The sequence below is a fragment of the Ruegeria marina genome (assembly GCF_900101475.1).
Taxonomy (GTDB): domain Bacteria; phylum Pseudomonadota; class Alphaproteobacteria; order Rhodobacterales; family Rhodobacteraceae; genus Ruegeria_B; species Ruegeria_B marina.
In genome coordinates this window covers 1-111,623 of the sequence record NZ_FMZV01000012.1, presented here as the reverse complement: position 1 = coordinate 111,623, position 111,623 = coordinate 1, and the positions used below count along the sequence as shown (strand labels likewise).

General features: G+C 65.2%; 103 protein-coding genes, 1 tRNA gene and 3 pseudogenes (1 of these 107 running past the window's edge). 49 read left to right on the top strand and 58 right to left on the bottom strand.

The genetic code is table 11. The features are described from left to right. Positions 1-127, bottom strand: the 5' portion of a protein-coding gene (locus tag BLT75_RS16270; protein WP_093034044.1) for a twin-arginine translocase TatA/TatE family subunit. It extends 89 nt beyond the left edge of the window; the window shows 127 of its 216 coding nt (coding positions 1-127); its start codon is at positions 125-127; its stop codon lies beyond the left edge, outside the window. A gap of 279 nt (positions 128-406) precedes the next feature. On the opposite strand from BLT75_RS16270, the gene BLT75_RS16265 reads away from it, so the two are divergent. Beyond that, the gene (locus tag BLT75_RS16265; RefSeq protein ID WP_093034041.1) at positions 407-1,072 is read left to right on the top strand and encodes a helix-turn-helix transcriptional regulator; all 666 of its coding nucleotides are present in this window, start codon (positions 407-409) and stop codon (positions 1,070-1,072) included. A 91-nt stretch (positions 1,073-1,163) separates the two neighbouring features. Here the strand turns inward: BLT75_RS16265 and BLT75_RS16260 are convergent, their stop codons facing one another. From BLT75_RS16260 to BLT75_RS16235, 6 genes are all read right to left on the bottom strand, one after another. Further along, a complete protein-coding gene (locus BLT75_RS16260) occupies positions 1,164-2,339 on the bottom strand; it encodes a LysM peptidoglycan-binding domain-containing M23 family metallopeptidase (protein ID WP_093034205.1) in 1,176 nt (391 codons plus the stop codon). 67 nt (positions 2,340-2,406) lie between these two features. Next, positions 2,407-3,054: a protein-L-isoaspartate(D-aspartate) O-methyltransferase gene (locus tag BLT75_RS16255; protein ID WP_093034037.1), complete on the bottom strand. Its 648-nt coding sequence runs from the start codon at positions 3,052-3,054 to the stop codon at positions 2,407-2,409. After that, complete coding sequence (surE, locus tag BLT75_RS16250; RefSeq protein WP_093034202.1) at positions 3,051-3,833, bottom strand: 5'/3'-nucleotidase SurE; 783 nt, start codon at positions 3,831-3,833, stop codon at positions 3,051-3,053. Before surE ends, BLT75_RS16255 begins: the two co-directional genes overlap by 4 nt. 152 nt (positions 3,834-3,985) lie before the next feature. After that, positions 3,986-5,095, bottom strand: coding sequence for an ABC transporter ATP-binding protein (locus BLT75_RS16245; protein ID WP_176828089.1), 1,110 nt, complete (start codon positions 5,093-5,095; stop codon positions 3,986-3,988). Positions 5,096-5,340: 245 nt separating this feature from the next. Then, positions 5,341-6,447 (bottom strand): hypothetical protein, encoded by a 1,107-nt coding sequence (locus BLT75_RS16240; RefSeq protein WP_093034030.1) that lies wholly within the window; start codon positions 6,445-6,447, stop codon positions 5,341-5,343. Between the two features lie 3 nt (positions 6,448-6,450). Beyond that, a complete protein-coding gene (locus BLT75_RS16235; protein WP_093034027.1) occupies positions 6,451-7,230 on the bottom strand; it encodes an SDR family oxidoreductase in 780 nt (259 codons plus the stop codon). 138 nt (positions 7,231-7,368) lie between these two features. Here BLT75_RS16235 and BLT75_RS16230 point away from each other — a divergent pair, with 138 nt between their 5' ends. The 4 genes from BLT75_RS16230 (at position 7,369) to BLT75_RS16215 (ending at position 12,723) form a co-directional block, all read left to right on the top strand. After that, entirely contained in the window at positions 7,369-8,415 is a 1,047-nt protein-coding gene (locus BLT75_RS16230) for a Hint domain-containing protein (protein ID WP_176828087.1), read from the top strand. A 102-nt stretch (positions 8,416-8,517) separates the two neighbouring features. Beyond that, positions 8,518-10,125 (top strand): peptide chain release factor 3, encoded by a 1,608-nt coding sequence (locus tag BLT75_RS16225; protein WP_093034024.1) that lies wholly within the window; start codon positions 8,518-8,520, stop codon positions 10,123-10,125. Positions 10,126-10,177: 52 nt separating this feature from the next. Further along, entirely contained in the window at positions 10,178-11,113 is a 936-nt protein-coding gene (locus BLT75_RS16220; RefSeq protein WP_093034021.1) for a glycosyltransferase family 2 protein, read from the top strand. Between the two features lie 191 nt (positions 11,114-11,304). Then, the gene (locus tag BLT75_RS16215; RefSeq protein ID WP_176828085.1) at positions 11,305-12,723 is read left to right on the top strand and encodes a DEAD/DEAH box helicase; all 1,419 of its coding nucleotides are present in this window, start codon (positions 11,305-11,307) and stop codon (positions 12,721-12,723) included. Between the two features lie 223 nt (positions 12,724-12,946). Here BLT75_RS16215 and BLT75_RS16210 read toward each other — a convergent pair whose 3' ends face one another. From BLT75_RS16210 to BLT75_RS16200, 3 genes are read right to left on the bottom strand one after another with little or no spacing between them, the layout of a single operon-like run. Beyond that, positions 12,947-13,849: a DMT family transporter gene (locus tag BLT75_RS16210; protein WP_093034018.1), complete on the bottom strand. Its 903-nt coding sequence runs from the start codon at positions 13,847-13,849 to the stop codon at positions 12,947-12,949. Positions 13,850-13,869: 20 nt separating this feature from the next. After that, a complete protein-coding gene (locus BLT75_RS16205) occupies positions 13,870-14,772 on the bottom strand; it encodes a fatty acid desaturase (RefSeq protein WP_093034015.1) in 903 nt (300 codons plus the stop codon). Then, complete coding sequence (locus BLT75_RS16200) at positions 14,765-14,968, bottom strand: DUF2061 domain-containing protein (RefSeq protein ID WP_093034012.1); 204 nt, start codon at positions 14,966-14,968, stop codon at positions 14,765-14,767. Before BLT75_RS16200 ends, BLT75_RS16205 begins: the two co-directional genes overlap by 8 nt. Positions 14,969-15,073: 105 nt before the next feature. Here BLT75_RS16200 and BLT75_RS16195 point away from each other — a divergent pair, with 105 nt between their 5' ends. The 3 genes from BLT75_RS16195 to BLT75_RS16185 all read left to right on the top strand — a co-directional run bounded on the left by BLT75_RS16195 (position 15,074) and on the right by BLT75_RS16185 (position 16,856). Continuing rightward, positions 15,074-15,937 carry a helix-turn-helix domain-containing protein gene (locus BLT75_RS16195; RefSeq protein ID WP_093034009.1) on the top strand — a complete coding sequence of 288 codons (864 nt, stop codon included), beginning with the start codon at positions 15,074-15,076 and terminating at the stop codon, positions 15,935-15,937. Positions 15,938-16,034: 97 nt separating this feature from the next. Then, positions 16,035-16,217 carry a hypothetical protein gene (locus BLT75_RS16190; protein WP_093034193.1) on the top strand — a complete coding sequence of 61 codons (183 nt, stop codon included), beginning with the start codon at positions 16,035-16,037 and terminating at the stop codon, positions 16,215-16,217. Between the two features lie 72 nt (positions 16,218-16,289). Further along, positions 16,290-16,856 (top strand): hemerythrin domain-containing protein, encoded by a 567-nt coding sequence (locus BLT75_RS16185; RefSeq protein WP_093034006.1) that lies wholly within the window; start codon positions 16,290-16,292, stop codon positions 16,854-16,856. A 199-nt stretch (positions 16,857-17,055) separates the two neighbouring features. Here BLT75_RS16185 and BLT75_RS16180 read toward each other — a convergent pair whose 3' ends face one another. From BLT75_RS16180 to bcoG, 5 genes are all read right to left on the bottom strand, one after another. After that, a complete protein-coding gene (locus tag BLT75_RS16180; RefSeq protein ID WP_143028583.1) occupies positions 17,056-17,367 on the bottom strand; it encodes a hypothetical protein in 312 nt (103 codons plus the stop codon). A gap of 115 nt (positions 17,368-17,482) precedes the next feature. Then, positions 17,483-18,244, bottom strand: coding sequence for an SDR family oxidoreductase (locus BLT75_RS16175; protein WP_093034000.1), 762 nt, complete (start codon positions 18,242-18,244; stop codon positions 17,483-17,485). After that, complete coding sequence (locus tag BLT75_RS16170; protein WP_176828083.1) at positions 18,241-19,704, bottom strand: carnitine 3-dehydrogenase; 1,464 nt, start codon at positions 19,702-19,704, stop codon at positions 18,241-18,243. The genes BLT75_RS16175 and BLT75_RS16170 overlap by 4 nt, the downstream gene beginning before the upstream one ends. Positions 19,705-19,738: 34 nt before the next feature. Then, positions 19,739-20,284: a lipocalin family protein gene (locus tag BLT75_RS16165; protein ID WP_093033993.1), complete on the bottom strand. Its 546-nt coding sequence runs from the start codon at positions 20,282-20,284 to the stop codon at positions 19,739-19,741. Then, the gene (bcoG, locus tag BLT75_RS16160) at positions 20,281-21,198 is read right to left on the bottom strand and encodes a 3-dehydrocarnitine:acetyl-CoA trimethylamine transferase BcoG (RefSeq protein ID WP_093033990.1); all 918 of its coding nucleotides are present in this window, start codon (positions 21,196-21,198) and stop codon (positions 20,281-20,283) included. Before bcoG ends, BLT75_RS16165 begins: the two co-directional genes overlap by 4 nt. A 133-nt stretch (positions 21,199-21,331) precedes the next feature. Here bcoG and BLT75_RS16155 point away from each other — a divergent pair, with 133 nt between their 5' ends. Beyond that, positions 21,332-22,318: a GlxA family transcriptional regulator gene (locus BLT75_RS16155; RefSeq protein ID WP_093034190.1), complete on the top strand. Its 987-nt coding sequence runs from the start codon at positions 21,332-21,334 to the stop codon at positions 22,316-22,318. An 81-nt stretch (positions 22,319-22,399) separates the two neighbouring features. Here BLT75_RS16155 and BLT75_RS16150 read toward each other — a convergent pair whose 3' ends face one another. After that, positions 22,400-23,446 carry an aldo/keto reductase gene (locus tag BLT75_RS16150; protein WP_093033988.1) on the bottom strand — a complete coding sequence of 349 codons (1,047 nt, stop codon included), beginning with the start codon at positions 23,444-23,446 and terminating at the stop codon, positions 22,400-22,402. Between the two features lie 116 nt (positions 23,447-23,562). On the opposite strand from BLT75_RS16150, the gene BLT75_RS16145 reads away from it, so the two are divergent. After that, complete coding sequence (locus tag BLT75_RS16145; RefSeq protein ID WP_093033985.1) at positions 23,563-23,961, top strand: rhodanese-like domain-containing protein; 399 nt, start codon at positions 23,563-23,565, stop codon at positions 23,959-23,961. A gap of 94 nt (positions 23,962-24,055) precedes the next feature. Further along, positions 24,056-25,348, top strand: a complete 1,293-nt coding sequence (locus BLT75_RS16140; protein ID WP_093033982.1) for an O-acetylhomoserine aminocarboxypropyltransferase/cysteine synthase family protein — start codon at positions 24,056-24,058, stop codon at positions 25,346-25,348. Between the two features lie 157 nt (positions 25,349-25,505). On the opposite strand, the gene BLT75_RS16135 is transcribed toward BLT75_RS16140, so the two are convergent. Continuing rightward, positions 25,506-26,204: an SIMPL domain-containing protein gene (locus tag BLT75_RS16135; RefSeq protein WP_093033979.1), complete on the bottom strand. Its 699-nt coding sequence runs from the start codon at positions 26,202-26,204 to the stop codon at positions 25,506-25,508. A 167-nt stretch (positions 26,205-26,371) separates the two neighbouring features. Here BLT75_RS16135 and BLT75_RS16130 point away from each other — a divergent pair, with 167 nt between their 5' ends. After that, positions 26,372-28,687: a hypothetical protein gene (locus tag BLT75_RS16130; RefSeq protein WP_093033976.1), complete on the top strand. Its 2,316-nt coding sequence runs from the start codon at positions 26,372-26,374 to the stop codon at positions 28,685-28,687. A 101-nt stretch (positions 28,688-28,788) separates the two neighbouring features. On the opposite strand, the gene hppD is transcribed toward BLT75_RS16130, so the two are convergent. Further along, entirely contained in the window at positions 28,789-29,889 is a 1,101-nt protein-coding gene (gene hppD / locus BLT75_RS16125; protein ID WP_093033973.1) for a 4-hydroxyphenylpyruvate dioxygenase, read from the bottom strand. A 144-nt stretch (positions 29,890-30,033) separates the two neighbouring features. Between hppD and BLT75_RS16120 the strand changes: the two genes are divergently transcribed. Together BLT75_RS16120 and BLT75_RS16115 are read left to right on the top strand one after the other, a co-directional pair. After that, positions 30,034-30,489, top strand: a complete 456-nt coding sequence (locus BLT75_RS16120) for an Lrp/AsnC family transcriptional regulator (RefSeq protein ID WP_093033970.1) — start codon at positions 30,034-30,036, stop codon at positions 30,487-30,489. Between the two features lie 19 nt (positions 30,490-30,508). Continuing rightward, positions 30,509-32,389 (top strand): monovalent cation:proton antiporter-2 (CPA2) family protein, encoded by a 1,881-nt coding sequence (locus tag BLT75_RS16115; RefSeq protein ID WP_093033967.1) that lies wholly within the window; start codon positions 30,509-30,511, stop codon positions 32,387-32,389. A gap of 22 nt (positions 32,390-32,411) precedes the next feature. Here the strand turns inward: BLT75_RS16115 and cobT are convergent, their stop codons facing one another. Then, positions 32,412-33,422, bottom strand: coding sequence for a nicotinate-nucleotide--dimethylbenzimidazole phosphoribosyltransferase (cobT, locus tag BLT75_RS16110; RefSeq protein ID WP_093033964.1), 1,011 nt, complete (start codon positions 33,420-33,422; stop codon positions 32,412-32,414). 78 nt (positions 33,423-33,500) lie between these two features. Between cobT and cobS the strand changes: the two genes are divergently transcribed. Continuing rightward, positions 33,501-34,268, top strand: a complete 768-nt coding sequence (gene cobS, locus BLT75_RS16105) for an adenosylcobinamide-GDP ribazoletransferase (protein WP_245706563.1) — start codon at positions 33,501-33,503, stop codon at positions 34,266-34,268. Here cobS and BLT75_RS16100 read toward each other — a convergent pair. The 6 genes and pseudogenes from BLT75_RS16100 to BLT75_RS16075 form a co-directional block, all read right to left on the bottom strand. Beyond that, positions 34,261-35,034 (bottom strand): potassium channel family protein, encoded by a 774-nt coding sequence (locus BLT75_RS16100; protein WP_093034184.1) that lies wholly within the window; start codon positions 35,032-35,034, stop codon positions 34,261-34,263. The genes cobS and BLT75_RS16100 overlap by 8 nt on opposite strands. Positions 35,035-35,155: 121 nt before the next feature. Next, positions 35,156-35,665, bottom strand: coding sequence for a CarD family transcriptional regulator (locus BLT75_RS16095; RefSeq protein ID WP_093033961.1), 510 nt, complete (start codon positions 35,663-35,665; stop codon positions 35,156-35,158). 290 nt (positions 35,666-35,955) lie between these two features. Continuing rightward, positions 35,956-36,294 carry a ferredoxin FdxA gene (gene fdxA, locus BLT75_RS16090; protein WP_093033957.1) on the bottom strand — a complete coding sequence of 113 codons (339 nt, stop codon included), beginning with the start codon at positions 36,292-36,294 and terminating at the stop codon, positions 35,956-35,958. Between the two features lie 171 nt (positions 36,295-36,465). Beyond that, positions 36,466-36,732 (bottom strand): annotated as a pseudogene (locus tag BLT75_RS16085) (RNA-binding S4 domain-containing protein); the annotation flags it as partial. A 6-nt stretch (positions 36,733-36,738) separates the two neighbouring features. Continuing rightward, a complete protein-coding gene (locus tag BLT75_RS16080; protein ID WP_093033951.1) occupies positions 36,739-39,603 on the bottom strand; it encodes a helicase-related protein in 2,865 nt (954 codons plus the stop codon). A 30-nt stretch (positions 39,604-39,633) separates the two neighbouring features. Then, on the bottom strand, positions 39,634-40,203 hold the full coding sequence (locus BLT75_RS16075; RefSeq protein WP_093033948.1) for a tetratricopeptide repeat protein: 570 nt from the start codon (positions 40,201-40,203) through the stop codon (positions 39,634-39,636). 70 nt (positions 40,204-40,273) lie between these two features. On the opposite strand from BLT75_RS16075, the gene BLT75_RS16070 reads away from it, so the two are divergent. From BLT75_RS16070 to BLT75_RS16045, 6 genes are all read left to right on the top strand, one after another. Continuing rightward, positions 40,274-40,564, top strand: coding sequence for an SCP2 sterol-binding domain-containing protein (locus tag BLT75_RS16070; RefSeq protein WP_093033944.1), 291 nt, complete (start codon positions 40,274-40,276; stop codon positions 40,562-40,564). Further along, positions 40,564-41,508 carry an alpha/beta fold hydrolase gene (locus BLT75_RS16065; protein ID WP_093033941.1) on the top strand — a complete coding sequence of 315 codons (945 nt, stop codon included), beginning with the start codon at positions 40,564-40,566 and terminating at the stop codon, positions 41,506-41,508. The genes BLT75_RS16070 and BLT75_RS16065 overlap by 1 nt, the downstream gene beginning before the upstream one ends. Before the next feature lie 101 nt (positions 41,509-41,609). Then, complete coding sequence (locus BLT75_RS16060) at positions 41,610-42,614, top strand: ligase-associated DNA damage response exonuclease (protein ID WP_093033938.1); 1,005 nt, start codon at positions 41,610-41,612, stop codon at positions 42,612-42,614. Then, complete coding sequence (locus BLT75_RS16055; protein ID WP_093033935.1) at positions 42,611-44,206, top strand: ATP-dependent DNA ligase; 1,596 nt, start codon at positions 42,611-42,613, stop codon at positions 44,204-44,206. The genes BLT75_RS16060 and BLT75_RS16055 overlap by 4 nt, the downstream gene beginning before the upstream one ends. 73 nt (positions 44,207-44,279) lie before the next feature. Beyond that, positions 44,280-46,100 (top strand): M3 family oligoendopeptidase, encoded by a 1,821-nt coding sequence (locus BLT75_RS16050; RefSeq protein WP_093033932.1) that lies wholly within the window; start codon positions 44,280-44,282, stop codon positions 46,098-46,100. Continuing rightward, a complete protein-coding gene (locus BLT75_RS16045; protein WP_245706562.1) occupies positions 46,097-46,351 on the top strand; it encodes a hypothetical protein in 255 nt (84 codons plus the stop codon). Before BLT75_RS16050 ends, BLT75_RS16045 begins: the two co-directional genes overlap by 4 nt. Positions 46,352-46,432: 81 nt before the next feature. On the opposite strand, the gene urtE is transcribed toward BLT75_RS16045, so the two are convergent. From urtE to urtA, 5 genes are read right to left on the bottom strand one after another with little or no spacing between them, the layout of a single operon-like run. Further along, the gene (gene urtE / locus BLT75_RS16040; RefSeq protein ID WP_093033928.1) at positions 46,433-47,128 is read right to left on the bottom strand and encodes an urea ABC transporter ATP-binding subunit UrtE; all 696 of its coding nucleotides are present in this window, start codon (positions 47,126-47,128) and stop codon (positions 46,433-46,435) included. A 3-nt stretch (positions 47,129-47,131) separates the two neighbouring features. Next, positions 47,132-47,872, bottom strand: a complete 741-nt coding sequence (urtD, locus tag BLT75_RS16035; RefSeq protein WP_093033925.1) for an urea ABC transporter ATP-binding protein UrtD — start codon at positions 47,870-47,872, stop codon at positions 47,132-47,134. Further along, positions 47,869-49,098 (bottom strand): urea ABC transporter permease subunit UrtC, encoded by a 1,230-nt coding sequence (urtC, locus tag BLT75_RS16030; RefSeq protein ID WP_093033923.1) that lies wholly within the window; start codon positions 49,096-49,098, stop codon positions 47,869-47,871. Before urtC ends, urtD begins: the two co-directional genes overlap by 4 nt. A 4-nt stretch (positions 49,099-49,102) precedes the next feature. Further along, the gene (urtB, locus tag BLT75_RS16025; protein WP_093033920.1) at positions 49,103-51,055 is read right to left on the bottom strand and encodes an urea ABC transporter permease subunit UrtB; all 1,953 of its coding nucleotides are present in this window, start codon (positions 51,053-51,055) and stop codon (positions 49,103-49,105) included. Positions 51,056-51,112: 57 nt separating this feature from the next. Further along, positions 51,113-52,393: an urea ABC transporter substrate-binding protein gene (gene urtA / locus BLT75_RS16020; protein ID WP_093033916.1), complete on the bottom strand. Its 1,281-nt coding sequence runs from the start codon at positions 52,391-52,393 to the stop codon at positions 51,113-51,115. A 453-nt stretch (positions 52,394-52,846) separates the two neighbouring features. Between urtA and BLT75_RS16015 the strand changes: the two genes are divergently transcribed. The 8 genes from BLT75_RS16015 to ureG are packed head-to-tail and all read left to right on the top strand — an operon-like array spanning position 52,847 to position 57,884. After that, on the top strand, positions 52,847-53,620 hold the full coding sequence (locus BLT75_RS16015) for an urease accessory protein UreD (RefSeq protein ID WP_245706561.1): 774 nt from the start codon (positions 52,847-52,849) through the stop codon (positions 53,618-53,620). A 1-nt stretch (position 53,621) separates the two neighbouring features. Then, on the top strand, positions 53,622-53,924 hold the full coding sequence (locus BLT75_RS16010) for an urease subunit gamma (RefSeq protein ID WP_093033913.1): 303 nt from the start codon (positions 53,622-53,624) through the stop codon (positions 53,922-53,924). A 12-nt stretch (positions 53,925-53,936) separates the two neighbouring features. After that, positions 53,937-54,101 (top strand): hypothetical protein, encoded by a 165-nt coding sequence (locus tag BLT75_RS24430; protein WP_176828081.1) that lies wholly within the window; start codon positions 53,937-53,939, stop codon positions 54,099-54,101. Beyond that, complete coding sequence (locus BLT75_RS16005) at positions 54,098-54,403, top strand: urease subunit beta (protein WP_093033910.1); 306 nt, start codon at positions 54,098-54,100, stop codon at positions 54,401-54,403. The genes BLT75_RS24430 and BLT75_RS16005 overlap by 4 nt, the downstream gene beginning before the upstream one ends. Next, complete coding sequence (gene ureC, locus BLT75_RS16000) at positions 54,403-56,112, top strand: urease subunit alpha (protein ID WP_093033907.1); 1,710 nt, start codon at positions 54,403-54,405, stop codon at positions 56,110-56,112. Before BLT75_RS16005 ends, ureC begins: the two co-directional genes overlap by 1 nt. Before the next feature lie 11 nt (positions 56,113-56,123). Continuing rightward, positions 56,124-56,615, top strand: a complete 492-nt coding sequence (gene ureE / locus BLT75_RS15995; RefSeq protein WP_093033904.1) for an urease accessory protein UreE — start codon at positions 56,124-56,126, stop codon at positions 56,613-56,615. Then, positions 56,605-57,252, top strand: a complete 648-nt coding sequence (locus BLT75_RS15990; RefSeq protein ID WP_093033900.1) for an urease accessory protein UreF — start codon at positions 56,605-56,607, stop codon at positions 57,250-57,252. Before ureE ends, BLT75_RS15990 begins: the two co-directional genes overlap by 11 nt. Continuing rightward, positions 57,249-57,884, top strand: coding sequence for an urease accessory protein UreG (gene ureG, locus BLT75_RS15985; protein ID WP_093033897.1), 636 nt, complete (start codon positions 57,249-57,251; stop codon positions 57,882-57,884). Before BLT75_RS15990 ends, ureG begins: the two co-directional genes overlap by 4 nt. A gap of 7 nt (positions 57,885-57,891) precedes the next feature. Here ureG and BLT75_RS15980 read toward each other — a convergent pair whose 3' ends face one another. Then, positions 57,892-58,161 carry a DksA/TraR family C4-type zinc finger protein gene (locus BLT75_RS15980; RefSeq protein WP_093033894.1) on the bottom strand — a complete coding sequence of 90 codons (270 nt, stop codon included), beginning with the start codon at positions 58,159-58,161 and terminating at the stop codon, positions 57,892-57,894. A 71-nt stretch (positions 58,162-58,232) separates the two neighbouring features. Beyond that, on the bottom strand, positions 58,233-59,165 hold the full coding sequence (locus BLT75_RS15975; RefSeq protein ID WP_143028582.1) for a lysophospholipid acyltransferase family protein: 933 nt from the start codon (positions 59,163-59,165) through the stop codon (positions 58,233-58,235). Between the two features lie 338 nt (positions 59,166-59,503). Between BLT75_RS15975 and BLT75_RS15970 the strand changes: the two genes are divergently transcribed. The 3 genes from BLT75_RS15970 (at position 59,504) to BLT75_RS15955 (ending at position 62,934) form a co-directional block, all read left to right on the top strand. Then, on the top strand, positions 59,504-59,920 hold the full coding sequence (locus BLT75_RS15970; protein WP_093034175.1) for an HIT family protein: 417 nt from the start codon (positions 59,504-59,506) through the stop codon (positions 59,918-59,920). 81 nt (positions 59,921-60,001) lie between these two features. Further along, positions 60,002-60,931 carry a cation diffusion facilitator family transporter gene (locus BLT75_RS15965; protein WP_093034172.1) on the top strand — a complete coding sequence of 310 codons (930 nt, stop codon included), beginning with the start codon at positions 60,002-60,004 and terminating at the stop codon, positions 60,929-60,931. Positions 60,932-61,281: 350 nt separating this feature from the next. Next, the gene (locus tag BLT75_RS15955) at positions 61,282-62,934 is read left to right on the top strand and encodes a bifunctional helix-turn-helix transcriptional regulator/alpha/beta hydrolase (protein ID WP_143028581.1); all 1,653 of its coding nucleotides are present in this window, start codon (positions 61,282-61,284) and stop codon (positions 62,932-62,934) included. Positions 62,935-62,937: 3 nt separating this feature from the next. Here BLT75_RS15955 and lipB read toward each other — a convergent pair whose 3' ends face one another. After that, positions 62,938-63,597 (bottom strand): lipoyl(octanoyl) transferase LipB, encoded by a 660-nt coding sequence (lipB, locus tag BLT75_RS15950; protein ID WP_093033882.1) that lies wholly within the window; start codon positions 63,595-63,597, stop codon positions 62,938-62,940. 39 nt (positions 63,598-63,636) lie between these two features. Next, entirely contained in the window at positions 63,637-64,296 is a 660-nt protein-coding gene (locus BLT75_RS15945; protein ID WP_093033879.1) for a DsbA family oxidoreductase, read from the bottom strand. 141 nt (positions 64,297-64,437) lie between these two features. On the opposite strand from BLT75_RS15945, the gene BLT75_RS15940 reads away from it, so the two are divergent. The 6 genes from BLT75_RS15940 to BLT75_RS15915 all read left to right on the top strand — a co-directional run bounded on the left by BLT75_RS15940 (position 64,438) and on the right by BLT75_RS15915 (position 71,568). Beyond that, positions 64,438-64,524: transfer RNA gene (locus BLT75_RS15940), tRNA-Leu, on the top strand. Positions 64,525-64,936: 412 nt separating this feature from the next. After that, positions 64,937-66,595, top strand: coding sequence for a cytochrome c oxidase subunit I (gene ctaD / locus BLT75_RS15935; protein ID WP_093033876.1), 1,659 nt, complete (start codon positions 64,937-64,939; stop codon positions 66,593-66,595). A gap of 212 nt (positions 66,596-66,807) precedes the next feature. Then, complete coding sequence (locus BLT75_RS15930) at positions 66,808-68,886, top strand: choice-of-anchor I family protein (protein WP_176828079.1); 2,079 nt, start codon at positions 66,808-66,810, stop codon at positions 68,884-68,886. Positions 68,887-69,220: 334 nt separating this feature from the next. Continuing rightward, a complete protein-coding gene (locus BLT75_RS15925; RefSeq protein WP_176828076.1) occupies positions 69,221-70,108 on the top strand; it encodes a glycosyltransferase family 2 protein in 888 nt (295 codons plus the stop codon). A 38-nt stretch (positions 70,109-70,146) separates the two neighbouring features. Further along, positions 70,147-70,626, top strand: coding sequence for a DUF2244 domain-containing protein (locus BLT75_RS15920; protein WP_093033866.1), 480 nt, complete (start codon positions 70,147-70,149; stop codon positions 70,624-70,626). Positions 70,627-70,815: 189 nt separating this feature from the next. After that, positions 70,816-71,568 carry a prephenate dehydrogenase gene (locus BLT75_RS15915; RefSeq protein WP_093033863.1) on the top strand — a complete coding sequence of 251 codons (753 nt, stop codon included), beginning with the start codon at positions 70,816-70,818 and terminating at the stop codon, positions 71,566-71,568. A gap of 47 nt (positions 71,569-71,615) precedes the next feature. Here BLT75_RS15915 and BLT75_RS15910 read toward each other — a convergent pair whose 3' ends face one another. Then, on the bottom strand, positions 71,616-72,095 hold the full coding sequence (locus tag BLT75_RS15910; RefSeq protein WP_093033860.1) for a GatB/YqeY domain-containing protein: 480 nt from the start codon (positions 72,093-72,095) through the stop codon (positions 71,616-71,618). 188 nt (positions 72,096-72,283) lie between these two features. Between BLT75_RS15910 and carA the strand changes: the two genes are divergently transcribed. Together carA and BLT75_RS15900 are read left to right on the top strand one after the other, a co-directional pair. Beyond that, positions 72,284-73,450, top strand: coding sequence for a glutamine-hydrolyzing carbamoyl-phosphate synthase small subunit (gene carA, locus BLT75_RS15905; RefSeq protein WP_093033857.1), 1,167 nt, complete (start codon positions 72,284-72,286; stop codon positions 73,448-73,450). A gap of 101 nt (positions 73,451-73,551) precedes the next feature. Further along, positions 73,552-75,516: a glycosyltransferase family 2 protein gene (locus tag BLT75_RS15900; RefSeq protein ID WP_176828074.1), complete on the top strand. Its 1,965-nt coding sequence runs from the start codon at positions 73,552-73,554 to the stop codon at positions 75,514-75,516. Between the two features lie 13 nt (positions 75,517-75,529). Here the strand turns inward: BLT75_RS15900 and BLT75_RS15895 are convergent, their stop codons facing one another. Continuing rightward, on the bottom strand, positions 75,530-76,180 hold the full coding sequence (locus BLT75_RS15895) for a GntR family transcriptional regulator (RefSeq protein WP_093033850.1): 651 nt from the start codon (positions 76,178-76,180) through the stop codon (positions 75,530-75,532). Between the two features lie 101 nt (positions 76,181-76,281). Here BLT75_RS15895 and BLT75_RS15890 point away from each other — a divergent pair, with 101 nt between their 5' ends. The 3 genes from BLT75_RS15890 to BLT75_RS15880 all read left to right on the top strand — a co-directional run bounded on the left by BLT75_RS15890 (position 76,282) and on the right by BLT75_RS15880 (position 78,712). Next, the gene (locus BLT75_RS15890; protein ID WP_093033846.1) at positions 76,282-76,926 is read left to right on the top strand and encodes a pyrimidine 5'-nucleotidase; all 645 of its coding nucleotides are present in this window, start codon (positions 76,282-76,284) and stop codon (positions 76,924-76,926) included. 264 nt (positions 76,927-77,190) lie between these two features. Next, positions 77,191-77,439 (top strand): hypothetical protein, encoded by a 249-nt coding sequence (locus BLT75_RS15885; RefSeq protein WP_093033843.1) that lies wholly within the window; start codon positions 77,191-77,193, stop codon positions 77,437-77,439. A gap of 76 nt (positions 77,440-77,515) precedes the next feature. Continuing rightward, positions 77,516-78,712, top strand: coding sequence for a UbiH/UbiF family hydroxylase (locus BLT75_RS15880; protein WP_093033840.1), 1,197 nt, complete (start codon positions 77,516-77,518; stop codon positions 78,710-78,712). Between the two features lie 55 nt (positions 78,713-78,767). Here BLT75_RS15880 and BLT75_RS15875 read toward each other — a convergent pair whose 3' ends face one another. From BLT75_RS15875 to hutI, 5 genes are all read right to left on the bottom strand, one after another. Then, positions 78,768-79,895 carry an aminotransferase class V-fold PLP-dependent enzyme gene (locus BLT75_RS15875; protein WP_093034169.1) on the bottom strand — a complete coding sequence of 376 codons (1,128 nt, stop codon included), beginning with the start codon at positions 79,893-79,895 and terminating at the stop codon, positions 78,768-78,770. A 150-nt stretch (positions 79,896-80,045) separates the two neighbouring features. Further along, positions 80,046-81,725 (bottom strand): urocanate hydratase, encoded by a 1,680-nt coding sequence (hutU, locus tag BLT75_RS15870; protein ID WP_093034166.1) that lies wholly within the window; start codon positions 81,723-81,725, stop codon positions 80,046-80,048. Continuing rightward, a complete protein-coding gene (gene hutG, locus BLT75_RS15865) occupies positions 81,722-82,501 on the bottom strand; it encodes an N-formylglutamate deformylase (RefSeq protein WP_093033838.1) in 780 nt (259 codons plus the stop codon). Before hutG ends, hutU begins: the two co-directional genes overlap by 4 nt. Continuing rightward, a complete protein-coding gene (hutH, locus tag BLT75_RS15860; RefSeq protein ID WP_093033836.1) occupies positions 82,498-84,021 on the bottom strand; it encodes a histidine ammonia-lyase in 1,524 nt (507 codons plus the stop codon). Before hutH ends, hutG begins: the two co-directional genes overlap by 4 nt. Beyond that, positions 84,022-85,224, bottom strand: coding sequence for an imidazolonepropionase (gene hutI / locus BLT75_RS15855; protein WP_093033833.1), 1,203 nt, complete (start codon positions 85,222-85,224; stop codon positions 84,022-84,024). A gap of 74 nt (positions 85,225-85,298) precedes the next feature. Between hutI and BLT75_RS15850 the strand changes: the two genes are divergently transcribed. Further along, on the top strand, positions 85,299-86,666 hold the full coding sequence (locus tag BLT75_RS15850; protein WP_093033830.1) for a formimidoylglutamate deiminase: 1,368 nt from the start codon (positions 85,299-85,301) through the stop codon (positions 86,664-86,666). 86 nt (positions 86,667-86,752) lie between these two features. Then, complete coding sequence (locus BLT75_RS15845) at positions 86,753-87,454, top strand: histidine utilization transcriptional repressor HutC (protein ID WP_093033828.1); 702 nt, start codon at positions 86,753-86,755, stop codon at positions 87,452-87,454. A 16-nt stretch (positions 87,455-87,470) separates the two neighbouring features. Here the strand turns inward: BLT75_RS15845 and BLT75_RS15840 are convergent. Together BLT75_RS15840 and BLT75_RS15835 are read right to left on the bottom strand one after the other, a co-directional pair. Beyond that, a pseudogene (locus BLT75_RS15840) lies at positions 87,471-87,926 on the bottom strand (Lrp/AsnC family transcriptional regulator); the annotation flags it as partial. Further along, on the bottom strand, positions 87,923-88,378 hold the full coding sequence (locus BLT75_RS15835; protein WP_093034164.1) for an Lrp/AsnC family transcriptional regulator: 456 nt from the start codon (positions 88,376-88,378) through the stop codon (positions 87,923-87,925). The gene BLT75_RS15835 and the pseudogene BLT75_RS15840, both read right to left, overlap by 4 nt. A gap of 132 nt (positions 88,379-88,510) precedes the next feature. On the opposite strand from BLT75_RS15835, the gene ilvC reads away from it, so the two are divergent. Continuing rightward, the gene (gene ilvC, locus BLT75_RS15830) at positions 88,511-89,533 is read left to right on the top strand and encodes a ketol-acid reductoisomerase (protein WP_093033825.1); all 1,023 of its coding nucleotides are present in this window, start codon (positions 88,511-88,513) and stop codon (positions 89,531-89,533) included. A 215-nt stretch (positions 89,534-89,748) separates the two neighbouring features. Beyond that, entirely contained in the window at positions 89,749-90,588 is an 840-nt protein-coding gene (locus tag BLT75_RS15825) for a M10 family metallopeptidase C-terminal domain-containing protein (RefSeq protein WP_093033823.1), read from the top strand. Here the strand turns inward: BLT75_RS15825 and BLT75_RS24125 are convergent. Then, a complete protein-coding gene (locus BLT75_RS24125; protein ID WP_143028579.1) occupies positions 90,578-90,817 on the bottom strand; it encodes a hypothetical protein in 240 nt (79 codons plus the stop codon). The genes BLT75_RS15825 and BLT75_RS24125 overlap by 11 nt on opposite strands. A gap of 81 nt (positions 90,818-90,898) precedes the next feature. Between BLT75_RS24125 and BLT75_RS15820 the strand changes: the two genes are divergently transcribed. Further along, complete coding sequence (locus BLT75_RS15820; RefSeq protein WP_093033820.1) at positions 90,899-91,813, top strand: DMT family transporter; 915 nt, start codon at positions 90,899-90,901, stop codon at positions 91,811-91,813. Between the two features lie 71 nt (positions 91,814-91,884). Here the strand turns inward: BLT75_RS15820 and glmM are convergent, their stop codons facing one another. From glmM to BLT75_RS15765, 11 genes are all read right to left on the bottom strand, one after another. Continuing rightward, complete coding sequence (glmM, locus tag BLT75_RS15815) at positions 91,885-93,237, bottom strand: phosphoglucosamine mutase (protein WP_093033817.1); 1,353 nt, start codon at positions 93,235-93,237, stop codon at positions 91,885-91,887. 39 nt (positions 93,238-93,276) lie between these two features. Further along, complete coding sequence (folP, locus tag BLT75_RS15810) at positions 93,277-94,275, bottom strand: dihydropteroate synthase (RefSeq protein WP_093033813.1); 999 nt, start codon at positions 94,273-94,275, stop codon at positions 93,277-93,279. Next, on the bottom strand, positions 94,272-95,192 hold the full coding sequence (locus BLT75_RS15805; RefSeq protein WP_093033810.1) for a dihydroneopterin aldolase: 921 nt from the start codon (positions 95,190-95,192) through the stop codon (positions 94,272-94,274). The genes folP and BLT75_RS15805 overlap by 4 nt, the downstream gene beginning before the upstream one ends. 101 nt (positions 95,193-95,293) lie before the next feature. Continuing rightward, entirely contained in the window at positions 95,294-96,670 is a 1,377-nt protein-coding gene (locus BLT75_RS15800) for a multicopper oxidase family protein (RefSeq protein ID WP_093033807.1), read from the bottom strand. Positions 96,671-96,764: 94 nt separating this feature from the next. Continuing rightward, positions 96,765-97,403, bottom strand: coding sequence for a cell wall hydrolase (locus tag BLT75_RS15795; RefSeq protein ID WP_093033804.1), 639 nt, complete (start codon positions 97,401-97,403; stop codon positions 96,765-96,767). A gap of 161 nt (positions 97,404-97,564) precedes the next feature. Further along, complete coding sequence (gene ppdK, locus BLT75_RS15790) at positions 97,565-100,129, bottom strand: pyruvate, phosphate dikinase (RefSeq protein ID WP_093033801.1); 2,565 nt, start codon at positions 100,127-100,129, stop codon at positions 97,565-97,567. A gap of 242 nt (positions 100,130-100,371) precedes the next feature. Continuing rightward, positions 100,372-102,579, bottom strand: a complete 2,208-nt coding sequence (gene glyS / locus BLT75_RS15785) for a glycine--tRNA ligase subunit beta (RefSeq protein WP_093033798.1) — start codon at positions 102,577-102,579, stop codon at positions 100,372-100,374. A 9-nt stretch (positions 102,580-102,588) separates the two neighbouring features. Beyond that, entirely contained in the window at positions 102,589-103,800 is a 1,212-nt protein-coding gene (gene gltS, locus BLT75_RS15780; protein WP_218128954.1) for a sodium/glutamate symporter, read from the bottom strand. 18 nt (positions 103,801-103,818) lie between these two features. Then, on the bottom strand, positions 103,819-104,343 hold the full coding sequence (locus tag BLT75_RS15775) for a DUF6446 family protein (protein ID WP_093033795.1): 525 nt from the start codon (positions 104,341-104,343) through the stop codon (positions 103,819-103,821). Between the two features lie 139 nt (positions 104,344-104,482). Then, positions 104,483-105,169: an FkbM family methyltransferase gene (locus BLT75_RS15770; protein ID WP_093033792.1), complete on the bottom strand. Its 687-nt coding sequence runs from the start codon at positions 105,167-105,169 to the stop codon at positions 104,483-104,485. A 24-nt stretch (positions 105,170-105,193) separates the two neighbouring features. Continuing rightward, entirely contained in the window at positions 105,194-106,129 is a 936-nt protein-coding gene (locus BLT75_RS15765; protein ID WP_093033789.1) for a glycine--tRNA ligase subunit alpha, read from the bottom strand. Positions 106,130-106,337: 208 nt separating this feature from the next. On the opposite strand from BLT75_RS15765, the gene BLT75_RS15760 reads away from it, so the two are divergent. Further along, positions 106,338-108,074: a serine protease gene (locus tag BLT75_RS15760; protein WP_093033786.1), complete on the top strand. Its 1,737-nt coding sequence runs from the start codon at positions 106,338-106,340 to the stop codon at positions 108,072-108,074. An 84-nt stretch (positions 108,075-108,158) separates the two neighbouring features. On the opposite strand, the gene BLT75_RS15755 is transcribed toward BLT75_RS15760, so the two are convergent. The 3 genes and pseudogenes from BLT75_RS15755 to BLT75_RS15745 form a co-directional block, all read right to left on the bottom strand. After that, positions 108,159-109,739, bottom strand: coding sequence for a 5-guanidino-2-oxopentanoate decarboxylase (locus BLT75_RS15755; protein ID WP_093033783.1), 1,581 nt, complete (start codon positions 109,737-109,739; stop codon positions 108,159-108,161). Beyond that, complete coding sequence (locus tag BLT75_RS15750) at positions 109,739-111,187, bottom strand: TrkH family potassium uptake protein (RefSeq protein WP_093033779.1); 1,449 nt, start codon at positions 111,185-111,187, stop codon at positions 109,739-109,741. Before BLT75_RS15750 ends, BLT75_RS15755 begins: the two co-directional genes overlap by 1 nt. Positions 111,188-111,239: 52 nt before the next feature. Then, positions 111,240-111,623: pseudogene (locus tag BLT75_RS15745) on the bottom strand (hypothetical protein); the annotation flags it as partial.

The window sequence follows — 111,623 nt, the reverse complement described above, 5'->3', positions numbered from 1 at the left end:
CCTTCTTGAAGGCGGTGATGCCCTTGCCGACCTCGCCCATGAGCGAGCTGATCTTGCCGCGGCCGAACAGCACGAGGACCACGACGGCGATGAGCAGAAGGCCGGGAAGGCCGATGTTGTTGAGCATGGAAGGTCTCCTTTGTCGTCATCGGACGCATGCCGCATCCGGGAACATGTCTGGCTCCGGGTCTAGCGGGCGGACGGGCGGCCGCAAAGAGGCAGCTGCCGCGCGGCGCCCCCGATCCCGGCAAATTTCCCGATTTTGCCGAGGAGGCTTGCCCCTCCTGACAATTTAATGTCAGTTAGTGATGGCGCATGCCGCAACACGGACGGAGGAAACCCCATGCCCCGGATCAAAGGGTCGGACCCGGTTGACGAGCAGGCAGGCCGGTGCGGAGACTGAGCCATGCGCCGCACCGACCGCCTGTTTGACATCATCAGGATCCTGCGGGACGGCAAGCTGCATCGCGCACAGGACATCGCGGACCGGCTTCAGGTGTCGGTCCGCACCATTTATCGCGACATGGACACGCTGGCCGCCTCGGGCATCCCGGTCGAGGGCGAACGCGGCGTCGGCTACATGGTGCGCGAACAGATCACCTTGCCGCCGCTGAACCTGACGACCGCCGAACTGGAGGCGCTGAACCTGGGGATGGCGATCGTGGCCGAGGCGGAGGATCCCGAACTGAAGGCGGCCGCGCAAACACTGGCGGACAAGATCGACGCGGTGCTTCCCATCCGGACCGTGGCGGAAACGGAGGCCTGGAAATTCGCGGTATACCCCTTCGCCGACGCCGCCCGAGGTCTTGCGCATATGCCGCCGATCCGGGCCGCGATCAAGGCGCGCCAGAAACTGCGGCTGCGCTATCGGCGTATCGACGGGGTGCCGACCGAGCGCACCGTCAGACCCCTGCACATGGAATACTGGGGGCGGTCATGGACCCTGACCGCCTGGTGCGAGCTGCGCGAAGCCTTCCGGATATTCCGCATCGACCTGATCGAGACGGTCACCCCCATGCCGGAACTCTTTCGCGACGAGCCGGGAAAGACCCTCGCCGACTACGTGCCCTGACGCGGTCAGGGGGCGCTGCCCCTGTCGCGTTTTCGCTTCTTTCTGGTTCGAAATACTCCCGCCGGAGGCACGGACCAAAGGTCCGTAATGTTCATTTCAGATAGGGTTCGGGATCGTAGCTGTCGAATCCCTTGCGCACCTCGAAATGCACATAGGCATTGTCGCCGTCGCGCAGCCGGGCGATCTTCTGGCCGCGTTTGACGGTGTCACCCTTGTTCACCTCGATGCCGTCCACATTGGCATAGACCGTCAGCAGGTTGTCCTGATGACGGATCACCACGATCGGCACCTGGTCGGCATCCGCGGTGATCGCCGCGACGGTGCCCGCTTCGGCGGCGCTGACGGCACTGCCGGGCGCGCCCGCGATGTCGATCCCGTCGTTCTTGCCCTTGGAATAGGGCCGTACGATCTTGCCCTTCACCGGGAAGGCCAGTTGCGAGGTGCTGCCCGAGGGCGCGCCGACAGAGACGTCGGGGACAGCCGGGGCGACTGCGGCGACTTTCTCGTCGGGCAGCGGTTTCGTGGCGCTGGGCGGCATCGGCGTGGGCGAGCCGACTCCGGGCGCGGTGGTCGCGGCGCCGGTCGCCGCAGCGCTCTGCGTCCTGGGCGCGGGCTGGTCCTTGACCGGGATCAGCAGGTACTGGCCTTCGCGGATCGCGAAATCGGAGCCGAGCCCGTTCCATTCGGCCAGCGCGTTGACCGGCACCTGGTAGAGGCGCGAGATCGTGTAGGCGGTTTCGCCGCGCGTCACCTTGTGTCGTACCGGTTCCGTGCGGCTGGGTTTCGCGGGAGCGGCCGCTGCGGGCCCCGAAGGTTCCAGCGTGGTGGTCTCGACCGGCGTGGTGTCGGGGGCCTGGTCGATGGCGCTGCCGGCAAGCGTCGCGATATCGACATTGCCGCCCTGTGCCGCAGGTTCTGCCACACGGCGCGGCAGCGCCAGCACCTCGCCCTCGCGCAGGCCGTCGTTCGGTTGCAGGCCGTTGAACCGCGCCAGTTCGCCCGAAGGCAGACCGACCCGATCAGCCAGCGAGGTCACTGTGTCGCCGCGCCGGGCTACTGCCACCTGGTAGTTGGGATAGGAAATCACCCCGCGCGCATCGGGTCTGGGGCGCGGCGCGGTCTTGGCGGCCTGCGCCGCCTCGGTGGTGTTGAAGGCGCCGATCTGGCCGCGCAGGTCATAGTCGAGCGGCTCTTCACAGGCGGCAAGCAACGCCAGCGCGGCACAGGCCAGGGCCGGACGGATCAGGGGGCGGAACGGAACACTCATCTCATTATCCTCAATGCTGTCCCCCATGTGGTCCGGGGGTTCGCGACATAACCGGGGCCCGGGCGTTTCAGCCTTCCTTGCCCAGCCCTTCGAGCAGCGGGACGAAACGGACCGGGCGCAATTCGTCATAATCGAAACCGGTTTCGTGACGGCGTACCCGGATCAGGGTCTGCACCGTGTCCGACTGGCCGACGGGCAGGACCATGATACCCCCGATCTTCAGTTGCGCCAAGAGCGGTCCGGGCGCGTCTTCGGCGGCGGCGGTGACGATGATGCGGTCGAAGGGCGCCTGGTCGGGAAGGCCAAACGATCCGTCCGTGGTCATGGTAGTGATATTGACAAGTTGCAGGCGCTGGAACAGCGCCTGCGCCTCGCGCACCAGGCGGGCGTGGCGGTCTACGGTGTAGACCCGGCGCGCCAGCTTTGCCAGGATCGCCGCCTGGTAGCCCGAGCCGGTGCCGACCTCGAGCACCTTGTCGCGCGGATTGACCTCCAGCGCCTGGGTCATCAGACCGACCACCGAGGGCTGGCTGATGGTCTGTCCACAGGCGATGGGCAGCGGCATATCCTCGTAAGCGCGCTCGGCGAACAGCCCGCGCACAAAGAGGCCACGGTCGACCTCTTCCATCGCCGCCAGCACGTGCCGGTCGGTCACCCCCTTGGAGCGGAGCGCGAACAGGAACTGCATCTTGGTTTCGGCGTCGGGTCCGCTCATAGGGTCGCCTGCAATGCCTCCAGCGTGTCCTCGGCGGTCAGGTCCGCGCGCATGGGCGTGACCGAGATAAACCCGTCCAGATTGACGGCGGCATCGGTATCCGGAGCGGTATGGGCCTGCTGGTCGCCGCCCTTGATCCAAAGGAAACGCTTGCCCGAGGGCGACAGGTGCGGCTCGACCGCATAGCGCGAGCCAAGGCGGAAGCCCTGGCGCACCACCCTTGTCCCCTTGACCTCGGCCGCGGGGACCGGCGGGAAGTTGACATTGAAGAACAGCCGGTAGTCGGGCCGCTCCTGCGGCCAGGCCGCAAGGATACGGCGGATCACATCGGCGCCATGGCTGTGGGCGATCTCGAACGGATCGTCGCGGCCATAGTTGCGCGGGCCGAAGTATTGCGAAAGCGCGATGGCGGGCAGACCCTGGAGCGCGGCCTCCATCGCGCCGCCCAGCGTGCCGGAATAGAGCGCGTTCTCGGCCGAGTTGTTGCCGCGGTTCACCCCCGACAGCACGAGATCGGGGGGCGCGTCCTTCATCACATCATGCAGGCCCGCCAACACGCAGTCGGCGGGGCTGCCTTCGGTCGCGAAACGCCGTTCGCCGAGCTTGGCGATCAGCATCGGATGAGTGTAGCTGATGCAATGGCCGACACCGGATTGCTCAAAGGCCGGCGCAACCACCCAGACCTCTCCCTCCGGCCCGGCAAGCTCGCCGGCCATTGCCTCGAGCGCCGCCAGTCCCGGCGCGTTGATGCCGTCGTCATTGGTGATGAGAATACGCATGTCGTCCTGCCCCGTTTCGCCCTTGATAGACGCGGGCTCCCCGCGCGGCAAGCTTGCCGGCCTCCGGATATGCGGCATTCGGGCACCAGATGGCTGCAAAACCGCAGCGATCGGAAATGGAGAGACCGATTTTCCGAAATTTCCGGAGAATCTCAGAGTCTTTGTCGTTCCGCAGGGCGGGCAGGGAACACGAAGCATCGGTCGCGCCTGATGGTCAGCCACATCACCCGGCCTGGTTCGGGAATGAACACGTTGGGCACAGTGGCCTTCAGCATCGAACCGTCGAAATCCATCCGGAACTCGACCAGGCTCTCGCTGCCCAGGAAACGCGCCCGTTCGACCATCCCCCGCGCGGCGACCCCGTCCGAGGGTGTCGGCAACGGCCCCCGGCCGCCCCGGTCGAAGTCGAGCTTCACATGCTGGGGTCGGAACACGATCTCGACATCGGTTCCGTCGGGGACGCCGGGCGCCAGGAACTGGCCAAAGGGTGTGGCGGCCAGAGCACCGTTGACTTGCGCCCTGAGCGTATTGATATCGCTGAAGAAAGCAACCGCGGCCTTGTCCACGGGACGGGTATAGACGTTGTAGGGCGCGCCCTGTTGCACGATCCGCCCGTCGCGCATCAGCGCGATCTCGTCGGCCATGCGCATCGCCTCTTCCGGCTCGTGCGTAACCAGCAGGACGGCAGCATCTTCTTCCTTCAGAAGCGCCAGGGTGTCGTCGCGGATGCCGTCGCGCAGCCGGTTGTCGAGACCCGAGAACGGCTCGTCCATCAGCATGATCCGCGGCCGCGGCGCCAGGGCACGGGCCAAGGCCACCCGCTGCTGTTCACCGCCCGAGAGCTGGTGCGGATAGCTGTCGATATGGCGCGACAGCGACACGCGCGCCAGCAACTCCTCGACACGCACCTGCTTTTCCTCGCGGCTGCCCTTCAGGCCGAACGCCACGTTGCCCGCCACGCTGAGATGGGGAAACAATGCGAAATCCTGGAACATCAGCCCGATCTCGCGCCGTTCGGGCGGGACCCGGAACATGGTGTCGCAGATCAGCTTGCCATCGACATGGATCTCGCCGCTGTCCTGCATCTCGACCCCGGCGATCATCCTGAGCGTGGTGGACTTGCCGCAGCCCGACGGCCCCAGCAGGCAGGTCACCTGCCCGGCCCGGATGGTCAGCGACACGTCGTCGACCACCCGCTGCCCGTCGAACACGCGCACCAGATTGCGGATCTCGAGCCGCGGAGGGGTCTGTCCTGCCGTCACCTGTCGGGCCTCGCTGCCTATCCCAAGCCTTTTGGTCGGGAGTTCAGGCCGGGGATAGCAACCCCGTCCCCGCAGCGCAAGGCACCCGTGCTGCCCCCCCGACAGCAGGCCCCGTGAATGGCGCAGCGCCGCCGCCCCCGCGAGCGGTCTGTCAAAAAGTGCGACTGGTCCTTCATCTTTTTCAGATACTCAGGGGGAGGCGACAAAATTCGACGAATTTTGTCAGACGGGGCAGCGCCCCCGCCCTACCCCTCCAGATCGAAACTGCCAGTGGCGCGCACCCGGCCGTTCACCTGGATCTCGACCCGGTGCGGGCCGGGCACGAGGGTGAATGTGGTGGCGTCGCCCTTCAGCCTGTGGCGTTTGTCCAGCCGCAGCCGACCGCCGGTCAGCCGCGCCTGTTTCAGCTTGTGCACCCGGGCCGATACCTTGCCCCCGGGACGCTGGAAATGCACGATGTAATCGACCAGCACCGGCAGGCCCGGTTTCCCTTCCAGCACCACGCCCAGAGCCAGTTCGTCACCGATGCGGGCGCGCCCCGGCAGGTCCAGCGTGACCGTGACAGGCGCCTCGGGGTCATATCCCAGCATGGACATCGCGCCCGGGTGGCCCGCCTTGACCAGCCCGCGCAGCGCGTGCGCGGTGATCCAGTCCCGCTCTGCCGCGCTCTGCCGCCCGGCCTCGCGCCAGGCCGCGAGCCGCTCAAGCACCAGGTCCGGGTCCTTTTTCGCGATGTCGTTCAGATGGTTGGCGACCGAGCGGGTGACATAGCGGGTGGGATCGGCGTGCAGCCGGTCGAGCAGCGGCAGCGCGGCATCGAGCGGCAGCGCGATGCCCGCGCCCCAGGGCAGCCGCGGGCGGGTGCCCTCGCTGACCAGCCGGCGCACGTGATAGCTGTCATGGTCGCACCAGTCCCGCATTCGCGCCAGCACCAGATCGGGCCAGCGGTTCAGGAACGGGCGGATCGCCCATTCCATGGAAAACCGTTGGGTCAGTTCCGCCAGCAGGTCGAGCGCCGGTTCGGGGTGTTCGATTCCCGCAACCGCCACCCATTCCCCGAGCGGCGCGAAGATGAAATCGCCGAAATCATCGTCCGTCCGGCTGGGGTCGAGCGGCGGCGGCAGGGCACGCAGGATCGCGGGCGCGACCTGCGGCAGCGCCCCCGGCAGGGTCTCGGACAGGCATTCCGCGATCCAGTCGATACGCTGTTTCAGCTCCAGCTCCGGCAGGCGCTGCATCACCCGCGCACGGAAAACCGCGCCGTCGAACTTCGGCCCGTCGAAAAGGCCGGCGAGATAGCCGACCTTTTCCGCGTTGAACAGCTGATCCTTGAGCGAGAACCCCTGGGCCATGCCTCACATCGTCAGGTTGGTGCCGCCGCCGTCGAGCAGCAGGTTCTGTCCGACGATGAAGCCCGCATGCTGCGAGCAGAGAAAGGCACAGGCGGCGCCGAATTCCTCGGACGTGCCGTAGCGGCGAGCGGGAATGGTGGCGGCGCGCTCGGCCCGCGCCTCTTCCAGGCTGATACCCTTCTGCTGCGCCACCGGGCCGTCCAGCGCATTGGCGCGGTCGGTAGCGTGGATGCCAGGCAGCAGGTTGTTGATCGTCACGCCAAAGGGCGCGACCTGGCGCGAGGTGCCGGCGACATAGCCTGTCAGCCCGGTGCGGGCGGCATTCGACAGGCCCAGCGCCGGGATCGGCGCGCGCACCGATTGCGAGGTGATGTTGACCACCCGGCCCCAGCTCTTGTCGATCATGCCAGGCAGGAGCGCCTTCATGAAGGCGATCGGGGTCAGCATGTTGGCGTCGAGCGCACGGATGAAATCGTCGCGATCCCAGTCCGACCACAGGCCCGGCGGCGGGCCGCCTGCATTGGTGACCAGGATGTCGACGCCTTGGGCCGCCTCGATCACCTGCGCCTGCCCCGCCTCGGCGGTGACGTCACAGGCGACGGTGGTGACCGTCACCCCATGCGCCGCGCGGATCGCCTCCGCCGCAGCCTCCAGCGCCTCGGCGCCGCGCGCGTTCATCACCAGATCGACGCCTGCGACCGCCAGCGCCTGGGCGCAGCCCAGCCCCAGCCCTTTGGACGAGGCGCAGACCAGCGCCTTCTTGCCCGCGATACCCAGATCCATGTCCCGTTCTCCCTCTATGGTGTCGTTGCCGCCGAGTTAGCACCAAATGCCCGGCGATCACCACCCGGCTGACCGAGATCCGCCACATTTTGGCGGCAGAATGGATTGCACTTGTGCCGGAAGCCACTCAGATTGATCATGAAAGACCTTGCCCCGCAGCCTCCGTTGGATCCCGTGACCAGACACGCGCCCGCCCAATCCGTACCCGTTTACCGCGCCGACGCCTTCGTGGTGACGAATGGCGCCAATCTGGGCGACGAGATTGCGCCGATGGACGAATTGATGCTGGACGATGTCTATGGCCTGGATCCTGTCGCGCCGCTGCGCCGCCTGGGGCTGGAGGTGCTGGCCGATGGCGCGTTCCTGGTCTCCGGGGATACCGAATGCGGGCGGCCCGGCCATGCGGTGCATCTGGATTGCGCGCTGAGCCTGATGAGCCCCGACGGCATGACCACCGACGCAATCGTGCTGGTCGAGGTCGACGCGAGCGGCCATATCGCCGATGTCTACCTCTTGCCGCTGGCGCCGCTGGCGGCCAGAACCGATTACACGCTGGTGGGTATCGACAGCGAGCGGGCACGGCAGAAATTCGCGCAGGTGGCCTGTGTCTCGTTCACGCGCGGCACCCATATCACGCTGGCCTCGGGCGCGCAGGTGCCCATTGAGGAACTGAAGGTGGGCGACCGGGTGCTGACCCGCGACGACGGGGTGCAGCAGGTGCGCTGGATCGGCCAGAGCACGGTGCGCGCGGTGGGCGATTTCGCCCCCATCGTGATCCGCGCCGGTACGCTGAACAACGACAACGATCTGGTGGTCAGCCCCGATCACCGGCTGTTCGTCTACCAGCGCCGCGACGAGATCGGCGCAGGCCAGCCGGAACTGCTGGTAAAGGCGCGGCACCTGGTCAACGGCGATACGGTCTTCGTTCAGGAAGGCGGATTCGTCGATTATTTTCAGCTTCTGTTCGACCGGCACCACATCATCTATGCCGAGGGGATCGCGGCCGAGACCATGCTGCTGGATCCGCGCACCCGGCCCGCCCTGCCCGAGGAACTGCTTGAAGAGGTGCGCCTGCTGCTGGACCAGCACGGGCGCGGCGACGGGCACGGGATCGATGTGTCAAAGCGGCTGCTGGACCGGCCGGACGCCATTGCGCTCCTGAAACGGGCCTCGACCAACCGCTGAGCCCGCTGGATCGCCGGATGGACCGCCCTTCGTCCGGCACGCCATGCAGCAAGCCGCGTGCGCATTCTTGCACGGGCGGCGCAACCTGATATACGCGCGCTCATGTTGGATATCGCCTCGAACCGCCCCGTATTGCCGCCCGAGATCGCGCGGCGCCGCACCTTCGCCATCATCTCGCACCCGGATGCGGGCAAGACCACGCTGACCGAAAAGTTCCTGCTGTTCGGCGGCGCGATCCAGATGGCCGGACAGGTGCGCGCCAAGGGAGAGGCGCGGCGCACGCGGTCGGACTTCATGCAGATGGAAAAGGACCGGGGCATCTCGGTCTCGGCCTCGGCAATGTCGTTCGATTACAAGAGCTTCCGGTTCAATCTTGTGGACACGCCCGGCCACTCGGATTTCTCCGAGGACACCTATCGCACACTGACGGCGGTGGATGCGGCGGTGATGGTGATCGACGGCGCCAAGGGCGTCGAGAGCCAGACGCGGAAGCTGTTCGAGGTCTGCCGCCTGCGCGACCTGCCGATCCTGACTTTCTGCAACAAGATGGACCGCGAAAGCCGCGACACGTTCGAGATCATTGACGAGATCCAGGAAATGCTGGCCATCGACGTGACCCCGGCAAGCTGGCCCATCGGCCAGGGCCGCGATTTCATCGGTTGTTACGACATCCTGCGCGACCGGCTGGAGCTGATGGACCGCGCCGACCGCAACAAGGTCGCCGAGAGCATCGAAATCAATGGGCTTGACGACCCCAAGCTGGCCCAGCACGTGCCCGCGCACCTGCTGGAGAAGCTGCACGAGGAACTGGAGATGGCGCGCGAGCTCTTGCCCGCGCTCGACCCGCAGGCGGTGCTCGAAGGACATATGACGCCGATCTGGTTCGGCTCGGCCATCAACTCGTTCGGGGTCAAGGAACTGATGGAGGGGATCGGGAAATACGGCCCCGAACCGCAGGTGCAGAGCGCCGAGCCAAGGCAGATTTCCCCTGATGAGACAAAGGTTTCCGGCTTTGTCTTCAAGGTTCAGGCGAACATGGACCCCAAGCATCGCGACCGGGTGGCCTTTGTCCGGCTCGCCTCAGGCCATTTCCAGCGCGGCATGAAGCTGATGCATGTGCGGTCGAAGAAACCAATGGCGATCTCGAACCCGGTGCTGTTCCTCGCCTCGGACCGGGAACTGGCCGAGGAAGCCTGGGCTGGCGACATCATCGGCATCCCCAACCACGGGCAATTGCGCATCGGCGACACGCTGACCGAGGGCGAAGCGCTGCGGGTGACCGGCATCCCCTCGTTCGCGCCGGAATTGTTGCAGGGCGTGCGCGCGGGCGACCCGATGAAGGCCAAGCACCTGGAAAAGGCGTTGATGCAATTCGCCGAGGAAGGCGCCGCCAAGGTGTTCAAGCCGATGATCGGCTCGGGCTTCATCGTGGGCGTCGTCGGCGCGCTGCAATTCGAGGTTCTGGCCAGCCGGATCGAGCTGGAATACGGGCTGCCGGTGCGGTTCGACGGGTCGCAATTCACCTCGGCCCGCTGGGTGGCGGGCGACAAGGCGGCGCTGGACCGGTTCGTCAACACCAACAAACAGCACATCGCCCATGACCACGACGGCGACATCGTCTACCTGACCCGGCTGCAATGGGATATCGACCGCGTGGTGCGCGATTACCCCGAACTGAAGCTGACCGCCACCAAAGAGATGATGACCTGAACCGCGCCCTGCCCTAAGCTGCGCGGGCAGGCAACGGACAGGGACAGCGGGCATGGGCGACAAGGGCGTGACCTGGGGCGTGGTGGCGACCGTAAAGGCGCCCCAACGCGATATCCAGCAGTTCGCCGCCTGGCACCTGGAACTGGGCGCGCACCGGCTCTACCTCTATCTCGACGAGCCCGACCCTTCGGTATTCGCCCGGCTCAAGGCGCACCCGCGCATCCGGGTCTGGGCCTGTGACGACAGCTATTGGAGCCGCCGCAAGCTGGCCCGCCCCGCCAAGCACCAGGCCCGCCAGACGATGAATGCGCGCCATGCCTATAACCGTGCCGAGGTGGACTGGCTGGCGCATATCGACGTGGACGAGTTCATCTGGCCCGAAACCCCGCTCGCCGGCCTTCTGGATGCGTTCGGCCCCGAGGTGCTGTGCGCCCGGATGCGCCCGCTCGAGGCCCTGGCCGGTGACGACACGCTTTACAAGGCGTTCATCCCCGGCGGACCGGCGCGGGACGAGACGGTACGGCGGCTCTATCCCACTTACGGCGCCTTCGTCAAAGGCGGCTTCATGAGCCATGTGGCGGGCAAGGTGATCGCACGCACCGGACTGGAAAAGGTCGATTTCCGCATCCACAACATCTTTCGCAACAAGGAGATGAACCCAGGTCAGGTGGAGCTGGACAGCGTCGACTTGTTGCACCGGCACGCTGCCGACTGGGGCCACTGGATTTCCGCCTACCGCTATCGCATCGCCAAGGGCTCGTACCGGCCGGACCTGGCCCCCAATGTCCCGCGCGAGGCGGGCGGTATCAGCATGCACGAGCTGCTGAGTTCCATCGAAGAGGCGGATGGCGAGGCCGGGCTGCGTGCCTTCTTCGACGAGATGAACGCCGTTTCACCCGAAGGACGCGCACGCCTGGAGGCCGCCGGAATGCTGAAACGGCGCCGCCTCGACCTTGAGGCGGCAACCCGGAAGCAGTTCCCCGATTGATCCATTGACGTTTGCCAATGCGCAACAATGAGCGCGAATTCCGGTGCTGCAGATGCAACATTTGACGATGGCAGGGGTTTTTGATATGCCCCGCTCAGCCGTAGCGCGCCCGACAGGCGCAGCGCCCATGACGGGCCCGGCAAAACGACAGACGCGCGGGCCCGGTGAGTGTCCGCATATATCGGACACACATGACAAAATTTTCTGATCTGAACCTGAATCCCAAGGTCCTCAAGGCCGTAGAAGAAGCCGGTTACGAAACCCCCACCCCGATTCAGGCAGGCGCAATTCCTCCCGCTCTGGAAGGGAAAGACGTGCTGGGCATCGCCCAGACCGGCACCGGCAAGACCGCAAGCTTTACCCTGCCGATGATCACCCTGCTGGCCCGTGGCCGCGCCCGCGCCCGGATGCCGCGCAGCCTGGTGCTCTGCCCGACACGGGAACTGGCCGCGCAGGTCGCCGAGAACTTCGACACCTATACCAAGCATTTGAAACTGACCAAGGCTCTCCTGATCGGCGGCGTCAGCTTCAAGGAGCAGGATGCGCTGATCGACCGGGGCGTCGACGTGCTGATTGCCACGCCGGGCCGGTTGCTCGATCATTTCGAGCGCGGCAAGCTCCTGCTGACCGGGGTGCAGATCATGGTGGTGGACGAGGCGGACCGTATGCTCGACATGGGCTTCATCCCCGATATCGAGCGCATCTTCAGCCTGACGCCGTTTACCCGCCAGACGCTGTTCTTCTCGGCCACCATGGCGCCCGAGATCGAACGCATCACCAACACCTTCCTCAGCGCGCCCGCGCGCATCGAGGTGGCCCGCCAGGCGACGGCGTCGGAAACCATCGAACAGGGCGTGGTGCAGTTCAAGGGCAGCCGCCGCGACCGCGAGGCCAGCGAGAAACGCGCCGTTCTGCGGGCGCTGATCGACGCCGAGGGCGAGAAATGCACCAACGCGATCATCTTCTGCAACCGCAAGTCGGATGTGGATATCGTCGCCAAGTCGTTGCAGAAATACGGTTATGACGCGGCGCCGATCCATGGCGATCTGGATCAGAGCCAGCGGACCCGCACACTGGACGGGTTCCGCGAAGGCAAGGTGCGCCTGCTGGTGGCCTCGGACGTTGCCGCGCGCGGCCTCGACATTCCCAGCGTAAGCCATGTGTTCAATTTCGATGTGCCCGGCCACCCCGAGGATTATGTGCACAGGATTGGCCGCACCGGCCGTGCGGGACGCGCCGGCAAGGCGATCACCATCTGCATCCCGCGCGACGACAAGGCGCTCGATGCGATTGAAAAGCTGATCCAGAAGGAGATCCCGCGTCTCGAAAATCCGGTAAAGCTTGAAGAGTTGCCGGAGACCAAGTCGCGCCGCGACGATCGCAGGAGCAAGTCCGACAAACCGCAGCGGGACACGGAAAAGCGCGCCGACAAGGCACCGCGTGAGGACAAGCGCGACGCCCGTAGCGAAGAAAAGCAAGACCGTCCCCCACGGCAAGAAGAAAAACGCAATCGCGAACGGAACGAGGACCGCGGCGCGCGCGTGGTAGGCATGGGCGACCATCTGCCCAGCTTCATTGCGCTGAGCTTCGAGGAACGCCGGGCAGGATAATCCGGCACCGTTTCAGGGGGCTCTGCCCCCGTCGCCTGACGGCGACTCCCCCGGAGTATTTTTGACCAGAAAGAAACCAAAACGCTGCGGCTTCTTTCTGGTCACAAATACTCCGGAGCGCGAGGCAGGGCCTCGCAAAAGACGCCGCGCGGGACGCGCGGCCCGCCCAATCCCAAACTGGTTTCTGCCAGGAGAAACCCGGCGCCGGCGCAGAAGCCTCTGGTCAGATGGTCAGCACAAGCGCCAGGATCGACAGGCCCAGCAATCCCATACCGGCGATCTCGCGCCCTGTTATGGTTTCCCGGAAGAACAGCATCGAGGCCATCAGGCTGAAGAGCAACTCGACCTGGCCTAGCGCCTTGACATAGGCCGCGTTCTGCAAGGTGAAGGCGAAAAACCAGCAAAAGGACCCGCCGAGGCTGGTCAGCCCGACGAAGGCGGCTGTATCTCGCGCGGCCCAGACGGCAGCCAGTTGTGCCCGGTCGCGCACCCAGAGCCAGAGCGCCATCGACACCAGCTGGAACGACACCACTGCGGCAAGCGTCACCAGCGCCCGGAACCAGGGGGCGATATCGCCCAGTTCCAGCGAGGCCGCCCGGTAGCTGACCGCGGAAAAGGCGAACAGCACCCCCGACCCCAGCCCAAGTTGCGAGGCGCGGTTGGTCAGGTGGCGCCACCAGGCGCCGCTGCCGCCGGGCGCCCTGGACAGGACCAGCACCGCCGCCAGCCCCAACAGGATCGCACCGAGGGCGCCCCAGGACACGCCCTCGCCCAGGATGACGAAGCCGACGATCGCGGTCTGGATCACCTCGGTCTTCTTGAAGGTAATGCCGACCGCGAAATTGCGCTGCTTGAACAGCGCCACCACGCAGATTGTGGCAAGGATCTGGGCGGTGCCGCCGATGGCGGCGAAGAGCCAGAACCGCAAGTCCAGCAGCGGCAGGTCATGGCCGCCCGCAGTGGTGGCTATCAGCAGCGCAGCCAGCGCCAGCGGCGCCGAATACAGAAACCGGGCGAAGGTTGCCCCGGTTGCCGACAGTTTCACCGTCGCCAGCGATTTTTGCAGCATGAACCGAACGGTCTGAAACAGCGCGGCGGCGAGGGTGACGGGAATCCAGAGGCTCATGCGCTCCTTGTGGCCTCAAATCAGGAATTTGGCCAGAAGGGATGCGGCACCGGGTCCTTGGCGCGCCAGAAATAGCGGCGGAATACCTCGGCATAGGAGCGGTAGCAGTAGCCCTCGTTGCAGGCCAGGTAGCGGTCCTTGCCGGCGCGGTAGAGCGCGGGCAGCGCGTACCAGGACGCGCCGGGGTTCATGTGATGCACCACGTGGTAGTTGTTGTTGAGAAACAGGAAGGCCAACGGCCCGCGGTCCTCGATCACCACCGTGCGGGCGCGGGATTTCTCATGCGCGCGATGTTCCAGGAAGGTGCGGATCTTGAGCAGGCCAAGACCGATATAGACCGACAGCACGAAGGCCCAGACCGGCATGGGCGACAGCCACACAACCCAGAGCACCGCCGCCATGCCCGGCAGGTGCAGGGCCCAGGCGAGCAGGATGTCGCGGTCGCCGCGCAGCGCGCCGCGTCCTTCGTCGCGGAAGAACGTCACCTGCCCGATCAGCGGGCCCAGCGCCATGCGCCCCATCAGCGTGTTGTTCATCGCGTAGAGGCGCCGTTGCCAGCCGGGCAGACGCGACCAGACAGCGGGGTCCAGGTAATTGCTTTCGGGATCGTCATAGGGGTCGGTCAGGTTGGCGTCCTGGTGATGGGCGAGGTGCAGGTCGCGGAACCGGTTGTAGGGGATGCACAAGGTCAGCGGCAGCGCCATCAGCGCCTCGTTCAGCCAACGGAAGCGGAACGGGTGGCCGTGCAGCGCCTCGTGCGTCAGCGAGGAATGCAGCGCTGCCACCAGGCCCATCACCGGCACCGCGAGCCAGAGCGACAGGTCCGCCAGCCAGAAGACGGCCACGAGCCAGGCGGCGTAGCAGCCGAGGATCAGCGCGAAGGTGCCCCATTCGGGGCTGTTTGGCAGGCGCGGCTCAGACATGGCGGCCCCAGCGGATACCGGCCCAGATGCGCTCGTAGACAAGGTATAGGGTGAAGCCCAGCGCCGTGTTCACCAGCGCCAGCGTGCCGCCGATGGCGGCGGACCCGGTTGCCGCAAGCCCCACCAGGGTCATTGTGACAAGACCCATCAGGTTCCAGACAACCGCCTTTACGACCGATCTTTTTCGCGTTTCCATTCCGCCTCCTGCCCGCGCTTTCACGAAACTGTTACTGCGCGGCGATGGTCGCTGGAATTCGGAATATGATTAACAAAACTCAGCAACTGTGATATTTATCACGACATGTGGGAAAAAATGGACAAACGTGACCGGGCAGCGCAGTTCCGCCTGCGGCTGGCCCGGGCAATGGAGCAGCGCCAGATGAGCCAGAGCGCGCTGGCGCGCCAGGTGGGGGCGGATCGCTCGACCATTTCGCAGCTGCTGACCGGCGACGGGGCACGACTGCCCAATGCGCATGTGGTGGGGGCCTGCGCCTCGGCGCTCGGGGTGTCGGCGGACTGGCTGCTGAGCCTGTCGGACCGGCCCGAGAGTGCCGCCGAACTGCTGGCCAGTTCGCTGACCATGGCCGAGGCGCCGCGCGCGCTGGTGGACGAGCGGATCTATGAATGGCACCGCGAGGCGGCGGGGTACAAGATCCGCTATGTCCCGGCCGCCCTGCCCGACATGTTGAAGACGCGCGCCTTTCTGGAGTGGGAATATGCGCCGCACCTGGGACGCACGGCGGATCAGGCGATCGGAGCCTCCGAGGACCGGCTCACCTGGATGCGCAGCGCCCAGTCCGATTACGAGATCGCCATGCCGCTGTTCGAGCTGCAAAGTTTCGCGCATGCCACCGGCTATTACCACGGGTTGCCGCTGGCCCTGCGGCTGGAGCAGATCGACCGGTTCCTGGCGCTGAGCGAGCAGTTGTATCCCCGCCTGCGCATCTACCTTTACGATGCCAAGCGCCTTTATTCCGCGCCGATGACGATCTTTGGCCCGTTGCTCTGCGTGTTTTATGCCGGCAGCCATTACATGGCATTCCGCGACAAGGACCGGATCGAGGTTTTTACAAGGCATTTCGATACCCTGGTGCGCGAGGCGGACCTGACCGCGCGGCATTTTCCGACCCACCTTCGGCAGCTCCGGGCGGCGATTGCCCGCTGATCCGGTCGTCCGGGATGCACACGGCGCAGTTATCTGCTATGGTGGGCTTCCTGACACCAGACAGGACCAACCGGACCCAAAGAACGGAGGAGACCCGATGGACGCAATCAGGAGTGCAGAATACGCCCGCGCGCTCTATGCCGCACATGGAGACAAGGCCGAAGCAGAGGCTGCCCAGAAGGAACAGCATTGCAAGGCGATGGGCAATCTGGACCAGGCCGAGGATTGGCAGGCGGTACGCCGGGCCATCCGCCAGTTGCGCGGGGCAAACCAGAGCTAGGGCCGGATCCGTCTCACCCCGGTTCGGGCAGCGGGGCTACCGCTCGCGCGCAAATGCTCTATATCGACCTGAATGAGAGACGAGCATTTCGATACCAGAACCGGGCTTCCCGAGGCGCTGCGGGTGCTGCTTGAGGCGCATCCGCGCGAAAGCTGGCAAGCCGATCCGAATTTTCATGGCCTGGTCAGTTTCTGGCTGGAGCGGCACATGATGTTCCGCCAGATCATGGCGCATATGCAGGCCGAAACCCGGGCGTTCCTGAACGCCGACCGGGACACGCAGCTATTTTCTCAGGGCATCGCCCGATATGGCGGCATGTTCGTGAACCAGTTGCACGGGCATCACCAGATCGAGGACCATCATTACTTTCCGCTGCTCCGGACCATGGACAGCCGGATCGAGACGGGGTTCGACCTGCTGGATGCGGACCACCATGCGCTGGACGGTCTGTTGAGCCGCTTCGTGGAGCAGGCCAACGCGGCGATTCGCTCGGCCAGCGGACCCGAGGCGCGCAGCAGCGCCGGGGCGCTGCTGACGGGGCTGGGTGGCCTCGAACGGATGATCGGCCGGCATCTGGAGGATGAAGAGGACCTGATCGTGCCCATCATCCTGAAACACGGCACCGACGGGCTGGGCTGACCTGGCACCTGTTCCGTCAAGTGGCGCGGAAGGAACGGCATTGCAGGGCGACAGGCATACGAGCGGGGAGCGGTGGACCGGGCGATCCGGCAGAGGCGCGGCACCAGCCGAAGCTGATGCCGCCCGACACTGCTCCAGAACCCGAGAGGCTTGGTGCGGCGATCCTCGTTCTGCCGATGGCCGCCGGGCGGCAGATGACTCAGGGTCCGCCGGGGCCGCTGGGACCACTACCGGAGAGGCCCAGAGCGTCCATCGTGGCAGAGAGATCACCGGATGAGACCACATTGGCCAGACCGGCGCGCGGCTCGTCCGAACTCGTGGGACCGTGGCCGTCGCCGCTTGGATCCGAGGCATGTTCGCCTTGATTGAAACCGCCAGTGACCTCTTGGCTTGTCACGGCGCCCCAGCTTCCATCTTCACGCTGTCCCGGAGGCTCTTTGCCGCTTTCGGCAACAACTGTGCTGGCAATGACCAGAAAACTTCCTGAAAGAAGACCAAACAGGTTTTTCATTTCGCGTCCTCCAAAAGTCGTCTTCGAAAAAATCGTGCGCATTGTAGCGCGAAAAAGAAAATTTTTCCACTTCGACGGGGCAAACGGCGGCTCTCGAAACGGTTGCGGGGCGTTTTCAGATTTTGGGGTCCGGGTTCACCGTGTGGCCGTCGACGGCGATCACCTGCCCCGACACCAGCCGCGCCGCGTCCGAGGCGAGGAAGACTGTCATGTTGGCGATGTCGGTCGCCTCGACGAACCGGCCCATGGAGGTGCCCGAGGCATAGCCGGCATAGACCTGATCCCGGGTCATGCCCTTGGCGGCCGCCTCGCGCGCCAGCACGCCCTCCATTCGCGGCCCCTCGACCGCGCCGGGGCAGATCACGTTGCAGCGCACCCCGTGCGGGCCCAGTTCCATCGCCAGCGTCTTGGCAAGGCCGATCACCCCCCATTTCGCCGCTGCATAGGGTGAACGGTGCGGGTAACCGTATTGCCCGGCGGTGGAGGATGTGATGACGATGCTGCCAGCGCCTTGCCGTTTCAGCAGGGGGGCGGCGTATTTGGCACACAGGAACGCGCCGTCGAGATTGACCGCGATGCAGGCGCGCCATCCGTCGAGCGGCATATCCTCGACCAGCGCGGTCGGCCCGGCGATGCCCGCATTGGAACAGAGCGTATCAAGCCCGCCCCAGTCGGCCTCGATTTCGGCAAAGAGCGCCGCGACCGGGGCCTCATCCGCCACATCGACGACACTCTGCCGCCAGTGGGTGGGACAGGCGGCAAGCGCCGCCTTGTCCACATCCGCGATCCAGACCCGTGCCCCCGCAACATCGAACGCCTCGGCCATGGCGCGGCCGATGCCCGAGGCCCCGGCGGTGATCAGGACACGTGCGCTCATGCCGGTTTGCGGATCGCGCTGCCCGCGCCCTCAGGGTATGGCAAACCTGCCTGCGCCTCCGCGATGCGGGCCATGGCGGCCTCGATCTTGGGTGAGGGCGCGCAGGGCTTGCGGGTTTCGAGGCTGACATGCAACAGGAAGCTCTCGCCGGTGGCCAAGAGCTTGTCGCCCTCGTACATGCGGTGGAACAGGTGCAGTTTCTTGCCCTGCCCCAGCAGCATCTGGGTCTCGACCCGGATCCGCGCCCCGGCATGGGCTTCGTCCAGATGGCGGATATGGGTCTCGGCGGTGAAATAGCTGCCACCGCTGGCGATGTAGTCAGCATCGCAGCCGATGATCTCCATGAACCGGTCAGTCGCGTTCGCGAAGGCTTCGAGGTATTTCGACTCGGTCATGTGGCCGTTGTAATCGGTCCAGTCGAGCGGCACCGCGCGCGAGAGCGTCAGGATCGGCTGGCTGAGGTCGGCACTGTCGAGATCGGGCAGGGCCTTGGGTTTCAGCGCCGCATCATGTCTGTTCAGCACCGCGCCCGCGCCCCAGTTCTGCGCCTTGAGCGCCCGCATCATGCCGACAAGGTTGTTGTCGCGGATGCGTTCCAGCTCGCGGATCGTATGGTGCCCCGATTGCGCATCCGACTGGCCCGCGATCAGATCGACCAATTCGTCGGTGAATTCGGGCACATCCATCAGCTTGGTCCAGGGCCAGCTGAGGCAGGGCCCGAACTGGGCCATGAAATGCTTCATGCCCGCCTCGCCGCCCGCCACGCGGTAGGTCTCGAACAGGCCCATCTGCGCCCAGCGGATGCCAAAGCCCATGCGGATCGCCTCGTCGATCTCCTCGGTGGTGGCGATACCGTCCTTGACCAGCCACAGCGCCTCGCGCCAGACGGCTTCGAGAAAGCGGTCGGCGATATGGGCGTCGATCTCCTTGCGCACATGCAGCGGGAACTGGCCCAGTCCGCGCATGATCTCCTTGGCGCGCTCGATCATCTCGGGGCTGTTTTCCGGCGTCGTCACCAGTTCGATCAGCGGCAGCAGGTAGACCGGGTTGAACGGATGCGTCACCACGATCTGACCGGGGCGCAGCGCACCCTCCTGCAACTCGCTGGGCTTGAAACCAGAGGTCGAGGAGCCAAGGATCGCCTGCGGATCGCAGGCCTCCTGGATCGAGCGATAGACCTTGAGCTTCAGGTCCAGACGCTCGGGCACGCTTTCCTGGATCCATGCGACCCCTTTGACCGCCTCGGCCAGATCGGTGTGAAAGCTGAGCTTTCCCTCGGGCGGCAGCGGCACGTCGCTGAGACCGGGCAGCGAGCGGCGGGCATTGGCCAGCACCTCGCCGATCTTGCGCTCGGCCTCGGGGTCGGGGTCGAACACCCGAACATCCCAGCCGTTGAGCAGAAAGCGCGCGGCCCATCCGCCGCCGATCACGCCACCACCGATGATTGCAGCCGTTGTCATGACGGCCTCTCCTTCTTTGTCCATGTTCCGTGTTTCAACGCGGGTCTTGTGCCACGTCGATCAGTTTGCTCGTGTCATAGCCATTGGCGGCCAGCGCCGCCTCGGCCCGGGCGCGCATGTCGGCGCCGATCCGGGGCTGGCGCGCCAGGATCCAGCCGGTCTTGCCGCGCGGTGTACCGATGGCGGCGACGGTATAGCCCTCGTCGATGTAGAGAACCCAGTAGTCGCCGCGCGCAAAGGGCAGCCAGGGCACGAAGGTGACCGTCAGCTTTCCCGGCCCCTCGACCCGCGCCACACCTTCGGCGGTGGTCACCGGACCGTCGAGCGCGCCCTTGCGGCAGGTGTTTGTTACGCTCACCTGCCCGTCGTCGCGCAGGGCATAATCGGCGGTGACGCCGACGCAGCCCTGTTCGAACCGGTTGGGAAAGCGCGCGATCTCGTACCAGCGGCCAAGGTAGCGGTCGATGTCCAGCGCCGGCACCGCGCTGATCGCGACCGAGCGGTCGCGATAGGTCTCGGCCCCTGCCACTGACGCGGCAAAGGCGAGAAGTGCCGCAAGAACCGCCGCCAGCCGGGTCACTTCGCCACCGGCGCGCGTTTCACCAGACCCAGCTTCTCGCGCACTTCCTGCGGCCCGATCACCCGCGCGCCCATGTTCGACACGATGCCTGCGGCCCGTTCGACCAGTTGCCAGTTCTCGGCCAGCACGCCCTTGTCGAGCCAGAGGTTATCCTCGAGCCCGACGCGCACATTGCCCCCCGCCAAAACCGCGGCTGCGGCATAGGCCATCTGGTTGCGGCCCAGTGAAAAGGCGCTGAAGGTCCAGTCGTCGGGCACATTGTTGACCATCGCCATGAAGGTGTTGAGGTCATCGGGCGCGCCCCACGGCACCCCCATGCAGAGCTGCACCAGCGCCGGACCCTCCAGCACGCCGTCCTTGACCAGCTGCTTGGCATACCACAGGTGGCCGGTGTCGAACGCCTCGATCTCGGGCTTCACGCCCAGTTCGGTCATCATCCGGCCCATCGCGGTCAGCATGCCGGGCGTGTTGGTCATCACGTAGTCGGCCTCGGCAAAGTTCATGGTGCCGCAGTCGAGCGTACAGATCTCGGGCAGGCATTCGGCCACGTGGGCGACGCGCTCGCTGGCGCCGACCATATCGGTGCCCTTTTCGCGCAAGGGCAGCGGGTTCTCGACATCGCCAAAGATCATGTCACCGCCCATGCCGGCGGTCAGGTTCAGCACCACGTCGACCTCGGCGTCGCGGATGCGGTCGGTCACCTCGCGGTACAGGTCCAGCCGGCGCGAGGGCGCGCCGGTCTCGGGGTCACGCACGTGGCAATGCACCACCGCCGCCCCCGCCTTGGCGGCGGCAATCGCACTCTCGGCGATCTGTTTGGGCGAGCGCGGCACATGCGGGCTGCGATCCTGGGTGCCGCCCGAGCCGGTGACGGCACAGGTGATGAAGACCTCGCGGTTCATTTCGAGGGGCATGTCGGTTATCCTCTGTTCCTACCGGGTTTTCCGCCGGGTTTTCCCCAGATTTGTCCCCGGATTCCGATTTGCGTTGCTTCCGACTCTGGCGCAGCCTTACGGCAACCACTTGCCAGAATGCGAATCGAACTTGATGAAATCCGCAAAAAACATTCTCCAGCCCGAACATCGTGCGCTAAAATGCGCGCTGCTGGTGCTGGACGATTGCAACACGCTCAGCTTTGCCGCCGCGGTGGATCCGATGCGCGCCGCCAACCGGCTGGCCGACCGGCACGCGTTCGACTGGGACTATGTCACCGCAACCGATGCCCCGGCCCGGCTGACCTGCGGGCTGATGGTGCCGGGCCTGCCGCTGGCACGGCTCGAGGGCTGCGACCTGCTGATCGTGGTGGCGGGGTTCCAGCTGGCACGCCACGCCACGCCCAGCCTGCTGGCCGGGCTGCGCCGGATTGCTGCCAGCGGTGCGACGCTTGCTGGTATCGACGGCGGCCCGTGGCTCTTGGCCGAGGCCGGTCTGCTCGACGGTCACGCCGCCACCACCCATTGGGAGGATCTGGACAATTTTGCCAGCCGGTTCCCGGCCATCGACGTGCGCCACGACCGGTTCGCGGTTTCCGGCAACCGGCTCACCTCGGGCGGGGCGATGCCGGCGATCGAGATGATGCTGCATATCATCGCCGCGCGCCATGGCGCGGGTTTTGCCGCAAGGGTGGCGGGGCTCTTCCTCTACGAGGGTGCGCCCCAGCCCGGCACCCCGCAACGCCGCACCGGCGCGCCGCACCGCCACAACAAGCTGACCGCGCGGGCCAACGCGCTGATGGAGGCGGCGCTGGACGAGCCGCTGTCGCTTGCCGAGATCGCCGACACGCTGGGCACCAGCGCCCGCACCCTGCAACAGCAGTTCCGCCTGCGGCTTGGCACCACGCCACAGGACCACTACCTGCAACTGCGCCTGGCCGAGGCCCGCAGACTGGTGACCGAAACCGACATGCCGCTGATGGAGGTGGCACAGGCCACCGGCTTCACCTCGCAATCGAGCTTCGCCCGCGCCTTCCGCACCCAGCACGGCCAGTCCGCCCGCGACCTGCGCCAAAGCCGCGCCCAGCCGGCAGCGTCCTGATCTTCATCTTTTCCGAAATACTCCGCGGGTGAATTGGCCGCAGGCCAAGAGGGGGCAGCGCCCCCTCTCCCGTCCCGATCCTCAATACGGCATCGGATGCGCCTTGTGGGCCGCCGCGATCTCGGCCAGCACATCTTCGGACAATGTCACCTGCACCGCGCCCAGCGCATGATCCAGTTGCGCCAGCGTGGTGGCCCCGAAGATCGCCGACATCATGAACGGCCGCGTCAGCGACCAGGCCAGCGCCATGTGCACCGGATCCAGCCCATGACGTCCGGCAATATCGAGATAGGCAGCTACCGCGCCAAAAACCCGCTGCGACTTGCGCCCGCCCATCTCGGGCACCAGCGACATGCGCGAGCCGGCCGGCACCTGTCCCGCCTGGTATTTTCCGGTCAGCAGACCCGCCGCCAGCGGCGAAAAGGCCATCAGACCGACATTCTCGTTGACGCTCACCTCGGCCATGTCGGTATCGAAGAGCCGGCAAAGAAGCGAGTATTCGTTCTGCACCGATGCGACACGCGGCCCGTGCCCGGCCTCGGCCAGTTTCAGCCATTGCGCCGTTCCCCAGGCGCTTTCGTTCGAGAGGCCGAAGGCGCGGATGGTGCCGCGCTCGACCTCGCGTTGCAGCGCCTCGAGGCAGTCGATCATGTTGTCGCGAATTGCTGACGGATCCTGGCCCGAGGGGTCATAGCTCCAGTTCTGACGGAACATGTAGCTGCCGCGGTTGGGCCAGTGGAACTGGTAGAGGTCGACATAATCGGTGCGGAGCCGCTTGAGCGAGGCCTCAAGCGTGGCGCGAATGGTGGCGCCAGAGATCGGCGCGCCGTCGCGCACATGCTTCATGCCGCTGCCGGAATGTTTGGTCGCGAGGATGTAATCGCCGCGGCGCGCGGGATTGGCCGCATTCCAGGCACCTATTATTTCCTCGGTCCGGCCGATGGTCTCCTTGCTGACCGGGTTGACCGGGTACATCTCGGCGGTGTCGATGAAATTGATCCCGGCCGCCAGGGCCATGTCGATCTGGGCATGAGCCTCGGCCTCGGATGTCTGGGTGCCGAATGTCATCGTTCCCAGGCACAACTCGCTTACCTGGATGCCGGTACGTCCCAGCGGTCTCTGTCTCATCGCGCGTCCCTCTCGTTTGCTTGCCGGAACCCTAGCGGCATGGCCAATCGCGGCAACCCCTCTTGAGCTGCCGGTGGGTTTCGGCCAGCCTGCGCAGGAACCAACGGAGGACAGCCATGGCACAGACCATCACCAAGGGGATCAAGGCACTGCTGGACGAGGCCAACGCGGTCGTCAGCACCTTGCCGGTCGAGGAGGCAAGGACGCTCTACGACAATCCCGACTATGTGTTTGTCGATCTGCGCGATATCCGCGAATTGCAGCGCACCGGCATGATCCCCGGCGCCTTTTCCTGTCCGCGCGGCATGCTCGAATTCTGGATCGACCCCGAAAGCCCCTATCACAAGGAGGTTTTCAACCAGGACAAGACCTATGTTTTCTACTGTGCCAGCGCCTGGCGGTCGGCCTTGTCGGCCAAACAGGCGCAGGAGATGGGCCTGAAACCCGTCCTGCATCTGGAAGGCGGGTTTACCGAATGGTCGAAACAGGGCGGGCCGATTGCCCGGAAGGACTAGGTGAGCCAGGAACGCCGCGGGCGGGTCCATGTTGTGCAAGCCGCATCCATGGCTTAGAGATTCGGCCAAGTCATTTTCCAAGGGAGGTACCCAGATGTCCGACAGCCCCGCCTACGGGTTCGACACGTTGCAGATCCATGCCGGCGCCAGGCCCGACCCGGCCACCGGCGCCCGGCAGACGCCGATCTACCAGACCACGGCCTATGTGTTCCGCGACGCCGATCACGCCGCCGCGCTGTTCAACCTGCAAGAGGTGGGTTACATCTATTCCCGCCTCACCAATCCGACCGTTGCCGTACTGCAGGAGCGCATCGCCACCTTGGAAGGCGGTGTCGGCGCGGTATGCTGTTCGTCGGGCCATGCGGCGCAGATTATGGCGCTGTTCGCGCTGATGGGGCCGGGCTGCAACGTGGTCGCCTCGACCCGGCTTTATGGAGGCACCATCACCCAGTTCAGCCAGACCATCAAGCGGTTCGGCTGGTCGGCGAAATTCGTCGATACCGACGACCTTGACGCGGTGAAGGACGCCATCGACGAGAACACCCGCGCGGTCTTCTGCGAATCCATCGCCAACCCCGGCGGCTATGTCACCGACATCCGCGCCCTGGCGGACGTGACCGATTCCGCCGGCATTCCGCTGATCGTCGACAACACCAGCGCCACGCCCTATCTGTGCCGCCCGATCGAACAGGGCGCCACGCTGGTGGTGCATTCGACCACCAAGTACCTGACCGGCAATGGCACCGTCACCGGCGGCTGCATCGTCGATTCGGGCAAGTTCGACTGGTCGGCCAACGACAAGTTCCCCTCGCTCAGCGCGCCGGAGCCGGCCTATCACGGGCTAAAGTTCCACGAGACCTTCGGCTCGCTCGCCTATACGTTCCACGGCATCGCCATCGGGTTGCGCGACCTCGGCATGACGATGAACCCGCAGGCCGCCCACTACACGCTGATGGGGATCGAGACGCTGAGCCTGCGCATGCAGCGCCATGTGGAGAACGCGCAGAAGGTCGCCGCCTGGCTCGAAGCCGATCCGAGGGTCGACTATGTCACCTATGCCGGCCTGCCCTCCTCGCCCTATTACGACCGGGTGCAGAAATGTTACCCCAAGGGTGCCGGCGCGCTGTTCACCTTTGCGGTCAAGGGCGGGTACGAAGCCTGCGTCAAGCTGGTGAACGCGCTCGAGATCTTCAGCCATGTGGCCAACCTGGGTGATGCGCGGTCGCTGATCATCCATTCCGCCTCGACAACGCATCGACAGCTGTCACCCGAACAGCAGGAGGCCGCAGGCGCCGGCCCCAACGTGGTGCGGGTGTCGATCGGTATCGAGGATGCGGCAGACATCATCGCCGACCTTGACCAGGCGCTGACCAAGGCGACCGCCTGAGCGAGACAGGGGCGGCCCGGCCGGGCCGCCCAATCCTCATGCCAGGGTCGGCCTGGCCATGCGGATATCCTGCAACCTTGTCCCGCAAGGTGCAGGGCAGGTCCGTTCGGTTCGACCGGCGGACGTCGCCGGACATTTACGCCGACTCATGACGCGGTTACTGGCCAATCTCGAAAACCATCGTCACCGATCCCGAAATCCCGATCTCACCCCCGGCAACCGGCACGTCCAGGCCCTCGGCCATGGCGGACATGCGCATCATCGGGCGCGGCTGCGAGTCGAAGGACTGTTCCGAGATGGAAATGACCCGGCCCAGCGAGACACCGGCCGCCTCGGCCAATTGCCGGGCCTTGTCCTGCGCATCGGCGACCGCCTTTGCGCGGGCCTGATCGCGAAGTGGCTTCGGCTCCTTCAATGCAAACTCCAGCCCGTTGAACGTATTGGCGCCGTCCGATACCACCGCGTCCAGTATCTCGCCCAGACGGGCCAGATCGCGCACCCGCACCGTGACCCGGTTCGACGCCTGAAATCCGGTGATCGTCGGCCGTTCATCGGCCGTGCCGCGTCCGGACCAGACCGGCGAAAGCGACAGGTCCGAGGTCTGGATGTCCCGCGACTCGATTCCCATTCCCTCCAGCCGGTCCAGAACCCGGCCGACCGCCTCCGACGTGGCAAGCAGCGCGGCGCGCGCCTCATTTGCCTCCTGGGTGACGCCAAGGGTGATGACAGCCATATCGGGAACGCTTTCGACAAGGCCCGTACCCGTCACGGTTATCTGCCCCGGATGCTCTTCGGCGCGGGCCAGACCGACCGCGGCGAACAGCAGCGCGATCACCAGAAAAACCAATGTCCTCAATTGTGCTCTCCTGTTATTCTGTGCAGACAAGATGGGACGGCGGCATACCGCGCGGCAAGAGGCAAGGTTTGCGTTTTCCTTTCCCTCGGCGGTTCCTTGCTCTAATGTCTCGCCGGGATCCCTTCCGGCTCCCTCTGCGACCTTGATTGGATTGGTCAACTGGTAAGATGAAACCCGCCTTTGCGCTAACCTTGTCCTTCGAGGGAATAACCCTGCTGCACCGCGCTGCCGGCGGCTGGCGGCAGGTGGGGTCGGTGGACCTGGACGCGCCCGATCTGGCCGATGCGCTTGGCCGGTTGCGTAAACTGGCGCTGCGGCTCGAACCCGACCTGCGCTGCAAGCTGATCCTGCCCAACGACCAGATTCGCTATCTTACCGTCGACACCGGCCCTTTCCGGGGCGAAGCCCGACTCGGCGTGATCGAACAGGCGGTCGCAGGCGCAACCCCCTATCGGCTGGACGAACTGGTCTGGGACACCTCCCCTGAGGGCGCGGCAACCCACGTGGCCATTGTCGCGCGCGAAACCCTTGCCGAGGCCGAGGCTTTTGCCGAAGAGCACGGGTTTCATCCGGTCAGTTTCGTGGCCATACCCGAGGACAATCCTTTCCTGGGCGAACCCTTCTTCGGACCAACCAGCGCCGCCCGCGACCTGACCGGGTCCGAGGCAGTCGATCCCGACGGAATCGCCGTGGTCGTGATTGGCGAAGCAGTGGTTCCGGATATCGAGCCGGATCCGCTTCCTCCGGCCGGGGTAGAGCCGTCGGCACCGATGATCGGTTTCTCGACCAGACGAGGCAAGCCGGACGATGACGAACCCGCCCGTGCGCCCGCGCCAGCTTCCGGCGTGACGGAAACGGCATCGGCCGCGGACAGGGCAAAAGACGCCGCGCCCGAAACCGTGGCGGCGACCGACACCGGCGTTCAGTCACGCCGCCCCGCCCGGAATGACGGGGACGCCCCCAGGCAACCCTCGGCGCCCGGCCCCAAGCCCGTTACATCGCCGGTTGCGCAACCCGTGACCGAAGAGATGCCGACCACCGGTTTCGGCCCGGCGGTGCGGTCAAGCCAGGTTCCCAAAACCGAAGCGGACCGGCTCACCATCTTCGGCGCGCGCAAGGGCGGCGTCGGCGGCAAGCCTCGTTACCTGGGCATAGCGCTGACCGTCAGCCTCCTGCTGTTTCTGGCCGGTGTGGCGGCCTTTGCGGCTTTCGTGGTTTCGGGCGGGATGAGCGGGTTTTCGGAGCGGGACATGATCGCGGTTCCCGTAGCACCGGAACCGGAGCCGCCGCAGGTCGAAGAGCAGCCGAACGATCCCCCGGCCACCGAAGAACCCGAAGCGTCGCCTGGCGCCACAAGCGCACCTTCCTCGATTGACGAAGACCCGGTTGACCTGAATGCCGGGCAGTCGGCGCCGCCGCTGCCCGCGCTCAGCGGTGCCGACGACGCGGTGCTGCATGCCCTGCAGACCGATCCCAGGCAGGTCGAGGAACTGGATTTCGAACCCGAGCCGGAAACGGCAACCCGGGAAACCGACGACGGTGTCCTGTTCGCGGCTCCGGACGCGCCCGAGGTCCCGGGCCTGATCGGACTGGGTGATCTCTTCGTGGCCTCGATCGACCGCACCGACCTGTTTCATGACGCCGTCGCCCTGCCGAATGTCACCCGTTACGACACCGACGACCTGCCCGAAGGCAGCAACGCCCCTGCCTCCGCAGGCCAAAGCTTTGCCTTCGACGATCGCGGGCTGGTCGAACCCAGCCCCGAAGGCACCCTGAACCCGGACGGCGTTCTCGTCTACGCGGGTCGGCCTGACCGTGTGCCGCCAGCGCCGCCGGTCCGCTTCGAAGCCGCGCCCGAACCTGATCCGGCGCAGGAGCGGCTTGCATCGAAACGGCCAAAGGCGCGCCCCGACGATCTCATCGAACAAGCCGAACGCGCGCAGTTCGGAGGCCGGTCCCGCACCGAACTGGCGTCCCTGCGGCCAAGGGCGCGGCCTGCTTCGATACAGGAACAGTTCGAGGCAGAGCAGGCCACCGAACCGGAAGACACCGTTCAGGAGGTCAGCCCTCTCGCGGTCACCACCGCACGCAAACCCCGCCCGCGTCCGGAGAACCTGACCATTGCCGCCTCTGCCGCGAACAGCAACCCGGGATCCCTGGTCAATCCCAGCCGGGGCGCCGGGGCGGAAGAGGATGGCGACGGTTTCGTTGCGGCCACCGTCAAGCCCAAGGCGCCCTCCCCGACCTCGGTCGCCCGGCAGGCGACACTGGACAACGCGATCAACCTGCGCGACCTGAACCTGATCGGGGTCTACGGCACCCCGTCCAACCGGCGCGCGCTCGTCCGTCTGCCTTCGGGCCGCTACAAGAAGGTCAAGGTCGGAGACACGATCGACGGCGGCCGCATCACCGCAATCGGCGACAGCGAGTTGCGCTACCAGAAAGGCTCCCGCAACCTGACGCTGAAGATCCCCAGCGGCTGACGAAAAAGGACGGAGCCCGCGCCCCGTCCTTCATTTCGCTCAAAATACTCCGGGGGAGTCGCCGTCAGGCGACGGGGGCAGCGCCCCCTGCCCCGCTCGCCCTACTCGGCGGCCTTGATCTCGCCGCTTTCGATCTGCTCTCGCTCGATGCTTTCGAACAGTGCCTTGAAGTTGCCTTCGCCGAATCCGTCATCGCCCTTGCGCTGGATGAATTCGAAGAAGATCGGCCCGATCACCGTCTTCGAGAAGATCTGCAACAGGATCTTGGTCTCGCCGCCATCCACCACGCCTTCGCCGTCGATCAGGATGCCGTGTTTCATCATCCGGTCCTTGGGTTCGTCATGGCCTGCGACCCGATCGTAGGACATGTCGTAGTAGGCCTCGTTCGGACCGGGCATGAACTTCAGCCCCTTGGCCGCGATCGCGTCCACCGAGGTGTAGATGTCGTCAGTGCCCACGGCGATATGCTGGATGCCTTCGCCGTTGTATTTCTTCAGATAGCTGACGATCTGGCCGGTCTCGCCCCGGTCCTCGTTGATCGGGATGCGGATACGACCGCAGGGCGAGGTCAGCGCGCGGCTGTAGAGGCCGGTGAACTTGCCCTGGATGTCGAAGAAGCGGATTTCGCGGAAGTTGAACAGGTCGCCGTAGAACCTGAACCACTTGTCCATGTTGCCCTTGTAGACATTGTGGGTCAGGTGATCGAGGTAGTAGAACCCGTCGCCGCGCGGCTTGGACTGTTTCAGCCAATCGAACTCGGTGTTGTAGGGCGAGGTGTGGTAGTACTGGTCGATGAAATAGAGCAGCGAACCGCCGATCCCCTTGATCGCGGGCACGTCCATGGTCTTGTCGTCGCCCTCATAGGGTTCGGCGCCCATCTTCACCGCATGATCGAAGGCCGCCTGCGCATCGACCACGCGCCAACCCATCGAGGGAGCGCACGGACCGTGCAGATCGATGAATTTTTCGGCAAAGCTGCCTTTTTCGGCGTTCAGGATATAGGTGATATCCCCCTGCTGCCACAGCTCGATGCCCGGTTTGCTCTTGTGGCGGCCAACCAGGTCAAACCCCATCTGGGCGAACAGATCGCGCAGTACCTGCGGTTCGGGATGGGCGAATTCGACGAACTCGAACCCGTCGGTGCCGGCGGGGTTCTCGGGGGTGATTTCGGACTTCGGGGCGTTATGCGGGAAAGGACCCATGGTGAGTCTCCTTGACAGTCAGAATTAATGCTGAGTCGAGAATACGCCTTAGGTCGCGCTTTTTCTGCGCATACTTATAACGATTATCCGATTTACATGCGTGAATTGCGCACTAGAATTAAAAAAAACGAGGAAAATGCGCACATGCTGGATTCCATGGATTTGCGCCTGCTGGCAGCCCTGCAAAAGGACGCCCACCTGACCGCGCAACAACTTGGCGAAATGTTGCACCTGTCGACCAGCCAGGCCGGGCGGCGGCGGCAGCGGCTGGAGGCCGAAGGTTACATCACCGGCTATGCCGCGCGTCTTGATCCCCTGAAGCTCGGGCTGCATGTCCAGGGCTTCATCCAGGTCCATCTCGGCACTCATGGACCCGATCAGTCCGCCGGGTTCGCCCGCATGGTGAATTCCCGCCCAGAGATCACAAGCGCATGGACGATGACCGGCGAAGCGGATTATCTGCTGCATGTCTATTGCGCCGACCTGCCGGCGCTGAATCGGTTGCTGCACGAGGTGATCCTGCCGCATCCGGCAGTGGCGCGGGTGCAAAGCCAGATCGTGATGGACCAACTTAAACGGGACGCGCCGCTGCCCACCTGACCCCAACGAGAGGACAAGCATGGAAAGTTTTCTGTACCAGGCGACGATCTATCTCGCTGCTGCGGTGATCGCGGTACCGCTATCGGCGCGCCTTGGGCTCGGATCGGTGCTGGGCTACCTGGCCGCAGGCATCGCCATCGGCCCGGTTCTGGGGCTGGTAGGGGCGGAAACCGCGCATCTGCAACATGTGGCCGAGTTCGGCGTGGTGATGATGCTCTTCCTGATCGGGCTCGAACTGGAACCGCGCGCGCTTTGGGACATGCGCGACAAGCTGCTTGGCCTGGGCGGCTTGCAGGTCGGCGTCTCGACGCTCGCGATCATGGTGGTGGCGATGGTCGCCGGGCACCCCTGGTCGGTCGCGCTGGCCGTTGGTCTCACCCTGTCGCTGAGTTCGACGGCCATCGTGCTGCAGACCCTGTCGGAAAAGGGCTTGATGCAGACCAACGGGGGGCGCGCGACCTTCTCGGTCCTGCTGACGCAGGACATCGCGGTCATCCCGATTCTGGCCTTCTTGCCGCTGCTGGCAAGTGCGCCCGGCATACAATTCGCCGGTGACGGCTCGATCGACCGGGGCTTGAAATCGGCCGACGGCGACCATGGACATGCATTGTCGCTGGTCGAGGGGCTGCCGGGCTGGGCGGTGACGCTGGTCACCATCGGCGCGGTCGTGTTCGTGGTGCTCGCCGGCATCTACCTGACCCGGCCCCTGTTCCGCTTCATCCATGCCAGCCGACTGCGCGAAATGTACACCGCGCTGGCGCTGATGATCGTGGTCGGTATTTCGTTCCTGATGACGCTTGTGGGCCTGTCACCGGCCCTGGGCGCATTCCTGGCCGGCGTGGTCCTGGCCAGCTCGGAATTCCGGCACGAGATGGAGAGCGACCTGGAACCCTTCAAGGGGCTGCTGCTGGGGCTGTTCTTCATCACTGTGGGCGCGGGGATCGACGTCGGTTTCTTCTTTGCGGACCCTCTGGACCTGATCGGGCTGGCGCTCCTGGTGATCCTTCTCAAGGGCCTGATCCTCTACGTGGTCGGGCGCGCCTTTAGGCTGAAGGGACGTGACCGCTGGCTGTTCACCCTGGGGCTGGCGCAGGCGGGCGAATTCGGTTTCGTGCTGCTTGCCTTTTCCACCCAGCAACACGTGATCCCCCAGCATCTGTCGCAAAAGCTGTTGATGATCATCGCGCTGACCATGCTGATCACGCCGCTCCTGTTCATCGCCTACGACATCCTGTCGCGCAGGATACGCGACCATGCGGCGGAAATTAAGCCTGACAAGATCGACGAACAGGGGCCAGTCATCATCGCGGGCATCGGCCGGTTCGGCCAGATCGTCAACCGGCTGGTCACCGCCAGCGGGTTCAAGACCATCGTTCTGGACCACGACATGGAAACGATCCAGCTGATGCGGCGTTTCGGGGTCAAGGGTTTTCTGGGCGATCCGACCCGGCCCGAATTGCTCAAGGCCGCGGGGCTGGGCAAGGCGAAGGTGCTGGTAGCTGCCATGGATGATGACGCACAGGTCACGAAACTAGTTGCCTATGCCCGCCGCCAGCGGCCCGACCTGCATATTATCGCCCGCGCCCACGATCGCAACCATGTCTACCAGCTCTATCGCGCCGGGGCGAACGACATCGTGCGCGAGATGTTCGACAGTTCGGTCCGTGCCGGCCGCTATGTGCTGGAAAACGTCGGGCTCAGCGAATACGAGGCGGCGCAGGCGGCGCAAACCTTCTATCACCACGACCGGCAGGCGGTTCGGGAACTGGCCGAGGTCTGGGATCCGAACATCCCGACCGGGGACAACAAGGCCTATCTGGAACGCTCGGAAGCGTTGCAGAAGGATCTGGAAACCGCACTGATGGAGTTGAGCGAGGATCTGGCCCGGAAATACGCCTGATCGCCGGGCCAGTGGACGGCTGTCAGCCGTCCGACACGCCGGCTTCGGCAAAGGTCGCCATGCCCGAATGGCAGGCCACGGCGCTTTTCAGGATGTTGATCGCCAGCGCCGCGCCCGATCCCTCGCCCAGACGCAGGCCGAGGGACAGAAGCGCCTCTTTTCCCAGTTTTTCCAGCAACACCCGGTGCGCGCCTTCTGAGCTCTGGTGGCCGGCCACGGTGTGATCGAGGGCATCAACCGAGATCGCCGCCAGCGTGGCAGCCGCAGCGGTGCAGATGAACCCGTCAAGGATCACCGGAATGCGCAGTTGCCGCGCCGCCGCGATGGCGCCTGCCATGGCGGCAAGCTCACGCCCGCCAAGGCAGCGCAACACCTCCAACCCATCGCGGCTGCGGTGCAGAGACACGCCTTCGGCCACGACCCGCGTCTTGTTTGCCAGCCCGGCATCGTTGACGCCCGTGCCGCGCCCGGTCCAGTCGGCGGCCGTGCCACCAAAAAGCGCATGTGCGATCGCGGCGGCAGGTGTGGTGTTACCGATCCCCATTTCGCCCACCACCAGCAGATCGGCCTGCGGATCAACCGCCGACCAGCCGGTTTGCAGCGCCGAAAGCAGCTCGGCTCCGCTCATCGCAGGACCTTGGGTGAAATCCTGCGTGGGACGGTCGAGTTCCAGCGCATGCACATCCATCCGCGCCCCGGCCGCGCGGGCAAGCTGGTTGATCGCGGCGCCGCCGTGCCGGAAATTCATCACCATCTGAACCGTCACCTCGGCGGGAAAGGCCGAAACCCCCTGCGCGGTGACCCCATGATTGCCGGCAAAAACGATGACCTGCGGCGCCTTGATCTCGGGTCGCGCGTCGCCGCGCCAACCGGCATACCAGATCGCCAGATCCTCGAGCCGCCCCAGAGCGCCCGGCGGTTTGGTCAGTTGTCCGTTACGCGCTTCGGCCTCGGAACGCGCGGCGGTGTCTGGGCCGGGAGCCTTCCCCAACAGGTCGCGGAACTGGGCGAGATCGGTAAGTGCTGGCAGCATGGAAAGCCTCTTTGCAACTGGGGTCTGCCCGTGTTTAACCGTTGCACCCGGTGCCACAAGACCTTGAAAGGCGGACAGGTGCGCAAAACCGACATCTTCGACATTTCTCCGTGGGATACGGCGCTGGCAATGGTGCTGCTGACACGGTTGCCGCTACCGAAACTTCCCGAGGTTGCCTTTGCCCGGCAGGCGGCGGCGGTCTGGGCCTTTCCGCTGGCCGGGCTGGCCGTGGGGCTGCTCGCCTGCCTTGCAGGTGCGCTGGCCCAGGCGGGCGGGCTCTCGCCGCTGGCGGTGGCGGGGTCGATGCTGGTCGTGATGGTGATGTCCACCGGCGCCATGCACGAGGACGGGCTGGCCGATACCGCTGACGGGCTGTGGGGCGGATTCACCCCTGAACGGCGGCTGGAGATCATGAAGGACAGCCGCATCGGCACCTATGGCGTGCTGGCGCTGATCCTGTCGCAGGTCCTCCGGCTGGCGGCGCTGGCGGCGCTGGCAGCCAGCGGCGCGCTCTGGTCATTGCTGGCCGCGGCCGTCTGGTCACGGGCGCTGATGCCGGTGCTGATGGCTGCCCTGCCGAATGCGCGGGGCGCGGGGCTGAGCCAGTCCGTCGGACGTCCCGCGCCGGCCCCCGTGGCGCTGGGGTTGGCGCTGGCGTGCGGCCTGTCGCTGTTGGTGGCCGGGTTTGCCGCAGGCATCCCTGCCCTGCTGGCAGCACTGGCGGCTCTCGGCCTTGCCGCATTGGCAAGGGCCAAGATCGGCGGGCAGACCGGCGATATTCTGGGTGCCGCCCAGCAAGTGGCCGAGATCGTGTTCCTGCTGGCCTTGTCGGCCCGGTTCAGTTGACGCCGCCGGTTTCGATGTGGATCAGCCTGCCGCAATGCTTGCAATGCACCGCGTCGGGATCGTGCCGGTACAAACCGCAGCCCGGGCATTTGTAGCGTACCTTCTGCGGTGAGAAGATCGCGGTTGCCACGCGAACGAACAACGCCACGCCCACCACCATGACAAAGACCGAAAAGAGCTTTCCCGCCGGAGTGGCCAGGGTGATGTCCCCAAACCCCGTGGTCGTCAGTGTCGCTATGGTGAAATAAAGCGCGTCTATAAACGGCGTTTCGCTGCTCTCGGGCGGAATGAAGAATACCAGGACCGCCGTCGTGGTCAGAAAGATGAAGACCAGCAGGTTGACCGCCGCGATGATCGCATCCTCGCGCCTGCGAAAGAAACGGCTATCGCGGCGCAGATCGTGCAACAGATGATAGGAATGGATGAGCCTGAGCCCCCGCACGATACGCAGGAAGGCCAGGCTCTGGGTCAGGAAGGGGTCGAGCAGAAGCGACAGGATCACCACGACGTCCGCAATCGTGTAGACCCGCGTCAGGAATTCGCGCTTGTCTCGTGCGATCCACAGCCGCGCCGAAAAATCGACCAGAATCACGAGACCGACCATCACGCTGATCGCAACCAGTACAGGCCCGTGATCCGTATATGCCGTCGCCACGAAGAAAAGAATTGTCACCAGGTCGAACAGGATCAATCCATAGCGGAACCGAACCGAGGTACGATCGCGCCCGACATAGAGTTTGCGAACCCAGAGTTTGAATGCGCGCATCTCGCCTCCGTACAATTGCGCAGCGATGCAGGGTCGGCCCCCGTGAAAGCGCAAAAGGTTCAGCTGTCACGAAAAAGGGCCGTCCGAAAGACGGCCCCTTGCAGTCCGCGATTCGCGCCGCTCAGGCTGCGCGCGACGTAAGCACCGCATCGACCTGTTTGGCGGCGGCGATTTCGTCGGCGCCGGAGACAGCCGCGACTTCGCGGGTCAGGCGCTCCAGAGCGGCCTCGTACAGCTGACGCTCGGAATAGCTCTGTTCACGCTGATCGTCGGTGCGGTGCAGGTCGCGCACCACTTCGGCAATCGAGATCAGGTCACCCGAATTGATCTTCTGTTCGTATTCCTGCGCACGGCGGGACCACATGGCGCGCTTGACCTTGGCCTTGCCCTTGAGGGTTTTCATGGCCTGGCTGATCACGTCCGGCGAGCTGAGCGACCGCAGGCCGGATTCGTTAATCCGGTTGGTCGGCACACGCAGGGTCATCTTGTCCTTCTCGAAGGAGATCACGAACAGCTCGAGCTTGAACCCGGCGACTTCCTGCTCCTCGATCGATATGATCTGGCCAACGCCATGCGCCGGATAGACCACGTAATCATTGGGGCGGAACTCGAGCTTTTTCGACTTGGTCATTCAGATCTTTCCTAGGTTGCGAACCGGGTTTCAGACGACAAAAAAAACCACGCGCGGGGCAAAGGGCTCCCCGAATGCGGGTTGTTATTGTCGATCATTCTATTGCCCCAAAGCACCGCTGCTTTCGGGTCCCATCCCAGTCCTTGTCATCACATAGTCATATATCATACCACAAAAATGGCCCCTCCGAAAGATGCAGCCTTCGGGGAGCCATGCAAGCACAGCAATATCAGCATATTGCCAGCGCATAGTATGTCAATTTACGCGATTCCAGAGCGAATCGGTTGCATTCAACCGCCTTCTCCGGGCGCTTCGGAGAAATACTTTTCCATCTTGCCGTCTTCGCCGTCCCGCTCCTCGGCTTCCGGCAGCGGGTCCTTCTTGGTCACGATGACCGGCCAAAGCTCGGCGTATTTGCGGTTGAATTCCACCCATTGATCCATGCCCGGCTCCGTGTCAGGGCGGATCGCGTCCGCCGGGCACTCCGGTTCGCAAACGCCACAGTCAATGCATTCGTCGGGATGGATGACCAACGCATTCTCGCCTTCGTAAAAACAATCGACCGGGCAGACCTCGACACAGTCGGTGTATTTGCAGGCGATGCAGTTCTCGGTGACGACGTAGGTCATGGGCAGAAATCCACTTCTCGTTTGCCCGACTAGCTAATTCAGTGTGGCGCGTTCTTCAAGGGAGGATCGCCCCGTCGAGGGGCGTTAAAGAGCGCATGTCCGGAAAAGCGGCGCAGCGGCGGAATCTGGTCTGCGCCTTCAGGTTTCGCCGGAACACCCGTCCCGGCCCTGGTCCAGATCGGTGTACAGCGTCCGCGCCTCTGACGCCGGACCACGGCGCAGGCCAATCGCCTCGACCCGGACAACGCGCACCTGGTCGCCCTGGGCAAAGGTCAGCACATCTCCCGGACCGACCGCATATGCGGGTTTCGTGACCCGGTTTCCGTTGACCCGGACACGCCCGGCGCCAGCCACTTCCGCAGCCAGCACGCGCGTCTTGAAGAACCGCGCGTGCCAGAGCCATTTGTCGATCCGCAGCCTGGGCGGAGGAGCCGTCATCGCCGCTCAGTTTTTCTCTTTGAGAGCCAGGAGCGCGGCGAAGGGGTTGTCCGGGTCAATGGCCTTTTCCGGCTTCGGCGGACGGGCGGAATAGCTCTTGGCGCCTTGCTGCGCAGGCTTTCCGCCCTTGCCGCCATGAGGTTTGCCGTCGCGGCGGCGTTCACCGTCCTGTGGCTTGCCCCGCGGTTTGTCGCGGCGGCCCTGGCGTGCCTCGCCCTGGGGTTTCTGCTGCCCTTCCGACCGCTGGTCGCGGCGCGGACCGCGGTTCTGCTGCTTGGTCCGGCCCCAGGTAAAGGTGAAGAACACTTCGAGCTCGGGTTCCTCGGCACCGGTCGGAGCGTCGCCGGCGGCTGCCTCGGCATCGCCGTCCTCGGACGCCGGTTCGGCGGAAACCTCGGCGGCCACTTCAGCCCCCGGCGCTTCGGCGGTTTCGATTGCGCCTGTTTCACCGGCCTCGGTCGTAGCCCCGGTCGTGGCTTCGGATGCGGCGGGTTTGACCTTGGCGCGCTCGCCGCGCTCGGCCTTGTAGCCGAGCCCCTGCATCAGGTCGGCAAACTGCTCCAGCGTCATGCCCGTGATCGACAGCATGTCCGCCGTGGCTTCGAACCCGGTACGGCTGTCCTTGGCGCGCAGCATGTCGGCAAGCCGTTCCAGCATGTCGATGCGGATCGCGCGCTCACCGGACATGCGGTAGCCGCACATGGTATCGACGCCCGGTTCGGCATCCTTTACCGACGGCACTGTGACCAGACCCGGCGGCGGCGCTTCGGGGAATTCCTGCAATCCTTTGGCCAGGGACCAGAGCACCAGCCGCAGCCGCGTCGGCGCAGGCTTCAACAGCAGCGGCATGAAGATGGTGAACTGGCCGAACCGGATACCGTGCTTGCGCAGCGCGCCGCGCGCCTCCTGATCCAGATCCTTGACCTCCTGCGCGACATCGGCGCGCGGCAGGATGCCGAAATTCTCGACCATGCGGAAAGCAAAGCCGCGTGCAAGCCCGGTCAGCGCCTCGTCGCGCTGAAGTGCCAACAAGGGTTCGAACAGCGCGGCCACCTTGCGGTCGATGAAATGTTGCAGCCGGCGCTGGACTTTCTGCTCGACATCGGGGCCAGCGGCCTCGTCCACGAACACCTCCACCTGAGGCTTCAGCGGATCGGCCCCGGCCACCAGCTTGCCGACGGCGTGCTCGCCCCACATCAGCCCGCCCTGTTCGGTAAAGTCGATCTCGGTGTCGGGCGCGTTGTAGAATCGATCCGCGCGCAGATGGAAATGCGGGGCCAGCGCCTGGAGCGCCGCTGATTTCAGCGCCTTGGCCTCAGTGCCCTGCGCGCTCTTGTCCGGGCTGAACCGGAACCCTTCCAGACGACCGACGAATTCGCCTTCGACGGTCACTTCACCCTTGTCGTTCACTTCGGCCAAAAGGGCCTCCTTCTGCTTGAGCCGGCGCAGCAGCACACTGGTGCGCCGGTCCACAAATCTCTGAGTCAAACGTTCGTGCAATGCGTCCGACACCCTGTCTTCTACAGCGCGGGTCTCGCCACGCCAATGGCTTTCGTCGCGAACCCAGCCGTTCCGCTGCGCGACATATGTCCACGTCCGGATAAAGGCCAGCCGTTTCGACAAGGCATCGATGTCACCATGGGTATGATCGATTCGCCTGACCTGGCGCGCGATGAAATCATCGGGGATATGACCGCGTTCGTGCAGATGCTCGTAAATCACCTGCAAGAGGCCGGAATGTTCGGCATGGCTGATGCCCCGGAAATCGGGGATACGGCACACGTCCCACAAAAGCCGCACCGCCTGGCCCGAAGTGGCGCGGGCCATCACTTCGGGAACCTCGGCGAGCGATTTCAGCGCCATCAGGTCATCGGCCTCGCGCGCTTTGGCCAGATGTTCCCCTGTGGGCGGTTGTTCGAGCGACCGGATCAGCGCGTCAATCGTTCCGAAGACGAGATCGCTGTTGCGCCAGTTCAGCGTCTTCAGCGGGGTGAACCGATGATCCATGATCGCCTGGGCCATGCCGTCATCCAGCGGCCGCGCCTCGCCGGTTACGCCGAATGTGCCGTCGGACATGCCCCGCCCCGCCCGGCCGGCGATCTGCGCCAGTTCGTTCGGAGCCAGCTGCCGCATCCGGCGGCCATCGAACTTGGACAGGCTGGAAAAGGCCACATGGTCGATATCGAGATTCAGCCCCATACCGATGGCGTCGGTGGCCACGAGATAGTCGACCTCGCCATTCTGATAGAGCGCCACCTGGGCATTGCGGGTGCGCGGGCTGAGCGCCCCCATCACCACGGCCGCGCCGCCCTTCTGCCTGCGGATCAGTTCGGCGATGGCATAGACGTTTTCCACCGAAAACCCCACGATGGCGCTGCGCGGCGGCATCCGGGTGATCTTCTTCGAGCCGGTATAGACCAACTGGCTCATCCGCTCGCGGCGCATGAACTGTGCCTGCGGGACCAGCGCGGCAATCGGCCCGCGCATCGTGTCCGAACCCAGGAACAGGGTTTCATGCAGGCCCCGCGCCCGCAGCAGCCGGTCGGTGAACACGTGGCCGCGTTCGGGATCGGCACAGAGCTGGATCTCGTCCACGGCGACGAAATCGGCCCCCATGCCCTCGGGCATCGCCTCGACCGTACAGACCCAATACTGGGTGCGCGGAGGCACGATTCGCTCTTCGCCAGTGACCAGCGCCACGACAGATGGTCCGCGCATCGAAACGATTCGGTCGTATACTTCTCGCGCAAGCAGGCGCAACGGCAGGCCGATGACCCCGGTGCGATGCCCCAGCATGCGCTCGATCGCGTAATGCGTCTTGCCTGTGTTGGTCGGGCCGAGAACGGCCACGATCCGGGAGGATCCGTTCACCTGTCTGCCCCCTGCCCCTTGTCCGGCGCGTCAGAGCGCCTGGCCCTCGATCCGGGGCTTCAGCCGATTCACGGCACTGGTTACTTCCTCGTGATGGGGATGTATAGCCAGTGCACGGGAGTAGGCGGCAAAGGCCGCCTCGGGCCGGTTCAATGCCTCGAGCATCATGCCCAGCCCGTAGATGGCGTTGTAATGGTTCGGGTTCAAGGCCAGGGCGTGCTCCAGATCGGCGATGGCAGGCCCATACAGGTCCGCGGCAAAATAGGCCGAAGCGCGAGCGTGCCAGCCCTCGGCGAATTCCGGCGCGTGATCCGTCAGGGCCGTCAGATGCTCGATCGCGGCGGGAATATCCTGACGCTCCAGCGCGTCGCGCCCGCGCTTGAGCAGGAAATCGGCCGAGGCGGAGCCGGATTTGGCCCAGAGCGCCTGCAATTGCCTGTCAAGCTGACGCGCCCGTGCCGTGTCGGCCTGAGCGAGTTCCGCCAAAAGCGCGATTTCGTCGCCGGAATCGGCCTGCTGAGCGGCAACGCCGCCGCAAATCGCGACGAGCAGACCGATTGCCGCTACGATACCTTTGAGATTGAATGGCGCTTTCGTCATAACAAGTGACACATTAGCGCTATATGCGCCGTTGTCCAATCACGGACAGCGTCACGAAAAGAGGAAGAAGATGAGCGACATTCTTGAACAGGCCGTGGCCGAACTGAACGAAAAGATCGGCGGCGCCGGGTTTGCCTCGTCGGCCAAGTTCGACATCGCCGAAGTGGGTTCGATCGTGCTCGACGCCAGCGGTGCGCGGATCAGCGACGACGACGCGGATGTCACCCTGTCGGCCGATGTCGACACGTTCCAGCAGATCTTTTCCGGCGATCTGAACCCGACCAGCGCTTTCATGTCCGGCAAACTGACCATCGACGGCGACATGGGCGTCGCCATGCAACTGGCCTCGGCGCTGGCCTGATGGAGTTCTCGCCGGCTCCGCTGTATCAGGACGTGGCCGGCGGACCGCCCGGCGGGGCGGCCCACTGGCTGCGCACCGACGACGGCATTCGCATCCGCGTCGGACACTGGTGGCCCGAGGGAACCGCGCGCGGGACGGTATTCCTGTTTCCGGGGCGCACAGAATATGTCGAGAAATACGGCGATGCTGCGCGCGAATTCACCCGCCGCGGCCTGGCCATGCTGGCGGTCGACTGGCGAGGCCAGGGGCTGGCCGACCGCCTGCTGGCAGACCGGCGCCTGGGTCACGTGGCCCGGTTTACCGACTACCAGCGGGATGTCGCCGCTGTTGTCGCGCTGGCCGCGACACTGGATCTGCCACGGCCATGGTTCGTGATCGGCCATTCCATGGGAGGGGCCATCGGCCTGCGCGCGGTGATCGAAGGCCTGCCCGTGGCGGCCTGTTCCTTCACCGGGCCGATGTGGGGGATCTTCTTCACCCCTGTCATGAAGCCGCTGAGCTGGCTCACGTCCAATCTGGCTCCGGCGCTGGGATTGGGGCATCGGAACCCGGCCACCACCTCTCCGGAACCCTACGTGATCCTGCAGCCGTTCGAGGGCAACAGCCTGACCCGCGACCAGGCGATGTACCAGATGATGCGCGACCAACTGGCCGCCTATCCGGACTTGTCGCTGGGCGCGCCCACCAACATCTGGCTGCGCGAAGCGCTTGCCGAATGCCGGAAACTGGCAGACCACAGCGCGCCCGACCTGCCCTGCCTGACCTACCTGGGCAGCAATGAGCAGATCGTGGACCGCAAGGCGATCCGCACCCGCATGGCCGCGTGGCCTCGTGGTGAGTTGGTGGAAATTCCCGGCGGCGAGCACGAGGTGCTGATGGAGTCCCCGGCCGTGCGGGGCCCGGTCTACGACCGGTTGGCCGCACATTTCCTGGCGGCGACCTGAGCCGCACGCCAGCCGGCGCCGTAGAAGAAAATTCGACGAATTTTCTTGTAGCGCGCCGGGCATGGTCTGGCATCCGCCCTGCAACGGGCTAGTCTTGCCGCATGGCGCGTCGTCCGGTTCTCGAATTTACCGACCGTGGCATCCATTGCCCGGCAGGTGGCTTTCATGTCGATCCCTGGCGCCCGGTAGACCGGGCGGTGATCACCCATGGTCACGCGGACCATGCCCGCTCCGGTCACGCCCGCTACCTGGCCACTGCCGGCTCTGCCCCGATTCTGCGCCAGCGGCTGGGGGACATCGTTCTGGATACTCTCCGCTATGGCGAGACGCGGCAGATCGGCGATGCGCGCGTCTCGTTTCATCCGGCCGGCCATGTTCCGGGATCGGCGCAGATCCGGGTCGAGGTCGCTGGCGAGGTCTGGGTGGTCTCGGGCGACTACAAGCTGCAGGCCGACGGTCTGAGCGAGCCCTTCGAGCCGGTCCGATGTCACGCCTTCGTCACCGAAAGCACGTTCGGCCTGCCGGTCTTTCGCTGGCCCGATCCGGCACAGGTCGCGCAGGAGTTGAACGGCTGGTGGCGCGACAGCATCGCCAGCGGCCGGACACCGGTGCTGGGCGCCTATGCGCTGGGAAAGGCCCAGCGCGTCCTGTCGATGCTCGACCCCGGTATCGGCCCGATCCTGACCCATGGCGCAATCGAAACATCCACTGAGGTTCTGCGCAGACAAGGTTGTCGCCTGCCCCAAACCTTCGCCGTGATGCCGGATGCGCAGCCGCGCCCGGACCCCGGTGCCCTGGTCATCGCGCCCCCCGCGGCGCTGGGCAGCGCCTGGATGCGCAGGTTCGGCCCGGTCTCGACCGGGTTCGCCAGCGGATGGATGATGCTGCGCGGCATTCGCAGGCGGCGGGCGATGGATCGGGGTTTCGTGCTGTCCGATCACGCCGATTGGCCCGGCCTGAACTTGGCCATCGGTGAAACCGGGGCCGAAAAGATCTTCGTCACGCATGGCTATACGGATATCTTCGCGCAATGGCTCCGGTCGCGCGGCATCGACGCCGATGTGGTGACGACAGAGTATGCGGGCGACGAGGCGCAACAGGAATGAACCGGTTCGCAAGCCTTTTTGCCGCGCTCGATCAAAGCACGCGCACCACCGACAAGGTCGCGGCGCTTGTTGCGTATTTCTACGAAGCCGACCCGGAAGACAGGCTCTGGACGGTTGCGCTTTTCTCGGGCCGGAGGCCGCGCCGGGCCGTGACCACGACCGAATTGCGCAACTGGGCTGCAGACGCTGCCCGGCTGCCCCTCTGGCTGGTCGAAGAGAGCTATCCCGTGGTTGGCGATCTGGCCGAAACCATCGCCCTGATCCTGCCGCCGCCTGACACACGATCGGAGCGCTCGCTTTCGGAGTGGATGGCTTTTCTTCAGGATCTGTCCGGTCAGCCTGAAAGCGTGCGCAAGAGCGCAATTCTGGACGCTTGGGCGCAGCTCGACACGTCTCAACGGTTCCTTTTCAACAAGCTGGTGACCGGCGGCTTTCGCGTGGGCGTCAGCCAGAAGCTGATGACCCGCGCGCTGGCGCAGGCCACCGGGCGCAGCGAAGCCGAACTGGCCCATCGCCTGATGGGCGACTGGTCTCCCGACACGACAAGCTGGGAGGCCCTGATCGAAGCCGATGACGCCGGGGCCGATGCCTCGCGCCCCTACCCATTCTGCCTGGCGTATCCGCTTGAGGGCGATCCGGGTGATCTGGGCCCACCGCAAGAGTGGCGGGCCGAATGGAAATGGGACGGGATCCGCGGCCAGTTGATTCTGCGCGAGGGGTTGCACTTCGTCTGGTCCCGCGGCGAGGAGTTGATGACGGACCGTTTTCCCGAACTGGCGCGGTCGGTCGACTTTCTGCCGCCCGGCACGGTGATCGACGGCGAGATCCTGGCCTGGGACGGCGGCGCGCCACTTCCCTTTGCCGCTCTGCAACGCCGGATCGGGCGCAGGAATGTGCCGAAGAAACTGCTGACCGAAGCGCCGGTGATCCTGCTGGCCTACGACCTGCTCGAATGGCAGGGCAAAGACCTGCGCGCGCTGCCCTTTTCAGAGCGGCGCGGGCTTTTGGACCGTTTGCTGCACAATCTGCCGCCCGAGGCGCCGGTACGCCCCTCCCCCCTTGTTGCGTTCCAGGGCTGGCAGGAGCTTGCAACGCTCCGCGCTGACGCCCGCAACCGGCGGGCCGAAGGGTTGATGCTGAAACGCGCGGGCAGCCCCTATCACGCGGGGCGCAGGAAAGGCGACTGGTGGAAATGGAAACTCGATCCCCACACGGTCGATGCGGTGATGATCTATGCGCAGGCCGGGCACGGGCGGCGCGCCACGCTTTACACCGATTTCACCTTCGCGGTCTGGGACGGCGACGCGTTGGTGCCTTTCGCCAAAGCCTATTCCGGCCTGACCGATGCCGAGTTTCGCGAGATCACCACATGGGTCCGGGCCAACACGCTGCAAAGGTTCGGACCCGTGCGGCAGGTGAGACCCGAACTGGTGTTCGAGATCGCCTTTGAGGGTATCCAGCAAAGCCCGCGCCACAAGTCAGGCATTGCGCTGCGGTTCCCACGCATGTTGCGCTGGCGGCGCGACAAGCCCGCCGCCGAAGCAAACAGGCTGGAGGATCTGAAACGACTGCTGGACGCGACGAAGAGCTGACCGGCCGCCTTGCTGGTTGCGGCGGGCGGCAACGCTCCTTAAGTGTGGGACGACCAGACATGACGAGGTTTCCATGCTCCACCTGCCCTTTCCCGTTCGCGACGCCCATGCCGGTTCCGGCTCCAAGGATCTCGGCAAGCTGCCCGAATGGGATCTGAGCGATCTTTATTCGGGCGAGGATGCGCCCGAACTGAAACGCGACCTCGACTGGCTGGAGAAGGAATGCGCCGCCTTTGCAGCCGATTACGAGGGCAAGCTGGCCGATCTGGATGCCGCCGCCCTGCTGACCTGCGTGCAGCGCAACGAGAAGATCAGCACCATCGCGGGCCGTATCATGTCGTTTGCCGGGCTGCGCTACTATCAACTGACCATCGACGCCGGCCGGACCAAGTTCATGTCCGACTGCCAGGAGAAGATCACCAACTTCACCACGCCGCTGGTGTTCTTCACGCTGGAACTGAACCGGATCGAGGACGCTGCCCTGGCCGCCCGTTTCGCGGAAAATGACGAACTCGCGCGTTATGCCCCCGTGTTCCGCCGCATCCGCGCCATGAAACCTTACCAGCTGAGTGACGAGCTGGAAAAATTCCTGCATGATCTTGGCGTGGTGGGCGACGCCTGGGAGCGGCTGTTCGACGAGACCATCGCCGGGCTGACCTTTACCGTCGATGGCGAAGAGCTGAACATCGAGGGCACGCTGAACCTGCTGACCGAACAGGACCGCGCCCCGCGCGAGGCGGCGGCGCATGAACTGGCGCGCGTCTTTGGCGAGAACATCAAGATCTTTGCCCGCGTGCACAATACCGCCGCCAAGGAAAAGGAAGTCATCGACCGCTGGCGCAAGATGCCCAGCGCCCAGACCGCGCGCCACCTCAGCAACGATGTCGAACCCGAAGTGGTCGAGGCGCTGCGCGAAGCGGTGGTTGTCGCCTATCCGAAACTGAGCCACCGCTACTACGAGCTGAAGCGCAAATGGCTGGGGCTGGACCGGATGCAGGTCTGGGACCGCAACGCGCCGCTGCCGATGGAGGATACCCGCACCATTACCTGGGACGAGGCCGAGCGCACCGTGATGGAGGCCTACAACGCCTTCGATCCGCGCATGGGCGAGATCGCCGCGCCGTTCTTTTCCAAGGGCTGGATCGATGCGGCCGTGAAACCCGGCAAAGCTCCGGGCGCCTTTGCGCACCCGACCGTGACCGAGGTGCACCCCTATGTGATGCTCAACTACCTGGGCAAGCCGCGCGACGTGATGACGCTGGCGCATGAACTGGGCCATGGCGTGCATCAGGTACTGGCCGCCGGTCAGGGCGAGATGCTGTCTTCGACCCCGCTGACGCTGGCCGAAACGGCGAGCGTGTTCGGCGAGATGCTGACCTTCCGCAAGATGCTGGAAAAGGCCGCGACCAGGGAGCAGCGCAAGGTGCTGCTGGCCGGCAAGGTCGAGGACATGATCAACACGGTCGTGCGCCAGATCGCGTTCTATGACTTTGAATGCAAGCTGCACGCCGCCCGCCGCCAGGGTGAGTTGACGCCCGAGGACATAGGCGCGCTATGGATGAGTGTGCAGGCCGAAAGCCTCGGGCCCGCCTTCGACTTCATGGAAGGGTACGAGAGTTTCTGGGCCTATATCCCGCATTTCGTGCACTCGCCGTTCTATGTCTATGCCTATGCCTTTGGCGACGGGCTGGTGAATGCGCTCTACTCGGTCTACGCCGAGGGCAAGCCGGGCTTCCAGGATCTTTATTTCGAGATGCTGAAGGCAGGCGGCTCCAAGCACCACAAGGAGCTGCTGGCGCCCTTTGGTCTTGACGCCTCGGATCCGAAATTCTGGGACAAGGGGCTGAGCATGATCTCGGGCTTCATCGACGAGTTGGAGGCGATTGAGGATTGAGCGACTGGCACAAGAGGCGCGCCGCGCTGCGCACGCGCCTGCACCCGATGCTCCAGCGTATCCGCCGCAATGTGCCGCGCGGACTGCGCATCGTGGTGGGACTGTTGCTGATCATCGGCGGGCTGTTCGGATTTCTGCCCATTCTCGGGTTCTGGATGATCCCTCTGGGCGTCCTGGTGGCGGCGATGGATGTCGAACTCTATCGCCGCTGGAAGCGTCGAAAGCGGCGAAGCGTCTCGGAAAAACATTGAAAAGCCAATGCTCTGCCGCGCTCCACACTCTCGTGGCATCGGTGATGCCGTAACATCAAGGGCGTTCTCGAAATGCCCTGATCAGACCGATACCGCCGCCAGCAGATCATCGCGCGCGACCTCGCCCGCCCGCCCGCGCAGGCAGACCTGACCGCGCCTGAGCGCCACGAAACTGTCCCCCAGCCCATAGGCGAAATCGAAGAACTGTTCGACCAGCACGATAGCCATGCCGCCCTGCGCGCGCAGATGCGAAATCACCTCGCCGATCTGCTGGATGATATTGGGCTGGATACCCTCGGTCGGTTCGTCCAGCAGCAACAGTTTCGGGCGGGTGATCAGCGCCCGCGCGATGGCCAGTTGCTGTTGCTGGCCGCCCGACAGGTCGCCGCCGCGCCGGTTCTGCATCTGCTTCAGGACCGGAAACAGCTGGAACATCTCCTCGGGAACCTGCCAGTCGGCGCGCGGCAGGCAGCCGAACCCGGTTTCGAGGTTTTCGCGCACGCTGAGCAGCGGGAATATCTCGCGCCCCTGCGGCACCAGCGCCACGCCCTTGCGCGCCATCGCATGTGCGGGCAACACGCCCAGCGCCTCGCCATCCAGCGTGAGTTGCCCGCCCGAGCGCTGATGCGTTCCGGCAATCGCCTTGATCAGGCTGGTCTTGCCCACTCCGTTCGAGCCCATGAGGCAGGTCACCTCGCCCGCGCGAGCCTCCATCGAGATGCCGTCCAGAATGCGCGAATGGCCGTAATGCAGGGTGATATCGTCGATCTTCAGCATGTGTCAGCGTCCCAGGTAAACGTCGATGACCCGTTGGTCGGCAGTCACGTGATCGAGGCTGCCCTCGGCCAGGACCGCACCTTCGTGCAGGACGGTGACCTTGCAGCTCAACCGGCGCACGAACTCCATGTCATGTTCCACCACCACGACGGCGCGGGTTTTCGCGGCCTCGACCAGAATGGCGGTGGTGTGTTCGCGTTCGGCCGGGGTCATGCCGGCGGCAGGTTCGTCGACCAGCAGCAGGCGCGGTTCCTGCGCCAGCAGCATGCCGATCTCCAGCCACTGCTTCTGCCCGTGCGACAGCTCTCCGGCCTTGCGCGCCAGGTGATCGGCAAGGCCGATCTCGGCCGCCAGTTCGTCGACCCGCGCAAGATCGGCTGCCGCCGGCCGGTAGAACAGCACCGCCCAGGGGCCGCGACGGCCCTTGAGCGCCATCAGCAGGTTTTCGTGCACGCTTTGGTCCTCGAACACGGTGGGCTTCTGGAACTTGCGCCCGATCCCGGCCCGCGCGATCTGCGCTTCTGACATGCCCAGCAGCGACTGGCTGCGCTCGCCCCACAGCACCCGCCCCTCGTCGGGCCGGGTCTTGCCGGTGACGATGTCCATGAAGGTGGTCTTGCCGGCCCCGTTGGGACCGATCACCGCCCGCATCTCGGCCTGACCGATGCGGAAGGACAGGTTGTTGATCGCCTTGAACCCGTCGAAACTGACCGAGACGCCGGAAACTTCGAGAAGCGTGCTCATTCCGTGGCCTCCTTTTCGCGCAGCGCGCCCGCGTTGGGCCCCAGGTCCGCCCCGTGCCGGTCGGGATGGCGCCGCCCCTGCCAGAGATCGAAAAGCCCGCCGATGCCCGAGGGCGCAAACAGCGTGACCAGCACGAAGGACAGGCCCAGGACGATGGTCCACCAGTCCACCCATCTGATCGTCAGCGGACCCAGCGCCAGGTCGGGGATCTGGCCGCCGGTGAACCACGAGGACACCAGGCTGACGAACGCGGCCCCGATCACCGCGCCGTAAAGCCGCCCGCGCCCGCCGATGGCGACCCAGACGGCGAGGTAGATCGAGGCGATGGGCGCAATCTCGGCCGGGTTCACGATACCCGCCTGCGGGTAATAGAGCGCCCCGGCAATCCCGGCGATGCAGGCGGTCAGGGTGAAGACGGCCAGCTTGTAGATCTCGACCGAATAGCCGAGGAAGCGCACCCGCGCCTCGTTGTCGCGTATACCGCGGATGACCGAGCCGAACTTGCCCGAAACGATCCAGGCCGCCAGCAGGTAGCCCAGCGCCAGCGCCAGCGCCGAGGCCCAGAAGAACCACAGGCTGACAACCGATTGCGGCGCCTCGACGCCCGGCAGGTTCTGCAACCCCGACAAGCCGTTGTTGCCGCGCAGCCCGCTGTCGTTCTGGAAGAGGTAAAGCGCCAGCGCCAGCGTCATCGCCTGGGTCAGGATCGACAGGTAGACGCCGGTCACCCGGCTGCGGAAGGCCAGCCAACCGAATACCAGCGCCAGCAGACCCGGCACCAGCACCACCAGCGCCAGTTGCAGGGCAAGGCTGTCGGCGAAGGCCCAGACCAGCGGAAACTCGGACGAGCCCACCACGCCGAAGATCTGGGTGCCGATGGCAGCCACGATTTCCTGTTCCGTGGGCGGCAACGCGCCCTGGGCCAGCGACCCTTCGACGATGAGCCGGGTGCGTTCATACATCAGCCACATGCCGATCATGTAACCGCCCAGCCCGAAAAACGCGAAGTGGCCGAGGCTGAGAATGCCGCAATAGCCCCAGATCAGGTCCATCGCGACCGCGATCAGGCACAGGCACATCGTCTTGCCCAGTGTCTTGACGAAACTGGTCGAGATCAGGCCGATGCCGAAGCCTTCGGCCAGAACGGTCACGCCCAGGGTAAAAAGCGCCAGCAGGGCCAGGAAGATCAGCACCGAAGGATGCCGCGCGACGAATGAATCCCTCATGGCGTCAATCCCCCGCCGCGCGACCCCTGAGGGCAATGATCCCCCGTGGCCGGAACTGAATGAAGATGATGATGAAGATGATCATGTAGGTCTGCGCCGCCAGAGTGTTCGAGGGGTTGAGCCATTCGATCCCCTTTTGCAGCGTGCCGATCATCGCCGCACCCGCCAGCGTGCCCCAGATGTTGCCGACGCCGCCCACCACCACGGTCATGAAGCTTTGAACGATGTAATCGCTGCCCAACTCCGATGTGACCTTGGCAAAGAGGCCGATGGCGACGCCCGCGATGCCCGCGATGCCGGAGCCGAGACCGAAGGTCAGCATGTTGATGCGGTCGGGGTTGATGCCCATCGACGCCGCCATGCGCGGGTTCTGGGTGACCGCGCGGGTCTCCAGCCCCAGACGGGTGCGCCGCATGATGAACAGGAATAGGCCCAGAAAGATCAGCGCAAGGACAAAGATAGCGATGCGTATATAGCTGATCGACACCACGTCGTTCAGCACCCAGGCCCCGTCCAGCCAGCCCGGCGCGGTCAGCGGGCGCGCTTGCGTGCCGAAGATGTTCTTGGCCAGTTGCTGCATGGCGATCGAGATGCCGAAGGTGGCCAGCAGCGTTTCCAGCGGCCGGTTGTAGAGATGCCGGATCACCAGCCGCTCCATCGCGACACCGGCGGCAAAGGTGACGGCAAAGGCCAGCGGGATCGCCACCAGGATCGACAGCGTGTGATCGGCGATGACCTGCTGCACCATGTAGCCGGTATAGGCCCCCATCATGATGAATTCGCCATGGGCCATGTTGATCACCCCCATGACGCCGAAGGTGATGGCCAGACCTATGGCGGCCAGAAAGTAGATCGAGGCGAGCGAAAGCGCGTCCAGCCCCAGATCGAACGCCTGGTTCAGGCCGACGCGCATCTCGATCTCGTCCAGCGCCTGTTCCGCCGCTTCGGTAACCGCGGCAGAGGGTTCGTTGTAAACTTCGACAAAGCGGTGCCGCGTCACCACCACCTCGGGCGCCTCGGCGGTGGACCAGCGCGGCACCAGCCCGGCCTGAGCCAGTTGCACATAGGCCGCATCTCGCGCTGCCTGGGTGTCCAGTTGATGGAGGGGGATTCCGGCAACCAGCCCGTCGGCGGCGTGCTCGATCAGAAGCGCCTTGCGGGCCTCTGCATCCGGGATCGGCTGGGCCAGACCAGCCGCGATCAGCATGTCATAGGCGGCCGCCAGGCCAAGCGCCGGATCGCCCGGCTTCACTTCGCGCCGGATGTTGGCGGTTGCGGGCAGCCCTTCGGCCAGCACGATACGGGTCACGAGCAAGGGGTTCAGCGTCGCGCGCATGTCGACCCCCAGGTCGCCCGACATATCCTCGATAGCAGTGATCCGGGCCTGGTCGTCAGGGTCGTAGGCCATGGTCAGCAAGCGCTCCACCCGCATCTTGCGGTCTTTCAGCGCCGGGTCGGGTTCCGCCGGAATCGAGGCGCGCAGGGGGGCCAGCAACTCGGCAGCCGGGCTGCGCTGGATCGCGTCCAGCGCCTCGGCCCGCCGGATCGGGTCGGGATCGGACAACTGGAACTGCACCAGCGCCGTGCCGATCAGGGCACGTACCCCGCTGTTGGGCTTGATCTGCTCCAGATCATCACGGTCGAGCATTCCCACGCTCTGCCCGCTGTCGAAATCGAACAGTTCCACCTGGCGACCGGTTTTCTCGACCCCTCGAAAGAACAGCCCGTCGCCGCCACGCTGCCACATCTCCTTGGCGGCCCAGACCTGAAGCACGTCCTGTGCCTGCGGTAATCCGCTGGCGGCAATCGCGTCGATCGCCGCGCCGATCGACTTGCGCGAGCCCTTCTCGATCGTCTCGCGATGGGCCTGGAGTACGCTCTGAACCGTGGCGTCTTGCGCCATCGCCTGCGTGCACAGCAGAAACAGCGCGGTCAGCGCGATCATCAATCTTGTCATGTCGTGAAATCCGCCTGTGGTCGGAAGGGGCGGAGCGCCCCTTCCCGTCTGTCCCGATCAGTAGTTGGACAGGGTCTGCACGCAGGTCTTTGTCTGGGTGTTGTACATGCCGCAGCCAAGGTCCTTCCAATCCGACATCAGCACCGCCGATTCCGGCAGGAAGTCGGTCCAGGCGTCGCCGGGAACCTCGGAGGTCTGGCTGATGATGTCGAACTGGCCATCAGCCTGGATCTCTCCGATCAGCACCGGCTTGGCCAGGTGATGGTTGGGAAGCATGACGGCTGTGCCGCCGGTCAGGTTGGGGAATTCCTGCCCGTACATGGCGCTGCGCACGGCGTCCACATCGGTGGTTCCTGCGGCGGTGGCCGCGTTCACCCACATGTTGAAGCCGATGTAATGAGCCTCCATCGGGTCGTTGGTCACGCGGTCCTCGCCCATCCTGGCCTTCCAGGCCTTCACGAACTCGGCATTGATCTCGGTATCGGCCGACTGGAAGTAGTTCCAGGCCGCGAGATGCCCGACCAGGTTGGTGGTATCGAGACCAGACAGTTCTTCCTCGCCGACCGAGAAGGCCACCACCGGAATGTCGTCGGCGGATACGCCCGCAGCCGCAAGCTCCTTGTAGAAGCCGATGTTTGCGTCCCCGTTGATGGTCGAGATCACGCCCACCTTCTTGCCATCGGCGCCAAGTGCTACCACGTCGGCCACGATCTTGGACCAGTCGGAATGGCCGAAGGGCGTGTAGTTGACGAAGATATCGGCCTCCGCGATGCCTTTCTGCTTGAGATAGGATTCGAGGATGTTGTTGGTGGTCCGGGGATAGACATAGTCGGTGCCCAGCAGCGCGAATTTCTCGACGCCCAGTTCCTCGAGGAAATAATCGGTCGCCGGGATCGCCTGCTGGTTCGGCGCAGCACCGGTGTAGAACACGTTCTTCGAGCTCTCCTCGCCCTCGTACTGGACCGGATAGAACAGCAGACCGTTCAGTTCCTCGATCACCGGCAGCACCGATTTGCGGCTGACGCTGGTCCAGTTGCCGAAGATCACATCCACATTATGCACGGTCAGCAACTCGCGTGCCTTTTCGGCGAAGAGCGGCCAGTCCGAGGCGGGATCGACCACCACGGCTTCAAGCTCGCAGCCCAGCAGACCGCCCTTGGCGTTCTGCTGTTCGATCAGCATCAGCATGGTGTCCTTCAGCGTGGTTTCCGAGATCGCCATGGTCCCGGACAGCGAATGCAGCACGCCCACCTTGATCGGGCAGTCGGCAGCCATGGCCGGGGCGCCGAACGCGGCGAGCAGCGCGGCAGTTGCGAGAGAGGATTTCAGTTGGGTCATGTTTGTCTCCTCGCAGGGGCGCGCTTCCGGGCCTTGCCCAGCCGGGCATTACGGCCTAGGTCACCCCTGCAACAACGTGTTGCATCCGTGTGGCGGCCGGTCAGAGCTCCAATTCGTCTGGTCGCCACACACCCGCATTCGGAGCAGTTCTCCTCAACTCGGGCACCCTTATCGCTTCTGCATTGCAGCATCCGGCGCAACAGGTCGTTGAATTGCCGGAGCGCTCACGAGATCACTCGCCCCATTTTTGAGCATACCTTGGCGATATCGCCCACTATTTAGGCAGTCATTGCGGTATCACCTTTCAAACTGCCTGCGATCACTGACTTGGCCGCGAGGCTGTGCTGTCACTTTGAGCAACGAAACGCCCGCCCCGAGGACATCGCCATTACCGCAGTGCACCACATAGAGTCCCGGCCGACCGCCACGACCCAACCACGGGCCGAGGGCGCGGTGGCGGTTTCGTTCAAGTTGCGCGAAGGCCGCGGCGAACTGTCTGGCCTGCGCCAGTCAGGGTCGCTCAAGCTGCTTTTCCCGCGCCGCTCGAGTGCTGCCGCGCAAGCGGTTCTTGTCAATACGGCCGGAGGCGTGACCGGCGGCGACCGGTTCTCCTTGCGCGCCGAGGTCGGTCCGGGCGCTGCCGCGACACTGACGACGCAGGCCGCCGAGCGCGCCTACCGCGCCCGCGATGCAGAGCCGGGCCGCATTGACACACGCCTTCGCGCGGAGGCTGGCGCTGAACTCAACTGGCTGCCGCAGGAAACCATCCTGTTCAACGGGTGCAGGATTGCGCGCAGCCTGCGGATCGACCTTGCCACAGATGCGCGGTTGCTGCTTGCGGAATCGCTCGTGTTCGGTCGTGCCGCCATGGGGGAAACGATTGATCGAGCATGGTTTTCCGATCGAATCGAAATAGTCCGCAGCGGCAAGCCCGCGTATATCGACAGGCTGGATTTCGCCGGCGACATCAGCGCACAACTGGCCCGCCCGCATGTGGCCGGCGGCGCCGGCGCGATCGCCAGCCTTGTACTGATCCGACCGGATGCCCCCGCGCACCTGGCCTGGATCCGCGCCGCCTTGCCTGCCACCGGAGGCGCCAGCCTCGTGGGCGAGGACATGCTGCTGATCCGCCTGTTGGCCGCCGACAGCTTCCTGCTGCGCCAAACGCTGGTTCCAATGCTGAACCGCCTGACCTGCCACTCTCTGCCAAGACCCTGGATGATCTGACATGCAACTGACCCCACGCGAAAAAGACAAGCTGCTCATCGCCATGGCCGCCGAAGTGGCGCGCCGCCGTCTGGCGCGCGGCGTCAGGCTGAACTACCCCGAGGCCATCGCCCTGATCACCGACGCCGTTGTCGAAGGAGCCCGTGACGGGCGCTCGGTCGCCGACATGATGGAAGCCGGCGCACAGGTCGTCACCCGCGCCCAATGCATGGAGGGCGTACCCGAGATGATCCCCGAGGTCCAGGTCGAGGCCACCTTTCCCGACGGCACCAAGCTCGTCACCGTTCACGAACCCATCCGCTGAGGAGACATGCTCATGAAACACCTTCTATCGCTTTCCCTGATCCTGCTGGCCGCGCCCGTACTGGCGCATGAGGGCACGCATATGCATCCGCATGGTTCCGGCGACTGGCTGGCCGTTTCGCTGGGTCTGACCGCATGTGGCCTGGCGTTGCTGGCCGGGCTCAGGATCCGCAAATGATCCCGGGAGAAGTACTGACGGCCTCCGGCACGATCACGCTGAATGCCGGGCGAACGGTGGTCACTCTGGTAGTGGCCAATACCGGCGACCGGCCGGTGCAGGTCGGCTCGCACTACCATTTCGCGGAAACCAACCCCGCGCTCGACTTCGACCGGGCCGCAGCGCGCGGGATGCGGCTCGACATCGCAGCCGGCACCGCCGTTCGGTTCGAACCGGGCCAGCGGCGAGAGGTGCAGTTGATCCCCATCGGCGGGAATCGCCGCATTTTCGGGTTCAACGGTCAGATCATGGGGGAACTCTGATGCCGGCTGAGATCAAACGCTCGGACTATGCCGCCATGTATGGCCCGACCACGGGCGACCGGGTGCGGCTGGCCGACACCGAGCTTTTCATCGAGGTCGAGCGCGACCTGACCACCTATGGCGAAGAGGTCAAGTTCGGGGGCGGCAAGGTGATCCGCGACGGAATGGGACAAAGCCAGACCACGCGCGCGGCGGGCGCCGTCGACACGGTCATCACCAATGCGCTGATCGTCGATTGGACCGGCATCTACAAGGCCGACGTGGGCCTGAAGGACGGGCGCATCCACAAGATCGGCAAGGCCGGCAACCCGGATAGCCAGCCAGGCGTCGACATCATTGTCGGCCCCGGCACCGAGGCGATCGCGGGCGAAGGCCGCATCCTGACGGCAGGCGGGTTCGACAGTCACATCCATTTCATCTGCCCGCAACAGATCGAGGACGCGCTGCATTCGGGCCTGACCACGATGCTGGGCGGCGGCACCGGTCCCGCGCATGGAACACTGGCCACCACCTGCACCCCCGGTCCCTGGCATATCGGGCGGATGCTCCAGGCGGCCGACGCCTTCCCGATGAACCTGGCCTTTGCGGGCAAGGGCAACGCCTCGCTCCCCGCCGCGCTCGAGGAACAGGTGCTGGCCGGAGCCTGCGCCCTGAAACTGCACGAGGATTGGGGCACCACGCCCGCAGCCATCGACTGCTGCCTGTCGGTTGCCGACGCCTGGGACGTGCAGGTGATGATCCACACCGATACACTCAACGAATCCGGCTTTGTCGAAAATACCGTGGCCGCCATGAAGGGCCGCACCATCCACGCCTTTCACACCGAGGGCGCGGGCGGCGGCCATGCCCCGGACATCATCAAGATCTGTGGCGAGGAGCATGTCCTGCCGTCCTCGACCAACCCCACGCGCCCCTTTACCGTGAACACGGTCGAGGAGCATCTCGACATGCTGATGGTCTGCCACCATCTCGACAAGTCGATCCCCGAGGACGTGGCATTCGCCGAAAGCCGCATCCGGCGCGAGACCATCGCGGCCGAGGACATCCTGCACGACATGGGGGCGTTTTCCATCATCGCGTCCGACAGCCAGGCGATGGGCCGCGTAGGCGAGGTGCTGATCCGCACCTGGCAGACTGCGGACAAGATGAAGAAACAGCGCGGCCGTTTGCCTAAGGAAACCGGCGACAACGACAATTTCCGGGTTCGCCGCTATATCGCGAAATACACGATCAACCCGGCGATTGCGCATGGGATTGCGCATGAGATCGGCAGCATCGAGGAGGGCAAGCGCGCCGATCTGGTGCTGTGGAACCCCGCCTTCTTCGGCGTCAAGCCCGAGATGGTGCTGCTGGGCGGCACTATCGTTTGCGCCCAGATGGGCGACCCCAATGCTTCGATCCCGACCCCGCAGCCGGTCTATTCCCGGCCCATGTGGGGCGCCTATGGCCGCTCGGTCGAGAACTCGGCGGTGATCTTCGTTTCCGAGGCGGCGCAGGCCGATGGTGTCCGGGCAAGGCTTGGACTGGCCAAGCAGACGCTGGCTGTCAGGAATACCCGCGCCATCGGCAAACGGGATCTGAAGCTGAACGATGCCCTGCCGCGTGTCGAAGTCCATCCCGAAACCTACGAGGTGCGCGCGGATGGAGAATTGCTCACCTGCCAGCCGGCCGAAGTCCTGCCCATGGCACAACGCTATTTCCTGTTCTGAAGGGAGCCGAGATGCAAGTAGCCACCACCCAGAGGATCCGCCGTCACGGCGACTGGAGCGAGGCGGACGGGTCCGTCCTGCTCACCTACGAAAACCGTTTCCTGCGCCGCAGGATGCTGACCACCCTGCATCGCGAGGATTTCCTTGTCGATCTGGCCCAGACCACGTCGCTGGACGGCGGCGACGCCTTTGAACTCAGCGACGGGCGCCTGATCGAGGTGGTCGCCGCAAACGAACCGCTGCTGGCAGTGACGGGCGACAACCTGACCCGGCTGGCCTGGCATATCGGCAACCGCCATACGCCCTGCCAGATCGAGGCGGACCGGTTGCTGATCCGGCAGGACCACGTGATTCGCGACATGCTGGAAAGGCTCGGCGCGCAGGTGAGCGAGATCCACGCCCCCTTTGCGCCCGAAGGCGGGGCCTATGGGCACGGGCGCACTCACGGGCATGACCACGGGCATTCTCACGCGCAGGGTTCCCCTCACGCCCATGGCCACTGACCTTGATCTGCTGACCCTGGCGCAATGGCTGTCGCCCGCCTATCCCGTTGGGTCATTTGCCTATTCCCACGGGTTGGAGCGGCTGGTGCAGACCGGCGCGGTGGCGGATGCGGACGATCTGGAGAACTGGCTTTGCGACCTGCTCGAATTTGGCGCGGGCTGGTCCGATGCCCTGTTTCTGATTGCGGCGGCGCGCGCGGCCACAAGGGACGAGGTGCAAGAGATCGACGCGATGGCGCGGGCCTTTGCCGGCCCTGTCGAACGCCGGATCGAGACCGTCCAGCAGGGCGCGGCATTTGTCAGGGTCACGTCGCGGGTCTGGGGCGGGGACGATACCGAATTGACCTATCCGGTCGCGCTCGGCTGCGCGGCGCATGCTTTGGGCCTGCCGCTGCATCTTGCCGCCAAGATGTATCTGCACGCCTTCGTCGCCAACCTTGTCTCGGCAGCGCAAAGGTTGATGCCGCTGGGCCAGACGGCGGCGCAGGCGCTGGTCCACCGGATGGCGCCCCGCTGCGCCGCGCGGGCCGAGGCGGCTCTGGCGTCGGATCTGTCCGCCCTGTCAGGCACCGCCTTTCTGGCCGAGATCGCGGCGATGCAACATGAAACCCAGGAACCGAGGATATTCCGAACATGACCCAGATGAACGGCCCCCTGCGCGTCGGCATCGGCGGCCCGGTGGGCGCGGGCAAGACCAGCCTGACCGCCGCCCTGGCCCGTGCGCTGCGCGACACCCATTCCATCGGCGTGATCACCAACGACATCTACACGCAGGAGGATGCCGAGGCGCTGATGCGCATGCAGATCCTGCCACAGGACCGGGTGATCGGCGTCGAGACCGGCGGTTGCCCGCATACCGCCATCCGCGAGGATGCCTCGATCAACCTGGCCGCGGTGGCCGAAATGGTGCGCCGCCATCCGGAAGTCGAAATCGTGCTGATCGAATCGGGCGGCGACAACCTGTCGGCTACCTTCAGCCCGGAACTGGCGGATGTGACCCTTTACGTGATCGACGTGGCCGCAGGCGAGGAGATCCCGCGCAAGGGCGGGCCCGCGATTACCCGGTCTGACATACTGGTGATCAACAAGACCGATCTTGCGCCATATGTGGGCGCGGATCTGGGCGTGATGGAGCGGGACGCCGCGCGCATGCGCGGAGAACGCCCCTTCGTTTTCACTTCGATCCGCCATGGCGAGGGTGTCGAGAAGGTTCTGGCGCTGCTGGACCGCATCGGAGGCATCGGGCCGGGCCGCAAAAGCGCGGCCTGAAAGCCTGTCATTTCAACTGGCTGTCCTTGGACCCGCGACGGTTGATGCCCCCGCGTGCCTTATAGGCACCGTCACGCTCTTGCTGGCAGTCGAGGCAAAGCTTCACACCCGGCAGCGCCTGCCGCCGGGCCCGGGGGATTTCCTCGTCGCATTCGGCGCAATGGGTCAGGCTCTCGCCCACCGGCGCCTTGCGCGCTTTCATCCGCGCAAGTTCGTCGGAAATCGACGCCTCGATCTGTTCGCTCACCGCACCGTCACGGGCCCAGCCTCCGGCCATGTTTCACCTCCGCTCTGTCGTCGAGATTATCGCCCCGAGCCGCGCTTTGCAAAGGTCCGGTCGGTTCGGTGTCATCGGCCCTGCCGGTCTTGTGCCCTCTGCGACGCCCCTGTCCGGTACAGACCCGGCACCAGCGCCTCTGCGCTGGCCTTCAGCTCTTGGGGCCGGGCACCCGGCGGCCATGGCCTGGCATAGAAAACGTCGTAGGAGCCGCCCAGTTTCTCCATCAGTTCCGCCGCATAGCGCAGGGATCCGACCATGGCGCCGAAATTGTCGTCGCCGCCGCCCAGAAACTGCGCGAACCTGCGAAGACCATAATAATAGCCGGTGTTGCGCGCATCCAGCGCCGCTGGCACGATTGGCGCACTGCAAAGTCGCGAAATGCGGGTTGTCCCGCCGCGCCAGTCCGGCTCGACCAGATGACCGTTCCGCAGGAATGGCACACGGCCCGACCCGAACACCAGCAAGGCGCCCTCGCCCATCAGATGCCGTTCCATCGCGGCAAAGGTCGTGCTGGCCGAAACGGCGCGGTTTGTTTTGTCGATATCGACCGGGACGATGCTGTCCTCACCGAGGAACCGTTCGGTTTCCCGGTTGGCGAGCACCTTGAGATCCGGACGCCGCGCCAGCAAGGCGCCGGCATGTGCGACGAAATCGAACATTCCGGTAGGATGCGTCGCAGCGATGATCACCCGTCCCTTGGCCGGGACATTGTCCAGTCCATGCGCGGTGATCGTCGTTCCTCCGTTGCGGTCCAGAATGTGCTCGACCAGAGGCTTGCCGGTGAGGCCGGCAATCTCGTCCAGCAAATCTTCGGTCTCGCGCAGGGCGACAAACGGCCGGCGAAGGACCAGCCGGCTGACGGCATCCGCCGCATTCAGGCACAGGCGCACGAAGCCCAGGCGGAACCGGTCGTCCTGCGACAAATGCAGTCGGGCTTGCAGGACCGGGTCCAGTGGATTTTCCCTTCGGAACGAGCGATGGGAGCCTGGGAAAAGCTTCATCAGGTTCCCCCGCTTCGGCGTTCACGCGCCCCAGGCGGTTCCTGGCCTCGACGAAAGGAGATGCCGAACCAATCCGCCATGGGGATACAACCTTCCTGCACTGCCGTTGGCACTGATAGCCGTCGTCGATCATAGTCGCTGAAAGGCCGGTTCGAACACCCAAACATGGCTTCGCGGCACGCGGACCGGCCGCGTTCCGGAACCGCGGGCGTTCGAGCCGGCAACTCCAGCCGTCGACCGCTGTCCGGATTGCCCGGCTTGCCCGAAGGCCGGCTTGACCCCGCGCTTCCTCTCGCCCACAACTCTTCCCGACAGCCCAGACAGAACGGATGCCCGACATGGACTACGATCCCGACAACATCTTCGCCCGGATCCTGCGCGGCGAAATCCCGTCGACCCGCGTTTACGAGGACGACGATACGCTGGCCTTCATGGACATCATGCCCCGCGCAGACGGGCATCTGCTGGTGATCCCGAAAACGCCCTGCCGCAATGTGCTCGACGCCAGCCCGGAACAGATGGCCGCCGTCATGAAGACGGTCCAGAAGCTCAGCCATGCCGTGATGAAAGCCTTGGGCGCCGGGGGCGTCACCCTGCAACAGTTCAACGAGGCCGTGGGCGGGCAGGAGGTGTTTCATCTGCATGTCCATGTCCTGCCCCGGTACGAGGGCCAGCCGCTGCGTCCACCCGGAAAGATGGGTGACATGACTCTGATCGCCGAACAGGCCGAGAAGATCCGGGCCGCATTGGACTGAAAATGTCATGCGGGCCTCTTGAACCTGCGGCCGCTGCAGGGACGAGCCAGGGCTGCGAACCGGTACGAGGAACGCATCCGGATGACACAGGATCATCATGGCCACGGCCATCATCATGTTGACGCTGCCGCAGGCGACCAGCGTGTCGCCTGGGCCATCGCAGTCAACATCGCGTTGACCCTGGCGCAAATTGTGGGCGGTCTGCTGTCCGGCTCGCTGGCGCTGATCGCGGACGCGCTGCACAACTTCTCGGATGCGGTGGCCCTGATCATCGCCTTCCTTGCGCGCAAGGTCGCCCGGCGACCCGCCGACAACCGTATGAGCTTCGGCTATGGCCGGATCGAGGTGGTGGCCGCGCTGGTCAACTACACCACTCTGGTCGTCCTGGCGCTGTTTCTGGCCTACGAGGGCGTGATGCGCTTCATCGACCCGCAGCCGATCGACGGCTGGCTGGTGGTCTGGATTGCCGCGCTGGCTTTGGTCGTCGACCTTGTGACCGCCGCCTTGACCTGGTCGCTGTCCAGAACCTCGATCAACATCCGGGCCGCCTTCCTGCACAATGTCGCCGATGCGCTGGGTTCGGTTGCCGTGATCGTGGCCGGGGTGGCCGTCATCCGGTTCGGCTGGACCTGGGTCGATCCGCTCGTGACACTGATGATCGCGACCTACATCCTGTGGCATGTCCGCTCCGAGATCGGCGGGACCGTACGCATCCTGATGCTGGGCACGCCGCCCGGCCTCGATCCGGAACAGGTCGCCGACTATGTCGAGAGCATCGAGGGGGTGCAAGCCGTGCACCACCTGCATCTTTGGTGCCTGCAGGAGGACAAGTCCGCCCTGACCGCCCATCTGGTGCTGCGGTCAGGATTCTGGCAGGATGCCGACGCGATCAAGGCCCGGGTCAAATCGGGGCTGGATCAGAAGTTCGGGATCGGTCATTCGACACTGGAAATGGAATGCGCCACCCACGCCTGCCTTCAGCCCAGCAGGATCGGCAGCAATCCGGCCTGAGCCAAAAAATTGCCGCCCCGCAACATGCGGGGCGGCAGAAGGGGAAACAACTGGCGCCAGAAGCCGTCATGGGGAACGGCACAAGCACCCGACTTTTGAAAACACCACTCACTCACTGAACGGTACTGCGGATCTTGCCATGCGTCCGACCTGCACGGCATGACCCATTTGGGTTATTTCAACAACAATTTCACGCCGATCAGGATGGTATAACCCATCCGGGCGATTGTATCGGCGCAAAGTTCTCCTAGGTTGAGGATAATCAAGGAGGTGGACCCATTCGCGACGACACCGAAAAATCCTTTGCACAGAACCGGGAACAGATCATCGCAGCGATCTACGAGACGGTCTTGCGGCCGGATCTCTACGACCGGGTCATGTCGGCCTGGGACGATCATCTGGGGCGCCTGTTGCAGCAGGCTGGCGTCTTGTCCGATGTGGACGACATGTCATCCGGTTCGGAGTTGCCTATCGATCCCGAGTTGCAGGACCATTTCCGGCGCGCACATGTTATTCTCGAACAGCTCGGGCGAAAGGCCCCTCAGTCGGAACTCGAGCGGCGCATCAACGGGATCCCGGGGTTCGTGATACTGGCAGGCGCCGACGGCAAGGTGCGCGCAGCCGGGCGTCAGGCCCGCAGAACGCTGAACAATCCTGCCGACGTCGCGGCGCTGAGACCACATCTGGCCGCACAAAGCGTACAGATGCTCGACGGCTTGCTGGAGTCCGCGCGAGCCGGAAGGATCAACGCGCAGACGATGGTGCTGAACACCGACATACGCCCCCGTCACCTGATCGCCCGGGTCACCACCTGTCCGGATACGGCGGGCCAGCTGATGATCGAGGGTCTCGACTACCAGTGGACGCCGGCGGCGGAACGGATGCTTGTCGCTTCATTCGGCCTTTCGCCGGCCGAAGTGGACATCGTCCGCAACCTGATGGATGGGCGCAGCCTGAAGGAGATTGCCGAAAAATCCCGCAAATCCGAACACACGGTGCGAAACCAGACCAAGTCGGTGCTGGCCAAGACCGGTGCACCGGGACAGGTGGACCTGATCCGGCTGGTCGCATTCCTGATCGACCGTGGAAACCAGTTGAGTACTGCGGGACATCCCGGAGCCGTCGACCTGCGAAACGAAGTTCTTGAGATGCGCACCGGCCTCAAGATGCAGCTCTACCAATGTGGCGCACCCGATGGGCATCCGGTGATCTATCTGCACGGCATGCTGGACGGAATGGCCCCGCTTGAATATCTCAAGCCGCGGTTTCATCAGCGTGGCCTGCGCGTTCTGGCACCGGTGCGTCCCGGATATGGGCGATCGGATCCGGTATCCGATCCGATGGCCAATTTGGAAGTCATGTCCGAACATGTCCTCGAGTTGATCGACCGGTTCGGGCTGAAGAGGGTTGCGATCCTGGGCCATATGGCGGGATCGGTTCAGGGCCATGTTGTCTGCGCTGGTGGCGATGCGCGAATTCGCGGCATGGTCGCGGTGGCCGGCTGCGGCCCGATACTTCGGCGAGAGCATTACGCAGGCATGGCCCGGCGCCAGCGGATCATGGCGTACACTGCGCGCTGGGCGCCAAACCTGCTGCCCTTTTTCGTACGCGCCGGTATTTCGCTGATCGACAGCGAGAACGTCCAGACCTTCATGGATGCGCTTTATCCCCCCGACAGCCACGAGCGCGCCGTGGTCGACCGCTTGCATCTGTCAGAACTCATGCACGCGGGCTATCGATTTGCCGCGCAATCCGGCACCGACGGTTTTGTCAGCGATTCGCGGGTCATGGTCTCGGACTGGTTCTCTGCCCTGCCCCAGACCGGCAAGCCGGTGATCCAGCTGCATGGCGCGCTGGATCCGGTTGTTCCGGTCAACGCGGTTCAGGAATTTACCGCAAAGCGCACGAACGTAAGTTTTCGCAAACTGGACAACGTCGGCCAGTTCCTGATCTATGAACGCCCCGAAGTCGTGCTTGATGCCATCGACGAGTTGCCTGAGTGAAGGTCAGACCGCCGCAGTCTCTCCGAACACCTTTTCAAAGCTGCTGCGCAACGCGACATCGACATCGGCCAGGGTCACGGGCAACCCCAGATCGACCAGAGAGGTAACTCCGAATTCGCTGATTCCGCAGGGCACGATACCGGAAAAATGCTCGAGGTCGGGTTCGACATTGATCGAAATGCCGTGAAAACTGACCCACTTCCGAATGCGGATTCCGATGGCGGCAATCTTGTCCTCGGCCGGTTTCCCGCTGACTGTAAGCGGCTTGTCGTCGCGACGCACCCAGACGCCGACACGCCCTTCGCGGATTTCGCCCCGCACGTTGAACTCTGCCAGCGCCGCGATCACCCATTCCTCAAGCTGCTGGACGAAGCGGCGCACGTCGTGACCACGCTTGCCGACGTCGAGCATGACATAGACCACCCGCTGACCGGGGCCGTGATAGGTATATTGCCCGCCCCGCTTGCTTCCATGGACCGGAAAACGGTCCGGGTCGGTCAGATCCTCGCGCCGGGCCGAGGTCCCGGCGGTATAAAGCGGCGGATGTTCCAGCAGCCAGATGCATTCTTCCGCCTCGCCCGCGGCGATAGCCGCGGCGCGCGCCTCCATGAAGGCCACGGCCTCTTCGTAATCGGTCAACCCGTCGGTGATCTTCCATTCCATGTGCGTTCAATAGCCGGGGCAAGGGCATGATGAAAGGGGTCAGGCGGCCTCGGTCAGACAGCGCCCGATGACCTGCGCGTAATTCTCCACCCCCTGTGCCCCGGTCAGAAGGTACTTGCCGCCAAACACCATTGACGGCACGCCAGAGATCCCGCGCGAGGTCCAGAACGCCTCTTTTTCGCGCACTCTGTCCACATGCGCGCCCGAGGCAAGCGCCGACCGCGCGGCCTCCGGATCGAGCCCGGCAGCCGTGACCGCCTTGATCAGAACCTCATCGTCCGAGACATCCCTGCCTTCGGAGAAATAGGCCGCGAACAAGGCCATCTTCAACGGATGCTGGCGGCCTTGCCCCTCGGCCCAGTCAAGCAGCTGGTGGGCGCGAAAGGTATTCACGATCCGGCTGTCATCGGAAAAGTTGAAGGCAAACCCCAGTTCGGCCCCGATCGCCGTCAGCCGTGCGCGAGCAGTTTGGCTCTGCTCGGCAGTCGAGCCGTATTTTTCCATGATATGCGCGCGCAGGTCCTGCCCTTCCGGCCCCATGCCCGGATTGAGTTCGAACGGATGCCAACGCAGCCGCGCAAGGGCGCCGGTTTGCGCAAGCGCCCGGTCCAGCTGAAGAAAACCGACGATGCACCACGGGCAAACCACATCCGACACGATATCGATCTGCACGATGGGACGAGTGGTTTCGACGGTCATTCCGGTCTCCTTGGCGCACGGGTCTTGAACGTGTTCGGTTAGTATATCGGGCGCGGAAGGAGAATTCAAAGCAACGTGTTTTTGCCTCTTCACATCGCCGCAACCCTCGTCTATACGCCGCTCTACCAAGTCACAGACAGTGCGGTCGTGGCGGAATTGGTAGACGCGCAGCGTTGAGGTCGCTGTGGGGTAACTCCCGTGGAAGTTCGAGTCTTCTCGACCGCACCATAACTTGGCCTTGAAGGCCCTGTTTTTCAAGAAATCAGCCGTGTAGCGCCCGTCCCGGGACACTTTTCGGGGCACAAATGGGACATTTGCGGCAGTGGCGAAGGTGAAGCTCAAATACGTTGACGAACTTTCCGGGGGCCGCAGACGCTTCCGGCGGCATTGTCTCCGGGACGCGGCCGGGGTGCTTGGCGATGAAATCGTTCAGACCCTCATGAAGGCCTCACATGCACCCCCTGTTTCGCTGGCTGCCCGAGGCCGAGAAAGCCGCAGTGTTCAAGGGGGTGCGGCCATTTATCTTGATCCAGATCAAACTCCACCATTGATGCGGCACGGCTCACATTCTAAAACCAGCGGGAATCCGCGTGGCCCGGAGTTTCCGGGCTGCGCGTAAAATCTGCAAGGAGGCACCTAAATGGCAGACGCAGCCATTCATGGTCACGGGCATGAGGACAACCGCGGTTTCTTTACCCGCTGGTTCATGTCGACCAACCACAAGGACATCGGGATCCTGTACCTGATCTTTTCGGCCATCGCCGGTCTGATCTCGGTCCTGATGACCGTCTACATGCGGCTCGAGCTGATGCATCCGGGCGTGCAGTACATGTGCATGGAAGGCTTCATGGCCGATCCCTGTACCCCCAACGGCCACGTCTGGAACGTGATGATCACCTATCACGGCGTCCTGATGATGTTCTTCGTGGTGATCCCGGCGCTGTTCGGCGGCTTCGGCAACTTCTTCATGCCGTTGCAGATCGGTGCGCCGGACATGGCGTTCCCGCGCATGAACAACCTGTCGTTCTGGCTTTATGTCGCCGGTACTTCGCTGGGCGTCGCCTCGCTGCTGACGCCGGGTGGCAACGACCAGCTGGGTTCGGGCGTGGGCTGGGTTCTCTACCCGCCGCTGTCCACCACCGAGGGCGGCATGTCGATGGACCTGGCGATTTTCGCCGTGCACCTGTCGGGCGCCTCCTCGATCCTGGGTGCGATCAACATGATCACCACCTTCCTGAATATGCGCGCGCCGGGCATGACCCTGTTCAAGGTGCCGCTGTTCGCGTGGTCGATCTTTGTCACCTCGTGGCTGATCCTGCTGTCGCTGCCGGTTCTGGCCGGTGCGATCACCATGCTGCTGATGGACCGCAACTTCGGCTTCACCTTCTTTGACCCAGCTGGCGGCGGCGACCCGATCCTGTACCAGCACATCCTGTGGTTCTTCGGCCACCCGGAAGTGTATATCGTGATCCTGCCCGGCTTCGGCATCATCTCTCACGTGATCGCCACCTTCTCGCGCAAGCCCGTCTTCGGCTACCTGCCGATGGTCTGGGCAATCATCGCGATCGGCGCGCTGGGCTTTGTCGTGTGGGCGCACCACATGTACACTGTCGGCATGTCGCTGCACCAGCAGGCCTATTTCATGCTGGCCACGATGGTCATCGCGGTGCCTACGGGCGTCAAGGTGTTCAGCTGGATCGCCACCATGTGGGGCGGTTCGATCGAGTTCAAGACGCCGATGCTCTTTGCCTTCGGCTTCCTGTTCCTGTTCACCGTCGGCGGCGTGACAGGCGTGGTGCTGAGCCAGGCCTCGCTGGACCGTGCCTATCACGACACCTACTACGTGGTTGCACACTTCCACTACGTGATGTCGCTGGGCGCCGTGTTCGCGATCTTTGCCGGCATGTATTTCTACCTGGGCAAGATGTCGGGCCGCCAGTACCCCGAGTTCTGGGGCAAGGTTCACTTCTGGATGTTCTTCATCGGCGCCAACCTGACCTTCTTCCCCCAGCACTTCCTGGGCCGTCAGGGCATGCCGCGTCGTTACATCGACTACCCGGAAGCCTTCGCCTACTGGAACTACATCTCGTCCTGGGGTGCGTTCATCTCGTTCGCTTCGTTCATCCTGTTCTTCGGCATCGTGTTCTACACGCTCACCCGTGGTGCCCGCGTCACCCAGAACAACTACTGGAACGAATACGCCGACACGCTGGAATGGACCCTGCCCTGCCCGCCGCCCGAACATACGTTCGAGACGCTGCCCAAGCGGGAAGACTGGGACAAGAGCCACGCGCACTGAGCGACGGCACCAGTCACTGAACAACAGGCCTCCGCACGATGTGCGGGGGCCTTTTTCATGTGCCCGACGCACAGGAACCGGCGAAGGAAAACGGTCATCTTTCCGTTCTATGATTGTTACATTCCCGGATTACGCGTCCGCCGGAGGTTCCGGCGGGCAGGTTCTCGTTGCGATCCGATCAATTTCTTGAGGTTTTCGCAGGGGAAATGTCCATGACCGCTCAAGTGTATCCGAACGTTACTGCAACGATGATCGCGCAGTTCGACAGTGGGGTTGGCGAGGCAGGGTCCGAAGTGGTGTCGCATCACGCCGGCCAATTGTTCGTGACCAATGGGGCCGAAGGCCGTATCGACATCTTTGACCTCGCACAAAACCGGTTGGCGGGTTCGCTGGATCTGACGCAGATTTCCGGTTTTGGCGGGCTGAACTCGGTAAGCGTGTCGGACGCAGGCATTGCCGTCGCAGTGCAGAACGCCGACCCGAGCGCCAACGGGTTCGTCGTGCTGTTCGACCTGTCGGATACAGACGCCGCGCCGCAGGTTTTCGAAACCGGCAACCTGCCGGACATGGTCACCTTTTCCCATGACGGCACCCGCATCTTTGTTGCCAACGAAGGCGAGCGGAACGAAGCCGGAGATCCCGCAGGAAGCCTGTCGATCATCGACGTGGCGGCGGGTTCGGTCCAGACATTCGGGTTCGAGACCTTCGATAGCCGGGCCGAAGACCTGCGTGAGATGGGTATCCGCCTGTTTCCCGGCACCCTGCCCTCGGCCGATTTCGAGCCTGAATATGTCTCCGAAGGACCGGATGGCCTTCTCTACGTGACTTTGCAGGAAGCCAACACGGTTGCCGTTTTCAATCCGGCAACCCTGAGCTGGTCCGCGCTGCTGCCATTGGGAACGGTCGATCATTCGCTACCCGGATTCGCGCTTGACGCCTCCGATCGCGACGATGCCATCGATATCCGCAACTGGCCGCTGAACGGGCTTCGACTGCCCGATGCGATCACCAGTGTAGAGATCGGCGGCGAGGTCTATTTCCTGACCGCGAACGAAGGCGACGACCGCGGAGATTTCGACGAAGGCGGCGACGCCGCACGCGTAGGTGACATTCTGGATGGAGACGTCGCAGGCGTGTCAATCGACCCGTCTGTGGATACTGAAGGGTTGGAACGGCTGACAGTCTCGATCATCGACGGCGACACGGACGGTGACGGCGACATCGACGTGCTGCATTCCTACGGATCGCGGTCCTTCACCATCTTCGACGCCGCCGGAAACGTGGTTTTCGACAGCGGCGACATGTTCGAGCGTATCATTGCCGAGCTTCGGCCGGCCAATGCCTTCAACAACGACGGCTACCCTTCGGAGGATCCCGAGGTGGTGGACGAAAACCGCTCTGACAACAAGGGCCCCGAGCCCGAGGCCATCGCCACAGGCGTCGTAGACGGCCACACCCTGGCGTTTATCGGTCTGGAACGCGACAGCGGTATCACGGTGTTCGACATCTCGAACCCGAACGCCCCCCGGTTTCTCCAGTACATCGAGGGACAGAGCAACGGCAACGTTTCCCCTGAGGTGATCACTTTCATCGATGCCGCCCACAGCCTCACCGGCTTGCCCCAGATCGCGGCATCATACGAGGTCTCGGGGACCACCGCGCTTTACGATCTGGTTTTGGGTCAGACCATCGCCGGATCCGAAACCAGCGAGACCTTGAATGGTACGGCCGGGGGCGACGTGGCATATGGGCTGAGTGGCGACGACCTGGTGCAGGGCAACGCCGGAGACGACAATCTTGGCGGCGGCCTGGGTAACGACACGATCTGGTCAGGCACCGGGCGCGACCTGGCCGCAGGCGCGGAAGGCGACGACCTGATCGGCGGTGGCGACGGAAATGATACCCTGTGGGGCGGCCGCGGGGACGACATATTGTGGGGTGGCGCAGGAGACGACGAAATCCGCGGGGGCCGCGGGGACGACCTTGCGGGAGGCGGCACAGGGAACGATCATATCTGGCTCGAAGGTGGTGATACCGTTTGGGGCGGTGCCGGCTCCGACCTGTTCGAGTTCGTTTCGGGCAGCAGTCTGATCCGGGATTTCGACGCTGTCAGCGACGCCGAGAAGCTGGATCTGCAGGCCATGGTCGGTATCGACGATTTCGCCGATCTGTCGGCATCGCATATGGCCCAGATCGGAACAAGCGTGGTTATTCTCGACGACGCCGGCAACACGCTGACGCTGAGCAACGTGACTCTCGCCGATCTCGACGCCAACGATTTCATCCTCTGAAGAAGGCAAACGCAAATGCGCGCCCCCGCCACCTGCGCGGGGGCGTCTTTTTTGAGTTCAATGCCATGATCGTTGTTTCGCGGGGCATCAACGCATCGAGCGCGGAACCTTTTCCATAACTGCGCCCCCCCCGGAACGACAGCCGGCGGCTCGCCTTCACAAATGGCCGCTGTGCCGGATGCGGCCGGGCCAGCGTTGCAAAAAGCCAACGTTGCGGGCCGGATACGCACTCCGGACGCCACCACGCTGGCCAACGGCTTCGATTTGTGGCGTTTTTCTTTAAAAAGAAAAACAACGTGAGGTAGTGATGCGGCAGACATGGAGCGTATACTCCATGGTATGCGAGCCGGAGGAGGTGCTGCGCCGGTTCGTGGAACATAACCTGGCCATGGGGGCCAGTTACGTCCATCTGTTCTTCGACAAGGCGGACGACCCCGCATATGAGCATTTCGCCAACCAGCCCGGCGTGATCGCGCAACGTTGTTGCGACACCTACTGGACCGGGCTGAACCGGCGCAGACCACCCTATGTCGAGCGGCGGCAGCTGGTGAACGGCAGGTTCGCCTACGAGCGCTGCCTGACCGACTGGCAGGCGCATTTCGATGCTGACGAACTGGTGCTCACACAGGGCGCACCGCTGGGCGAGTTGCTGGCGGACATGCCACAGACCTATCAGACCGCGCATCTGGGCACGGTCGAGCCGATGCTGGTGCCCGAGGGTCACAAGGGACCGATCCCGTTCCGCCGCTCGGTCCGGCATCTCAAGTTCCGCAACCGGCTGCATATCTATGGTGCGGACCTTCAGGTGTTCCGCAACGGGCTGTTCGGGCACTACCAGGGCAAGTCCATCCTGCGGGCCGGTCTGGCGGGCTGGCGTCACGGCATCCATTTCCCACGCCCCTCGGGGCCAGAGGTTCAAAACAGCATCTACCAGATGCAAGAGGCCCATATCGCCCATATGCATTGCGAAAGCCGTGAACTGTGGGTGAAGCGAACCATGGGAAAGATGCGCGACCACGCCTACAACCTGCGCACCGGAACCTATGACCTGTTGCCGTTGGTCGCGCCGAGCGAGCAAGCTGTGCCAGATCCAAGCGAAGAAGACCTGCTGGAAATCCTGACCGGGTATTACGACCGTGTCAGCCTTTTGTCAGACGCCCTCCGCGCCCGGTTGGAAGCGTTCGGCCTGCTCCAGTATCACGAGGTCGAGAGGCTGGGCTGAACACTGGACGCCGCCCGCAGGCATGATAGATTTCCTCCATGCCTTATGATTGGAAACAGCGCTCGGACAGCGCTCAGGAACTGCATCTATGGCCGCATAACTCGCTGCCTCCGCGCGGGGCGGCGGCGTTCATCCTGATGGTCTTTGCGTTTGGCTCGCTGCCGCTGATCGCGGTGCTGGGATCCAAGCTCATGTGGGGGCTGTTGCCTTTCCTGCTGATCTCGGTCGCGGGCTTGTGGCTGGCGTTCGAGGCGAACTATCGCCAGCGCCGGGTCCTGGAGGTGCTGACGCTGGACCCCGAGCGGGCGCATCTGGTGCGCCACAATCCGCGCGGACCGGCGCAGGAATGGGACTGCGACCGCTATTGGGCGCGGGCGACGATGCACGAGCATGACGGCCCGGTGCCCCATTACGTGACCTTGCAAGGCGCCGGGCGTGAGGTGGAAATCGGCGCCTTCCTGTCCGAGGACGAGCGCATCGCGCTGTATGACGATCTGAGCCGGGCACTGGCGCGGTGATTGACAGGGCCGGTGCCGACCATTAGGCAGGGGCCATGCAGCAGACCTTTGCCCTGATCAGCACCGTCTATTATCCGCCGTTCCCATAACGGCGGCTGCATTTCCTGTTCAACCGCCGCGATCCGGCGGTCCGAACATCTCCTGGCACAGACCACCTGACCCGGCATCGCGGCCCCTTCGGAGCCAACAATGTCCTGTCATCTGACCTTTTCCTCTTTCGGCCTTCTGGGCTTTGGCGCCTTCGGGCGGCTGATCGCCGCGCATCTGGCACCCCACCTGCCCTGCCTGATCCATGATCCCGCATTGCCCGATGGAACCGCCCTGCCACCTGGCGCAACCGCCACCAGCCTGGCCGAGGCGGCGGGCTGCGACCTGGTGATCCTGGCAATGCCCGTTGCCGAAATGGCCGCGGCCTGCCGCGCCGTCACCCCGCATCTGCGGCCCGGCGCTGTGGTGGCCGACGTGGGCTCGGTCAAGTTGGCCCCGGCCGCCATCATGCAGGCGCATCTGCCCTCGCATGTGGCGCTGGTCGGCACACATCCGCTGTTCGGCCCGCAAAGCGCGAAGGGTGGCATAGGCGGGCGCAAGATCGCCGTCTGCCCGATCCGGGGCAAGGCGCACCTGCCGATCGCGGCATTCCTGCGGGCGCGGCTGGGGTTGCGGGTGATTCTGACCACGCCCGAAGCGCATGACCGCGAGGCGGCGACGGTGCAGGGGCTGACGCATTTGATCGCACAGGCGCTGACCCGGATGGGCCCGTTGCCCAGCCGCATGACCACCGCCAGTTTCGACCTGCTGATGCAGGCGGCGGAGATGGTGCGGCAGGATCCGCCCGGCGTGCTTGCCGCCATCGAAAGCGCCAATCCCTTCGCCGCCCCCGTGCGCACGGAATTTCTGACCCTGGTCGCGGAACTGGATCACGGTTTTTCCGGGCCGGATTGAAAAAGGCCCGCGCGGGCGGGCCTTTCATCTTGCTGCGAGAAGGCGGATCAGCCGTTGCCGGAGGCGCAGAGCTGATCCTTGACCATCGGGCCGACCTTGCCGAAGTCCATCTGGCCGGTATAGCGGGATTTCAGCTCTCCCATCACCTTGCCCATGTCGCGGATCGATCCGGCGCCTGTGGCAGTGATCGCCTCGCGCACCGCCTTTTGCACCTCTCTCTCGTCCAGCTGCCTGGGCAGGAATTCCTCGATCACCGCGATTTCCTCGCGCTCGCGCTCGGCGAGGTCAAGCCGGCCGCCCTCTTCATAGGCCCGGGCGCTTTCCTGGCGCTGCTTGGTCATCTTGCCGAGAATCGCCAAGACCTCTGCATCGCCGCAGCAGGCCGCGTCCTCGTCGCCGGAACCGCGGGCCGCGATATCGCGGTCCTTGATCGCGGCATTGATCAGGCGCAGCGTCGACAGGCGGGCAGTTTCCTTGTCCTTCATCGCCTGTTTCAACGCGGCATTCACCCGGGCGCGCATGTCCATATGTTCTTCCCATCCCCATGAGATTTCTCAAGTTCCCGACAATACCGAAAGAAAAAGCCCGGTACAACCGGAAGCAACCCAAGTTAAGTTATTGAAATATATAGACAGCCCAAAAATTGATCGCCCTTGACCCGGCCCGCCAACCCTCTTAGGTATGCGTCCGTTTACCCAGACAGGAGAGTCGCGTCATGGCCCAGAACGCCACGTCCAAGCCCACCGCATGCCTGGCGCTCGCCGATGGGACGATATTCTACGGCACCGGTTTCGGCGCCACCGGCCAGACCGTGGCCGAGCTGTGTTTCAACACCGCGATGACCGGCTATCAGGAGATCATGACCGACCCCTCCTATGCAGGGCAGATCGTGACCTTCACCTTTCCCCATGTCGGCAATGTCGGCGTCACCCCCGAGGATGACGAGACCGCCGATCCGGTGGCCGCCGGCATGGTGGTCAAATGGGACCCGACACAGCCGTCGAACTGGCGCGCGGCCGAAGAACTCAAGGGCTGGCTGACACGGCGCGGCCGGATCGCCATCGGCGGCATCGACACCCGTCGCCTGACCCGCGCGATCCGGCAGCAGGGCGCTCCGCATGTGGCGCTGGCGCATGATCCCGAGGGCAAGTTCGACATCGCGGCGCTGGTCGCCGCGGCGCGCGCCTGGCCGGGGCTGGAAGGCATGGACCTGGCCAAGGACGTGACCTGTGCGCAAAGCTATCGCTGGGACGAGATGCGCTGGGCCTGGCCGCAGGGCTATGCACGGCAGGAGGCGCCCAAACACAAGGTCGTGGCGCTGGATTTCGGCGCCAAGCGCAACATCCTGCGCTGCCTCGCCTCGACCGGTTGCGACGTGACCGTGCTGCCCGCCACCGCCACCGCCGCCGAAGTTCTGGCGCATGCGCCCGACGGGGTGTTCCTGTCCAACGGTCCGGGCGACCCGGCAGCAACCGGCACCTATGCGGTGCCGATGATCCGCGAGATCCTGGACAGCACCGATCTGCCGATGTTCGGTATCTGCCTGGGCCACCAGATGCTGGCGCTGGCGCTGGGCGGCCGCACGGTCAAGATGAACCACGGCCACCACGGCGCCAACCACCCGGTCAAGGACCTGGAAACCGGCAAGGTCGAGATCACCTCGATGAACCACGGGTTCGCGGTGGATGCCCAGACCCTGCCCGAAGGCGTGATCGAAACTCACCGGTCCCTGTTCGACGGGTCGAACTGCGGCATCCGCATGACCGACCGGCCGGTATTCTCGGTTCAGTACCACCCCGAGGCCAGCCCCGGGCCGCAGGACAGTTTCTACCTGTTCGAGCGGTTTTCCGAGGCAATGGACGCACACAAGGCGAACGCCTGACCGGATTGTCGGCGATTGCAATCCTTCTTTCTGGGCTTAACGATCCGTTAACCTGAAATGCGCAACCCTGACGCCGGTACCGGCTGTCAGGGCAGCGCATGATGAGTGACCTTCACCTCGGACTGATTTCTGCGGCCCCGGCATGGCCGATGCCCGGAGCCCAGCTGCCGCTGGGCCGCCACCTGGTGCGCAACGGGGTCATCACACAGGGCCAACTGGTGGCCGCGCTGCAAATGCAGTCGCGCCTCAACGCGCCCATCGGCGAGATCCTCGTGGCCGAGGGTTGGGCCGAGCCGACCGATGTGATGCGCGCACTGGCCTTGCAGAACGGGGTCCAATGGGCCGACCTGGCACTGGAACCGCCACGGGCCGAACTCCGCGCGCTGATGCCCCACGATTTCTGGCTGCGGCACGGGGTGATCCCCTGGATGCGGCTGGGACCGATGGTCATCGTCGCCACATCACGGCCAGACCTGTTCGACGAGGTGCTTGCCGAAATGGCCGCAACAGGTGTCCTGTTGATGCCCGCTCTGGCAAGCGCCGGGCAGATCGAGGCGGCACTGGCGCATCACTATGCGCCGGTGCTCGCACGGCTGGCGGAAACCCGCGTGGATGCGGCCTATAGCTGCCGAGACTGGGATGTCCGCACGCGGCTGCCTGCCGTGCTGGCATTGGTCGGCGTCGTGCTGGCCGTCTGCCTCGCGCCTCTTCACGGCTTCGTTGTCTTGTTCCTGGTCTCGGTCCTGACCCTGATCCTGTTTACCGGGCTCAAGGCGGCGGCCCTGATCACCCACCTGCTCAACCAGGCACATCTGACCGCGCCCGGCGGAGCCGCAAAGAAAGTGGGCATGCAGGAGCCGCGCCTGCCCAAGATCTCGGTCCTGGTGCCGCTCTACAAGGAACGGGAGATCGCCGGCGCGCTGGTGGCGCGGCTGAACCGGCTGACCTATCCCAAGGCCCTGCTGGACGTGATCCTGGTGCTGGAGGAAAAGGACCAGGTGACGCGCGACACGCTGGCGGGTTGCAAACTGCCTCACTGGATGCGGGTGATCGAGGTACCGGGCCATTCCGGCCTGACCACCAAGCCGCGGGCGATGAACTATGCGCTGGATTTCTGCCGCGGCGAGATCATCGGCGTCTGGGATGCCGAGGATGCGCCAGTGCCCGACCAGCTGGAGCATGTGGCCACACGGTTCGCCCAGGCCCCGCGCGACGTGGTCTGCCTGCAGGGGATACTGGATTACTACAACCCGCGCAGCAGTTGGCGGGCACGCTGCTTTACAATCGAATATTGCAGCTGGTTCCGCATCATCCTGCCGGGAATCGCCCGGCTTGGACTGGTTGTTCCGCTGGGGGGCACAACCCTGTTCTTTCGCCGCGACGCGCTGGAGCGGCTGGGCGGCTGGGACGCCCATAACGTGACCGAGGATGCAGACCTGGGCGTGCGGCTGTGCCGGGCTGGATACCGGACCGAACTGATCGACACCGTCACCTATGAAGAGGCGAATTTCCGTCCCTGGCCCTGGGTCCGGCAGCGTTCGCGCTGGCTCAAAGGGTTCATGGTGACCTACCTTGTCCACATGCGCTCGCCCCGGCGGTTGTGGGCCGACCTTGGCCCGGCGCGTTTCCTCGGCATGCAGGCGTTTTTCCTGGGCACCCTCGGGCAGTTCCTGCTGGCGCCGGTGCTGTGGTCCTTCTGGCTGCTGCTTCTGGGCCTGCCGCACCCGCTCGAAGGGGTCCTGCCACCCGTGGTCCTTGCCTTTTGCATGTCCTTGTTCGTCTGCACCGAGGCACTGGCGCTGGTCGCCGGGCTGGTGGCCGTTTCCGGACCGGAACGGCGCTTCCTTCTGCCCTGGGTCGTGACGATGCCCCTCTATTTCCCCCTCGGCGTGGTCGCGGCATACAAGGCGCTCTACGAGATGGTCGTGAAACCCTATTTCTGGGACAAGACACAGCACGGACAGGCGGTGGAAGAAAAATCCCCGTGCCGCCCGGCAAGCCATCGCGCAGGCGGGCGACACGGTCTCGTGGAAAACCTTGTCGGCAGGATCACCGGGAATTCCTGAGATGCGCCCGAGTTCAGCGGCGCTCGCGGCGGCCCGCGTCGAGCTTGAGCCGGGTCATGAAGGCGATCGAGATATGATCCTTGAGCGCCTGCGCCGCCGCCTCCTCATCACGGGCGGCGATGGCCTCGACGATGCCCTTGTGCTCGCCCTGCGCGATCTGGCCCCGGCCTTCGGCGGCAAGGGAGGTTGTCGCCATCAGCGCCATGGTGCGGTGCACGAGGTCGAGTTGCTGCACAAGGTAGCGGTTGTGCGAGGCGAGGTGGATCTGCTCGTGAAAGCGCCGGTTCGCGCGGCTCAGCGCCTGCGGGTTGTCAACGAGCTTGTCATCGGCCGCGACCATGTCGCGCAGCACCTGGATTTCCTCGGCGGTGGCATGGCGCGCGGCCAGCCGCGCGGCCAGCCCTTCGAGTTCGCGCCGGACCTGGTAGAGCTCGGCCATCTGGTTGTGGTCGAGCGAGGCCACGATCATCGAGCGCCCGTCGCGTTCCAGCAGCGACTGGGTTTCGAGCCGTTGCAGCGCTTCGCGGATCGGCGTGCGCGAAACACCGAAGCGCTCGGCCAGTTCGCTTTCCACCAGCCGGTCGCCGGGTTTGTAGATGCCGCTGTCGATGGCTTCGAGGATCAGATGATAGGCGTCTTTCTGGACGGGGCGGCCCTGGGTCATTGTTGTTTTCTTCTCCCTGTTCGGACTTGTGTATCCGCCCCGCCCCGCCGGGATCAACCCTTGGCATTGCACTGGCGCCGGAACTGGCCTAAGTCCGGACCATGGTGCGCGATGCCTTCTCACATGTGACGACCTGGGTCTTCGACCTCGACAATACCCTCTACCCCCCGCATATGCGGCTGTTCGACCAGATCGAGGTCCGGATGACCGCCTATGTGATGGAGGTGCTGAAGGTCGATCGGGCCGAGGCCGACCGGCTGCGCGCCACCTACTGGCTGCAGTATGGCACCACGCTGGCCGGGCTGATGCGGGAACATGCCATCGACCCCGATCCCTATCTGGTGGCGGTGCATGATGTGGACATGAGTCACATGACCCCCGACGCCGCGCTGGCGGATCATATCCGCGCGCTGCCAGGCCGCCGCATCGTCTATACCAACGGCTCGGCCCCCTATGCCGAGCGGGTGCTGGCCGCACGCGGCCTAAGCGGCCTGTTCGACGCGATCTACGGGGTGGAACATGCCGGATACCGGCCCAAGCCCGAGCGCGCCGCCTTCGAAGAGGTGTTCACCCGCGACGGGGTGATCCCGGACCGCGCCGCGATGTTCGAGGACGACCCGCGCAACCTTGCCGCGCCGCATGAAATGGGGATGCGCACGGTGCACGTGGCGCCCGACCCGCACGAGGCCGATCACATCCACCACCACACCGACGACCTGGCCGCCTTCCTGGCACGGCTGACCTGAAGGGGTCGGGGGCTCTGCCCCCGTCGCCGCAAGCGGCGACACCCCCGGTGTATTTTCCGAAAAGATGAAGCGGCAGCCGGGTCCGAACCGATGCGGTATATCTCCCTCGGGGCCCGTCACCGGCGACAGGCGGATGCGCGTCATGCGCCGCGGTGGGCGTGACGAACGGCCTGCGGCATCGCGCTGCACTGCGGCCAAAGGTTCCATTTGAATGCATCTTTGCGCCTCTATCTGAACAGCATGTGTTGACAGAAAGGACCTGACATGAGCGCCATCGACCTGCCCCGCAACCTGCCCCTGGGCCAGCGCCTGCTGTTCGCCATCCCGCTGCTGGGGCGCATCGCCAAGGAGGTGGCCTATGGCGACAAGGACAATATCTATTACGCCATCGCCGCGGGGCTGAGCCTGTGGGGCTGTGCCATAATGCTCTTTGGCCTGCCGGGTCTCTACCTGCCAGCGCTGGCCATGGTGCCGGTGATGTGGATCATCCTGATCCTGATCTCGCGCGGGTAAGGAATGCGGACAGGATTTCGCTTGGAACCCGGGCCCGTTCCGGCCTAGGGTATGGCGCAAAAGACGGAGCCCGCCCATGCCTGAGAGCTGCGACATCCTGATTTCCGGCGGCGGCATCGCCGGGCTGACTGCGGCGGCCGCCTTTGGCAGCGCCGGATTCCGGGTCATCTGCGTCGACCCGGCCCCGCCGGTGACCGAGCGCGACGTCGACGGGTCGGACCTGCGCACCACTGCCTTCCTGCAACCGGCGCAGGGGCTGCTGGAAAGTTGCGGCCTCTGGGCGCGGCTGGCCGATCATGCCGCCCCCTTGCAGATCATGCGCATCGTGGATGCGGGCGGCGATTTGCCCGAGCCGCGCGTGGTGCGCGAATTCAACGCCGCCGATCTGAGCGACAAACCCTTTGGCTGGAACCTGCCCAACTGGCTGCTCCGTCGCGAGATGGTGGCGCGGCTGGCCGAAATGCCCAATGTCGATTTCCGCCCCGGCACCGCCACCACCAGCCTGTTCACCCGCACTGCCGAGGCGCGGGTGGGGCTGAGCGACGGGTCGCGCGTTCAGGCCAGGCTGGTGGTGGCCGCCGACGGGCGCGGCTCGCCCATGCGCGAGGCAGCAGGCATCGCGGTGCATACCACCCGATACGGGCAGAAGGCGCTGGCCTTTGCCGTCACGCATCCGATTGCGCATCAGAACGTGTCGACCGAGATTCACCGCTCGGGCGGGCCGTTCACGCTGGTGCCGCTGCCCGACTGGCAGGGGCAACCCTCTTCCGCGATCGTGTGGATGGAGCGGGGGCCGCAGGCGCTGGAGCTGCTGGCGATGGAGCCCGCCGTCTTCGAGACGGCGATGACGGAACGCTCCTGCGGGCTGTTCGGGCCGCTGAAACTGGCCTCGCGCAGGACCATCTGGCCGATCATCAGCCAGCAGGCCGAGCGGCTGGCGGGCGAACGCATCGCGCTGATGGCCGAGGCCGCACATGTGGTGCCGCCGATCGGCGCGCAGGGGCTGAACATGTCGCTGGGCGATCTGCGCTGCCTGCTGGACCTGGCGCAGGCACGGCCCGAGGGACTGGGCGATGCGGCGATGCTGGCGGCCTATCACAAGGCGCGCCATGCCGAGATCGCGCTGCGGGTCAAGGGGATCGACCTCCTGAACCGCGCCTCGATGGTCGAGGCGCGCCCGCTGCGGGACGCGCGGGCGATGGGGCTGAACGCGCTTTATTCGCTGGCGCCGGTGCGCCGCACGCTGATGCAGATGGGTCTGGGCGTACGGTGAGCCCCGGGGCGCTGCCCCGGACCCCGGAGTATTTCAAACCAGAAAGAAGCCAGGCTCAGAGCACCTGGTCGAGCACCCGTTTCAGGCGGGCGATGGTGGCATCCACATCATAGAGCTTGTCGAGCCCGAACAGGCCCAGCCGGAAGGTCCGGAAATCGGCCGGTTCATCGCATTGCAGCGGCACCCCGGCGGCGATCTGCATGCCGAGGGCCGCGAATTTCCGGCCGTTCTGGATATCCGGATCGCCGGTATAGCTGACCACCACGCCCGGCGCGCCGAAACCTTCGGCGGCGACGGAGACGATGCCCTTGTCCTTCAGCAGCGCACGCACCCCGTTGCCCAGCGCCCATTGCGCCTCGCGCAGCCGCTCGAACCCGTAGTCGCGGGTCTCGGCCATTGTGTCGCGGAAGGCGCGCAGCGCATCGGTGGGCATGGTGGCGTGATAGGCATGGCCGCCGCCCTCATAGGCCTTCATGATATCGCGCCATTTCTTCAGGTCGATGGCGAAACTGTCCGATTGCGTCTCGGCCAGCCGCGCCTCGGCGCGCTCCGACAGCATGACAAGGCCCGCGCAGGGCGAGGCGCTCCAGCCCTTTTGCGGGGCCGAGATCAGCACGTCGACGCCGGTCGCCTTCATGTCGACCCAGACACAGCCGCTCGCGATACAGTCAAGCACCATCAGCGCACCGACCTCATGCGCGGCGGCGGCCATGGCCGCGATGTAGTCGTTGGGCAGGATCACCCCGGCGGCGGTTTCCACATGCGGCGCAAAGACCACGTCGGGTTTCTGTTCGCGGATCGTCGCCACCACATCCTCGATCGGGGCGGGGGCGAAGGAGGCCGTGCTTTCATTGCCGCTGCGGCGCGCCTTCATCACCACGGCCTCGGCGGTCAGCCCGCCGGTCTCGATGATCTGGCTCCAGCGGTAGGAGAACCAGCCGTTGCGCACCACCAGCACCCGGGCGCCGCGCGTGAACTGGCGGGCGACCGCCTCCATCGCATAGGTGCCGCCGCCGGGAATGACGGCGACGGCATCGGCGTTGTAGACCGCGCGCAGCATCTCGGAGATGTCGCGCATCACCTGCTGGAAACTGGCCGACATGTGGTTGAGCGAACGGTCGGTGAAGACGACGGAGAACTCTTCGAGCCCGTCGGGATCGACGGTATCAAGCAGGGCGGGCATGCGGGGTTCCTTCTGCGGTTTGCCCAGACAGTACCTGCGCTGGGCCCGAGGTAAAGAGGCCAATTCGTCCTTCATCCTTTCCAAGTCCTCGGGGGGAGGCGACAAAATTCGACGAATTTTGTCGGCCGGGGCAACGCCCCTCTCCCTAGCCTAGAGGATCGCCGGCAGGTTCAGGCCGTGTTCGCGGGCGCAGTCGCGCGCGATCTCGTATCCCGCATCGGCGTGCCGCATGACGCCGGTTGCCGGATCGTTCCACAGCACGTTGGCGATGCGGCGGTCGGCATCCTCGGTGCCGTCGCAGCAGATCACCATGCCGGAATGCTGGGAAAAGCCCATACCAACGCCACCGCCGTGATGCAGCGACACCCAGGTCGCGCCGCTGGCGGTATTCAAAAGCGCGTTCAGCAGCGGCCAGTCGCTGACCGCGTCCGAACCGTCCATCATCGCCTCGGTCTCTCGGTTCGGAGAGGCCACCGAGCCGCTGTCGAGGTGATCACGCCCGATCACGACCGGGGCCTTCAACTCGCCGGTGCGCACCATCTCGTTGAAGGCCAGTCCCGCCCGGTGCCGGTCGCCCAGGCCGATCCAGCAGATCCGCGCCGGCAGGCCCTGGAAGGCGATCCGCTCCTGCGCCATGTCGAGCCAGCGGTGCAGGTGTTCGTTCTCGGGGAACAGTTCCTTCATTTTTGCGTCGGTCCTGCGAATATCCTCAGGGTCGCCCGACAGCGCGCACCAGCGGAACGGGCCGATGCCACGGCAGAACAGCGGGCGGATATAGGCGGGTACGAAACCGGGGAAGGCAAAGGCGTTCTCGAACCCCTCTTCCAGTGCCATCTGGCGGATGTTGTTGCCGTAATCCACGGTCGGAACGCCCATCTCGTGGAAGGCCGCCATGGCTTCGACCTGCACACGCATCGAGGCGCGGGCCTCTTTCTCCACCCGTTTCGGGTTGCTTTCCTGCCGTTCGCGCCATTCGGCAACGGTCCAGCCCAGTGGCAAGTAGCCGTGCACCGGATCGTGAGCCGAGGTCTGGTCGGTCACGATATCGGGGCACATGCCGCCCTCTTTGGAACGACGCAGGATTTCCGGGAAAACGTCTGCCGCGTTGCCGATCAGGGCAACCGACTTGGCCTCGCCCGCCCTGGTCCAACGGTCGATCATCGCCAGCGCTTCGTCCAGCGAGTGGGTCTTCTCATCGCAATATCTGGTACGGATGCGGAAATCGGCGCGGGTTTCGTCACATTCAACGGCGAGGCAGCAGGCGCCAGCGAACACGGCGGCCAGCGGCTGGGCGCCGCCCATGCCGCCAAGACCGCCGGTCAGGATCCATTTGCCGGTCAGGTCGCCGCCGTAATGCTGGCGTCCGGCCTCGGCGAAGGTCTCGTAAGTTCCCTGCACAATGCCTTGGGTTCCAATGTAAATCCACGATCCGGCGGTCATCTGGCCATACATGGCCAGGCCCTTTTTATCCAGTTCGTTGAAATGGTCCCAGGTGGCCCAGTGCGGCACCAGGTTCGAGTTTGCGATCAGCACACGCGGCGCGTCCTTGTGGGTGCGGAAGACGCCGACCGGTTTGCCGGATTGCACCAGCAGGGTCTGGTCCTCGTCCAGCTCGCGCAGGCTGGCGACGATGCGGTCGAAATCGTCCCAGGTGCGGGCGGCGCGGCCGATGCCGCCGTAGACCACCAGTTCATGCGGGTTCTCGGCCACGTCGGGGTGCAGGTTGTTCATCAGCATCCGCAGCGGTGCCTCGGTCAGCCAGCTTTTCGCGGTGATCTCGGTGCCGGTGGGGGGATAGATGTCGCGGGTATTCTTGCGGGGATCGGTCATGCCGGCCTCCATTCTGTGAGCAGGGTCAGGATCTGGGTGAGGTAGGCGCGCAACCGGTCCGCCCGGTCGGGCAGATAGGTCCAGGGCGCGGCCTCGGTCATATAGGTGGATTGCGCCAGTTCCATCTGGATGGCGTGCAGCCCCTCGGCCGGGCGGCCATAGTGGCGGGTAGTCCAGCCGCCCTTGAAGCGGCCATTGAGGATGTGCGTGTAACCCTCTGCATCGGCGCAGATTTTCAGAACGCCCCTTTCGACCTCAGGCGCACAGGTTGCCCCCATGTTGGTGCCGATGTTGAAGTCCGGCAGGGTGCCGTCAAACAGGAACGGGATATGGCTGCGGATAGAATGGCAATCGTAGAGCACGGCAAACCCGTGCAGCGCGCGCACCCGCTCCAGTTCGGTCGCAAGGGCCGCGTGATAGGGCGCATGCCAGGCGTCGCGGCGGTGGGCGATCTCGGCGGCGTCGGGTTCCTGCCCCGCGCGCCAGATCGGGTTTCCGTCGAAATCGGTCAGCGGGCAGAGCGTGGTGGTGTTCTGGCCCGGGTAGAGGCTGACGCCCTCGGGGTCGCGGTTCACGTCGATCACATAGCGATGCACGGTGGTGCGCACGGTCGTTGCCGGCACCAGCCCCGTATAGAGGTCGTGAATGTGCCAATCGGTATCGGCCAGCGCGCGGCCGGTTTCGTTCAGCCTTCCGGCAATTCCGTCGGGCAGATCGGTGCCGGTATGCGGCAGGCCCAGAACCAGCGGGCTGTCGGCGCAGGTAACCTCGATCATGCCGCCACCTCCATCCCGGCCACACGGGCGATATCGCCGTCCCGCACCATGGCCGCGGCGGTCTCGATATCGGGGGCGAGATAGCGGTCCTCGGCCAGCGTCGGCACCTGGGCGCGCAGATAGGCGATCACCGCCTGCAACCGCTCCGACGTGACCAGCGGCGCGCGCGCCTCGATCCCCTGCGCGGCACACAGCAGTTCCACGCCGAGGATCACCGACAGGTTGTCAGTCATCCGGCGCAGGCGCAGCGCCCCATGGGCAGCCATGCTGACATGGTCCTCCTGGTTGGCCGAAGTCGGGGTCGAGTCGGTCACGCAGGGATTGGCCAGATGCTTGTTCTCGCTCATCAGCGCCGCCGTCGTCACCTCGGCGATCATGAAGCCCGAGTTCAGGCCCGGATCAGGGGTCAGAAACGGTGGCAGATCGTGGCTGAGCGTCGGGTCGACCATCAAGGCCACACGTCGCTGTGCGATGGCACCGATCTCGGCCACGGCCAGCGCGATCTGGTCGGCGGCGAAACCCACATATTCGGCATGGAAATTGCCGCCCGAGACGATCTGACCCCGTTCCACCAGCACCAGCGGGTTGTCGGTGACGGCATTGGCCTCGATCTCCAGCGTGCGGGCCGCCATGCGCAGCACATCGAGCGCCGCGCCCACCACCTGCGGCTGGCAGCGGATGCAATAGGGGTCCTGCACGCGGGTGTCGCCTTCGCGATGGCTCTCGCGGATCTCCGAGCCCTTCATCAGCTTGCGCATGCCGCGCGCCACGTCGATCTGGCCGGCATGGCCGCGCAGGGCGTGGATCTCGGGCACCAGCGGCGCGGTCGAGCCCATGATCGCATCGGTCGACAGCGCGGCGATGACCATCGACGCCTCGGCCATGCGCCAGGCGTCGAACAGGCCGGCCAGCGCGTTTGCGGTGGAAAACTGGGTGCCGTTGATCAGGCCCAGCCCCTCTTTCGGGCCCAGCACGACCGGGGTCAGCCCGGCCTCGGCCAGCGCCTGGTCGGCGGCCATGCGGCGGCCCTGGAACATCGCCTCGCCCGCGCCGATCATCGCCGCCGTCATATGCGCCAGCGGCGCCAGGTCGCCCGAGGCCCCGACCGAGCCCTGTTCCGGCACCACCGGGATCACGCCGCGCTCCAGCATCGCCTCGATCAGTTCGATGACTTGCCAGCGCACGCCCGAGGCGCCGCGGCCCAGCGACAAAAGTTTCAGCACCATCATCAGCCTTGTGCGCGCCTCGCCCAGCGGCTGGCCCACGCCGCAGCAATGGCTGAGGATCAGGTTGCGTTGCAGGGTGGCGGTATCCTTGGCCGCGATCTTGGTCGAGGCGAGCTTGCCGAAGCCGGTGTTGATGCCATAGACGGCTGCCTCCCCCGCAGCGGCCCTGGCCACCATGGCGGCGGCAGCATCGACGCCCGCGCGCGCCGTGGGGTCCAGCCGGACGGGCGCGCCGGTGCGATAAATGTTGCGGAGCGTGGCCAGGTCGGTGGACCCGGGGCTTAGCGAGATCATTCAGAGCTCTCCGATCAGTCTTTCGTTCAGGGGGTTGAAGCCGATGCGATAGGCCAGCTCGGCCGGTGTCTCGACATCCCAGATGGCAAGATCGGCGCGCAGGCCCGGCGCGATCCGGCCCCGGTCGTCCAGACCCAGCGCTTGTGCGGCGTGACAGGTCACGCCCGCCAGCGCCTCGGCCGGCGTCATGCGGAACAGGGTGCAGCCCATGTTCATGGTCAAGAGCAGCGAGCTCAGCGGCGAGGAGCCGGGGTTGCAATCGGTCGCCAGCGCCATCGGCACGCCATGGGTGCGGAAATGGCCGATCGGCGGCTGTTGCGTTTCGCGGATCGTGTAGAAGGCGCCGGGCAGGATCACCGCGACCGAGCCGCTGGCGGCCAGCGCGCGAGCGTCCTCCTCGGTGGCGTATTCCACGTGATCGACCGACAGCGCGCCATAGCGCGCCGCCAGTTGCGTGCCGCCCAGATGACTTAGCTGTTCGGCATGCAGCTTGACCGGCAGGCCCAGTTCGGCGGCAACCCGGAACACGCGCTCGATCTGCGCAGGCGAAAAGGCGATGCCCTCGCAGAACCCGTCCACCGCGTCGGCCAGACCCTCGGCATGGGCGGCGCGCAGGGCGGGAATGCAGACCTCGTCGATATAGGCATCGTCGCGCCCCTTGTATTCGGGCGGCGTCGCATGGGCGCCCAGGAAGCTGGTGCGCACCGTGACCCGCCGCTGCCGGCCCAACGCACGGGCGGCGCGCAGCATGGCAAGCTCGGTCCCCAGATCCAGCCCGTAACCTGACTTGATCTCGACGGTCCCCGTGCCCTCCGCGATCAGCGCATCGAGGCGCGGCAGCGCCCCGGCCACCAGAACCTCAGCGCTGGCCGAACGGGTGGCGCGCACGGTCGAGACGATGCCGCCCCCTGCGCGCGCAACCTCTTCATAGCTGGCCCCGTTCAGGCGCATTTCGAACTCGGCGGCACGGTTGCCGCCGAACACCAGATGGGTGTGGCAGTCAATCAGCGCGGGCGTCACCAGCCGCCCATCGAGATCACGGCGGGGTAGATCCTCGGGCAGCGCAGCGCCCTGCTCCAGCACCTCGGCGATTCGCCCCCCGCGCACCGCCAGCGCACCGCGCCGCAGGCCGTAACCCGCTGATCCTTCGGTCATTGTCGCCAGATGGGCATTTGTCAGCAGATAATCCGTCCTGTCGCTCATCCGGTTCGCATCTCCTCTTGATTGCCGATAACGTATGTGAGTATTATCATTATGTCTAGACATTAGAGGAAGAGATGCAGAGGATTCTCGCAGGCCGCGCCCGCACCGCCGAAGGCTGGCAATCCGATGTCGCGGTCACTGTCGAAAAGGGCCGGATCAGCGCCGTCGAAAGCGGCCAGATGCCGCGGCCCGGCGACATCCGGGTCGATGTTCTGCTGCCTGCGCTCGGCAACCTGCATTCGCACACATTCCAGCGGGCAATGGCCGGCATGACCGAGCATCGCGCCGCCGGGCAGGACAGTTTCTGGACCTGGCGCAGCCTGATGTACCGTTTCGTCGACCAGCTGACGCCCGAGGATTACCAGGCGATCGCGGCGCTGACCTTCATGGAGATGATGGAGGCCGGATATGCCGCCGTGGGCGAGTTCCACTATGTCCATCACGCCCCCGGCGGCGCGCCCTATGCGCGGCTGACCGAGCTGGGCGACCGGGTCTTTGCCGCGGCTGCCGAAACGGGCATCGGGCTGACCCATCTGCCGGTGCTCTACAGCTGCGGCGGCGCCGGGGAACAGCCGCTGGCAGGCGGTCAGCAGCGGTTCGGCAACGATATCGAGCGGTTCGCGCAACTCGTCACCCAGGCGCGGGCGCATGCCGCCCGCACCTTGCCGGCCGATACACGCGTTGGCGTCGCACCGCATTCGCTGCGCGCGATCCGGCCCGGCGACCTGGCCGAGGCGGTGGCGCTGGCCGACGACAACCCGATCCACATCCATATCGCCGAGCAGCCGCGCGAGGTCGAGGAGATCGGCGCCTGGCTGGGCGCACGTCCGGTCGAATGGCTGCTGGCCCATACACAGCTGGACGCGCAATGGTGCCTGATCCACGCGACCCACATGACCGAGCCCGAGACCGTGGCGATGGCGCGCTCCGGCGCGGTGGCGGGCCTCTGCCCGATCACCGAGGCGAACCTGGGCGACGGACCGTTCAACGGGCCGCTCTACCTGCAACATGGCGGCGCCTTTGGCATCGGGTCGGATTCCAACGTGCGCATCGCCCTGGGCGAAGAACTGCGGATGCTGGAATACTCCCAGCGGCTGCGGCATCTGCAACGCAACGTTATGGTCGCGGGCCAAGGCTCGGTAGGCGCGGCGCTTTACCTTGGCGCGGCGGCGGGCGGCGCGCGGGCGCTGGGGCGCGATGCCGGCCGGATCGCCCCCGGCACGCTGGCCGACCTGGTGGCCATCAACACGGGCGGGTCCGTGCTCTGCGCGCTCGACGGCGACCAGTTGCTGGACGGGCTATGCTTTGCCGCCCCCGACCGCGTAGTCACCGATCTGTGGTCCGCCGGGCGACACATGGTCAGAAACGGTCGCCACGTTAACCATGATTCAGTTACCCAAACCTACAAGACCCGGCTAAAAGCGCTGGTGGCGCGCCTGTGACGCGAAACAGGGTCAACACCTTTTCACAACCGCCCGAAAGATCGGGCGATAACCCGAAGGCGGCACGAACAGGGGACAGGGACAACTTGAAACAGCAGACAAGAACCAGCTTTCACACCGTCCGGGACGAGGTGAAACGCCGGATCGAAAGCCGGATCTGGCCCCAGGGGGCCTTGTTGCCCACCGAAGCGGAACTTGCCCAGGAATTCGGCTGCGCCCGTGCGACCGTGAATCGTGCGCTGCGGGAACTGGCCGAACAGGGCTTCGTCGAGCGCCGCCGCAAGAGCGGCACCCGTGTCAAGACCGCCCCGGTCAAACAGGCCCGCTTCGAGATCGCCATCGTGCGCCATATCGTCGAGGAACAGAATGCCGAGTACCGATACGCGCTGGTCGACCGCAGCGTGACCGAGGCCCCGGCCTGGCTCACCTCGCAACTGGGCCTCAAGTCCGGCACGCGGGTGCTGCACCTGATGTGCATGCATTACGCCAACAACCGCCCCTTTCAGTTCGAGGAGCGCTGGGTCAACCTGGATGTGGTACCCGCCATCGAACAGGCCGACCTGTCCAGGATCGGCCCCAACGAATGGCTGCTGAACGCGATCCCGTTCACCGATGCGGAAATCGCCTTTTCCGCGGTGGCCGCCGACAACCGGCTGGCCGATTTCCTGGCCACCACGCCGGGCACGCCCGTGATGCTGCTGGAGCGGACCACCTGGTTCAAGGGCCAGCCCGTCACCTTCGTGCGGATGACCCATCATCCAGGCTACCGGGTGCGCTCGGAATATTGAGCGCTTGCTCCCCGGAGCCGATGGGACCGGGCAGCCGTTCCTCGCTGAGCAGGACGTTGGCCTCGACTTCGCCGGCACCGGGCAGGGTCATGATGCGGCGGCGCAGGATCCGTTCGAAATCGCTGAGGTCGCGCGCCACCACTCGCAGGCGATAATCATAGAGACCCAGCACATGCTCGACCGTCTGCACCTCGGGAATGGCGCTGACCGCACGTTCGAAATCCTCAAGGCTCACCCGCCCCTTGCGCGCCAGCTTGACGCCGAGGAACACGGTCACCCCGAACCCCAGCGCCTCGGCGTTCAGACGCAGGCGGCGGCCCTTGATCACGCCCGCCTCCTCCAGTCGCCGGATACGCCGCCAGGTGGCGGGCTGCGACAGGCCGACCCGGCGGCCAAGCACGCCGGCGCTTTGGCTCGCATCCTGCACAAGGGCGCGCAACAGCTTGCGGTCGATCTCGTCCAGTTCGGTCATACCGGCAGCACCTCGTCGCGCTTGACCCGCGCGATATGCATCAGCGCCTCGATATCGGCGATATGCGGCAGGGTCAGGATACGGTCGCGGTAGAGCTGCTGGTAATGCGCCATGTCGCGGGCGATCACCGACAGACGCACATCGACCCGACCCAGAAAGGTCTGGATCTCGATCACCTCGGCCACCTTGCGCGCGGCGGCGATGAATTCGTCAAAGGCGCGGGGCTGCGTCTTGTCCAGCGTGAAGCGCAAGCTGACCTCGACCGCAAAGCCCAGTGCCGCCCAGTCGATCACCGCCTCCTGGCCCTGGATGATGCCGGCCGCCTGCATCTTCTCGATGCGTCGCCAGCAGACGCCCGGGCTGATCCGGCAGCGCTCGGCCAGTTCGGCGGCGCTGAGGCTCGGATCGGCCTGGAACTGGCGCAGGATGCGGCGGTCGATATCATCAAGCATGAAATTCTCGAAATTTGCCAATTTCGCGAATTATTCTTCACCATTTCTTGCAAATACTCAAGCACAACAGCCTCGTAAACCCCGGTCCAGGTCGATAGAACCACCGCAATCGAAACAGAAAGGACCGGCATCATGCGCGTCTATTACGATCGTGACTGTGACATCAACCTGATCAAGGACAAGAAAGTGGCCATCCTGGGCTACGGCTCCCAGGGCCATGCCCACGCGCTGAACCTGCGCGACTCGGGTGCCAAGAACCTGGTCGTCGCCCTGCGCGAAGGCTCGGCATCGGCAAAGAAGGCCGAAGGCGAGGGCCTCAAGGTCATGGGCATCGCCGAGGCGGCCGCCTGGTGCGACGTGATCATGTTCACCATGCCGGACGAGCTTCAGGCCGAGACCTACCGCAAATACGTGCATGACAACATCCGTCCGGGCGCGGCCATCGCCTTTGCCCACGGCCTGAACGTGCATTTCGGCCTGATCGAGCCCAAGGAAGGCGTCGATGTCATCATGATGGCGCCCAAGGGCCCCGGCCACACCGTGCGCGGCGAATACACCAAGGGCGGCGGCGTGCCCTGCCTGGTCGCTGTCCACACCGACGCCACCGGCAAGGCGCTGGAAATCGGCCTGTCGTACTGCTCGGCCATCGGCGGCGGTCGCTCGGGCATCATCGAGACCAACTTCCGCGAGGAATGCGAAACCGACCTGTTCGGCGAACAGGCCGTGCTCTGCGGCGGCCTGGTCGAGCTGATCCGCATGGGCTTCGAAACCCTGGTCGAGGCAGGCTATGCCCCCGAGATGGCCTATTTCGAGTGTCTGCACGAGGTGAAGCTGATCGTCGACCTGATCTACGAAGGCGGCATCGCCAACATGAACTACTCGATCTCGAACACCGCCGAATACGGCGAATATGTCTCGGGCCCGCGGGTTCTGCCCTACGAGCGCACCAAGGCCGAGATGAAGGCCATCCTGCGCGACATCCAGACCGGCAAATTCGTGCGTGACTTCATGCAGGAAAACGCCGTCGGCCAGCCCTTCTTCAAGGGCACCCGCCGTCTGAACGACGAGCATCAGATCGAGCAGGTGGGCGAGAAGCTGCGCGCCATGATGCCCTGGATCTCGGCCGGCAAGATGGTCGACAAGTCGAAGAACTGATCGCCGGACACCCGGTGATGCAGGGGGCGCGCCGTTGGCGCGCCCCTTTGTTGGTAGATTTTTCGCTATAAATTCGGTCCCAATTTGGAAACGAATCGTTTCACGGGTTCGCGAACCCTTTTTCTTGCCATTTTGAAGATAGCCGAAAAAGTCAATACTTGACTGACCTGAGTAACCGCCCTCCACTAGCGCCCTATTTTTCAGGGGGGAATACAATGGCCACATTCATCGAAATCGCTGGGTTTTCGAGCGGTCCGTTCGCAGACGACACGTTTGACAGCGCAGATACCGGAGACAACTTTCTGATCGGGGACGCTGGGAACACGCTGCTCGGCCCGGGAACGGGCGGCAACGATACGCTGTCGATTTCGGCAAGCTCTTCCGGAACAAATGTCATCGCAGGAGACAGCAGCAACCTGGCGAGCGGGGCCACCGGTGGAAACGACTCCTTGACAGGCGGTGACAATGCTGAACGGAACGAGATGTACGGTGATGCCTACAACATGCAGGCGTTTTCAACCGGTGGAAACGACCTTCTGATTGCGGGTGACGGCGCGTTCACAAACGAGATGTACGGCGACGCTTACTTTGGGAATTTCCAATCTGTTGGCGGCAACGACACCCTGATCAGCGGAACCGGCAACGACCTTTTGGTTGGGGATTTCATGTTTCAATTTGGGGCGCTCACGGGTTCGGACATCTTCGTATTTCGTCCAGATAATGGCCAGGATCAGATAGTCGATTTCGAGCGGGGCAAGGACAAGATAGACCTGTCCGAACTCGTAATAATCGACCTTTCAATCCCGAAGAAGGGCCTCGACAGACACCCTGAAAAGGCTCTTGACGCGCTACTGGCGCGACACTCGCAATCCTTGAGCTTCGACGACCTGGATTCGAACGGTAGTGGCGTGCTGGACGACGGCGACGATTTTGTTTCAGTTGCCGATGGCCAAACGACGATAGACCTTGGGGCTGCCTTGGGCGGCGCCGTGGGAGAAAACACTGTTGAAATCCTGGACGTAACGGGTCTAACAGTCGACGACTTCATTTTCTAAGGCTGCCAGAGCGGCGACGTTGGCGAAATCCCAACATTGGCTCATTTACTGGCGTGATCCCGCGCGGGTTCGTTTTGATGTAATTGGCCAATGTGCGATTTTGCAGACTGGCGCGCTGCCAGCGGCCGCGACCCAAGTCGGAATCTTGATTGCCGCCACCGCGATCGAGCACCTGCTCGACCGGCACCTGACCGACGAAGAGGATCACGCCGTACCGATCCTGCTGCATCACAAGCTGCGGAGCTAACCTGCGGCCGTCACCGAACGCTTGCCCATTGACCCCGGCCCCGCGCCGGGGTCTCTATCCCGCATGACCGATACTCCGCAAATCACCTCCGCAAGCTGGGCCATGATCGCCACGCTCGGCTTTGTCTGGGGCGGCACCTTTCTGGTGCAGGCGATGGCGCTGGAGACCGCGCCACCCTTCTGGGTGGCCGCCGGGCGCATCGGCTTTGCCGCCTTGCTCACCGCTCTGGTCTGGCAGTTGCGCGGCGCCCGCATGTTCACCACCGATGACACCGACTGGCCCACGCTGACCCTGGTGGCGGTCCTTTCCGCCGCCGCCCCATTCATGCTGATCGCCTGGAGCCAGCAATACGTGACTTCTTCGTTTACCGGCGTGTCTATGGCGGCGGTGGCACTGATCGTGCTGCCGATGGCGCATGTCCTGCTGCCGGGCGAGCGGATGACATGGCGCAAGTCCCTGGGCTTCGTCATCGGCTTTGCCGGGATCGTCGTGCTGATCGGCCCCGGCGCCTTCGCCAGCAGCGGCGCGGGGATGGAGCCGCTGGGCCGGCTCGCCTGCCTGTCGGCGGCGGGCTGCTATGCGATCAGTTCGGTGCTGATGCGGCGGCTGCCGCCGCTCGATCCGGTGGGGTTGTCGGCGGCGACGCTGCTGATCGGCTCGGCCGTGGTGATCCCCCTGGCGCTGGCCAGTCACGGCCTACCCGCGAACCCGGGAAACAAGGGGCTGATGCTGATCGCGCTTCTGGGTCTGGTGCCGACCGCGGCGGCCAATCTGCTCCGGATCATCGTGGCGCGCACCGCCGGGCCGGTGTTCATGAGCCTGACCAATTACCAGGTCCCGGTCTGGTCGGTGCTGCTGGGCGCGCTGGTGCTGGGCGAAGACCTGCCACCCACCCTGCTCTGGGCGATGCTGATGATCCTGACCGGGGTCGCGCTCAGCCAGTATGGCGCGCTGCGGCGGCTGTTCACCGGCCGTTGACGTCACCCTCGCTTCATTTCGCTGCAAATACTCCGGGGGAGTCGCGCAAGGCGCGACGGGGGCAACGCCCCCTAGGCCGGCGCGGACACCGCGTCGGCCACCGCCTCGACCACGCTGTCGACGGTGCGGGTCAGCAGCGCCTCATCCTCGCATTCGGCCATGACGCGGATCAACGGTTCGGTGCCAGACTTGCGGATCAGCAACCGGCCCGCCCCTGCCAGCGCCGCCTCGGCCTCGGCAATCGCCTGCTGCACCGGCGCCATCTCGAGCGGCGCTTGGCCGGCGGCATAGCGCACGTTCTTCAGCAATTGCGGCACCGGCGCGAACTGGCGCGCGAGCATGCTTGCCGGCTGGCCCGACCGAACCATCTCGGCCAGGAAATGCAGCCCCGCCATCAACCCGTCGCCGGTGGTGGCATAATCGCTCATCACGATATGACCCGACTGTTCGCCGCCCAGGTTGAAGCCGCCCTCGCGCATCCGCTCGACCACATAGCGGTCGCCCACCGCGGTGCGTTCCAGCCCGATCCCCCGCGCCGACAGGAACCGTTCCAGCCCCAGGTTCGACATCACTGTCGCCACCAGCGCGCCACCTTTCAGCTGCCCCTCGGCCGTCCAGCGCGCGGCGAGCAGCGCCATCAGCTGGTCGCCATCGGCGGGCGTGCCGGTCTCGTCGATCATGATCACCCGGTCGGCATCGCCATCCAGCGCGATACCCACATGCGCGCCATGCGCCACCACCTGTTCGGCGGCAGCCTGCGGATGGGTCGAGCCGCAGCCGCGGTTGATGTTGAGCCCATCGGGCGCGGTGCCCACCGGGATCACGTCCGCCCCCAGTTCCCACAGGATCTCGGGCGCGGCACGGTGGGCCGCGCCGTTCGCGCAATCGACCACCACCTTGAGCCCGTCAAGCCGCAGATCGCGCGGAAGCGAGGATTTGATCCGTTCACCATAGCGGAACCGGGCGTCATCCACCCGCTTGGCCCGACCGATGTTCTGCGCCTGCGCCGGGCGCACACCCGCATTGATCAAAGCCTCGATCTCGATCTCCGCCTGATCCGAGAGCTTGAAGCCGTCCGGGCCGAAGAACTTGATCCCGTTATCCTCGGCCGGGTTGTGGCTGGCCGAGATCATGACGCCCAGATCAGCCCGCATCGAGCGGGTCATCAACCCCACGGCGGGCGTCGGCACGGGACCGAGCAGCAATACGTTCATGCCGGTCGAGGTCAACCCGGCGGTCAGCGCGCTTTCCAGCATGTAGCCCGACAGGCGGGTATCCTTGCCGATCACCACCCGGTGCACGCCGCTGGCGTCGCGGCGGAAATAGCGGCCCACCGCTGCCCCGATCCTCAGCGCCATCTCGGCGGTCATCGGGTGGGTGTTGGCGGTGCCCCGCACCCCGTCAGTTCCGAATAGCTTTCGCATCGCCGCCTCGCTGTCGTTCTGGTGTCGTGGTCAGCAGCTTTAGCGGACGGCGCCCCACAGGCGCAAGGCCTGCGCGGTCTCGACCACGTCGTGGACGCGCAGGATCTGGGCGCCTTGCGCGATTCCGGCCAGTCCGACGGCTATCGAGCCGGGCGCGCGCGCCTCGGTCAGCGGTTCCTTGCCGATGGTTCCGATGAACCGCTTGCGCGAGACGCCCAGCAGGATCGGGCAACCGATACCGTGAAACAGCGACAGGTTGCGCAAGAGCGTCAGGTTATGTGCCTGAGTCTTGCCAAAGCCGATGCCCGGGTCGATCACGATCTGCCCGCGCGGCAGGCCCGCCGCCGCCAGCCGGTCCACCTGCGCAGCCAGGAAGTCGTAGACATCGAGCAGGACATTGTCGTACCGCGGATCCTGCTGCATGGTCGCGGGGTCGCCCTGCGCATGCATGATGCAGACCGGCGTGCCGGTATCGGCACAAAGCGGCGCAAGGGCCGCGTCAAAGGTGAAGCCCGAAACATCGTTGACCAGGCTCGCGCCCGACGCCAGCGCCACCTCGGCCACCGCCGCCTTACGGGTGTCGATGGAAATCGCGGTGCCGGTCTCGGCGCGGATCGCCTCGATCACAGGTTCGATGCGGCGGATTTCCTCCTCCACCGGCACTTCGGCCGCCCCGGGCCGGGTGGATTCGCCGCCGACATCCAGAATCGACACGTCCTGTGCCACCATTGCCAGCGCCGTTTCCACCGCATCGGCGACGTCAAAGTGTCGACCCCCATCCGAGAAACTGTCGGGCGTCACGTTCAGGATACCCATCAGGTGCGGGCGGGACATGTCGAGCCCGGCAATGGCGTCACGCGGTGCGGCCAGTCGCTCGGCAACGCCGGTCGGCAGATCGCGGACAGGCAGTATTTCGGATGTTCCGTCGCGGTCCAGCCGTTCGGCATGGGTGAACCACAGCGCCCCGCCCGCCAGAGGCAGCGCACCGGGCACGCGAATGTCACCCTGCTGCACCAGGGGCCGGAAATACCCGCTCACAGTTCGGCCTGCTCCACCGGCACCGCGCGCAGCGGCACGCCCGGGTCCTTCGGCAGCGCCGCGCCGATCACCAGCATCTCTCCCGCCTCGAAGGTTGCCGCGAACCAGGCCGCCAGCGCCACCGCGTCCGAGGGTTTGGCCGACGGGCCGTCGACCGCGTCGAGCACGATCTTGGAAGGTGCCCAGACGCAGATCTGGCCGTTCTTCATTGCCCAGTCCAGTTCGGTCCGGGTCGCGACCACCTTGCAGCGGTGATCCTTCGCGGCCAGCCGCCAGGCATTCTGTTCGATCGCCAGAAGATCGATCCGGCGCTGGGTCATCGCGTGCCCGGTCTGCGGCACCGCCAGTGCCGAGGCGCCGACACAGATGATCAGCGGGCGCTCGCGATGTTCGAGCTGGTCGATCCAGCCCCTCAGGTTGTCCGAGTCGATGGCTTCGTTCGCAAGGTAGACAAGGCGCGGATGCGGCCGCAGGTCCTGGGTGTGATCGACATGCAGCTTGTCGCGGCTACGCACGATCTCGACGCCCAGCGCGCCCGGACCCCGGTCGAGCTTTTCGATGCGGACGAAGACGCGCACCGCCTGCGGTTCATGCAGGATCAGCTCGGCCACCCGTTCGGCAAGCGTCTCCAGCAGGTTCAGCCGCTCTTCGGCCAGCGCCCGCGCAATCGCCTCGGTCACCCTGTCATAGGACAGGATGCGGTCGACATCGTCGTCGATCGGGCCGGTCAGCGGCATCACCTCGACCACCACGTTGAAGCAGATGCGTTGGGTGGTGCCGCGTTCGGCCTGGAATGCGCCGATCTCGACCTCGACCACATGGTCGCGCAGCGAGATACGGTCGAGCGGGCCGCGTGTCGCCGTCGCCTCGGAGCGTTCCGAGGGATGGGCGAAGGCAAGGCGGATTTCGGATACCATCGAGCTGGCCTTTCGGGTTCGTGGGTCACGTCCAGCCTAAATAGGCGCGAGCCCCGCCTATAGCAGGGTGATACGCGCCGCACCAGCCGCCGAATGCGTCATCAGGCGACGCGAAACCAGCTGGTCATGCCCGACATCGCATGGCCCAGCATGTGACAATGCAACAGCCACCTGCCCGGATTGTCGGCCACCAGCGCGATCTGCCGGGTTTCGCGCGGCGGCACCAGCACCGTATCGCGCCAGGGGCCGGGCGCGCCATCGGCGCCGATCAGGCGGAAATGGTGACCGTGCAGATGCATGCCGTGGTCGAAATTCGTCTCATTGACAAAGGCGATGCGGTGCAGGCTACCGCGCGCGGCATCCAGAAAGGGCGTGTCGGGCCGGTCGGCCCGGCCGTTGAGCGCCCAGAACTTGCCCAGCTGCGCCAGTTCCTGCCCGCTCATCTCGGTCTCGCCCAGTCGGGCGCTTTCGAGCCAGCGCATCGCGCCGCCCTGGAGACGCATCTCGTGCAGAGGTGCCGCCGCCAGGTCGCCGATCTCGGGCAGCGGGTTGGCCGGCAGCGGCGCGGGTGCGTTCCGCCGGGCCCGCGCCCCCTGTCCACTCACGTCGAACCGGCAGAGGCCATAGCCGCCATCACGTTCAATGCTGAGCAGGCTGGCCGCCGCGCCGCTCTCGGCGGTGACATCCACGAACAGGTCCGCGCGCTGCGCCGGGGCCAGCGCAAAGGCGCCGCCGACCGGCAGCGGCGCATCCAGAGGCATCCCGTCCAGCGCCACGATCCAGCCTTCGAGACCGTCGAGGCCGATCTCGAACACCCGCGCATTGGCGGCATTGACCAGCCTCAAACGCAGACGTTCATGCTGTTTCACCTCGAAAGCAGGGTCGAACCGGCCATTCACCGTCATCAGGTTCCCGAAACGCCCGGCATGGCTCAGGTCGTGGCCATTGTCGAAATTTCCGTCGATTGCGGCGGTTTCGGGGTCGAGCCGCCAATCGTCGAGCATCAGCACGATATCGCGGTCGACATCGGGCGCCTGCGGCTCGTCCACGATCAGCGCGCCGTAAAGACCGCGCGCCACCTGTTCCATCGAGCGGTTGTGCGAATGATACCAATAGGTGCCCGCATCCGGTACGGTGAAGTCATAGTCGAAACTGGCGCCCTCGGTCACTGCCTCCTGCGTCAGACCGGGCACGCCGTCCATCGCATTGTCTATGCGGATACCGTGCCAGTGCACCGCCGTCGGCTGCGGCAAGCGGTTGACCAGCCGGCGGGCGACCCGCGCCCCCTGCAAAACGCGGATCTCGGGGCCGGGGGTGCCGCCGCCATAGCTCCAGATCGCGGTGTCGGGATAGCCATCCGGCGCGATCTGCTGGCGGGTTTCTGCCGCGACCAGTTCGGGCATGGCGGCAAGGGCGCGGCGCGGCAGCATCGCCAGCGCCGCGGCGGATGTCAGGACCTGTCGGCGGGTGAATGTCATTGCGGGCCTCCGTGACCCGCAATATAGGCGCGCGCCCGCTCCGCGCCAGCAGGATTCCAGCGCGGGTGCGTCAATCGGCGCGCAAGCGCTCTGGTCAGTTGCTGGCGGTGCGCTGGCCCGGGCTGTAGAACACGTGAACGCCGATCTTGGCGGTCTGGGTAAACCGGCGCGACCAACTGGGCCGGACTGCCGTGGTGTGATAGTAGGTTGCGCCGCCCGTCAGTTTCTCGGCCACGCCGTCAAGCGCCAGCCGCGCGACCTTGGCGACCCGTTCATAAGCGGCCTTTTCCGCAATGACGTCCTTGCGCCCGTCGCAGGTATAGGTGAACTGGCACTGGTACTTGCGGCCGGTGCCCTGCTTGATGACGCCGCAGGGCGTGTCGGGAAAACGCTCGCTCTGGACCCGGTTCAGGATCACTTCGGCCACGGCGAACTGTCCCTTGACGGTCTCGCCGCGCGCCTCGAAATACAGCGCTTCGGCCAGGCAGGCCCATTGTTCGCCACCCTGAGCCTTGGGCAACTCGTCGATCCACGAACGCGAAAACGACACCTCGACCGGCTCGGGTTCAGATTGCGGCATTAAGGCGTTGAGATAGTCGCGAAAGCGCTTGCCAGAAGACGCGGCCGTGTTACTCTTTTCCACGGTCACACGTTCGTTGCCCCGATCGGCCGAGGAAATATTCGGCACTGCGATGGCAGCCGACAGCACGGCTGTCAGTAGAAATCGTTTCATGTCCAAACCCCCACACAAGGCGTGAACGCCGGTTCCTCCCCAGGCGGCGCATCGGTGCCCCATACCTCAGAGTTGGGCAAAGGTCCAGTTTTAGAGAATTTGCAAGGGTATTTCGACCCAAAACACACAGATTTTTCAGGCGCTTAACGCGCGCCCCGCCACTATATATAGCGGTTCACAGGGGCGCTTACACCAAGTTTATCCGAAATGGCCAATTGTGCCGCAGCCAGCCTGGCGACCGGCACCCGGAAGGGCGAACAAGAGACATAATCGAAGCCGGCCGCCCTGCAAAAGGCGATTGATTCGGGGTTGCCACCATGCTCTCCACAGACTGAAACGGTTACTTCAGGCTTGGCCCGGCGGCCCCGTTCGACACCCAGTTTCAGCAGCTCTCCCACCCCGTCGCGGTCCAGCACATGAAACGGGTCCTCGGTGAAAACGCCCTGCCGCACATAGGCCGACATGAACCGCCCGGCATCGTCGCGCGACAGGCCATAGGTCATCTGGGTCAGGTCGTTGGTCCCGAAACTGAGGAACGAGGCGCAATGCGCGATCTCGTCGGCACGCAGGCAGGCGCGCGGCGTCTCGACCATCACCCCCAGCCGGTAATCGAACTCCTGCCCCCGCTCGGACGCAACGGCAGCCGCCACCGCGTCGATCCGGGCCTTGACCAGTTCCACCTCGCGCTTGGCCGAGACCAGCGGGATCATCACCTCGGGCACCACGGGCTCGCCCCTGCGGCTGGCCTCCAGCGTCGCCTCGAAGATGGCGCGGGCCTGCATGTCATATATCTCGGGCACCGTCACGCCCAGGCGCACGCCGCGCAGGCCCAGCATGGGGTTGTATTCGCTCATCGCCTCGACCCGGCGGGTCACGTCGCTGATCGGAATGTCCAGCGCCTCGGCCAGTTCGCGTTGCCCGGCGCGTGTGGTCGGCAGGAACTCGTGCAGCGGCGGGTCGAACAGGCGAATGCAGACCGGCTTGCCTTCCATGATCCGGAACAGCTGCACGAAATCGTCCCGCTGCATCGGCAGCAGGCGCTCCAGCACCGCCTTGCGGCCCGAGGGCGTGGCGGCGAAGATCATCTCGCGCATCACCGTCAGGCGGCCGGGATCGAAGAACATGTGTTCGGTCCGGCACAGGCCGATGCCCTGCGCATCGAAATTGCGCGCGGTCTGCGCATCGGCGGGCGTGTCGGCATTGGCGCGGATGCCGATGTCGCGCTCGGCATCGGCCCAGGCCATCAGCGTCTGGAAACTGTCGTCCAGCGCCGCCTCCATCATCGCGGGCTCGCCCGCCAGCACCTGCCCGGTGCTGCCGTCGATGGTCAGGATGTCGCCGGTGCGGAACACACGCCCGTCGGGCGCCTTGAGGATCCGCGCCTTGCTCTGGAATTCCATTTCCGAGGCCCCGACGATGCAGGGCAGGCCCAGGCCGCGCCCGATCACCGCCGCGTGGCTGGTCATGCCGCCGCGCTCGGTCAGCACTGCCACGGCGGCATGCATGCCGCGCACATCCTCGGGCGAGGTTTCCCGGCGCACCAGCACGCAGGACTCGCCGCGGGCGGCGCCGGCCTGCGCCTCGGCGGCGGTGAACACGATCTTGCCCGTGGCCGCGCCCGGGCTGGCGGCGATGCCGGTGGTCAGCACGTCGCGCCGGGCCTGCGGGTGCACCTGCCGGTGCAGAAGTTCGTTGATCGAATGCGGGTCGATCCGCATCACCGCCTCCTGCGGCGGAATGATGCCGTCTTCGGCCAGCCGCACCGCGATGCGCAGCGCCGCGCGGGCGCTGCGGGGCACCCGCACCCCGTCGAGAATATGCACATGGCCGTTCTCGATCACGAATTCGACCTGCATCTCCTCGCGGAGTTTCTGACGCATCAACGCCGCGTGCTGCTTGAGCGCGGCAAAGGCTTCGGGCGCCACATCCTCGAGCGAGACGCCGCGCGGATCCTTTTCGAGATAGAGCGCCTCGGCCCCTGCCCCCAGCGCGTCGCGGCCCTGGCTCTGGCTCAGGTAGCGGCCGGTGATCTGGCGCTTGCCGGTGGTGGGATCGACCAGTTGCAACACGCCCGAGCCGCATTCGCCCTGACCGACGCCGGGGATCATCTCCTGCACCACGAGCCCCAGGCCGGCATCGGCGGGCGCGCCCTTGGCCTGGCGCAACAACCGGGCCGAGGTGCCCTCCCACGCCCGCGCCATCGACCGCAGCACCGCGGCCAGCTGTTCGCCAGGATCCTGCGGAAAGCTCTCGTCGGTCTCGTCCTCATAGGCGCGCAGGCTCTGGCGCAGCCCCTCGCGGCCGTCAGCCTCGATCTCGTCGAACACATCCGGATCGAGCCGGGCCACGTGGATCGCATAAGTCTGCACGAAGCGCAGGTAGAGGGCCGCCGCCGCCTCGGCCCCCATCCTGTCGCTGAGTTCGACGAAACGCGCATCGTTCATGCCGATGTTGAGCACCGCGCCCGGCCCGCCCCAGTCGGGATCCTCGGAACTGGGCCGCACGCACAAGAGCGACGTCGGGTCGAACTGGCTGACGATGGCCGGGATATCCGGCAGGTGCCCCTGGGCGATGTCATGCACCGCCGAGAAGGACAGCGCCACGGTACGCGGTACCGGCAGGTCGAGCCGGACCAGCCGCTGCAAACATTTCGCGCGTCCGCCATGGGTGGCAGTGGCCACGGGCGCTGTGGCGGTGATCAGCGTGGTATCGGGATTATTCTGCACTGCGGCACCTTTTGTTTATGTGCAGAATAGGAGCCTTTGGGGCTGGCGCAAGCGCGTTCTGGCCGCATGTCGCGCCAGCCCTGATCGGGGAATTGAGTATTTTTGACCAGAAAGAAGCAGCAGGGTCGACAAGCGACCGGCGCGCGCCGAAACCCGAACGCCGGTTGCCGGGCGCGCCTGCCCTCGGGGCTCCGCCCGTTCGGCGCTGACATCGGTCCGCCGGACCGATGTCCGGGCGCGCCTCACCCCTCGATGCGGGTCAGGTCGGCGACGCTGGAACAGATGCCGCGGATCTGGCTGAGCAGGTTCAGACGGTTGCGGCGCACCACCTGGTTGTCTGAATTGACCTGCACCTCGTCGAAGAAGGCGTCGATCGGGCCGCGCAAGGCGGCCATGGCGGCCATGGCGACGGGAAAATCCTCGGCCTTCAGCGCCGGCTCGATCCGGGCCCGGGCCTGCTCCAGCGCGGCGAACAGCGCCTTTTCGCTGTCTGATTCGGCAAATTTCACATCGGCGCCGAAGGAATATTCCACCCCGTCCTTTTCCTCGGCCTGGGTCAGGATGTTGTTGGCCCGCTTGAAGCCCTGCACCAGGTTCTCGCCCTCTTCGGTGGCGATCACGGCATTCAGCGCGCGCGCGCGTTTGACCAGCAGGTTGAGATCGTCGTTCCCCGCCATCGCGATACAGGCGTCGATCACGTCGTGCCGGATGCCTTCGTCGCGCAGGAAGACCTTGAGCCGGTCGTGGATGAAGGCAAGCAGATCGTCGGAGAGGTCCGGCACATCGCCGGCCAGTTTCTCCAATGCGTCCGGATCGCCCAGCTTTTCCCTGATCGTCTCGAAAGCCGCGCCGAACACGCCATGATCGGCGATTTCCTCGATCAGGTCGCGCAGGGCGGCCTCGCCATTGCTGGCGTGATACCTGTGCCGCAACAGTTGCGCGTCGATGTAGCGATCGAGCGGCATCCGCAGGTCGTTTGCCAGCACCAGCCGGATCACCCCCAGCGCGGCGCGGCGCAGGGCAAACGGGTCCTTGGAGCCGGTGGGCTTCTCGTCGATGGCCCAGAAGCCGGTCAGCGTATCGAGCTTGTCGGCCAGCGCGACAGTGACCGAAAGCGGCGCGGTGGGCACGTCATCGGACGGGCCGAGCGGCGAGTAATGCGCCTGCGCCACTGCGGCAATGGCTGCATCATGGCCGGCGGCTTCGACGTAGTAGCGCCCCATGAGGCCCTGAAGTTCGGGAAATTCGAACACCATTTCCGAGTTCAGGTCGACCTTGGCCAGTTTGGCGGCCTGTTCGGCCCGATCGGCATCGGCACCCGCCAGCGGAGCCAGTTCGCGTGCCAGCGCGGCGATGCGGCGGATACGGTCACCCTGGCTCCCGAGCTTGTTGTGGAAGGTCACGTTTTCCAGCGCCTGCGCCCAGGCGTCCATGCCGGCGCGGGCCACGCGCAGGTCGTTTTCCCAGAAGAACTTGGCGTCCGACAACCGCGCCGACAGAACCTTCTGGTTGCCTGCAAGGATGGTGGCGCCCTGATCGGCGGTTTCGCGGTTGGCGACGGTGACGAAACGCTCGATCCGGCCGGTTTTCGGGTTCTTGACCGAGAAGAACTTCTGATGTTCACGCATGCTGGTTTGCAGCACCTCGGGCGGCAGGTCCAGGAAGGCGTCGCCGATCCGGCCCATCAGCACCACCGGCCATTCGACCAGCCCGGCCACCTCGGCCAGCAGCCCCTTGTCCTCGACCAGTTCAAGGCCTGCGGCAAAGGCCATGTTCTGCGCGTCGTTCCAGATATGTTCGGCCCGCTCGGCCGTGTCCAGCATGACGAAGGCGCGTTTCAGCTTGGCCTGGTAATCCTCGAACGAGGTCACCGCGAACCGCGCAGGCGCCATGAACCGGTGCCCGGCGGTGGTGTTGCCGGCCGCGATCCCGTCGATGTCGAGCGGCACCACCTCGGCCCCGGCCTCGGTCGTCAGGATGCAGAGGATCGAATGCAGCGGCCGCACCCAGCGCAGGCTGCCTGCGCCCCAGCGCATCGACTTGGGCCAGGGAAAGTTGCGAATGGTGTCTTCCAGCACCTCGGCCACGATCTCGGCCGCCGGGCGGCCCGGTTTCTCGATCATCGCGAACCAGACCGCGCCCTTGGGCGTGTCGCGCTCTTCCAGCTGGTCGCGGGTGATCCCGGCCCCGCGCAGGAACCCTTCGACCGCCTGTTCCGGCGCGCCCACCTTGGGGCCCTTGCGCTCTTCGCGGATCGTCGGGCTATTGGCCAGCAGCCCCTCGACGGCGAGCGTCAGGCGACGCGGAGTGGTCAGGGCGGAGGCATGGGCATAGGTCAGACCGGCCTCGACCAGACCATCCGTCATCCGCTTTTTCAGGTCCTCACCGGCACGGGATTGCATGCGGGCGGGGATTTCCTCGGAAAACAGTTCGATCAGCAGGTCGGGCATGGTCGGTCCTTAGAAATTGACGATCGTCTGGATGACAAGCGCATTGGCGATATCCACGAAGAAGGCGGATACAAGGGGGAGCACGATAAAGGCAAGGGGGGACGGACCATAGCGCTTGGTCACGGCGGTCATATTTGCAATCGCGGTGGGGGTGGCGCCCAGCGCAAAGCCGCCGAACCCCGCCGCCAGCACCGCCGCGCGATAGCCACCGCCCATCGTGCGGAACAGCACCAGCAAAATGAAGCCCACGGCAAACAGCGTCTGCGCCGCGATGAGCACCGCCAGGGCAAGCCCGGTCTCGGCGATGGTCCAGAGTTGCAGGCTCATCAGCGACATCGCCAGGAAGGCGCCCAGCGCGAATTCCGAGATCAGCGCCAGCGTTGGCGTCCGCGATACGCGCGGGGCATGCGGAAACAGGGCCGTGCGCAGGTTTCCCACGACGATGGCTGTGAGCAGGCAAGGCACGAAAAGCGGCAGTTTCAGGCCCATCTGATCAATGGTCTCGTGAAGGCCGTAGCCCAGCAGGATCGCCACATTCAGCGTCAGCAGCACCCGCATCAGCGACTTGTGGTCGATCCGGGGCGGTTCCTCGTCCATCTCGTTGGGCAGACCGACGGTCAGCTCCTCGTCCGGGCGGTTCGGTGTCAGCTGGCGGCTCGCCACCAGATAGGTGGCGATCGGCCCGCCGATCAGCGCCGCGATCACCAGGCCCAGCGTCGCCACCGCGACACCCAGTTCGGTGGCCGAGGTCAGGCCGGTCACCCGCGCCACCTCGGGCGCCCAGGCGATGGCGGTGCCGTGGCCGCCGATCAATGCGGCGGAACCGAACAGCACCCCCGACTGCGCCGGAAACCCGAACAGAACCGCGCCCAGAACCCCGATGACATTCTGCGCCACGATGGTCAGCAGGGTGAGCACCAGCAGGATGGCAAGCGGCTTGCCGCCCGCCACCAGGTCACCGAACCGCGCGTTCAACCCGATCCCGGTGAAGAACAGAACCAGCAGGAAATCCCGCCCCGTCAGGTCAAAGGCCAGTTCGATCCCGAACCCGGAATGGAGGCCGAGCACCACCAGCGAGGCCAGCAATCCGCCGGTCACCGGTTCAGGGATGCTGAAGCGCTCCAGAAACGGCAGCCGGTCGTTGATCTGCACCCCGACGAGATAGACCGCCAGACCCAGGGTCACGGTCATGAAGGCCGATATCTGGAGTGTTTCGGTCACCTGTTCCTGTCTTCCGCCTCAATTCTCCGGGCGCGGCGGGCATTCCTCGCCGATCACCGTGCCGTCATAGGCCTTCTGGCCGCAGTTGTTGAGCACATGCCAGGCATATCCCCGCCCGTCCTCGGTGATGGTCACGATCCGGTCGACGCCGTAGTGAACGTTCTTCGCCCCCAGAAAGGCCCGCGCACGGCCGTTTTCCAGCGCCTCGGCGATCTGGCCCGCATCGTAGCAGTCGAACCAGGCAGGCGCTGTCAGCGGCTCGGGATTCTCGGCGGGCGCATAGGCGGCGCTCAGCGCGTCAAGGTCGAGCGTGGTGGTGAAACAGGCGCGATAGCGGATGGGCGAGCTGTCGGCGTCGATGGCCCGGAACCCGTCATAGGCGATGAATTCAGCCGTCTCGCTTCCCTGCGGCACCAAAGTCACTTCCTGTCCCGGGCGCGGCTCGACCTCGTAATAGAAACCGTAGACCTGAAGGTAATACATCGACAGGCCGGCGCCGACCGCGCACAGGGCCAACAGGATGACAAGAACTTTGCCGGTCATTGGTTTCTCCTTGTCCCGTTCCGCCGGTTCCCTTCCCGGACAGAATCGGGTCAGTTGCTGTCTGCGCCTTGATGTAGGACAGCGCCCCCGGATGCCAGCTTTGGCGCCGTTTTTTCCGCCGGATCGTCGAATTACACGCTCAGATCCAGTCCAGATTGACCTTGGTGGGCGCATACCGCTCGGCCATGCGCGACTTCAGCGCCCGGAACCGGTCGCGCAGGTCGGGGAACTTGCGTTCATGGGTCTCGACAAGCGTCACCCGGATCGGCGCAAAGAGATCACGCGCGTCCATCTCTTCGAGGATATCCAGCTCCGCCCCCTCGATATCCATCTTCAAGAGCGCGATATCGCCATGCTCCGCGATCAGCCCCTCCAGAAAGGCGGGAAAGTCGATCATCCCGACCTCGATCGCGTCGCCTGCATCCGCGCTGATGCCGCGCCCGCCGGGCAGCGTGGTGCTCATCACCGTCTTCTTTTCCGGATCTTCGCCGAATGTGGCCGCGCGCATCAGGCCGATACTGCCCGCTGCGACACCCGCCGCCTTGTTGTGCAGGATCACGTTTTCCGCCGCGCCGAACCGGCGTTCCAGCAGCGAAAAGGCATAGGGGTCGGGCTCGAAACAATGCACGGTGGCGCCGGTCGCCGACAGAACCTCGGTCACGTCGCCCACATTGGCGCCGCAGTCGACCACCACGTCGCCGGGCCTCAGCATGGCGGCGGCCCCGGTCATGAACCCCTCGCTCTGCGCCGTGCGCACCTGCCGCTTCAGCTGCCGCCGCGCCTTGCGCAGCTTTTCCTCGTAGCGCTCGCGCGTCGCCTCTTCCATTCGGATGCCCCTGCCCTCGTGTCCTCAGGCGGCAGCATAGCCCCCGGCGGTGGTCTGCACAAACGCATCCGCGCATTGCTTGGCCAGCGCCCGCACCCGGCCGATATAGGCCTGCCGCTCGGTTACCGAGATCACGCCACGTGCATCGAGCAGGTTGAAGATATGGCTGGCCTTGATGCACTGGTCATAAGCCGGATGCGCCATCACGATGCGCTTGCCGGTCTTGGGATCGTCATGGCTTTGCGCCAGGATCGCGGCGCATTCGGCCTCGGCCTCCTCGAAATGCCTGAGCAGCATCTCGGTATTGGCCACGTCGAAATTCCAGCGCGCATATTCCTCTTCGGTCTGCCTGAACACGTCGCCATAGGTCAGCGGAATGGGGGACTGCGGGTCGTTGAACGGCATGTCCATCACGTGGTCGATGCCCAGTACATACATCGCCAGCCGCTCCAGACCATAGGTCAGCTCGCCCGAGACCGGCGCGCAGTCATGGCCGCCCACCTGCTGGAAATAAGTGAACTGGCTCACCTCCATGCCGTCGCACCAGACCTCCCAGCCCAGACCCCAGGCGCCCAGCGTCGGGCTCTCCCAGTCGTCCTCGACGAAACGGATGTCATGCAGGGAGACGTCGATGCCGATGGCCTCGAGGCTGCCCAGATACAGATCCTGCAAGTCGGGCGGGCTGGGTTTGATCAGCACCTGGTATTGATAATAGTGCTGGAGCCGGTTCGGATTCTCGCCATAGCGCCCGTCGGTCGGGCGGCGCGACGGCTGCACATAGGCCGCGGCCCAGGGGGCGCTGCCCAGGGCGCGCAGCGTGGTGGCCGGGTGAAAGGTGCCCGCCCCCACCTCCATGTCATAGGGTTGCAGGATGGCGCAGCCCCTGGACGCCCAATAGGTCTGCAGCCGCAGGATGATTTCCTGGAAAGAGCGCGGAGCGGTGCGGGTCGTGTCGGTCATCGGGCGGCCTCGGGCGCTGTAAGGAACGGATTGCGCCTTTCCTATGCAAGCAGGGGGACAGCGTCAACGGCGCTTGTGACCAGACCGCCGCCCCTGCTGAGGTGATTGCGCCACACCCGGTTTTCCCCTGTTGCCGGCCATGGCATTTGCGCCAATTTCCTGCATAACCTGTGTGAACAATACGTATTTGAAGGTACGGAACCGAAGAATGACCAGACTTTTTGCAGTATTCCTTTCCCTTGTTTCCTTTGTCGCCTCTCCCCTCCTTGCCCAGTCGGATACCGATGTCGTCTGGGTGCAGATCGAAGCCCAGCCCGACCTGCAGACCGCGCGGGCGCGGGCGCAGGACTATACCGCCACCCTGGAAGACGTGGCCGGCTTCTTGCTGGGCAGCGGCTGGTACGGGATCGTGCTGGGCCCCTACCTGCGCCCTGACGCGGAACAGGTGCTGAACGTCTATCGCGCGGAGCGGCGCATTCCGGCCGACAGTTTCATCACCCTGAGCTCCGCGCTCGGCCAGCAGTTCTGGCCGATCGGCGCCAACGTGCTGGGCCAGGATGCGGTGATCGCCCCGGTCGAGCAGGCCGCGCAACCGGCAGCCCCCACGGCGCAGCCCGAGCCCGCCGACGAGACCCTGGCCGAGGCGCGCCGCAGCGAACAGGCGCTGAGCCGCGAGGAGCGGCAGGATCTGCAGATCGCGCTGCAGGCGGCAGGGTTCTACAATGCCGCCATCGACGGCGCCTTTGGCGCGGGCACCCGCCGGTCGATGGCCGACTGGCAGGCGTCCAACGGCTACGAGGTGACGGGCGTGCTGACCACGCTCCAGCGCAAGGCGCTGATGGATCAGTACAATGCGCCGCTGATCTCGGTCGGCATGACCCGGCGATACGATGCGCAAGCCGGGATCGAGATGGACATGCCGCTGGGCGCCGTGCGCTTCAGCCGCTACGAGCCGCCCTTCGCCCATTACGAGGCCACCGGCGACGAGGACATCCGGGTACTGCTGATCAGCCAGCCGGGCGACAAGGCAACACTGTTCGGTCTCTACGACATCATGCAGACGCTGGAGATCGTGCCGCTTGACGGTCCGCGCGAGCGCGACAGCGATAGTTTCACGCTCGAAGGCCGCGGCAAGGGCATCGTCTCCTACACGGAGGCGGCGCTTGAAGGGGGTGAGATCAAGGGCTTCACGCTGGTCTGGCCGCAGGGCGACGAGGAACGGCGCGCACGGGTTCTGGCGGCGATGAAGCAGAGCTTTACCCGTACCGAGGGTGTGCTGGACCCGGCGGCCGGCGGCGAGGCCGAGCAGCGGGTCGACCTCGTGTCGGGCCTGCAGATCCGCAAGCCGCGCCTGTCGCGCTCGGGCTTCTATGTCGATGGCGCGGGCACCGTGATGACCGTGGCCGAGGCGGTGACCGGCTGCACCCGGGTGACGCTGGACCATAACTACGAGGCCCAGGTGATCGACACCGATGCCGGGCTTGGCGTCGCCGTCCTGCGCCCGGCGCAACCAATGGCGCCGATGCAGGTGGCCGACCTCGCGACCGAGGATCCGCGCATCGCCGCCGAGGTGGTCCTGTCGGGTTTTTCCTACGAAGGCATCCTGGGCGCGCCGACGCTGAGCTTTGGCTCGGTGGCGGATGTGGCGGGCCTGCGGGGCGAGATCGAACTGGCCCGGCTGAACCTGATGGCCCAGGCGGGCGATGCCGGCGGGCCGATCCTCGATGCCAGCGGCGCCGTGGTCGGGATGTTGCTGGCCGAACCCGCAACCGGCCAGCAACTGCCCCGCGATGTCAGCTTTGCCGCAAAGGCGCGGGCGCTGCGCGACGTGCTGGCGGTGACCGGCATTCCGGCGCGGGACGCCGGCGACCCTGTCCCGGTCACGCCCGATGAGATCAGCCGGCGCGCCAACGGGATGACGGTGCTGGTGAGTTGCTGGAACTGAAGCCAGGCCCCGAGGGCTGGGGGACCAGTCCCCCAGACCCCCTGGAGTATTTCCGACCAGAAAGAAGCAGGACCGCCACGGCGATCAGGCGTCGGGCAGGTCCGGGGTCAGGCGGATGAGCGTCGGCCCCCGGCGGGACAGTGCGGCCCCGACCTCAGCCTGAATCCCGGCCAGGGTCGCCGGGGCCGCGGCGGCGGCACCGTAGGCCTCGGCCAGCTTGAGGAAATCGGGATTGCGCGCGGTGACCGCGTTGGGCGCGATCTGGGCGCTGAGCATGCTGTCCTCGATCTCCTGAAGCTTGCCGTTGTCCCACAGGAGGATCGGCAGCGGCAGGCCCAGTTCCACCGCCGTGCCCAGTTCCTGCAGCGTATACTGGAACCCGTAGTCGCCGGCGATGGCAACCACAGGCTTACCGCGCCGGGCCACCGCCCCGCCGATGGCGGCGGGCAGCGCATAGCCAAGGGTGCCAAAGCCGGTCGGGTGGTGCCAGTGCCCCGGCAGGGCCATGGTCCAGATCTCCTTGGCGACATAGGCGAACTGGGTCATGTCGGAATAGATCATGGTGTCGGGCGGCAGCGCGGCGCGCAGGGCCTCGGCCACCCGCGCGATACCGGGGCGTTCGGCCTCGACCTCGGCCCGCCAGCGGGTGCGGGCGGCGGCGATTTCCTCGCGGCTCCAGCCGGTGGCGGGTTTCGCCGCCTCGGTCGCGGCCCAGAGCGCGCGCGCGAAACTGTCGGCATCAGCCAGCAGCTTGACCTGGGCGCGCTGACCGTCGGCCAGCACCGAGGGGTCGATATCGACCCGCGCCAGCATCGCCGAATGGCCCAGATGCGGGCGCCAGAGATCGACCTCGGCCAGTTCGGTCCCCACCGCCACCACCAGATCCGCCGAGGCGATCACCTCGGCCGAGGAGGGCCGCGCCAGCGGCGCGCCGAAATCGAGTGGATAGTTCAGCCCCGGCAGCCCGCGCCCGGCACAGGTGGTCATCACCGCCGCGCCCAGCTGGGTCAGGATCTGCCGCCAGAGCGGCGAGCGGGCACCGCCACCCAGGATGAAGAGTGGCCGGCGCGCGAGGTTCAGCAGCGAAACCACCGGCCCGACCTCGGGCGGCACGGCGCGGACCCGCTGCGCCGGCTGGGCCGGAAAGGGAGCCGGATCGGCTTCGGCCTCGAGCGCCGCGATCGGCACCTGGATGTGCTTGGGGCGCGGGCGCGCGGTCTCGAACTCTTCAAAGGCGCGCTCGACCAGCCCATAGGCCGCTTCGGTGCTGCGCGCCTCTTCGGACCAGTCGCAGACCGTGGCCGCCGCGCCGTGCTGGTCGCGCATCTGGTGCAGCTGACCGCGCCGGGCCGCCGTTTCGTCCAGGCAGGAAGAGATCACCAGCATCGGCACCGAATCCGACCAGGCCTGCCCCATCGGTGTCAGGATGTTGCACAGGCCCGGCCCGGTGATCACATAGGCCACGCCGGGCAACCCGCTGGCGCGGGCATAACCGTCGGCCATGAAGCCCGCCCCCTGCTCGTGCCGGGCCAGCACATGGAAGATGCCCGCCTCTTCGATGCCGCGATACATCTCCTGATTATGGACACCGGGAATGCCGAAGATCACCTCGACGCCGCGGTCGCGCAGCATATGGGATATCTGGGCTCCGAGAGGACGTTTCATCAGGCTCTCCAGAATTGTACGGTAAAGAGGACATAGACCGACAGCACCTCGAGCCGGCCGATCAGCATGCCCGCGCTCAGCAGCCATTTGGCGGTATCGTTCAGGCCGGAGAAGTTCCCCGCCGGGCCGATCTGGTCGCCCAAGCCCGGGCCGACATTGGCGATCGCCGTGGCCGCCCCCGACAGCGAGGTGATGAAATCGAGCCCGGTCAGCGACAGCGCCCAGGACAGGATGCCCAGCGACACGATGAAAAAGACGAAAAAGCTCATCACCGAGCTCAGTACATCAGGTCCGACCGCGCGTCCCTGATACCGCGGCAGGAACACGCCATGCGGCGAGCGGATGCGCTGAAGCTGGGTCTTGATCGACGCGAACAGAAGCTGGTAGCGGAAGATCTTGACCGAACAGGCGGTCGACCCGGCGCAGCCGCCGATCAGCCCGATCACAAAGAACATGGTGATCAGAAGCGGCCCCCAGTTCATGTAATCGACACTGGCGTACCCGGTGCCCGAGATGATCGAGGTGATGTTGAACAGCGCCTCGCGGAACGCCTGTTCGTGATGATGCGGAAAGATCGAGGTGAGCACGAAAGTGGTCGCCACCACCAGCACCGCAATGACGATCAGGAATGTCTGGATCTGGCTGTCCCTAAGGATCGGAGTGGAATGGCCGTTCAGCAATTGCACATAGCGCACGAAAGGCAATGCCGCGAGAATCATGAAAAACGACGCCGCGTATTCCGCCGGACCCGAGAAGGTGCCGAACGAGGCGTCGTAATTCGAGAACCCCCCGGTCGACAGCGTGGTCATCGCATGAACCAGCGCATCGAAGAAGCTCATCCCCAGCGCGGCATAGACCGTCAGGCAGGCAACGGTCAGCGCCACATAAATGACGGTGATCTGGCCGGCGATCTCCTGCGCGCGCGGCAGGATCTTGCCCATCGTGTCGAACCCTTCCGAGCGGAAGATCTGCATCCCGCCGACCCGCAATTCGGGCAGGAACACCATCGCCACGACGATGATGCCGATGCCGCCCAGCCATTGCAGGATACCACGCCACAACAAGAGGCCGCGCGGCAGACCGTCCAGCCCCGAGATCACCGTGGACCCGGTGGTGGTCAGCCCCGACATCGCTTCGAAAAACGCATCGACGAACCGCAACTCGGTCGCCCCGAACACAAAAGGGATCGCGCCAAAGATCGGCAGCGCCACCCAGACCAGGGTGGTCAAGAGAAAGGTCTGCTGGATGGTCAGCCCTTCGCGTACCCCGTTGGCGCAACTCAGCGCCATCAGCCCACCGGTCAGCACACTGATGATGCCGCTTTGCAGAAAGACATGCCATTCGCCGCGCCCGTCGAGAACATCGACAAACATCGGGAACACCATCGTCGCGCCCAGAATGGCGACGAGCAGACCGATCACATATCCGACGGGGCGCATGTCCAACATGAGGCGCAGGGTTGGCTTGCGCCACCGCCGGTGTCAAGCAGGCGCGGCCCCATTACCCTTGGGTTTTCGGGGATGCCGACGGCATCGGCGCGGGCGTCGAAGGGGTCTTGCGACGACGCGCGGGCCGGGCGGCCGGCTTTTCGCCGGCCTTCGCTGTCCGGCGGGCCGGCTGTACCGGCGCGTCCGTCTTGGGCGCAGCGGCAACCGGCGCGTCCGCCACCACGGCCGCCGCGGGCTTTTCCGCCTTGGATGCGGCGGCAACCGGCGCATCCGCCACCACGGCCGCCGCAGGCTTTTCCGTCTTGGGTGAGGCGGCAACCGGCGCATCCGCCACCACGGCCGCCGCAGGCTTTTCCGCCTTGGGCGCGGCGGCAACCGGCACGTCCGCCACCACGGCAGCCGCAGGCTTTTCCGCCTTGGGCGCGGCGGCAACCGG

What these genes read in the sequence shown, in the direction of transcription:
- BLT75_RS16265 (WP_093034041.1), top strand. Translation starts at nt 407, where the DNA reads ATGCGCCGCACCGACCGCCTGTTTGACATCATCAGGATCCTGCGGGAC.
- BLT75_RS16260 (WP_093034205.1), bottom strand. Translation starts at nt 2,339, where the DNA reads ATGAGTGTTCCGTTCCGCCCCCTGATCCGTCCGGCCCTGGCCTGTGCC.
- BLT75_RS16255 (WP_093034037.1), bottom strand. Translation starts at nt 3,054, where the DNA reads ATGAGCGGACCCGACGCCGAAACCAAGATGCAGTTCCTGTTCGCGCTC.
- surE (WP_093034202.1), bottom strand. Translation starts at nt 3,833, where the DNA reads ATGCGTATTCTCATCACCAATGACGACGGCATCAACGCGCCGGGACTG.
- BLT75_RS16240 (WP_093034030.1), bottom strand. Translation starts at nt 6,447, where the DNA reads ATGGCCCAGGGGTTCTCGCTCAAGGATCAGCTGTTCAACGCGGAAAAG.
- BLT75_RS16235 (WP_093034027.1), bottom strand. Translation starts at nt 7,230, where the DNA reads ATGGATCTGGGTATCGCGGGCAAGAAGGCGCTGGTCTGCGCCTCGTCC.
- BLT75_RS16230 (WP_176828087.1), top strand. Translation starts at nt 7,369, where the DNA reads ATGAAAGACCTTGCCCCGCAGCCTCCGTTGGATCCCGTGACCAGACAC.
- BLT75_RS16225 (WP_093034024.1), top strand. Translation starts at nt 8,518, where the DNA reads ATGTTGGATATCGCCTCGAACCGCCCCGTATTGCCGCCCGAGATCGCG.
- BLT75_RS16220 (WP_093034021.1), top strand. Translation starts at nt 10,178, where the DNA reads ATGGGCGACAAGGGCGTGACCTGGGGCGTGGTGGCGACCGTAAAGGCG.
- BLT75_RS16215 (WP_176828085.1), top strand. Translation starts at nt 11,305, where the DNA reads ATGACAAAATTTTCTGATCTGAACCTGAATCCCAAGGTCCTCAAGGCC.
- BLT75_RS16210 (WP_093034018.1), bottom strand. Translation starts at nt 13,849, where the DNA reads ATGAGCCTCTGGATTCCCGTCACCCTCGCCGCCGCGCTGTTTCAGACC.
- BLT75_RS16205 (WP_093034015.1), bottom strand. Translation starts at nt 14,772, where the DNA reads ATGTCTGAGCCGCGCCTGCCAAACAGCCCCGAATGGGGCACCTTCGCG.
- BLT75_RS16200 (WP_093034012.1), bottom strand. Translation starts at nt 14,968, where the DNA reads ATGGAAACGCGAAAAAGATCGGTCGTAAAGGCGGTTGTCTGGAACCTG.
- BLT75_RS16195 (WP_093034009.1), top strand. Translation starts at nt 15,074, where the DNA reads ATGTGGGAAAAAATGGACAAACGTGACCGGGCAGCGCAGTTCCGCCTG.
- BLT75_RS16190 (WP_093034193.1), top strand. Translation starts at nt 16,035, where the DNA reads ATGGACGCAATCAGGAGTGCAGAATACGCCCGCGCGCTCTATGCCGCA.
- BLT75_RS16185 (WP_093034006.1), top strand. Translation starts at nt 16,290, where the DNA reads ATGAGAGACGAGCATTTCGATACCAGAACCGGGCTTCCCGAGGCGCTG.
- BLT75_RS16180 (WP_143028583.1), bottom strand. Translation starts at nt 17,367, where the DNA reads ATGAAAAACCTGTTTGGTCTTCTTTCAGGAAGTTTTCTGGTCATTGCC.
- BLT75_RS16175 (WP_093034000.1), bottom strand. Translation starts at nt 18,244, where the DNA reads ATGAGCGCACGTGTCCTGATCACCGCCGGGGCCTCGGGCATCGGCCGC.
- BLT75_RS16170 (WP_176828083.1), bottom strand. Translation starts at nt 19,704, where the DNA reads ATGACAACGGCTGCAATCATCGGTGGTGGCGTGATCGGCGGCGGATGG.
- bcoG (WP_093033990.1), bottom strand. Translation starts at nt 21,198, where the DNA reads ATGCCCCTCGAAATGAACCGCGAGGTCTTCATCACCTGTGCCGTCACC.
- BLT75_RS16155 (WP_093034190.1), top strand. Translation starts at nt 21,332, where the DNA reads ATGAAATCCGCAAAAAACATTCTCCAGCCCGAACATCGTGCGCTAAAA.
- BLT75_RS16150 (WP_093033988.1), bottom strand. Translation starts at nt 23,446, where the DNA reads ATGAGACAGAGACCGCTGGGACGTACCGGCATCCAGGTAAGCGAGTTG.
- BLT75_RS16145 (WP_093033985.1), top strand. Translation starts at nt 23,563, where the DNA reads ATGGCACAGACCATCACCAAGGGGATCAAGGCACTGCTGGACGAGGCC.
- BLT75_RS16140 (WP_093033982.1), top strand. Translation starts at nt 24,056, where the DNA reads ATGTCCGACAGCCCCGCCTACGGGTTCGACACGTTGCAGATCCATGCC.
- BLT75_RS16130 (WP_093033976.1), top strand. Translation starts at nt 26,372, where the DNA reads ATGAAACCCGCCTTTGCGCTAACCTTGTCCTTCGAGGGAATAACCCTG.
- hppD (WP_093033973.1), bottom strand. Translation starts at nt 29,889, where the DNA reads ATGGGTCCTTTCCCGCATAACGCCCCGAAGTCCGAAATCACCCCCGAG.
- BLT75_RS16120 (WP_093033970.1), top strand. Translation starts at nt 30,034, where the DNA reads ATGCTGGATTCCATGGATTTGCGCCTGCTGGCAGCCCTGCAAAAGGAC.
- BLT75_RS16115 (WP_093033967.1), top strand. Translation starts at nt 30,509, where the DNA reads ATGGAAAGTTTTCTGTACCAGGCGACGATCTATCTCGCTGCTGCGGTG.
- cobT (WP_093033964.1), bottom strand. Translation starts at nt 33,422, where the DNA reads ATGCTGCCAGCACTTACCGATCTCGCCCAGTTCCGCGACCTGTTGGGG.
- BLT75_RS16100 (WP_093034184.1), bottom strand. Translation starts at nt 35,034, where the DNA reads ATGCGCGCATTCAAACTCTGGGTTCGCAAACTCTATGTCGGGCGCGAT.
- BLT75_RS16095 (WP_093033961.1), bottom strand. Translation starts at nt 35,665, where the DNA reads ATGACCAAGTCGAAAAAGCTCGAGTTCCGCCCCAATGATTACGTGGTC.
- fdxA (WP_093033957.1), bottom strand. Translation starts at nt 36,294, where the DNA reads ATGACCTACGTCGTCACCGAGAACTGCATCGCCTGCAAATACACCGAC.
- BLT75_RS16075 (WP_093033948.1), bottom strand. Translation starts at nt 40,203, where the DNA reads ATGACGAAAGCGCCATTCAATCTCAAAGGTATCGTAGCGGCAATCGGT.
- BLT75_RS16070 (WP_093033944.1), top strand. Translation starts at nt 40,274, where the DNA reads ATGAGCGACATTCTTGAACAGGCCGTGGCCGAACTGAACGAAAAGATC.
- BLT75_RS16065 (WP_093033941.1), top strand. Translation starts at nt 40,564, where the DNA reads ATGGAGTTCTCGCCGGCTCCGCTGTATCAGGACGTGGCCGGCGGACCG.
- BLT75_RS16060 (WP_093033938.1), top strand. Translation starts at nt 41,610, where the DNA reads ATGGCGCGTCGTCCGGTTCTCGAATTTACCGACCGTGGCATCCATTGC.
- BLT75_RS16055 (WP_093033935.1), top strand. Translation starts at nt 42,611, where the DNA reads ATGAACCGGTTCGCAAGCCTTTTTGCCGCGCTCGATCAAAGCACGCGC.
- BLT75_RS16050 (WP_093033932.1), top strand. Translation starts at nt 44,280, where the DNA reads ATGCTCCACCTGCCCTTTCCCGTTCGCGACGCCCATGCCGGTTCCGGC.
- urtE (WP_093033928.1), bottom strand. Translation starts at nt 47,128, where the DNA reads ATGCTGAAGATCGACGATATCACCCTGCATTACGGCCATTCGCGCATT.
- urtD (WP_093033925.1), bottom strand. Translation starts at nt 47,872, where the DNA reads ATGAGCACGCTTCTCGAAGTTTCCGGCGTCTCGGTCAGTTTCGACGGG.
- urtC (WP_093033923.1), bottom strand. Translation starts at nt 49,098, where the DNA reads ATGAGGGATTCATTCGTCGCGCGGCATCCTTCGGTGCTGATCTTCCTG.
- urtB (WP_093033920.1), bottom strand. Translation starts at nt 51,055, where the DNA reads ATGACAAGATTGATGATCGCGCTGACCGCGCTGTTTCTGCTGTGCACG.
- urtA (WP_093033916.1), bottom strand. Translation starts at nt 52,393, where the DNA reads ATGACCCAACTGAAATCCTCTCTCGCAACTGCCGCGCTGCTCGCCGCG.
- BLT75_RS16010 (WP_093033913.1), top strand. Translation starts at nt 53,622, where the DNA reads ATGCAACTGACCCCACGCGAAAAAGACAAGCTGCTCATCGCCATGGCC.
- BLT75_RS24430 (WP_176828081.1), top strand. Translation starts at nt 53,937, where the DNA reads ATGAAACACCTTCTATCGCTTTCCCTGATCCTGCTGGCCGCGCCCGTA.
- BLT75_RS16005 (WP_093033910.1), top strand. Translation starts at nt 54,098, where the DNA reads ATGATCCCGGGAGAAGTACTGACGGCCTCCGGCACGATCACGCTGAAT.
- ureC (WP_093033907.1), top strand. Translation starts at nt 54,403, where the DNA reads ATGCCGGCTGAGATCAAACGCTCGGACTATGCCGCCATGTATGGCCCG.
- ureE (WP_093033904.1), top strand. Translation starts at nt 56,124, where the DNA reads ATGCAAGTAGCCACCACCCAGAGGATCCGCCGTCACGGCGACTGGAGC.
- BLT75_RS15990 (WP_093033900.1), top strand. Translation starts at nt 56,605, where the DNA reads ATGGCCACTGACCTTGATCTGCTGACCCTGGCGCAATGGCTGTCGCCC.
- ureG (WP_093033897.1), top strand. Translation starts at nt 57,249, where the DNA reads ATGACCCAGATGAACGGCCCCCTGCGCGTCGGCATCGGCGGCCCGGTG.
- BLT75_RS15980 (WP_093033894.1), bottom strand. Translation starts at nt 58,161, where the DNA reads ATGGCCGGAGGCTGGGCCCGTGACGGTGCGGTGAGCGAACAGATCGAG.
- BLT75_RS15975 (WP_143028582.1), bottom strand. Translation starts at nt 59,165, where the DNA reads ATGAAGCTTTTCCCAGGCTCCCATCGCTCGTTCCGAAGGGAAAATCCA.
- BLT75_RS15970 (WP_093034175.1), top strand. Translation starts at nt 59,504, where the DNA reads ATGGACTACGATCCCGACAACATCTTCGCCCGGATCCTGCGCGGCGAA.
- BLT75_RS15965 (WP_093034172.1), top strand. Translation starts at nt 60,002, where the DNA reads ATGACACAGGATCATCATGGCCACGGCCATCATCATGTTGACGCTGCC.
- lipB (WP_093033882.1), bottom strand. Translation starts at nt 63,597, where the DNA reads ATGGAATGGAAGATCACCGACGGGTTGACCGATTACGAAGAGGCCGTG.
- BLT75_RS15945 (WP_093033879.1), bottom strand. Translation starts at nt 64,296, where the DNA reads ATGACCGTCGAAACCACTCGTCCCATCGTGCAGATCGATATCGTGTCG.
- ctaD (WP_093033876.1), top strand. Translation starts at nt 64,937, where the DNA reads ATGGCAGACGCAGCCATTCATGGTCACGGGCATGAGGACAACCGCGGT.
- BLT75_RS15930 (WP_176828079.1), top strand. Translation starts at nt 66,808, where the DNA reads ATGACCGCTCAAGTGTATCCGAACGTTACTGCAACGATGATCGCGCAG.
- BLT75_RS15925 (WP_176828076.1), top strand. Translation starts at nt 69,221, where the DNA reads ATGGTATGCGAGCCGGAGGAGGTGCTGCGCCGGTTCGTGGAACATAAC.
- BLT75_RS15920 (WP_093033866.1), top strand. Translation starts at nt 70,147, where the DNA reads ATGCCTTATGATTGGAAACAGCGCTCGGACAGCGCTCAGGAACTGCAT.
- BLT75_RS15915 (WP_093033863.1), top strand. Translation starts at nt 70,816, where the DNA reads ATGTCCTGTCATCTGACCTTTTCCTCTTTCGGCCTTCTGGGCTTTGGC.
- BLT75_RS15910 (WP_093033860.1), bottom strand. Translation starts at nt 72,095, where the DNA reads ATGGACATGCGCGCCCGGGTGAATGCCGCGTTGAAACAGGCGATGAAG.
- carA (WP_093033857.1), top strand. Translation starts at nt 72,284, where the DNA reads ATGGCCCAGAACGCCACGTCCAAGCCCACCGCATGCCTGGCGCTCGCC.
- BLT75_RS15900 (WP_176828074.1), top strand. Translation starts at nt 73,552, where the DNA reads ATGAGTGACCTTCACCTCGGACTGATTTCTGCGGCCCCGGCATGGCCG.
- BLT75_RS15895 (WP_093033850.1), bottom strand. Translation starts at nt 76,180, where the DNA reads ATGACCCAGGGCCGCCCCGTCCAGAAAGACGCCTATCATCTGATCCTC.
- BLT75_RS15890 (WP_093033846.1), top strand. Translation starts at nt 76,282, where the DNA reads ATGGTGCGCGATGCCTTCTCACATGTGACGACCTGGGTCTTCGACCTC.
- BLT75_RS15885 (WP_093033843.1), top strand. Translation starts at nt 77,191, where the DNA reads ATGAGCGCCATCGACCTGCCCCGCAACCTGCCCCTGGGCCAGCGCCTG.
- BLT75_RS15880 (WP_093033840.1), top strand. Translation starts at nt 77,516, where the DNA reads ATGCCTGAGAGCTGCGACATCCTGATTTCCGGCGGCGGCATCGCCGGG.
- BLT75_RS15875 (WP_093034169.1), bottom strand. Translation starts at nt 79,895, where the DNA reads ATGCCCGCCCTGCTTGATACCGTCGATCCCGACGGGCTCGAAGAGTTC.
- hutU (WP_093034166.1), bottom strand. Translation starts at nt 81,725, where the DNA reads ATGACCGATCCCCGCAAGAATACCCGCGACATCTATCCCCCCACCGGC.
- hutG (WP_093033838.1), bottom strand. Translation starts at nt 82,501, where the DNA reads ATGATCGAGGTTACCTGCGCCGACAGCCCGCTGGTTCTGGGCCTGCCG.
- hutH (WP_093033836.1), bottom strand. Translation starts at nt 84,021, where the DNA reads ATGATCTCGCTAAGCCCCGGGTCCACCGACCTGGCCACGCTCCGCAAC.
- hutI (WP_093033833.1), bottom strand. Translation starts at nt 85,224, where the DNA reads ATGAGCGACAGGACGGATTATCTGCTGACAAATGCCCATCTGGCGACA.
- BLT75_RS15850 (WP_093033830.1), top strand. Translation starts at nt 85,299, where the DNA reads ATGCAGAGGATTCTCGCAGGCCGCGCCCGCACCGCCGAAGGCTGGCAA.
- BLT75_RS15835 (WP_093034164.1), bottom strand. Translation starts at nt 88,378, where the DNA reads ATGCTTGATGATATCGACCGCCGCATCCTGCGCCAGTTCCAGGCCGAT.
- ilvC (WP_093033825.1), top strand. Translation starts at nt 88,511, where the DNA reads ATGCGCGTCTATTACGATCGTGACTGTGACATCAACCTGATCAAGGAC.
- BLT75_RS15825 (WP_093033823.1), top strand. Translation starts at nt 89,749, where the DNA reads ATGGCCACATTCATCGAAATCGCTGGGTTTTCGAGCGGTCCGTTCGCA.
- BLT75_RS24125 (WP_143028579.1), bottom strand. Translation starts at nt 90,817, where the DNA reads ATGCAGCAGGATCGGTACGGCGTGATCCTCTTCGTCGGTCAGGTGCCG.
- BLT75_RS15820 (WP_093033820.1), top strand. Translation starts at nt 90,899, where the DNA reads ATGACCGATACTCCGCAAATCACCTCCGCAAGCTGGGCCATGATCGCC.
- glmM (WP_093033817.1), bottom strand. Translation starts at nt 93,237, where the DNA reads ATGCGAAAGCTATTCGGAACTGACGGGGTGCGGGGCACCGCCAACACC.
- BLT75_RS15805 (WP_093033810.1), bottom strand. Translation starts at nt 95,192, where the DNA reads ATGGTATCCGAAATCCGCCTTGCCTTCGCCCATCCCTCGGAACGCTCC.
- BLT75_RS15800 (WP_093033807.1), bottom strand. Translation starts at nt 96,670, where the DNA reads ATGACATTCACCCGCCGACAGGTCCTGACATCCGCCGCGGCGCTGGCG.
- BLT75_RS15795 (WP_093033804.1), bottom strand. Translation starts at nt 97,403, where the DNA reads ATGAAACGATTTCTACTGACAGCCGTGCTGTCGGCTGCCATCGCAGTG.
- glyS (WP_093033798.1), bottom strand. Translation starts at nt 102,579, where the DNA reads ATGCCCGACCTGCTGATCGAACTGTTTTCCGAGGAAATCCCCGCCCGC.
- BLT75_RS15775 (WP_093033795.1), bottom strand. Translation starts at nt 104,343, where the DNA reads ATGACCGGCAAAGTTCTTGTCATCCTGTTGGCCCTGTGCGCGGTCGGC.
- BLT75_RS15770 (WP_093033792.1), bottom strand. Translation starts at nt 105,169, where the DNA reads ATGGAAGAGGCGACGCGCGAGCGCTACGAGGAAAAGCTGCGCAAGGCG.
- BLT75_RS15765 (WP_093033789.1), bottom strand. Translation starts at nt 106,129, where the DNA reads ATGACCGACACGACCCGCACCGCTCCGCGCTCTTTCCAGGAAATCATC.
- BLT75_RS15760 (WP_093033786.1), top strand. Translation starts at nt 106,338, where the DNA reads ATGACCAGACTTTTTGCAGTATTCCTTTCCCTTGTTTCCTTTGTCGCC.
- BLT75_RS15755 (WP_093033783.1), bottom strand. Translation starts at nt 109,739, where the DNA reads ATGAAACGTCCTCTCGGAGCCCAGATATCCCATATGCTGCGCGACCGC.
- BLT75_RS15750 (WP_093033779.1), bottom strand. Translation starts at nt 111,187, where the DNA reads ATGTTGGACATGCGCCCCGTCGGATATGTGATCGGTCTGCTCGTCGCC.